This is a genomic window from Shinella zoogloeoides (genome assembly GCF_030733845.1).
Classification (GTDB): Bacteria; Pseudomonadota; Alphaproteobacteria; order Rhizobiales; family Rhizobiaceae; genus Shinella; species Shinella zoogloeoides_C.
The window spans coordinates 1,049,678-1,160,241 of record NZ_CP132311.1; the positions used below are offsets into that span (position 1 = coordinate 1,049,678).

Genomic DNA, 110,564 nt, shown 5'->3' on the forward strand with positions numbered 1-110,564 from the left:
GATGCGGCCGATCGACGATGGCTTCTTCGAGGCTATCCCCATCTCCGACAAGGTGAATAAGGTCGCCAATATGGGGCCGGATATTCTGGAACCGGTCGAGGAACGCGCTGAGATGCCGGCGAAGGAAACGAAAAAGGGCGCAGAAGCGCCCCCGTCATCGGATCAGCTCTCGCTCTTCTGAGCGATCAGTCGTCGTGCAACTGAAGCACGGCCGGAAGATCGCGCTTGCGGCGCACATCGGCGGACTTGATCTCCGGCTTGCAGCGCGTGGCGGCGACAACGGCGGGCAGGCCGAGCGGCTTGTAGCGCTCCTGCAGGTTCTCGTTGGCGGCGTGCTGTACCGGTTGTTTCTTTGCGGTCGACATTTCATTCTCCTGAGGTGGTTTCATCAGGCAGCCCCGTATATCCCCCGGTCGCTACCCCCGATGAGCCATGCATTTACAGGCCCCATTCGGCCAAATTCTGCTCAAATTTTGATCGCACTGCGGCGGCGGCCCGAAACCACCGGTTTTGGCGGTCAACAATTGTGACCGGCGCTAACATTCATTTTGCGGGATTCTGCCGCACTTTTACCAGCAGCGCGGCCGCCACGACGGCGCGGATGGCCACCGGATTGTAGCGGGCGACGAGGTTGGCCTCGGGGCGGGACGGGGTCTTTGCGGCGTTCATGATGCTGGTCCTTCGATCTGTTGGCCTGGTGCCTCTCTTCTTGCATGGAAGCGCCGGGCGGCCTGTCACCGTGGTAACAGGCGGAACGGACAGGATTTTCGCTCGGGAGGGCATGCGCCCGCTTGACCGCACGTCCGCGCGGCGCGATAAAGCAAGCCATGAAAACGGTACTCTGCATTCGCCGGAGCATTATTCGCTAGCGCACGCGCTGGCCCGGCCGTTTTCGTCCCCCAAAATCCCCGGATGACAACGACCCGGCCAGCCGGGTGCACGCATTTTGGGAGATTCCTATGGCCGATAAGCCGGTCCTGACGCTGTACAACACGCTCACGCGCTCGAAGGAGGCCTTCGCCCCCATCGATCCCGACAATGTGCGCATGTATGTCTGCGGCCCGACGGTCTATGATTTCGCCCATATCGGCAATGCGCGGCCGGTCATCGTCTTCGACGTGCTGTTCCGGCTGTTGCGCCATGTCTATGGCGAGAGCCATGTCACCTATGCGCGCAACATCACGGATGTCGACGACAAGATCAACGCGCGGGCGCTTCGCGATTTCGGCGGCGAGATCGCCGACGGCACGCTGTCGCTCAACGAGGCGATCCGCCGCGTGACGGAGAAGACGGCGAACCAGTTCCACGCCGACATCGTTGCGCTCGGCGCCATGCCGCCGACCTATGAGCCGCGCGCGACCGAGTTCGTCGAGCCGCGCGCGGACGGCAAGGTGGACATGATCACCTTGATTCAACGTCTCATCGAACGTGGCCATGCCTATGTTGCCAATGGCGAAGTGCTGTTCGACACGCAGTCGATGGCCGACTATGGCGACCTCTCCAAGCGCAATCTCGACGAGCAGCAGGCCGGCGCCCGCATCGCCGTCGACGCGCACAAGAAAAACCCCGGCGACTTCGTGCTGTGGAAGCTCTCCTCGCCGGAAGAGCCGGGCTGGGCCTCTCCCTGGGGCCGCGGTCGTCCGGGCTGGCATATCGAGTGCTCGGCCATGTCCGCCGCCTATCTCGGCGAGGTCTTCGACATTCACGGCGGCGGCCTCGACCTCATCTTCCCGCACCACGAGAACGAGATCGCCCAGTCGCGCTGCGCGCATGGCACCAAGGTCATGGCGAATGTGTGGATGCACAACGGCTTCCTGCAGGTCGAAGGCCGCAAGATGTCGAAGTCGGAAGGCAATTTCTTCACGATCGCCGAACTGCTGCACGAAGAAAAGTTCGGCGGCCGCAAATGGCCGGGCGAGGTGCTGCGCCTTGCTATGCTGATGACGCACTACCGCGAGCCGATCGACTTCAGCGTGAAGCGCCTCGAAGAGGCCGAGCGGCTCATCGCCAAGTGGCCGACAGGCGGCGACCCGGCACAGGGCCGCGTGGATGAGAGCGTTCGCGCGCCGCTGCTCGACGACCTCAACACGGTCGCCGCCGTGCAGGCCCTGCACGCGCTCGCCCAATGCGCCAACAACGATGCGCTGATGCTGCCGGTCTTCGCCGCCAGCGCCCGGCTTCTCGGCGTGCTGCCGAAGAAAGCGGAAGTCTCCAAGGCGCTGGAGGACAGCATCGACACGCTCATCCAACTTCGCCTCGAAATGCTGAAGGCGAAGAATTTCGCGGAAGCCGACAAGATCCGCGACGACCTTTCCTCGAAGGGCGTCCAGCTCAAGGACGGCAAGGACCCGGCAACGGGCGAGCGCGTGACGACGTGGGAGGTGAAGCGGTGAGGTTGTGTAGGGCTCGGTGAAGGCATATGCTTAGGCATATGCCGAAATCCATGGAGGTCGCTATGAATGCAAGACCGCAGGACGTGACTGAAGCAGCGCAGGAGCGGGAGGTGAAACTTTTCCGCAACGGCCGCAATCAGGCCGTTCGCATTCCTGTCGAGTTCGAACTTCCCGGCAACGAGGCGGTGATGCGCAAGGAAGGCGACCGCCTCATCCTTGAGCCGAAGCCGAGAAAAATGGGGTTGGCCGCCCTGCTTGCGACCTTTGAACCCTGGGAAGGCGAATTTCCGGAATTAGACGAAACGACGCCGCCTCCGGAGGATGTCGAGCTGTGACCACCTTTCGCTACATGCTCGACACCAACATTATTTCGGACATGGTTCGCAATCCCGAGGGTGCGGCCGCCGGCCGCGCGACCGCGGTGCCGACGGACGAACTCTGTACAAGCGCCATAGTCGCTTCGGAATTGCGCTACGGCTTGAGGAAAAAGGGAGCCGTTTCCCTGGCTCGCCGCGTCGAGGCCGTTCTGGAGGAGATCACGATTCTTCCCTACGACCCGCCGGTCTCCTTTGCCTATGCGCAAACGCGCGATGTGCTCGAACGCAAGGGACAGCCTATCGGCTATACAGACCTCTTCATCGCCGCCCACGCCCTGTCGCTCGACCTGACGCTAGTCACGGCGAACGTTCGCGAATTCTCGCGGGTGGAGGGTCTGAAGGTCGAAAACTGGTTGGAGCCGGAATCATGACCACACCCTTCTATACCGGCGGGTGCCAGTGCGGCGCCGTGCGCTTTCATGTCGAGGGAGCACTCGGCGATGCGTCGGTCTGTCATTGCCGCATGTGCCAGAAGGCGAGCGGCAATTTCTACCTGCCGCTCGTCTCCGTGCGGCAGGCAAGGCTCACCTGGACGCGGGGAGAGCCCAGGCGCTTCCAGTCGTCGAACCACGGCTATCGCGGCTTCTGCGCGGATTGCGGCACGCCGCTGACCTACGAGGCGCCGGATGGCGTGGCGCTCACCATCGCCGCCTTCGATGATCCGGCCGAGATTGCGCCGCGCATCCAGTGGGGCATCGAGGCGAAGCTGCCCTATGTTGATGCGATCCGTGACCTGCCGGGCGAGGAGACGATGGCCGATCAGGATGCGGCCTCCTTCCTTGCCGATCTCGTCTCCTACCAGCATCCCGACCACGACACGGACGAATGGCCGCCGGAGCGCAAGCCATGAGCATATCGCGCATCTTTACCGGCGGCTGCCAGTGCGGCGCGGTGCGCTACCGCGTCGAAGGCACGCTGGCCGATCCGCACCTTTGCCATTGCCGCATGTGCCAGAAGGCGGCCGGCAACTATTTCCTGCCGCTCGCCAATGCACCGCGCGAGAGGATTTCCGTCACCCGCGGCAAGCCCGGCTGGTTCAAGTCCTCGGATATCGTGCGGCGCGGCTTCTGCCGGGACTGCGGCACGCCGCTTTTCTATGAGGAACAGGGCTCGGGGCATATCAATGTGACGCTCGGCTCGCTCGACGATCCCGACGATCTGCGCCCCGCCGCCCAGTCCGGCGTCGAATCGCGCGTTGTCTGGTTTTCGCAATTGCCGAAGCTTCCCGAGCACGAGAGCAATGAAGGGGAATGCGGCGAGACGCGCCATGTGACGATCCGCGACTCGAACCGCCAGCATCCCGACTACGACACCGATCACTGGCCGCCGGAGGAGTAAGACATGACCGAAACCGTTCGTACCGGAGGCTGCCAGTGCGGCGCCGTCCGCTTCCGCATCAAGGGAGAGCTCGGCCGTCCGTCGATCTGCCATTGCCGCATGTGCCAGAAGCAGTTCGGCGGCTTCTTCGGCCCGCTCGTCACCGCCAAGGGCGAGACGGAATGGACGCGCGAGGAGCCGACCTACTTCCAGTCGTCGATCAACATCGCCCGCGGCTTCTGCAAGCAGTGCGGCACGCCGCTCACCTACAAGCATCCCGGCGGGCTGGAGATCGCCATCGGCGCCTTCGACGACCGCAGCGATCTGGCGCCGCAGATCCAGGTCAATTACGGCGCGCGCCTTCCGTGGGTCGAGGCGATCTTCTCCGCCCCGGTCCATGACGACCCGGACTATTACAGCCAGCAGGAGAAGATCATCTCCTTCCAGCACCCCGACCACGAAACCGAAAACTGGCCTGCCCACGGACTGAAATTATGAGCGAAGCCTTGCGTACCCTCTATCCCGAGATCGAACCCTATGCCTCGGGCCATCTCGACGTCGGCGACGGGCATCTCGTCTACTGGGAGCGCGTCGGCACGCCGGGCGCCAAGCCGGCGGTCTTCCTGCATGGAGGGCCTGGCGGCACGATCTCGCCGAGCCATCGCCGCCTGTTCGATCCCGACCTTTACGACGTGACGCTTTTCGACCAGCGCGGCTGCGGCAAGTCCACGCCGCATGCCTGGCTCGACGCCAACACGACCTGGCACCTCGTCGCCGACATTGAGCGGTTGCGCGAGATGGCGGGTGCGCGGGAATGGCTGGTCTTCGGCGGGTCCTGGGGCTCGACGCTGGCGCTCGCCTATGCGGAAAAACACCCCGAACGGGTGTCCGAACTCGTCCTTCGCGGCATCTACATGCTCACCAAAGCCGAACTCGACTGGTATTACCAGTTCGGCGTCTCGGAAATGTTCCCCGACAAGTGGGAGCGCTTCGTGGCACCGATCGCGCCGGAAGAGCGCCACGAGATGATGCAGGCCTACTATCGTCGCCTGACCGGTGACGACAAGGCGGTGCGCATCGCCGCCGCCAAGGCCTGGAGCCTCTGGGAGGGCGAGACGATCACGCTCTTGCCGGAGCCCGCGACGAGCGGCCGCTTCGGCGAGGACGAGTTCGCCGACGCCTTCGCGCGGCTGGAAACCCACTTCTTCGTCAATGCCGGCTGGCTGGAGGAAGGTCAGCTTTTGCGCGATGCGCACAAGCTGAAGGACATTCCCGGCGTCATCGTGCACGGCCGCTACGACATGCCGTGCCCGGCGAAGAATGCCTGGGCGCTGCACAAGGCCTGGCCGCGGTCGGAATTCTATCTGATCGAAGGGGCGGGGCATGCCTATTCGGAGCCCGGCATCCTCGACCGGCTGATTTATGCGACCGACACATTCGCCGGCAAGAAGTAAGACAAGACTGCCTCCCGGGAGGGAACTCATGAAAGACCGTATCTACCTTTTCGACACCACGCTGCGCGACGGCCAGCAGACCCCCGGCATCGACTTTTCCGTCGAGGACAAGATCGCGATCGCCGGCATGCTGGATGCGTTCGGCCTGGACTATGTCGAGGGCGGCTATCCGGGCGCCAATCCGACGGATACGGCTTTCTTCTCGAAGAAGCGCACCGGCAGCGCGAAATTCGTCGCCTTCGGCATGACGAAACGCGCCGGCGTTTCCGCCTCCAACGATCCCGGCCTTGCCGCTCTGCTCGGCTCGAGGAGCGATGCCATCTGTCTCGTGGCGAAGAGCTGGGACTATCATGTGCGTGTCGCGCTCGGCTGTTCCAACGAGGAGAACCTCGAAAGCATCGCCGAATCCGTGAAGGCCGTCGCCGCCTCCGGGCGTGAGGCCATGGTCGACTGCGAGCATTTCTTCGACGGCTACAAGGCCAATCCGGACTATGCGCTGGCATGCGCCACGACGGCTTTTCATTCCGGCGCGCGCTGGGTCGTGCTCTGCGACACCAATGGCGGCACGCAGCCTTCCGAGGTGCAGGCGATCGTGAAGGCGGTGGTGGCCGCTGGCGTGCCGGGCGAAAACCTCGGCATCCACGCGCACAATGATACGGGGCAGGCGGTCGCCAATTCGCTCGCCGCCGTCGAGGCCGGCGTGCGCCAGATCCAGGGCACACTGAACGGCATCGGCGAGCGCTGCGGCAATGCCAATCTCGTGACGCTCATCCCGACGCTGGCGCTGAAGGAAGCCTACAGTGCCCGTTTCGAGATCGGCATCGACTCGGAAAAGCTCACCGGCCTCACCAAGCTGGCACACACATTCGACGAGCTGCTGAACCGTTCGCCGGACCATCAGGCGCCCTATGTCGGCGCCTCTGCCTTCGCCACCAAGGCCGGCATCCACGCCTCGGCGCTCCTGAAGGACCCGCGCACTTACGAGCATGTCACGCCGGAAAGCGTCGGCAACCTGCGCAAGGTCATGGTGTCGGACCAGGGTGGCAAGGCGAATTTCATCAATGCTCTGAAGCTGCGCGGCATTACGGTCGGCAAGGACGATCCGAAGCTCGACCGCCTCATCCAGATCGTCAAGGAGCGCGAGGCGACCGGCTATGCCTATGAGGGCGCGGATGCGAGCTTTGCGCTGCTCGCCTATCGCACGCTCGGCTCGGTGCCGGATTTCTTCCATGTCGAAAGCTTCCGTGTCATGGTCGAGCGCCGCTACGACGTCAACGGCCAGCTCAAGACGGTGTCGGAAGCGGTGGTGCGCGTCGTCGTCGACGGCGAGACCATGATGTCGGTCGCCGAAGGCCACGGCCCGGTCAATGCGCTCGACCTTGCGCTGCGCAAGGACCTCGGCAAGTACCAGGCCGAGATCGCCGACCTGGAACTGGCGGACTACAAGGTGCGTATCCTCAATGGCGGCACGGAAGCCATCACGCGGGTCCTCATCGAATCGACCGATGCCTCCGGCGCGCGCTGGTGGACCGTCGGCGTCTCCGACAACATCATCGACGCCTCCTTCCAGGCGCTGATGGACTCCATCGTCTACAAGCTCCTGAAGAACCGCGGGGAGGCCGGAAGGGTTGCGGCGGAATAGCGCCAAGGTTCAGCGAAGCTCAATCATCCCTTCACCGGAATGAATTGGTGCATTCACGATCGTTGGAGTATCCGGTCGAGGAATCCGATAAATCGACGGGAATTGACACCATGGCCGACGCAAATTCCTCCAGCGGCCCCCAGGCAGGCGATTCGCCGCGCGGTTTCGTCTTCGCCCTGATCGCCTACGTGCTCTGGGGCTTCCTGCCCTTCTTCATGAAGGCGGTGGCGCATATTCCGGCATCCGAAGTGGTGGCGCATCGCATCATCTGGTCGGTGCCGCTGGCCGGCCTCGTGCTGATCTGGCTCGGCCGCACCAGCGAGATCAAGGTGGCGCTGCGCTCGCCGCGCATGCTGGCGATGGCGACGCTGACGGCGTCGCTGATCACCATCAACTGGGGCATCTATGTCTGGGCGATCGGCGCCGGCCGCGCCATCGAGACGGCGCTCGGCTACTATATCAACCCGCTCTTCTCGATCTTCCTCGGCGCCGTTCTCCTGAAGGAGAAGCTGGACCCGGCGCAGATGGTGGCCATCGCGCTTGCCGCCTGCGCGGTGGCGATCCTCGCCTTCGATGCGGGCGGCCTGCCGTGGGTATCGCTCAGCCTCTGCTTTTCCTGGGGCTTCTACGCCTTCTTCCGCAAGACGCTGCCGATCGGGCCGAACCAGGGCTTCTTCCTCGAAGTGCTGCTGCTCAGCGTGCCGGCGCTCGGCTACGTGATCTGGCTCGAAGCGTCGGGCAAGGGCCATTTCGGCGATACGGGCTTGGCCGACGTGCTGTGGCTGCTGGCCTGCGGCATCGTCACGGCGGTCCCGCTGATGATCTACGCCAATGGCGCGAAGCTACTGCGCCTCTCCACCATCGGCATCATGCAGTATATCGCGCCGACCATGATCTTCTTCATCGCCGTCTTCGCCTTCGGCGAACCCTTCGGCACGACGAAGCTCATCGCCTTCGCCTTCATCTGGGCAGCGCTTATCCTCTATTCCGGCTCGATGCTGCGCACGGCCCGCGCAAAGCGCGTAGCGGCGGCGGAACTCCGGGCCGCAGAATAGGCAAATGAAAAAAGCCGGAGGGGAAAATCCTCCGGCTTTCGCAATCTCTTGAAAGTGCGCTTCAGAGCCGCGCGATGATCTCGGCTTCGCCTTCGCGGTCGATCTGCCCCGCCCAATGGTCGAGCAGCGCCGCGACGATCTCCTCCGGCTCGTCGATGACGAGCGGCTGGACGAGATGGGCGGTGTGGATGAAGCCTTCGTCGGCCATGTGGCGGATGAGCTTCAGCATCGGATCCCAGAAGCCGCCGATATTGGCGAAGACCATCGGCTTGCGGTGCCGGCCGAGCTGCGCCCAGGTCATCACCTCGACGATCTCCTCCAGCGTGCCGATGCCGCCCGGCAGCGCGACGAAGGCGTCGGCGCGCTCGAACATCTTGTGTTTGCGCTCGTGCATGTCGGGCGTGATGATCAACTCGCTGAGCTGGCCGAGCGAATGACGCGTGGCCTCCATATCCACGAGGAATTGCGGTATGATACCGGTGACGCGGCCGCCATGCGAGAGCACGCCGCTGGCGACCGCGCCCATGATGCCCTTCGTGCCGCCGCCATAGACGAGGCGCAGGTGGTTCTCGGCCATCGCCTTGCCGAGCTGCCGCCCGGCGTTGATATAGGCGGACTCGCGGCCCGGCTGGGAGCCGCAGTAAACGCAGACGGATCGAATCGGCAGGGTTTGTTCGCTCATGGGGGGATTCAGACACCCGGCCGGGAGCCCGTCAAGGATAATGACGGAAAAACCTGGGCCACACGGCCCGGAACGTCCCCGCAACCTTGTGCTGGACACGGGGAATCGATAGCAGTTTGCTTAGGGGACTCCCCGGGAAACCGGGACAGAGAGAGAGTTGATGATGAAGAACAAGACCGGCCTGGTGGCTCTGATCGTGCTGGCGGCGGCAACGTTGCTCATGGTTTTCTTTGTGCTGCCCAACATGAACAAGGACAAGCCGGCGGAAACACCCGTAGCGACGCTCGTCGAAAAGCCGGCCGAGGGCGGCAAGACCGCCAAGGCGGATGGCCAGGAGGCAAGCGCCACCAGCGAAGAGGCGGCTGGCGAGAAGCCAGCGGGCGGTGAAGAAGCCGCCGGAACCGCAACCCAGGAAATTGCCAAGGCGGATCCGGCTCCGGCCGATGCCGCCGCCGGCTGGGTCACGCCCGCCTTCGATCTCCTGCGTGTCGAGCCGGACGGCTCCACCGTGATCGCCGGGCGCGGCCAGCCGAACACCAAGCTCGAAATCATGAACGGCGACACCGTCGTCGCCACGGCCGATATCGGTCCGGCGGGCGATTTCGCGGCTGTCTTCGAGCAGCCGCTGGCGGCCGGCGACTATCAGCTGACGCTCAGCACCAAGGATGACAAGGGCGTCTCCAAGACATCGGAAGAGGTCGCGACCGTGTCCGTGCCGAAGAACGGCGATGGCGAACTGCTCGCCATGGTGTCCAAGCCGGGCGAGGCGAGCCGCCTGATCACGGTGCCGGATGCGGCCGAGAAGGCGCAGAAGACCGTCGATCAGGCTGCCGGCGACACGGCTGCTACGACGGCGACCAGCACGGAGACCGCGTCGGCCGATAGCACGCCGACCGCTGGCGACACCGCAGGCGCGACCGCGACCGGTACGGCCGCCAAGGCCGAGGTTCGCGTTTCCGCGATCGAGCTGGAAGGCGAGCGCATGTTCATCGCCGGTACGGCCAAGCCCGGCGCTCTGGTGCGCATCTATGCCGACGACAAGCTCGTCGGCGAGGCGAAGGCGGACGAACAGGGCCGCTACGTGGCTGATGGCACGATCGATCTTTCGGTCGGCCGCCATACGGTCCGCGCCGACGTGATGAGCCCCGACGGCGGCAAGGTCGATTTCCGCGCCTCCGTTCCGTTCGACCGGCCGGAGGGCGAGCAGGTCGCCGTGGTGGCGCAGGACAGCGCGACCGGCGATGCCGGCCCGGCGCTCGGCCTCATCGGCGGCGGCACCTTCGACAAGCTGCGCACGGAAGCCGACAAGGCGGTGGCGCTCCTCAAGGGGCTCTATGCGAACGGCCGCCTGCCGAGTGCAGAAGAGCTTGCCGCCGCGCGCTCGGCGACGGAGATCGCGCTGAAGTCGCTGGCCGAGTTCCGGCCCGGTGCGGAAGAGGGGCAAGCTGCCCGCGACATGGCCGCCAAGGCCTCCGCCGCGGCGGCTGCCGCGCTCGCGCGTATCCAGTCGCTGCCGGCCGATGCCGCCGCCGTCGGCGATGCGCTCGGTTCGATCGAGACGGCCGTTGCCGACGCGCTGTCGCCGGCCATCGAAAAGGCACAGGCTGCCGCAAGCGACGTCACCGCTGCGGCGGATACCTCCATCGAATCGCTCGCCGCGCAGGCGACGGCGCTCCAGCAGCAGTTCGCGACGCTGTTCTCCGACGGCCGCAATGCGACCGCCGCGGAAATCCAGACCGCCCGCACGGCGCTGGAAGGCGCGCTCAAGGCCATCACCGGCTTTGCCCCGCCGTCCGGTGCGGCGGCCGACGTCACCGCGGCCATCGAGAAGCTGAAGGGCTGGGCTTCGACCGCGCTCGACCGCCTCGCAGCCGTTCCGGCAGGCGCCGGCAAGGAGGCCTACCAGCAGGCGCTCGTGGCGCTCGAGGGCATGCCGTCTCTGGTCGCCGCCGCTAATGCCGTGGCGAGCGCTACCGAAGGCGCGGCTTCCGCAACGGCAGGGTCGGCGACGTCCGAAACTGCCACGGCGGAAAGCGGCACGGCCACCGGCGGCCAGAATCCCGCCTCGGGCAGTGAGCAGGCGGTGGCCGAGGAGCCGGAAACGGTGGAACAGGCGCCGCTCAAGGAAAGCAAGACCTCGGTCATCATCCGCCGTGGCGATACGCTCTGGCAGATTTCTCGCCGCATCTACGGCAAGGGCGTGCGCTACACGACCATCTATCTCGCCAACGAGGACCAGATATCGAACCCCGACCGCATCATTCCCGGCCAGGTCTTCGGCGTGCCGGACAAGGCTGCCGAGAGCGATGTCGATGCGGAAAAGATGCACCGCAAGCATATGCGGGAAAATTGATCGCTGTTATTTCCCGCCGGCCGTTGCGAAACGGCCGGCAAGGTCCTATCTCCGCGATGCGGCGCCCCCCACCGGGCGCCGCATTTTCATTCAGGCGTCCTGAAGCAGTTCCAGCAAAAGTATGCGGCGGTTCCGGCCGCATCGCGTGAAATCCAGACATGAGGCCGGCGGCGGTCCGGCGGAGGCCAGCGTGGCAACGACGACGAAGAAGACGGTTTCGGCCGATGACAGCAATCTCCTCCACACGCTGGTGAACCTGTGGCCCTATATGTGGCCGAGCGACCGGCCGGACCTGAAGATGCGGGTCGTCTGGGCGACGGTCTTCCTGCTCGCCTCCAAGATCGTGCTGCTGCTCGTGCCCTATTTCTTCAAATGGGCGACCGATGCGCTGAACGACAAGCCGGACGCCGTCAGCCTGCTGCCGACGTTCCTCCTCGGCGCCGTCATGCTGGTGCTTGCCTATAACGGCGCGCGCATCCTGCAGGCCGGGCTCAACCAGCTTCGCGACGCGCTTTTCGCCAGCGTCGGGCAATATGCCGTGCGCCAGCTTGCCTACCGTACCTTCGTGCACCTGCACCGCCTGTCGCTGCGTTTCCATCTGGAGCGGCGCACCGGCGGCCTCTCGCGCGTCATCGAGCGCGGCACCAAGGGCATCGAGACGATCGTGCGCTTCACGATCCTCAACAGCGTGCCGACCTTCATCGAGTTCCTGCTGACCGCCGCCGTCTTCTGGCAGGGCTACGGACTGCAATATCTCGCCGTCACCGCCGTCACCGTCTGGCTCTACATCTGGTTCACGGTGCGGGCGAGCGACTGGCGCATCTCCATCCGCCGGTCGATGAACGACAGCGACACCGAGGCCAACACCAAGGCGATCGATTCGCTTCTGAATTTCGAGACGGTCAAATATTTCGGCAACGAGGAGATGGAGGCCCGCCGCTTCGACCAGTCCATGGAGCGCTACGAGAAGTCGGCGACCCAGGTCTGGACCTCGCTCGGCTGGCTGAACTTCGGCCAGGCGCTGATCTTCGGCGTCGGCATGGCGATCATGATGGCCATGTCCGCGCTTGCCGTGCAGCGCGGCGAGCAGACGGTCGGCGATTTCGTTTTCATCAACGCGATGCTGATCCAACTCGCCATCCCGCTCAACTTCATCGGCTTCGTCTACCGCGAAATCCGCCAGGGCCTGACGGACATCGAACAGATGTTCGATCTGCTTGAGGTGGAGCAGGAGGTGCAGGACAAGCCGGGCGCGGCGGCGCTTGCCGTTTCAGACGGCGCGATCTCCTTCAAGGATGTGCATTTCGCCTACGATCCAGCGCGGCCGATCCTCAAGGGCATTTCCTTCGATGTGCCGGCCGGCAAGACCGTCGCCGTCGTCGGGCCCTCGGGCGCGGGCAAATCGACGCTCTCGCGGCTGCTCTATCGCTTCTATGACGTGCAGCAGGGCACGATCACCATCGACGGGCAGGATGTGCGGGACGTCACGCAGAAGAGCCTGCGGTCGGTGATCGGCATGGTGCCGCAGGATACGGTGCTGTTCAACGACACGATCGCCTACAACATCCGCTACGGCCGCCCCGGCGCGAGCGACGAGGAGGTGACCGCCGCCGCCGAGGCCGCCCAGATCGGTCCGTTCATCCGCCATCTGCCCGAAGGGTTCAAGGCGATGGTGGGCGAGCGCGGCCTCAAACTCTCCGGCGGCGAGAAGCAGCGCGTCGCCATCGCCCGCACCATCCTCAAGAGCCCGCCGATCCTTATCCTCGACGAGGCGACGTCGGCGCTCGACACCCGCACGGAGCAGGAAATCCAGGCGGCGCTCGACGTGGTCTCGAAGAACCGCACGACCCTCGTCATCGCCCACCGCCTCTCCACCGTCATTTCGGCCGACGAGATCATCGTGCTGAAAGATGGCGTGATCGCCGAGCGCGGCACGCATGGCGAGCTGATGCAGCGCGAGGACGGCCTCTACGCCTCCATGTGGAGCCGCCAGCGCGAAGCCGTGCAGGCCGAGGAGCGGCTGAAGCAGGTGCGCGAGAGCGACGATCTCGGCATCGTCATGCGCGGCGCGCCGGCGGGAGAGTGATCAGTCGCTGGGGCCAGCAAAGAGGATCAGGTTGCCGTCCGGATCGACCACGATGAAGTTTAGCGCGCCCCAGGGCTGCGTCTTCAGCGTCAGGTGGAAGGACACGCCCACTGCCCGGTAGTCTCGAAAGAGCCGCTCGATGGCGGCTGCGCTGCCGAGCGTGATCGAGGCCGACAGCAGTTCTTCGCGCGCCCGGATATCCCCGACGAAGAGAGGCTCGCCGACGCGCCGCAGGCAGAGCCGCGCGCTGTCCCGTTCGACGACGCCGTAGAAGGGCGGGTCTCCATAGGTGAAATCGGCCGTGAAGCCGAGTTTTTCGGTGAAGAAGGCGAGGGACACGGCAAAGTCGGCCACATAGAGGACCGGCTCCGCGCCGGTGAGGATGGGCTGCTTTTCCGTTTCTTCGCTCATCGCCGTTTCCCTCCGGCAGTGCGATGAATGTCCGCTCCTGATTGCCCGATTGTCAATGGCACACCCCCCTTTGCCCTGCCGGGCATCTCCCCCTCAAGGGGGGAGATCGGCAGGAGGCAGGCACCTTGCTCAAAGCGCGACGCCAGCGATGGGCGGGACAGTGCTCCATCCAATCTCCCCCCTTGAGGGGGAGATGGCCGGCAGGCCAGAGGGGGGTATCCATCCGCTCACCTATCAAAAACCCATGCCAGCCGCGCGTCCGTTCTGGGGGCTATTCGCCGTGCTGCATTGCTCCCACCGCCATTTCACGCTAGGTCGATGGCGTGAAATCATCAGGAGATGTCGGAAGATGAGTTTGGTCGATACGATACGCAGCACCCTGGTGCCGATCCATCGGGAGGGCTGGAAGTTCGTGGCCGTCTTCTTCGTCGTGTCGCTGCTCCTCGGTCTCCTCTGGGAACCCTTGATGTGGATCGGCTTCGTGCTCACGGCCTGGTGCGCCTATTTCTTCCGCGATCCCGAGCGCCTGACGCCGCAGGACGACGACCTCGTCATCAGCCCGGCAGACGGCCGCGTCTCGGCCATCGCCATGGTGACACCGCCGGCCGAGCTGGAGCTTGGCGACCAGCCGATGCTGCGCATCTCGGTCTTCATGAACGTCTTCAATTGCCATGTGAACCGCGCGCCCATGCGCGGCCGCGTTTCGCGCGTCGCCTACCGCGCGGGGAAATTCCTCAATGCGGACCTCGACAAGGCGAGCCAGGAGAACGAGCGCAACGGCCTCGTCATCGAGAGCGCGCACGGCCCGATCGGCGTCGTGCAGATCGCCGGCCTCGTCGCCCGCCGCATCCTGTGCTGGACCTCGATGAACGACAATCTGGAGGCGGGCGAGCGCTTCGGCCTCATCCGCTTCGGCTCGCGCCTCGACGTTTTCCTGCCGGAAGGCGTGCAACCCCGCGTCAGCCTCGGCCAGACGGCGATCGCCGGCGAAACGGTGCTGGCGGAATTCGGTTCGGCCAAGGGCCCGGTCATCAGCCGTCGCGGCTAGGACGAGGGATTAGGAACTAGGCAGTAGGAACTAGGCAGTAGCCAATAGGGTTGTTGAACATTCAACTGCCTAACGCCTTCTGCCTACTGCCTCAATAACAACGAAGCGAAAAGAGATGGACACTCCGTTTCCACCCTATGAGCCGAATGGCCCGAACGACGAGGCGCGCGGTCCGCGCCTGCGGGAAATTCCGCTGCGTATCATCATCCCGAATGTCATCACGGTTCTGGCCATCTGCGCCGGCCTCACCGGCATACGGCTCGCCTTCGAGAACCGCTACGAGCTTGCCGTCGGCATGGTGCTGCTCGCCGCCTTCCTCGACGGTATCGACGGGCGCGTCGCGCGCCTCCTGAAGGCGACGTCGAAATTCGGCGGGCAGATGGATTCGCTTGCCGATATCGTCAATTTCGGCGTTGCGCCGGGACTCGTCCTCTATGTCTTCATCCTCGATCAGGCCCGCTCCTTCGGCTGGATCGCGGCGCTGATCTACGCGATTGCCGCGGGCCTGCGCCTCGCGCGCTTCAACGTGATGGCCGAGCGCGAGACCAAGGCGAAGTGGCAGACGGAATATTTCGTCGGCGTGCCGGCCCCGGCAGGCGCCATGCTGGTGCTGCTGCCGGTCTATCTCGGCTTTCTCGGCATCCCGCCGAGCCCGCTTTTCGCCTATCTTGCCTCCGGCTACACGATGCTGATCGGCTTCCTTTTGGTCAGCCGCCTGCCGGTCTGGTCGGGCAAGTCGGAAGGCAGCCGCATCCGCCGCGATCTCGTGCTGCCGGCAATCCTGCTCGTCGTGATCTATGTCGCGACATTGATGAGCTTCACCTGGGAGACCATGGTGGTGACGGTCGTCGGCTATCTCGCGACCCTGCCGTTCGGCGCGCGCTCCTGGCAGCGCAAATACGGCGGCTGGAGCGCACCGACGACACACGGCGCCAGCGAATTCCCCGAGGAACACGACGGCCCCTGATCCCGGGCCATCACATCCGCGTGAGCTTTGTCGAAGCCCTGTCCACCATCCGTGGGCAGGGCTTGATTTTTTGTTGCAGGTCGACTAACTAGCGAGCGAATAGATAGCAAGCTAATTATTTTTGGACTAGCGACATGAATATTACAGATCCGCGCGAGCGCCTTCTCGACGATCTCTCCCGCGTACAGCGCAAGATGCGCGCCCTTTTCGATGCCCGCGTGAAGGAGAGGGGCCTGACGCTGCCGCGTGCCCGCGCGCTGCTGATCCTCGGCCGCGGCGCACAGCTCAACCAGCGTGAACTGGCCGACGAACTCGACATCGAGACGCCGACGCTCGTGCGCCTGCTGGACGGCATGGAGAAGCAGGGCTTCATCGAGCGCCAGTCGGTGGAGGGCGATCGCCGCGCCAAGCAGATCGTCATGACGGCCTATGGCGCGACGGTGGCCGAAGAGGTGCTGGATCTTGCAAAATCCCTGCGCGCCGACGTGCTGAAAAGCATTTCAGCCGGCGACATGACGACGACTGTCAAGGTGTTCGCCGCCATGTCGGAGAACATCGCCAAGAGCTGTCGGGAGAGCGTGGAGGCATGAGCGCCGTTCCCGCCACCGATCCACGCGGGACGGAGGACGAGCTCACGGAGCCGGTGGATGTAAAGCCGGCTGCCCCGCCGCCGGCTCCCCCTCCAATGGCGCCGCATCGCGCCGCCGCCTACATGGCCGCTTCGACCCTGCTCGCCATGACGCAGGGCTTCGGCATGAACCTCGTCGCCGCAAACATTCCGCAGCTTCAGGGCCCGTTCGGCGCGACCAGCGCCGAAGCCGTCTGGCTGATGGCCGCCTACATGGCGCCGAACGCTTCCCTGTCGCTGGCGCTCATCAAGATCCGCAACCAGTATGGCCTGCGCCACTTCGCCGAGCTCGGCATTGCCGTCTTCCTCGTCGTGTCGGTGGCGCACATCTTCATCACGGACCTGCATTCCGCCATCGTGCTGCGCTTCTTCGCGGGCATTGCCGCCGCGCCGCTCTCCTCCCTCGGTTTCCTCTACATGCTGGAGGCCTTCACGCCGGCGCGCAAGCTGACGGTCGGCATCTCGCTGGCGCTGACCAATATCGGCCTTGCCGCGCCGCTGACGCGCCTCGTCTCGCCCGCGCTCATCGAGCTTGGCGGCGTGCGCGCGCTGCTCCACCTCGAAGTGGCGCTTGCCATGCTCGCCTTCGCGGCGATCTACCTCCTGCCGCTGACCCCGATCCCGCGCGCGAAGGTCATCGAGAAGCTCGATATCGTCAGCTATCTCTTCATCGCCATCGGCTTCGGCTCGGGCGCCGTCATCCTCGTCACCGGCCGGACCTACTGGTGGATGGAGGCGCAATGGATCGGCGAATTGCTGGTGGTCATGATCGGCGCGCTGACCGTCGCGGCCGTGCTCGAGCTCAACCGCGAAAAGCCGTTGATCGACCTGCGCTGGCTCGTCAGCCGCGAGGTCCTGCATTTCGCCGCCGTGCTCATTCTTTTCCGCCTTCTGCTCGCCGAGCAGACGGCCGTGGCCGGCAATTTCTTCCAGATCATGGGGTTGCAGAATGACCAGTTGACGGGCCTCTACGGCGCCGTGGCGCTCGCCACGCTGGCGGGCGGCCTGCTCTGCGCGGCGATCCTGAAGCCTTCCCGCGAACCCGGCATTCACATGGTAGCGCTGCTTCTGATCGCCGCCGGCGCCTTTCTCGACAGCCGGGCGACAAACCTCACGCGGCCCGAGCAGATGTATCTCAGCCAGGCGATGATCGCCGCGGGCGGCAGCCTGTTCCTGCCGCCGGCCATCGCCTCCGGTTTCACCATGGCCCTGCGCAAGGGGCCGCAATACATCCTCAGCTTCATCGTGGTGTTCCTGGTGACGCAAAGCCTCGGCGGCCTTGCCGGCTCGGCGCTCTTCGGTTCGTTCATCACGCTGCGCGAGAAGTTCCACTCGAATATCCTCGCCCAGTCCATGACATTGGCCGATCCGCTGGTCGCCGCCCGCGTCTCGCAGCTTTCCGCCGCCTATGGCCGCACGATCACCGATCAGGCCGTGCTGAAGGCCGAGGGCGTCGCGCTGCTCGGCCAGCAGGTGACGCGCGAAGCGAACGTGCTGGCCCATAACGACGCGTTCTTCGTCATCGCGCTGCTGGCGGTTGCTGCTGCCGCAGCCCTTGCCATCCACATGCTTTACATTCGTATCAGAGAGGCCAGCGCCCGCTCCGGCGGGCAGGCGGCCGTTGAAGGTTGACTGCCATGAAGAAATACATCCGCAACACCGCCACGAGCCTTGCCGTCGTGCTCGGCATCGCCGGCATCGGCGCCGTGCTCTACGCGTGGCAGCTCCCGCCCTTTGCCAGCGACGTCCAGACCACCGACAATGCCTATGTGCGCGGTTATGTGACGCTGATCAGCCCGCAGCTTGCCGGCTACGTGACGGACGTCCCGGTCAAGGACTACGAGACCGTGAAGGCCGGCCAGGTGCTCGCCCGCCTCGATGACCGCATCTACCGCCAGAAGGTCGAGCAGGCCAATGCCACGCTCGCCAGCCAGAAGGCGGCGCTCGCCAATTCCGAGCAGCAGGAAAACGCCGCCAAGGCGCGCATCGGCGCCAGCGATGCGGCCCTTTCCAGCGCCAGGGCGGCCCAGCGCCGGGCACAGGAGAACTGGAACCGCGTCCAGGAACTGTCCGACAAGGGCATCGCCACCCAGAGCGACCGCGAGCAGAGCCGCACCACGCTCGATCAGGCGGAAGCCGCCGTCTCGCAGTCGCAGGCCAACCTCGAAGTGTCCAGGCAGGACTTGCAGACGATCATCGTCAGCCGCGATTCGCTGCGCGCGGCGGTGGCGGGCGCGGAGGCGTCGGTGGAGCTCGCCAAGATCGACCTTTCCAACACCGCCATATCGGCGCCGCGTGACGGTATAGTCGGGGAAGTCGGCGTCAAGCTCGGCCAGTATGTCGCCGCCGGCACGCAGCTCATGGCTGTCGTGCCGCACGATACCTGGGTGATCGCCAATTTCAAGGAAACGCAGCTCGCCTATATCAAGCCTGGCCAGAAGGTCGAGGTGACGGTCGATGCCTTCAAGCACGCGACGCTGAAGGGCCATGTCGAGCGCTTCTCCCCCGCCGCCGGCTCCGAATTCAGCGTGATCAGGCCGGACAACGCCACCGGCAACTTCACCAAGGTCGCCCAGCGCATCCCCGTGCGCATCGCCATCGAGGATGGGCAGGATCTCGCCAAGTACCTGGCGCCGGGGCTCTCGGTGGTGGTGACGACGGTGGTGGAGTAGGCGAAGGGGGCGGCTGCCCCTCATCCCGCTGCCGCGACCTTCTCCCCGCAAGCGGGGAGAAGGGGATGCCGATCCGTTTTCCTGCAATCCGCAAGTATGAAAGATGGCAGGCGCGTGCAACATCTTCCTTCGCCCCGCTTGCGGGGAGAGGGTGCCGGCAGGCGGATGAGGGGCTTGGATAACGCTACCTATTCCGGCAGCCTATACTCTATGAGACGCCCCTGGCGCATGTCGAACAACTTGCCCGTCTCGGCGAAATCCGGTGCGACGAGCGGCAGGATGGCCTTGGCCACCTCCGAGGGGTGCTGCACCGTCGACGGGTCCTCGCCCGGCACGGCCTGGGCGCGCATCGCGGTGCGGGTGGCGCCGGGATCGAAGGAGGTGATGCGCAGCGTCGTGCGCTGCGTTTCGCCGGCCCAGGTGCGGGCAAGGGCTTCCACGGCGGCCTTGGAGGCGGAGTAGGGGCCCCAGAAGGGCTTGCACTTGTGTGCGGCGCTCGACGACAGGATGACGGCGCGGCCGGCATCGGACTTCAGCAGCAGCGGTTCGACCGAGCGGATGAGGCGCCACGTCGCCGTGACGTTGATCGTCATGACCTTTTCGAAGACCTTCGCCTCGACATGGCCGATCGGCGAGATGGTGCCGAGCACGCCGGCATTGGCCACGAGGATGTCGAGCTTGCCCCAGCGCTCGAAGATCGAGCCGCCGAGCTTGTCGATCGCCGCCATGTCCGAGAGGTCGAAGGGCACCAGCGTCGCGCTGCCGCCTACCTCCTTGATCGCATCGTCCAGTTCTTCCAGGCCCCCGACCGTGCGGGCGCAGGCGACGACATGCGCGCCGGCCCTTGCGAGTTCCAGGGCGGTGAAATAGCCGATACCGCGCGACGCGCCGGTGACCAGCGCGATGCGGTCTTTCAGGTCGATGCTCATGCTGCTGTCAATTATCCGTTGCTTGCCATTACCGAGATCTTCCGTCCCATCGTCTCGCCTTCCTTGTCAAGGAGGCGCGTCGGATAGTCGCCGGTGAAGTAATGGTCGGTGAACTGCGGACGGGCCGGGTTGCGGTCCTCGCCGCCAACGGCGCGGTAGAGGCCGTCGATGGAGATGAACTCCAGCGAATCCGCCCCGATGTGCTTGGCCATCGCCTTGACGTCGTTGTACTGGTTGGCAAGCAGCTTGTCGCGGTCCGGCGTGTCGATGCCGTAGAAGTCCGGGTAGAAGATCATCGGGCTGGCGACGCGGATATGCACTTCCTTTGCGCCCGCATCGCGGATCATCTGCACGATCTTCAGCGACGTCGTGCCGCGCACGATGGAATCGTCGACGAGGATCACGCGCTTGCCGTCGATCATCGCGCGGTTGGCGGAGTGCTTCAGCTTCACGCCGAAGGCGCGGATCTGCTGAGTCGGCTCGATGAAGGTGCGGCCGACATAGTGGTTGCGGATGATGCCGTACTCGAACGGGATGCCGCTTTCCTGCGCGTAGCCGAGCGCCGCGGGCGTGCCGCCGTCTGGCACCGGCACGACGACGTCGCCCTCGACCGGGTGCTCCTTGGCAAGGTTGATGCCCATATTCTTGCGCGCGACATAGACGCTGCGGCCGCCGACGACGGAATCGGGGCGGGCGAAGTAGACATATTCGAACAGGCACAGGCGCTCCGGCTGCGGATTGCCCGACTTCTTCGCCTCGATGGTGATCGAACCGTCCGGCTGGATCTCGCAGACGATGATCTCGCCGTTCTCCACGTCACGGATGTACTTGGCGCCGATGATGTCGAGCGCGCAGGTCTCGGAAGCGAAGATCGGCTTGCCGTCGAGCTCGCCCATGACCAGCGGGCGGATGCCCGTGGGATCGCGGGCGGCGATCAGCTTGGTGCGGGTGATGCCGAGCATCGAATAGCCGCCTTCCATCTGGCGGATGGCGTCGATGAAGCGGTCGGTCGTGGAGGTGTAGCGCGAGCGGGCGATGAGGTGCAGCACGACTTCCGTGTCGGAGGTCGACTGACAGATCGCGCCGCCGGCGATGAGCTGCCGGCGCAGCGTCAGGCCGTTGGTGAAGTTGCCGTTGTGCGCGACGGCGATGCCGCCGACTTCCAGTTCCGCAAAGAGCGGCTGCACGTTGCGCAGCGCCACTTCCCCGGTGGTGGAATAGCGCGTGTGGCCGATCGCCATATTGCCGGGCAGCTTCGCCAGCGTCGCCGGGTTGGTGTAGTGGTCTCCGACGAGGCCCATGTGCTTTTCGGTATGGAACTGCTTGCCGTCGAAGCAGACGATGCCGGCCGCCTCCTGGCCGCGGTGCTGGAGCGCATGCAGGCCGAGCGCCGTCAGCGTGGCGGCTTCCGGATGGCCGAGGATGCCGAAGACGCCGCACTCTTCGTGAAGCGTGTCGCCGTCGAGATCGTTATCGTGGCGAACGGGGAACTGAAAGTCGCTCATTGCTGCAAGCCTTTGCTCGGGACCGTAAGAGGTTGCATGGGGTACTGCGTTCGGTGTCCTCGGCCACGCCCATATGGGTATCGCCGAAAGCATTTGCCACCGAGGCCCGGGAGCGTCAGTGGCTTGATATCTGATCCTACCAAAAAATCGGGGAGCCTGCCTTGCCAAATCCGGCTGCGGCGGCTCCCCTGATCACTTATCCGTTCGTGGCGGGCGTCTCTTCGGCGGGCGTCTGGTTCGTACCGCCCGTCGCGGCGTCCGGATCTTCCGTCGTGCCGCTTTCGCCTTCGGTCGATTTGCCGCGCAGGCGATCGAGGATCGTCGCATCGGCGTCTTCCGGCAGCAGCGCCACGAGGCGCGAGCCGAGATTGTCGAGCAGAGGCTTGGACTTTGCGGTGGTCACCCAGCCCGGCTGCTGCTGCGGCGCGACGAGCCAGTTGAAGAACAGCATGGCGACGACGACGAGCAGGATGCCGCGCGCCGCGCCGAACAGGAAGCCGAGCGTCCGGTCGAGGGCGCCGACGCGGCTGTCGATGATGAAGTCGGCCATGCGCATGGTGATGAAGGAGATCACGATGAGCGCGACGAGGAACACGGCGGCGGCGGAGCCGACCATCGCGACCGTGTCGCTCGTCGTGTAGTCCTTCGCGTAAGGCAGCAGCACCGGATAGAGGAAATAGGCGGCTGCGGCAGCACCCACCCAGCTTGCGACGGACAGCACTTCACGCGAGAAGCCGCGCACCATCGCCAGCACGGCGGAAAACAGCGCGACGCCGATGACGATACCGTCGAGAATTGTGATGGGCATGTTCGTCCTACTCCAAACCCGAAATGTCCGGCTCCAAGTCCCGGTGCGGAGCGCACATTAACGAAAGGCGTCCTCGCCGTCCCGGTTTGGTACGCCAAGCCCGATGTTTCCCACAGGGCTTTGCATATGCCAAGAAGGCGTCAGACGTCCTCGTCTTCCCGTTTCAGGGCGCTTTTCGATCCGGCAATGCGCGCCACCAGATCCGGCAGGCTTTCGATCTCGCTCCAGCGGCTGCCACTGCCCTTGGGCAGATCGGCGGAACCGGCGGGCAACACGGCCTGCGAAAAACCCAGCTTTTCCGCCTCCTTGAGGCGCTGGGCGGTGTGCGCCACCGGGCGAATGGCGCCCGACAGGCTGACTTCGCCGAAATAGACGCAATCGGCCGGAAGGGCAAGACCGGCAAGCGAGGAAACGAGCGCGGAGGCGACGGCAAGGTCGGCGGCCGGCTCCGAGATGCGATAGCCGCCCGCCACGTTGAGGTAGACGTCGTGCTGGCCGAGCCGCACGCCGCAATGGGCTTCGAGCACGGCGAGGATCATCGACAGCCGCGCCGAATCCCAGCCGACCACCGCGCGGCGCGGCGTGCCGAGCGAGGTGGGCGCGACGAGCGCCTGCACCTCGACCAGCACCGGCCGCGTGCCCTCCATGCCGGCGAAGACGGCGGCGCCGGGCGATTTGGCATTGCGCTCGCCGAGAAAGAGTTCGGATGGGTTGGAGACTTCCCGCAAGCCCTTGTCGGACATTTCGAAGACGCCGATCTCGTCGGTCGGCCCGAAGCGGTTCTTGACGGTGCGCAGGATGCGGTAGTGGTGGCCGCGGTCGCCCTCGAAATAGAGCACGGCATCGACCATGTGCTCGACGACGCGCGGGCCGGCGATCTGGCCTTCCTTGGTGACGTGACCCACCAGCACCATGGCGGCGCCCGTCTGCTTGGCGAAGCGGATCATCGCCTGAACGCCGGTGCGCACCTGCGTCACCGTGCCGGGCGCGGCCTCCGCCGTGTCGCTCCACAGGGTCTGGATCGAATCGATGATGACGAGGTCCGGCCGCTTGCCTTCGCCGACGGTCGCGAGAATGTCCTCGACATTGGTCTCGGCGGCGAGCAGCACGTCGGTCTCGGCGGCCTGCAGGCGCTGCGCGCGCAGGCGCACCTGCGCCACCGCCTCTTCGCCCGAAACGTAGATGATGCGATGGCCCCGGCGGGAGAGGGCGGCGGCGGCCTGCATCAGGAGCGTCGACTTGCCGATGCCGGGATCGCCGCCGATCAGCACGGCCGAGCCGCGCACGAAGCCGCCGCCGGTCGCCCTGTCGAGTTCGCCGATGCCGGTGTGGATGCGCGGCGCTTCCTCGATTTCGCCCGACAGCGCCGTCAGCGCGACCGGACGGCCCTTCTTCGGCACCTTGCCGGGGCCGGAGCCGATGCCGCCCATCGGGTCTTCCTCGACGACGGTGTTCCACTCGCCACAGCCTTCGCATTTCCCGACCCAGCGGGAGTGAGCGGTGCCGCAGTTCTGGCAGACGAATTGGGTGCGGGCTTTCGCCATGAATTCTCGCTTTCGGCGCGCTTCGTGAATCGCTGCCGAAGCCATTAGCACAAAACAGGAACGTGTCCTATTTTTTCACCAGCTCGTAACGCCGTTCGTAGCGATGGCCGAGGCTGGTCAGGATTTCGTAGTCGATCGTGCCGGCGGCGCGGGCGACGTCGCCGATCGGCATGTTGCGGCCGAAGAGCTCGATGAAGTTGCCGGGGCGCACGCTGCCGGGCGGCAGGTCGGTGACGTCGAAATGGCAAAGGTCCATGGTGACGCGGCCGATCAGCGGCACGGTGCGGCCATGCAGCACGCCGCTTGCGCCCGCAATGCCGGCGGCGCGCAGCGGCACGCCGGAGCCGGACAGGCTGCGCATGTAGCCGTCGGCATAGCCGATGGCGGCGACGGCGATGCGCGTGTCGCGGGCAAGGGGTGTTGCGCCGTAGCTGACGCTCTCGCCGGCCTTCGCCTCGCGCACCTGCAGGATACGCGCCTCGGCGGTGACGACCGGCTTCATCGGGTTCGGCACGTTGTTGACGGCGCCGCCGCCATAGAGCGCGATGCCCGGGCGGGTGAGGGTGAAGTGGTAGTCCTCGCCGAGGAAGATGCCGGCGGAATTGGCGAGCGTCGCATCGATGTCGTCGAACGCCGCGACGACGCTGCGGAAGCGCTGGAGCTGCTGGCGGTTGAGGGCGTGGCCCGGCTCGTCGGCACAGGCGAGGTGGCTGAGCAGCATGATCGGCGAGAAGCTCGCCGGCCGGGCGGCGTCGTCGGCAAGCGCCAGCGCATCCTCGACCCTCAGCCCCAGCCGGCTCATGCCGGTATCGACATGCAGCACGCAGGGCAGGTCCCCGCCTTCGGAAACGGCCGTCATGAAGACGACGAGCTGTTCCTCCGAAACGATGACCGGAACGAGGTCGAATTCGAAGAACAGCCGCTCCGAGCCCGCCCACATGCCTGATAGCACATAGATGCGCACATCAGGCAGAACGACGCGCAGGGCCGCGCCTTCCGCCGGGGTGGCGACGAAGAAATCGCGCGCGCCGGCATGATGGAACGTCTTGGCCGCCGGCTCGAGCCCGATGCCGTAGGCGTCTGCCTTGAGCACCGCGGCCGTGCGGGCGGCGCCGGAGCGCCGCGCCATCGCGCGCCAGTTGTCCGCCAGCGCCGAAAGATCGATCGTCAGGCGGGCATGATCCGCCCCGGCGACGGGAAGGGCAGGGCGATTGTGCTGATGATGCGGGCTCATGACTTTGAATACAGCCTGTGGACCATGGCGGCAATATGCTCCCCGGGCGCATTGCCGCCGGGAAGGGGCCTCTCTATGGTGCGGCCCAAAAAAGGGGAAGACCATGTGGCGTGCTGTAGGAACGACCGTCGGGGCGATGGCGATCGCCGTGGCCTGCGAGGTGTCGGCCGTGGCCCACGAGACGCCGACGGATGCCGAGATGCGCCAGGCCCACGCCGTGCTGCTGGGGCTTGCGCAGGACGGCACGGAGCCGGAGCGCGAAAAGACCGCCGACATCTACTATTCCATCGTGGACAATCCAAATGCGCCGCGGCTGGTGACGCGCCTTGAGGTTTCCGGCGCGCCGTGCCGCGCGCGCACCATCTCCGCGCTGCAGTTCCCGGAAAAATGGGCGACGCTGACCCTTGGCCTCGTCGATCTCAGCCGCGTGGCCGCCGTCACCGCCTACACGTCCGTCGACGACCTGATCGCGGAGATCAATCCGGTTTCCATCGACGCGCCCGAGGCCGAGCAGGTCGTCCTCACCGGCAAGGGGCTCTATTGTTCGAGCCGTCTGTCGCTTTCCGGCGAAAGCACGGCCTCGGACGAGGCCTGCTCCGACAGGCTCGACCTGCCGATGATGGATGCGGAGCAAAAAGCGCGTGCCCGGCACGCGCTCGCGATCGTCGCGAATTTCTGCAAGGCCCCGGCATTCCAGAAGAAGTAAGGGCCTGTCCTTCTACTCAGTGTTCGTACTGGGTGAAGGAGGGGTCGGCGAGGTCGGTGAAGCGGGTGTATTCCGACTGGAAGGCGAGCTTGACGGTGCCGGTCGGCCCGTGACGCTGCTTGGCGATGATGACGTCGGCGGTGCCCTTCACCTGCTCGAACTTCATCTTCCATTCCTCGTATTTCGGATCGAACTCGTCGCGTGGCTCCAGGTTCTTCACGTAATATTCCTCGCGGAACACGAAGAGCACCACATCGGCGTCCTGCTCGATGGAGCCTGATTCGCGAAGGTCGGAGAGCTGCGGGCGCTTGTCCTCGCGGCTTTCCACCTGACGGGAGAGCTGGGAGAGCGCGATGATCGGTACGTTCAGCTCCTTGCCGAGCGCCTTCAGACCCGTCGTGATCTGGGTGATTTCCTGCACGCGGTTGTCGCTCGACTTGCCCGAGCCGGTCATGAGCTGGATATAGTCCACCACCAGGCAATCGAGGCCGCGCTGGCGCTTGAGGCGGCGCGCGCGGGCGGAAAGCTGGGCGATCGAGATACCGCCGGTCTGGTCGATATAGAGCGGCACCTTCTGCATCATCTGAGAGCAGGCGACGAGCTTTTCGAAGTCGGCCTCGGAAATGTCGCCGCGGCGGATCTTCGAGGAGGAGACTTCCGTCTGCTCGGAAATAATACGGGTGGCGAGCTGTTCGGAGGACATTTCGAGCGAGTAGAAGCCGACGACGCCGCCGTTTCTTGCCTTGAACGAGCCGTCCGCCTGCACTTCCGGCTCGTAGGAGGCGGCGATGTTATAGGCGATGTTGGTGGCAAGCGAGGTCTTGCCCATGCCGGGGCGTCCGGCGAGCACGATCAAGTCCGAGCGCTGGAGGCCGCCCATGCGGCCGTCCAGCGAATGGATGCCGGTGGAGATGCCCGAAAGGCTGCCGTCGCGCTCGAAGGCCTGGCCGGCCATGTCGATCGCCAGCGCGACCGCATCGTTGAACGACTGGAAGCCGCCGTCGTAGCGGCCGGTCTCGGCCAGCTCGAAGAGGCGTCGCTCGGCATCCTCGATCTGGGTCTGCGGCGGCATGTCGAGCGGGGCGTCATAGGCGATGTTGACCATGTCCTCGCCGATGTTGATCAGCGAGCGGCGGAGCGCGAGGTCATAGATCGCGCGGCCGTAGTCTTCCGCGTTGATGATCGTCACGGCGCCACCCACAAGGGCGGCAAGGTACTGCGAGACCGTCTGCTCGCCGACCCGCACGTCCGTCGGCAGGTGCGTCTTGAGCGTGATCGTGGTGGCGATCTTGCCCATGCGAATCATGTCGCCAGCGATCTCGTAGATCTTGCGGTGCAGCGGCTCGTGGAAATGGATCGGCTTCAGGAAGTCCGAAACGCGGTAATAGGCGTCGTTGTTGAGGATGATGGCGCCGAGCAACGCCTGTTCGGCCTCGATGTTGTTCGGTGCCTCGCGGTGGTGCAGCTCCGCATTGTCGCGACCAGGCAGCTTGCGCACGGCATCGTTCATCGTCCCGAATCTCCCGTCCCTGTTTCCTGAAGCCCGGTGGTTTGGTTTCTTTGGGCCCGAGGGTCAAGCGCTTCCGCCCTGGTCCATCCTTTAGACCCAGTCTTAGACTTTTCCACAGGCACCAAGGACACAGCAAGCCCGGATTGTGCCGGGCCTGCTGGCTTTCGGTTGACTCTCTCCCCGAATCTCAGAGCGAGGCCTCCTTCGGATACTGGCGCGCGCCGCGCCGGCTGCCCTTGGCGTCGCCCTCGTGCGTGCGCAGGCAATCCTCGCCGCGCCCGATATAGTCGCGGGTGAGCGGCATTGCCTGCTGGTCGTGCGAAAGCTGGAGCTGGAAGACGACGAGATTCTGCCAGCGGAAGGCGCTTTCCGATGCGGCGAGATAGAACTCCCAGATTCGGCAGAATTTTTCGTCATAGAGCGCCTTGGCCTCCTCGCGCCGCGCCATGAAGCGTTCGCGCCAGTGACGCAGTGTCTCGGCATAGTGCAGGCGCAGGATCTCCACGTCCGTCACCGCAAGCCCACTCTTCTCCACCGCCTGCATCACCTCGGAAAGGGCGGGGATGTAGCCGCCGGGGAAGATGTACTTTTCGATGAACGGATTGTTGGCGGAGGGCTGGTCGGTGCGCCCGATCGTGTGCAGCAGCATGACGCCGTCGCGCTTCAAGAGCGACGCGCTCTTCTTGAAGAAGGTGAGGTAGTTCGGCCGGCCGACATGTTCGAACATGCCGACGGAGACGATGCGGTCGAACGGTCCCTCGGTGTTGCGGTAGTCCTGCAGGAGGAATTTCACCTCGTCCGTCAACCCGGCCTCGCCCGCCCGCTTGACGGAAAGCGCGTGCTGCTCGTCGGAAAGCGTGACGCCCGTCACCTTCGCGCCGAGCTGGCGGGCAAGGTAGAGCGCCATGCCGCCCCAGCCGCTGCCGATGTCGAGCACGCTCTGGCCCGGCCGGTTGATGTTGAGCTTGGCCGCGATATGGCGCTTCTTGGCAAGCTGCGCATCGTCGAGCGATTGGTCCGGCCGCTCGAAATAGGCACAGGAATATTGCCGGTCCTTGTCGAGGAAGAGGTCGTAGAGCGCGCCTGTCAGGTCGTAATGGTGCTGCACATTGCGGCGCGAGCGCACGACGCTGTTCTTTTCGCGCGCCCAGCGGAAGAGATAGCGCAGTCGCTCCAGCAGGTGGTTCCAGCCGGTGTCGTAATACTTGAAATCGGGATTGCCGGTGAAGACGGCCTTGAGGAGACCATAGATGTCGCCCTCGACGATGTCGATATCCCCCGTGCCGTAGTGATGGCCGAGATAGTAGGCGGGGTCGATCGCGAGGCCCCACAGCGCCTTCTTCGTCTTGATGCGCATATGGACGGGATTGCCGGTGCCGTCGCCGAAGGACTGGCTGCTGCCGTCAGGGTAGGTGACCTTCAGGTTTCCGGTTTCGACGAGGCGGGAAACGAGCGCCTGTACAATGAATTTCATTCGCTAAACTCCGTCGCGCTGAAAATCTGGCGGAACGGGGCTGGGTGTGGTCGGAAACCGGCCTGGGAAGCGGCCCGACCGCCAATCCAGTCTAACGAAGTATAAATATTGATGCGAAATTCGGGATTTCAAGCCGTGCTTTTTGGCCCCCCGAACGAAAACGGGCCGGCAGAGCCGGCCCGTCGTCTGATATCAGGCTTCGTCTTCGTCGACGCCGTCAGCTTCCGGGTCGAAGAAGTCGGCAGCCGTCAGGGCGTCTTCGTCGACGCCGTAGATGGCGTCGGCCGAGGTCAGGCTTTCGCCCTTCGACTGGCGCTCGGCTTCTTCGGCGGAGCGGGCAACGTTGACTTCGATCGAGATCTCGACTTCGGCATGCAGGTGCAGCGCGACCTTGTGCAGGCCGATCGCCTTGATCGGCGTGTTGAGCTCTACCTGGTTGCGGCCGACGTTGAAGCCTTCGGCAGCCAGCACTTCGATGATGTCGCGGGCAGCGACCGAGCCGTAGAGCTGGCCGGTTTCGCCGGCGGAGCGGACGATGACGAAGGTCTTGCCGTCGAGCTTTTCGGCAACGGTCTGGGCTTCCGACTTGCGCTCGAGGTTACGGGCTTCGAGCGTCGAGCGCTCGGCTTCGAAACGCTTCTTGTTGGCCTCGTTGGCGCGCAGCGCCTTGCCGAGCGGCAGCAGGTAGTTACGGGCAAAGCCGTCGCGAACCTTTACGGTTTCGCCCATCTGGCCGAGCTTGGCGATGCGTTCGAGGAGAATGACGTCCATTTCAGAGTTCCTTTCGTTGAGTTCAGGTATTCGTGGTTTTCTTCTCTGCCGGGCCGGAGGGCGTCAGCGCGATGGTGCGCCGCGTGTCCATCAGGCCCAGGATGAGGATGACGAAGATCGGTATGGTGAAGAGCAGTACCGAGATGTAGGCGAGCCACAGGGCGAAGGGCCGCCAGGGCTTGCCCCGCGTCCTGAAATGCAGGCTCGCGAAGCCGGCAAGCACGAAGCCGGCCCCGAAGGTGCCGCAGACGAGCGCGCCGATGATCGCCGGCATGCCGCCCAGGAAGGTGAGCACCAGGCCGCCGAGGAAGAAGAAGATCGCGTTGCGGTGCATGCGCAGCGTGGACGGCATATCCTCGCGCGGGCGAAGCCCCTTGCCGGAAAGGCGAACGATGAAGGTGGCGATGTAATAGGCCGCAAACAGCAGGAAGACCCAGAGGGCGCCCTGAACCAGCGGCAGGGCCAGCGAGAAGATGGACTTCATCTGCGCCACGGCGCTCGCATCGGGATTGTAGAGCGGTTCCTGCGCCTTCAGCGTCTCGATGACGATGTCGACCAGCTTGCTGGCCATTTCGCTGTCATAGCCGACGATCGCGCCGACGGCGATCATGCCCAGCGTCACCATGACGGCGAGATGGGCGAGAATGTTGGAGAGCGGATACCAGGCAAGAGCGTCGTCCGGGCCGCCGAGCTCGGAGGCAGGGCGGGCGAGGTTGGCGAGATTGCTCAGCCAGCCGGCGGGGATCAGCGTGATGAGGACGATCAGCGCGGCGAAATGCGAGGACACCAGCGCCGAGGCGGTCACGCCGCCGGCGACGACCGCGATGAAGGCGCTTGCGTTGCCCCAGCCGAGGCCGGCGATCAGGATGGGAAGGGCGGACGCGGCGTAAAGCACGATCGCCAGCGACGACTGCGCGTTCGCGCTCAGCGACAGCAGAGCGGCGGTCACACCGGCAACAAGGCCGGTCGCAATCGAGGTTGGCGTCAAGGTCTTCACGTTCGCTGTCCTGTCCGGTCAGACAGTTAGAGGAGTTTCCTGACAGTTCGCTTCAGGACGGCTCCCCAACATGGGTTTTTGGCCCGAAAGGGCCGGCGGTTCCGATCCGCGCCCATCGCGGAAGGGAGAAAGGGAAGGCGGCAGAACCGTCTTCCCTCGAGTCAGATGCTGCAGCCCGACGTCGAGTCAGGCCGCAGGGAAAGCGTCCTTACGCTACGACGTAGGGCAGCAGGCCGAGGAAGCGAGCGCGCTTGATCGCCTTGGCGAGTTCGCGCTGCTTCTTCTGGGAAACGGCGGTGATGCGGGACGGAACGATCTTGCCGCGCTCGGAGATGTAACGCGACAGAAGACGGACGTCCTTGTAGTCGATCTTCGGAGCGTTGGCGCCCGAGAAGGGGCAGGTCTTGCGGCGGCGGTGGAACGGACGGCGTGCCGGAGCGGAGGAAGTATCAGCCATTGTCTTAGTCTCCTTCTGCTTCGATTACGCGCGGTCTTCGCGGGCCGGACGGTCGCCACGCGGCGGGCGGTCGCCGAAGTCGCGGCGCGGGCCACGATCGCCGAAGTCGCGGCGCGGGCCGCGGTCGTCGCCGTCACGACGCGGACGGTCGTCGCGGTCGCGCTTCTGCATCATAGCGGACGGGCCCTCTTCGTGGGCCTCGACGGCGATGGTCATGTAACGAAGGACGTCTTCGTTGATGCGCATCTGGCGTTCCATCTCGTGGATGGCGGCGGCCGGAGCGTCGATGTCCATCAGCGCGTAATGCGCCTTGCGGTTCTTCTTGATGCGGTAGGTCAGGGACTTGAGGCCCCAGTTTTCGACCCGGCCGACCTTGCCGCCGTGTGCTTCGATCACGCCCTTGTACTGTTCGACGAGAGCGTCGACCTGCTGGGCGGACACGTCCTGGCGGGCCAGGAATACATGTTCGTAGAGAGCCATGTGGCTTTGCCTTTCTTGCGTTAAACTACACCCGAAACCGGCGCCAAGCCTCAACGACAGTTCTCAGGGGCCGAGGCCCGAAGCAAGAAAAGCGTTAATCCAGACGGTCGAGAGCGGAGACACGGGAGGCCGGAGCCCTTGGCCCCAAACGGCAGATCTTGCGATTTGCCGGCCCTCCGTTCAGCCACCAGCCGGTGACCCGGGTGTTTTGAACAGCGCGCTTATACGGATTTTCAGGCCGAATGCAAGCCTTGAAGGCAAATGCGCGCTGCACCGTTCTGAAACGGGCGGGAACCAAATTGTGAACGATGCGTTGTTCAGTCCGATCCAACCAGATGGAGTGACCGACATGCAAGACCCGAACCTTGTCAATCGTCCGCCGGAAGATCGCGCGACGCGCCCGGTGGATGACCGCGGCCCGACCGTCGTCAATGCAAGCAATGGCAGCGGCACCGGCGGATGGGCCGTCGCCGTGATCCTCGCCGTCCTCGTGGCGGTAGGCATCTTCTATTTCGTCGGCAGCGGAACGCCGGGTGACGGAGTCGATCCCAACGCCAACACGTCGGCGATCGGCACGCAGGACAGCGCGCCGGCCGGCGGCACGGCCACCGATGGCCAGACGGGCGGCACGACCGGCGGCACCCAGCCGCTGGAAAGCCAGCCGAGCGGCGGCCAGCCGGCCGAAGGCGGCGGCGCGACCACGACCACGCCGTAACGTCACCCGCATGGGGCACTGGAGAAACCCGCCGGAAACGGCGGGTTTCTTCGTATTACCCCTTGGAACGCATGAAACTCTTTCAGGATTCGCAGGAGATTTCTTTCCGGCGATTTCGGCTAGCTTCCCGTGCCCGAAGTGGAGGCTTCGGAAAACCCATCACGCCGGGAGGAGAAGCCATTGGCGAACCATAGCGACCGCGCACAGGCGCCGCACTGCACAGACGTGTGCACCAGAATTCAAATCCGGGTGGAGGGCCGCGCATGAACGCCTATACCCATCCGGAAGTACCGTCACAGCCGGCAGACGAACTGGTCTTCGCGCTGGAGGACAAGCCGGCACCGCCGATCGCGCTTCTGGCCGCCATCCAGCACCTTCTCGCGATCATCGTTCCGATCGTCACGCCCGGTCTCCTGATCTGTCAGGCTCTCGGTGTCTCGGCGCGCGACACCAACATGATCGTCTCCATGTCGCTGGTTATTTCGGGCATCGCCACCTTCGTTCAGTGCCGCCGGTTCGGCCCACTCGGCGCGGGCCTGCTGATCGTCCAGGGCACCAGCTTCAACTTCGTCGGCCCGCTGATTGCCGGCGGCGTGCTCATGGTGAAGCAGGGCACGCCCGTGGAGGCCGTCATGGCCGCCATCTTCGGCGTGGTGATCGCCGGCTCCTTCATCGAGATGGGGCTCTCGCGCATCCTGCCCTTCGTCAAGAAGTTCATCACGCCGCTGGTCACCGGCATCGTCGTGCTGATGATCGGCCTCACCCTCATCAAAGTCGGCCTCATCAGCATGGGCGGCGGCTTCGGCGCGATGCAGTCGGGCACCTTCGCCAATGGCGAGAACCTGCTGCTGTCAGGCACCGTGCTGGCGCTGATCATCGGCCTCAACCGCGTCCCGGTCGTATGGGTGCGCAGCGCCGCGATCATCATCGCGCTTGCCGTCGGCTATGCGCTTGCGGCCGTGCTCGGCCGCCTCGATTTTACCGGCGTGCACCAGGCCGCCTGGTTCCAGGTGCCGACGCCGCTGCATTTCGGGCTGGATTTCTCCTGGACGCTGTTCGCCCCGATGGTCGTGATCTACCTCGTGACCTCGCTGGAGGCCATCGGCGACATCACCGCGACCAGCAAGATCTCCCGCCAGCCTGTCGAAGGCCCGGTCTGGATGGAGCGGGTGAAGGGCGGCGTGCTGGTCAACGGCGCGAACTCGTTCCTCGCCGGCATCTTCAACACGTTCCCGAGCTCCGTCTTCGCGCAGAACAACGGCATCATCCAGCTCACCGGCGTCGCCAGCCGCCATGTCGGCGTCTATATCGCCGGCGTGCTCGTGCTGCTCGGCCTCTTCCCGACGACCGCCGGCGTCATCCAGGCGGTGCCGGAGCCGGTGCTGGGCGGGGCCGTGATCGTGATGTTCGGCGCCGTCGCCGCATCAGGCATCAATATCCTCGCCGGCCTTCAGCTCGACCGGCGGGCGCTGCTGATCATCTCGATCTCGCTGGCGCTCGGCCTCGGCGTGTCGCAGGTGCCGGAATTCGTCTCGCACATGCCCAGTTTCGTGAAAAACGTGCTGGAATCGGGCGTGGCGACCGGTGGTCTCTGCGCGGTCTTCCTGAACTGGCTGCTGCCGGAAACGCAGGAGCCAAAGCCCGTCCACTGACGAATGCTCCGGGCGGCCCTTGAGGCCGCCCGGCACATTTTACATCGGCGCCGGATAGAGCCGGTGGATGCGGCGGATGCCGTTCATCACCTCCGCCGAAAGCGTCAGGTCCGCGGCGGCGATATCCGTCTTCAACTGTTCCATCGACGTCGCGCCGATGATGACGGACGCCATGAAGGGCCGAGTCAGGCAGAAGGCGAGCGCCATCTGGGCCGGGTCGATCCCGTTCTCCTTCGCCAGCTCCACATAAGCCCGCACGGCGGGTTCCTGATGCGGCTGGTAGCGGCCGCCGAGATCGCCGTTCTTCGTCAGGCGCGAGCCCTCCGGCCGCGCGCCGTCGAGATATTTTCCGGTCAGGAGGCCGGCGGCGAGCGGCGAATAGGCGAGAAGCCCCACCTCTTCGTGATGCGACAGTTCCGCAAGGTCGAGATCGTAGGCCCTGTAAAGCAGGTTGTACTCGTTCTGGATCGAGGCGACGCGCGGCAGGCCTTTTTCCTCGGCATGCTTCAGCATCTGCATCGTGCCCCAGGCCGTCTCATTGGAGAGGCCGAGCGCGCGCACCTTGCCGGCCTTCACGAGGTCTCCGACGGTTTCGACTGCTTCCAGCAGCTCGGCGGCGACCTTTTCGCGGTCCTGCTTCGACGGGTCGTAGCTCCAGGCATTGCGGAAATGGTAGTGTCCGCGGTTCGGCCAGTGCAACTGGTAGAGGTCGATGTAATCGGTCTTGAGGCGTGCGAGACTGTCGTCGATGGCCTGCAGTATGCCGGCGCGGCTCATCGGGGCGCCGCCGCGTATATAAGGACGGCCGGGGCCGGCGACCTTGGAGGCGAGCACGACCTTGTCGCGGTTGCCGCGCGCCTTCATCCAGGTGCCGATGAAGCGCTCGGTGTCGCCATAGGTTTCGGGAGAGAGCGGCGTGGTCGGGTAGAGTTCGGCCGTATCGACGAAGTTCACGCCCTGGGAGAAGGCGTAGTCGAGCTGTTCGTGCGCTTCCTGCTCGCTGTTCTGCGAGCCCCAGGTCATGGTGCCGAGGCAGATTTCCGACACGCTGATGCCGGTCCTGCCGAGCGGATTGTATTTCATGGGAGAGAAAATCCTGTCTTTGGAAAACGGCGCGAATGTAGGCAGGTCCCTGCGAAGTGCAAGACGGCAAACCGCAAATCCCTGTGCGAAGGCCTTGGAAAGCATGGGTCCGGCAAGGGCGAGGGCGGCCGCGAGCCTTGACTTGCGGGACGGGAATGTGAATGGAAAAGGAAACATGAGACGGGAGAAACCCCTATGAGCGTAGCATTCACCTTTCCCGGCCAGGGCAGCCAGGCCGTCGGCATGGGCAAGGATCTCGCCGAAGCGTTCCCGGAAGCGCGCGCCGTTTTCGCGGAAGTCGACGAGGCCCTCGGCCAGAAGCTTTCCACCATCATGTTCGAGGGGCCCGAGGAGACGCTGACGCTGACGGCCAATGCCCAGCCGGCGCTGATGGCCGTCTCCATCGCCGTCATGCGGGTGCTCGAAGCGCGCGGCCTGTCGCTGAAGGATCAGGTCTCCTATGTCGCCGGCCATTCGCTCGGCGAATATTCGGCGCTCTGTGCCGCCGGTACCTTCACGCTGGCCGATACCGCCCGGCTCCTGCGCATCCGCGGCAATGCCATGCAGTCGGCCGTTCCGGTCGGCGAGGGCGCCATGGCCGCGATCATCGGCCTGGAACAGGCGGATGTGGAGGCTATCTGCGCGGAAGCCTCCGCCGGCGGCTCCTGCCAGATCGCCAATGACAATGGCGGCGGCCAGCTCGTTATCTCCGGCTCCAAGCCGGCCGTCGAGGTCGCGGCAAGGCTCGCGACGGAGAAGGGCGCCAAGCGTGCGCTGATGCTCACCGTCTCCGCGCCCTTCCATTCGGCCCTGATGGCGCCGGCCGCCGACGCCATGCGCGAGGCGCTGGCCGCCGTCGAGGCGAAGGCCCCGGTCGTACCTGTTATCGCCAATGTGCGCGCCGCCCCGGTCAGCGATCCGCAGGAGATCGTCCGTCTGCTCGTCGAGCAGGTCACCGGCCAGGTGCGCTGGCGCGAGACGGTGGAATGGTTCGGCAGGAACGACGTCACGACGCTCTATGAGGTCGGCTCCGGCAAGGTGCTGACCGGCCTTGCGCGCCGCATCGACAAGTCCGTCACCGGCATCGCCATCAACACCCCCGCCGATATCGACAGCGCGCTCGCAGCGCTCATCGGCTGATCTCTTTTTCAAAGGAACGGAACCATGCTTGATCTTTCCGGCCGCAAGGCTCTCGTTACCGGCGCATCCGGCGGCATCGGCGAGGAGATCGCCCGCATCCTGCACGCTCAGGGCGCCATCGTCGGCCTGCACGGCACGCGCGTCGAGAAGCTCGAGACGCTTGCCAACGAACTCGGCGAACGCGTCCATATCTTCCCGGCCAACCTTTCCGACCGAGCCGAAGTCAAGGCGCTGGGCGAGAAGGCGGAAGCCGATCTCGGCGGCGTCGATATCCTCGTCAACAATGCCGGCATCACCAAGGACGGCCTGTTCGTTCGCATGAGCGATGACGACTGGGACGCCGTTCTCGAAGTGAACCTCACCGCCGTCTTCCGCCTGACGCGCGAACTGACCCATCCAATGATGCGCCGCCGCTACGGCCGCATCATCAACATCACCTCGGTCGTCGGCGTCACCGGCAATCCGGGCCAGGCGAACTACTGCGCCGCCAAGGCCGGCATGATCGGCTTCACCAAGTCGTTGGCGCAGGAGATCGCCACCCGCAACGTGACTGTCAACTGCGTGGCGCCCGGCTTCATCGAAAGCGCCATGACCGGCAAGCTGAACGACAAGCAGAAGGAAGCGATCATGGGCGCCATTCCCATGAAGCGCATGGGCACCGGCGCGGAAGTTGCATCGGCCGTCGCCTACCTCGCTTCGTCGGAAGCATCCTACATGACGGGCCAGACGCTGCATGTGAACGGCGGCATGGCGATGATCTGACGAGGGGCGGAGCATTCGGCAAAGCAGCATGAATAGCATGTTGACCGCTGGCGCACCGGCCATTTTCGGACTTTGCGGCAGGCATAAACCGTGTTAATCGGGCCATGACTGTCAGCAGTCGAGCGGTAAATGCCTGAGCGATCAGGCGATACGGAACCGTATCGTCTATGCCGCATTGCCGGTTGAAGGGATTGCCGGATGTGTTCTTGAGGCACATCGGGCGTGTTGAGTGTCCGGTGCCGTGACAGGCGCCGATCAAAAACAAAGGTCGAGGAATCCGACATGAGCGATATCGCAGAACGCGTAAAGAAAATTGTCATTGATCATCTGGGCGTCGATGCCGAAAAGGTCAGCGAAGGCGCAAGCTTCATCGATGATCTTGGCGCGGACTCGCTCGACACCGTCGAACTGGTCATGGCGTTCGAAGAAGAATTCGGCGTCGAGATCCCGGACGATGCAGCTGACTCGATCCTGACGGTCGGCGACGCCGTCAAGTTCATCGAGAAGGCCCAGGCCTGATTTGATTTGACTGCCGGCGGGCCGCCATCAGGCGGCCCGTCCCGGTCTCCTCCGGGAGGCCGCACCTCTTCATGAGGCAACGGATACAAGAATACGAAGGGTGGATCGCGGACGATGAGGCGTGTCGTTATCACGGGTACCGGCATGGTATCACCGCTTGGCTGTGGCACCGAAGTGACCTGGAGCCGGCTTCTGGAAGGCCGTAGCGGCGCTGCCAGGGTAACCACCTTCGAGGTCGATGACCTTCCCGCGAAGATCGCCTGTTCCATTCCGCTCGGCGACGGTTCCGATGGCACCTACAATCCCGACCAGTGGATGGAACCCAAGGAACAGCGCAAGGTCGATCCCTTCATCGCCTATGCCGTGGCCGCCGCCGACATGGCGCTTGCCGATGCCGGCTGGCATCCGAAATCCGACGACGACCAGATCGCGACCGGCGTGCTCATCGGCTCCGGCATCGGCGGTCTCGAAGGCATCGTCGAAGCCGGCTACACGCTGCGCGACAAGGGGCCGCGCCGCATTTCGCCCTTCTTCATTCCCGGCCGCCTGATCAACCTCGCCTCCGGCCAGGTTTCGATCAAGCACAAGCTGCGCGGCCCCAATCATTCCGTCGTCACGGCCTGCTCGACCGGCGCCCACGCGATCGGCGACGCGAGCCGGCTGATCGCGCTCGGCGATGCCGACGTCATGGTGGCGGGCGGCGCGGAATCGCCGATCTGCCGCATCTCGCTGGCCGGCTTTGCCGCCTGCAAGGCGCTGTCGACCGCCCGCAACGACGACCCCACCGCCGCATCCCGCCCCTATGACCGCGACCGCGACGGCTTCGTCATGGGCGAGGGCGCCGGCATCGTGGTTCTGGAAGAGCTGGAGCACGCCAAGGCGCGCGGCGCGAAGATCTACGCCGAGGTGATCGGCTACGGCCTCTCCGGCGATGCCTTCCACATCACCGCGCCTTCCGAGGACGGCGACGGCGCGTTCCGCTGCATGACCATGGCGCTGAAGCGCGCCGGCATTCCGGCGAGCGAGCTCGACTACATCAACGCGCACGGCACCTCCACCATGGCCGACACGATCGAGCTCGGCGCGGTCGAGCGCCTTGTCGGCGACGCGGCGTCCCGCATCTCCATGTCGTCCACCAAGTCGGCCATCGGCCACCTTCTGGGCGCGGCCGGCGCCGTCGAGGCGATCTTCACGGCGCTGGCGATCCGTGACAATATCGCGCCGCCGACGCTGAACCTCGACAACCCCGACGTCGAGACGGCGATCGACTTGGTGCCGCACAAGGCCCGCAAGCGCGAGATCAACGTGGCGCTGTCGAATTCGTTCGGCTTCGGCGGAACGAATGCGTCGCTGGTCCTGAAGCGCTACGACGCCTGATCCGGGCGCACGCCCCGGCGCGCCGCACACCCTGCTTTTGCCGTATTGCTCTGTTGGAAAGCGACGAGCAATGCGAGAACCCATGAGGACAGTCCGTGAGCGACACGAACGAACCCGGCGAGACACAGTTTGGCCGTGGCGAGGCATCCGGCCAGCCGCGCATCATTCCCAAGTCCGCCAAGGAGGCCCTCAGGCCTGAACAGGTGCCGGAACCGCCGAGCCGTCGCCGCTCGCGCAAGGCACGCAGCCAGATCGTCATCTTCCTGAATTTCGTCATGACCGTGGTGGTCTTCGCCACGCTCATCGGCGTCGGCATCTTCTACTACGGCGTGAAGAGCTACGAGGAGCAGGGGCCGCTGAAGGCCAACACGAACTTCATCGTTCGCGCCGGTGCCGGCACCAACGAGATCGCGGCCAATCTCGAGCGCAACAACATCATCACCGACGGCCGCGTCTTCCGCGTGCTCTCGCGCGTCTATCTCGACGGCGAGACGCTGAAGGCCGGCGAATACGAGATCAAGTCCGGCGCCTCGATGCGGGAGATCGTCGAGCTCCTGAAATCCGGCAAGTCCATCCTCTACAGCGTTTCCGTACCGGAAGGCCTGACGGTCAAGCAGGTGTTCAAGCGCCTTGCCGACGATCCCGTGCTTGAAGGCGACCTGCCGCAGGACCTGCCGGTCGAAGGCTCGTTGATGCCCGATACCTACAAGTTCTCGCGCGGCACCAAGCGCGCCGATATCCTGCACCAGATGCTCGACGCGCAGAAATCGCTGATCGACCAGATCTGGGAGCGGCGCGACGACGACCTGCCGATCGCCACCCGCGAGGAATTCGTGACGCTCGCCTCGATCGTCGAGAAGGAGACGGGCCGGGCGGACGAGCGTTCGCGCGTCGCCTCGGTCTTCCTGAACCGGCTCGACAAGGGCATGCGCCTGCAATCCGACCCGACCATCATCTACGGCATCTTCGGCGGCGACGGCAAACCGGCCGACCGGCCGATCTTCCAGTCGGACCTCGAAAAGCAGACGCCGTTCAACACCTATATCATCAAGGGTCTGCCGCCGACGCCGATCGCCAATCCGGGCCGTGCGGCGCTGGAAGCCGTCGCCAATCCGTCGCGCACGTCCGACCTCTACTTCGTTGCCGACGGCACGGGCGGCCACGTCTTTGCCGAGACGCTGGACGAGCACAACCAGAACGTCCGCCGCTGGCGCAAGCTGGAAGCCGAGAAGGCCGCCGAGGCCGCCAAGGAAACGGAAGCCACTAGTTCCCAGTAAGATGGGCGCGGCTCTCTTGAACGGCCCCGGCGCTTGCGTCCGGGGCCGTTTTGTCTGCGCATGTCACCTTTGATGTGGATCGCTACGCCTTCCGCGTGCTTGGCCGTTTCCAACCCCGTGAAACTGCTTCACTTTAATACGGGATGATGTCGCGCGTGCCGCGCGCACCCGGCTGCCCGTTCCGGCTTCTCGCCACGGGCGCCACTGGAGGCTGACATGACATTGCAATCGATGACCGGCTTCGCGCGGGTCGAGGGAACCAGCGGGCGTACGCGCTGGGCATGGGAACTGCGTTCGGTGAACGGCAAGGGGCTCGACCTTCGCCTGCGCCTGCCGCCCGGCTTCGAGGCGCTGGAGGCGGATGTGCGCCGTGTCGCGGGCGAGGCCTTCGCGCGCGGCAATCTCCAGGTCGGGCTTGCCACCAGCGTCAGCGAGGCGCAGGTGGAAGCCGTGGTGAACCAGGGCGCGCTCGCCGCCGTGCTGGCGCTGCGCGACCAGCTTGCCGGTATCGTCGATCCCGCACCGGTGAAGCTCGACACGCTGCTTTCCGTGCGCGGTATCGTCGATTTCCGGGAGGCCGAGGAGAGCGAGACGGAACGCACGGCGCGCAACGAGGACATCGCCGCGGGCTTCGCCGAAGCCGTCCGCTGTCTTGCCGACATGCGGCGCAGCGAGGGCGCGGCGCTCGCCGCGGTCCTGCTCGGTCAGGTCGCACGGATAGAGGCGCTGACGCAGACTGTCGAGGCCGATCCCTCGCGTAGCGTCGCGGCGATTGCCGAGCGCCTTTCCGCGCAGGTGACCATGCTCATGCAGGGCGCCACCGCGCTCGACCGTGACCGGCTGCACCAGGAGGCCGCGCTCATCGCCACCAAGGCGGACCTGCGCGAGGAGATCGACCGGCTGAAGGCGCATGTGGCGGCGGCGCGTGCGCTGATCGCCGAAGGCGGCCCGATCGGCCGCAAGCTCGATTTTCTCGCACAGGAATTTAACCGGGAATCGAATACGATCTGTTCCAAGTCGAACGCCGCTGCTGTAACGGCTGCAGGCATCGAGCTGAAGGTCGTCATCGACCAGTTCAGGGAACAGGTCCAGAATTTGGAGTAGGCCATGGCCGAGCATTCGAAGCAGATCAACATCGAGCGCCGCGGGCTCATGCTCGTGATCTCCTCTCCGTCCGGCGCCGGCAAGTCGACCATCGCCCGCAATCTGCTGGAGGCCGATCCGGGCCTCAGCCTTTCGGTCAGCGTGACGACGCGCCAGCGCCGCGCCAGCGAGATCGCCGGGCGGCACTACCACTTCATCAATCAGCGCGAATTCGAGCTCCGGCGTGATTCCGATTCCCTGCTCGAATGGGCCGAGGTGCACGGCAATTTCTACGGCACGCCGCGCGAGCCGGTGGAGGAGGCCATGTCCGCCGGCCGCGATATGCTGTTCGACATCGACTGGCAGGGCGCCCAGCAGCTCCAGGAGAAGATGCCGGCCGATGTCGTCTCGATCTTCATCCTGCCGCCGTCGATGACCGAGCTGCAATCGCGCCTGCATCGCCGCGCCGAGGATACCGAGGAGGTCATCCAGACGCGCCTTGCCAATTCCCGGGCCGAGATCGAGCATTGGCGGGAATACGACTACGTCATCCTCAACGATGACCTCTCCGTCGCCTTCGATGCCGTGCAGAGCATCGTCAAGGCCGAGCGCCTGCGCCGCGACCGCCGGCATGGGCTGTTCGAATTCGTGACCGGGCTGGTGACGGAAAAGCCGGTTTTGTGAGAGTGGCGGGTGTAACACCCCCCTCTGCCCCGCCGGGCATCTCCCCCTCAAGGGGGGAGATCGGCAAGAGGCACAAACCTTGCTCAAACAGCGACGTTAGAGACGGGCGAAACGGTGCCCCACCCAATCTCCCCCCTTGAGGGGGAGATGCCCGGCAGGGCAGAGGGGGGTAGCCACGGCTCCCACGCCGACGGCAGCGCTCAGAGCGCGTTCGCCAGCCGCACGAACTCTTCCACGCTCAGCGTCTCCGCCCGCCGCTGCGGATCGATCTCCGCCTTTGCCAGCAGCGCCTCGCCGCCGAGCGATTTCACGCTTTGGCGCAGCATCTTGCGGCGCTGGCCGAAGGCAGCGTGGGTGACGCGTTCCAGCGCGCTTGCCTCGCAGGGCAACGGGTTGGCGATGGGCTCCAGATGCACGACGGAGGACGTCACCTTCGGCGGCGGCGTGAAGGCCTGCGGCGGCACGTCGAAGGCCATGCGGGCGTCGGTGCGCCAGCCGCAGAGCACGCCGAGCCGGCCATAGTGGTCGTCATCCTCCTGCGCGACAATGCGCAGGCCAACCTCGCGCTGGAACATCAGCGTGAGCGATTCCCAGAAGGGTGGCCAGGCCTTCGGCAACAGCCAGTTGACGAGAAGCTGCGTGCCGACATTATAGGGCAGGTTGGCGATGATGCGCACCGGCTCGCCGGGCGCCAGCGCCTCGAAATCGGTCTTCAGCGCATCGCCCTCGATCACCGTGAGGCGGCCCGGATAGTGATCGGAGATTTCCGCCAGCGCCGGCAGGCACCGGGCGTCGCGCTCGATGGCGATGACCCGCTTAGCGCCGAGCGCGAGAATGGCGCGCGTCAGGCCGCCCGGCCCCGGGCCGACCTCGATCACCGTATGGTTCTCGATGGGGCCGGCGGTGCGGGCTATCTTCTGGGTGAGGTTCAGGTCGAGCAGGAAGTTCTGGCCGAGCGCCTTCTTCGCGTCGAGCCCGTGCCGCTGGATGACGTCGCGCAGCGGCGGAAGTCCGTCGAGCGCCGCCATCACGCCGTCTCCCGGGATGCGCGTTCGTGCGCCGCAAGCTCGGCGGCGAGCCGCAGCGCGGCGAGAAGGCTGTCCGGCTTGGCGATGCCCTTGCCGGCAAGGGCGAAGGCGGTGCCGTGGTCCGGCGACGTGCGGATAAAGGGCAGGCCCAGCGTCGCATTGACGGAATCGTCGAAGCCCAGCGCCTTGGCCGGGATCAGCGCCTGGTCGTGATACATGCAGAGCGCAACGTCATAGGTCGCGCGGGCGGCCTCATGGAACATCGTGTCGGCCGGAAGCGGGCCGATCGCCGCGATGCCGGCCACCTTCAGCCGCTCGACGGCGGGACGCACGATGGCGTCGTCCTCCAGCCCCAGCGCGCCGCTTTCGCCGGCATGCGGGTTGAGCCCGGCAATGGCGAGGCGTGGACGGGCGATGCCGAAGCGCTGGCACAGGTCCCGCGCGGTGATGACGGCCGTCTCGACGATGAGGTCTTCGCTCAGCGTCGCCGGGACGTCCTTCAGCGGGATATGGATCGTCACCGGCACGGCGCGCAGCTTCGGCCCGGCAAGCAGCATGACGGGGAGGAGGGTGTCCCCGCCCGTCGCCTTTGTCGCGAGATCGGCGAGGAACTCCGTATGGCCGGGAAAGCCGAAGCCGGCATCGTAGAGCACCGCCTTGGCGATCGGGTTGGTCACGACGGCGGCGGTGCGGCCCGCCATGGTCAGGGCGACGGCCGTCTCTATGGCGCCGGTGATGGCGGCGGTGTTGCGGCTGTCGGGCGCGCCAGCCACGACGGGCACGGCGCAATCGGACGCGAGCACCGGAATGGCCTCAGCGAAGATGGCCTCAGCCGTTTCCGGCTGTGCGGCGACGAGCGCGATATCGAGGCCGAGCACATGGGCGCGCGCGCGCAGAACCGCGGCATCGCCGATGAAGAGGAAAGGGGGAAGCGAAAGCCGGTGGCGGGCGGACCACAGGGCAAGCGTGATATCCGGCCCGATCCCCGCCGGATCGCCCATGGTGAGCGCCAGCGGAGGAATGTTCGTCGTCGTCATGGGGACCTGCCGGAAGAGCGATGCCGGCGTGTCCAGGGACAGGCGCCGGCAGGTTTGAGAGTGCGCCGCGTCTCCACGGCGCCCAGAATCAGCGTTCGGTGATCGTCGCCTTCTTGCGCAGTTCGGCGATGTACTTCTTGCTGTTCTCGTCGCCTTCGTTGCCCTTCGCCTTGGCGAGGTCCTCGGCGCGGAAGACCATTTCGGCGGCAACGTCGTCGTTCACCTGGCGCTGCTTGCAGATCGCCAGATATTCGACGCCGCGCTCGGTGACGCGCGTGCCCGTCGTCTGGCCCTTGGCCTTCTCGATCAGCGGCTTCCAGTCCTCGGGCATTTCCGGCGCCAGCACGCGGCCGAGATCGCGGATCGAGACGTCGTGCATCGTCGCGGCAAAGGCCTTGGCCTGGTCGCAGCCGGGGAATTTCGAGCGGGAGGCTTCCGCCTCCGCCTTGCGCTTGCCGAGGATGGCGTTGCGGCGCTTTTCCGGCACGACGAAGATGACCTGCTTGAGGAAGTATTCCGTCGTTTCCGGCTTCTTGCCGCCGTTCTCCTGCATGCGCTCGACAAGCGTCTTGCCGTTGTTCGTGCGGCCGAAGCGGGCGTTGACGACGCGCGGCCAGCTCATCTGCAGCGCGATGAACTGCTTGAAGTGTTCGGAGCCGACGCCGGCCTGGTTGAGGATCTTGGCGAGCTGGTCGGGCGACATCTTGTTGGAGGCCGCAAAGCGCGCATAGGCGGCATCGACCTCCGTGGTGCTGACGGATGCGCGGGCGCGCAGAATTTCCTCGCGCTTCAGCGTGTCGTCGATGAGCTGTTCGCGGGCGATGCTGCGCAGATTGCCCTTGGTGCGCTGCAGCTTCAGGAAGTTGACGCGGCGTTCGACGTCGCCGGAAGTGATCGCGGTGTTGTTGACGATCGCAACGACCGAACTTGCGGCCTGCGCACTGCCTGCCGGCGCAACGATCGTTACCGCTGCGGCCAGAGCGACGCCCATCATCATGGAGCGCACCACAGATTGTCTGCCCATCATGCCAGTCCCTCTTCCAAAACCCATTTCGTGCCCCCGCACCGTTCAAGCGGAGGGCGCCGGGAGAATTCATCTCCCGGATGTGCATAATACATGCGGCCAAACGATGACAAGAGCGGCCCGCAGGCCTGTCAGAAGCCGGCGAGCGTCGTATCGCCGACCTGGATATCCCCGATCGTGCGGAACATCAGGCGCGCGCCGATCGACCAGTCGTTCGCCGCGGTGCTCGATTTGTCGCGCGTCTGCTCGTAGACGATCGAGAACACAGTATCGCGGTCGTCATAGGATACGCCGATGCCGTTGCGCGAAACGATGTGGTTGCCGATGTCGTAGGTGACCGAGCCGAAGACCGACCAGTAATCGTGGAACTTGAACGCCGCGGCGCCCTGAATTTCGCTGGCGGTGTCCGTCAGGCCGTAGAGCGGCTGCGCGGCGATGCGCGTATAGGTGATCTCGGTCTCGAAGCGGGCGCCGTCGAAGCGCAGCGACGTATCCGAGCGGCGCAGCGAGAAGTCGTCCTTGTCGAGACGGGCGCTGGTCGAGAACGAAATGCCGCTCGGCAGATCGATGCCCGCCATGCCGACATAGTCGGAGGCATCCGTCTCAAGGCCGGAATTGGCGCCGGCATTGACGAGGTCGGGGCTGGCGAAGGAATTCACGCCGCCGAGATGGAAGGACTGGCCGACGATGCTGCGCAGGAGCACGCCATTGTCGAACGTACCGGTATAGCGCAGGCCGAGATTGGCGCGCGTGCCGCCCTCGATGCGGTCGAAGCCCGAGAATTTGTCGCGTTCGAACAGGTTGGTGGCGTCGAAGACGAAGCTCTGAGCATCCTCGTTCGGCAGGCCGCCGGCATTGTCCTCGTCCGGGCGCACATAGATCTGCGCGATCGGCTCGAACAGGTGCGTGCTGTAGTCCGTCGTCACGAGGACGGGATAGCGCGCCTCGAGGCCTGCGGTCAGCATGGTGCGGGTCGCGCTGTCGTCGGATTCGAACGTGCCGCCGTAACCGGCGCCCGGCGGGCGCATGTCGAGGCGGTGGATGTCGCCGCGGGCCGCCAGGAGCGGCGTCAGCACGAGGCCGCCCGGCACGACGAGCTGGCGTTTCCACTCCAGCTCGCTGGTCAGCCGCGTCGCGCTGCCTTCGAGGCCGCGGAAACGGTCGCGGCCGTTCACCGTGTAGCTGTCGGTAAGGTCGCGGTCGACATTGGTGAGGTTCGTCGTGACGCTCAGCTCGCCGCCGAAGACCGGCTGCGGCACGATATATTCGTGGTCGAGCGTCTGGGCGATCGCCTGCTTGCGCTCTGCCTGATCCAGCGGGTCGGCGTCCTGCACGTCGAAATAGAACGCGCGCAGGTCGAAGCTGTTGCGGCGGCCGAGGCCCGACAGGTATCCCTCGTTGACGAACGTGTCGCCCTTGAAGCCGTTGATTTCATAGGTGCGCGAGAAGTTGTTGTCGGTCTGCGCCATCACGTTCCAGCCGAACGTCCAGCGCGGATTGATCTGGAAGTGGCCGGTGGAGGCGACCATGCCGCGCAGACCGTCTTCTTCCCAGTCGCTCGTGTTCGGCGTGAACTGGTCGGCGTTCATCTGGCTGATGCCGGCGGCGCGCAGCGTGATCTGGCCGTTGTGGAACTGCTTGCGGAATTCGGCTTCCATGAGGAAGCCCTGGTTGGTCAGGACCGTGGGCGACAGCGTCGCATCCATGTCCGGCGCGATCGCGATGTAGTAGGGCGTCGTCACGCCGAAGCCGAGCTTCTGGGCATAGCGGAACTGCGGGAAGAGGAAGCCGGTCTTGCGCTTGACGGTATGGTCGGGAACTTCGAGCACCGGAATATAGGCGATCGGCCTGCCGAACATCTCGAAGCGCGCGCGCTCGAGGCGGATGGTCTTGGTGCGGCCGTTCTGCACGACGCGCTCGGCCTTCACCTCCCACAGCCCGCGATGGGTCGGGTCCGTGGCGCAGGGCGTGCAGGCGGTATAGACGGCGTGGTTGAGGATCATCTCCTCGCCGTTGACGCGCTCGCCGCTGGTCGCCGCCAGCTTGGTGAGGTCTGTGGTCTCGATGCGCAGGGCGTTGATGAAACCGTTGGCGAAATCGTCCGACAGGTCCATCTCGTCGCCGTAGACGCGGTTGCCGGTCGGCTCGATCAGCTCGATATTGCCGCGCGCCTTCACCCGGCCCGTCGTCTGGTCGTACTCGACCTCACGGGCAACCAGCTTGTAGCCGGCATAATTGATCTGCACGGCACCACGCGCGATGACCGTGTCATTGTCCTGGTTATAGACGAGTTCGTTCGCGGCGAGCAGCAGCTTGCTGTCGTCCGGGATGTTCGGCTCCATCGTCTGGATGTCCGACATCTGTGCATAAACGGGAACAGCGGAAGCGGGCATGAGGGCGCACATGGCCGCACCTGCAAGCAGGGCGGCTTTTAACCACCGATTCGTTTTGCGGTCGCCTGCCGCCACTAGCCGTCCTCCTGATGCAGAAGAATCGTCGCACCCAAGGACATTGCGACGACCACTGGGAGCCAGGCCGCAACGAACGGAGGAACAACACCGCTGCTTCCGAATGCCTTCACAAGCACGGTGACGACATAAAGCATGAAGCCTGAAAGGATTCCACCCAGAATCACCGCACGCGATTGATTAAACCGGCTAAATTTTAACGATACACAGGCGGCGATCAGCGTCATCGCAACCAGGAGCAGCGGCAGCGAAAGCATGGAGTGAAACTGCGTTTCCATGGCATTCGTCGGGAAACCGAAGGATTTGGCCGCCTCGATCTTCCGTCCGAGCTCGAAAAAGGCAATGCTTTCAGGCTTTTCCAGGCTTTCCTGAACGAATTCCCGTTTCAGGTTGGTACGAAGCTGTACCTCATCGAGACGGACGGGCAGTTCGCCGCTGCGAGTCTCGTGCACGTTCTTAAGAAGCCAGTAACCATCTTCCAAAGTGGCCGAGTCGGCGTCCTGCCGAAGCACGATGCGGCTGTCGTCGTCGAAGTGGATGACGGAGACGTTGAGCAGCCGCGTTCCATTGTCCAGAACGGCCTTCGCGCCGATGATCGCCTCGTCCTTTCCATAGATCTGGCGAAGCCACGGAACGGCGTTTTCGCCGCGCGCCGCGTTGGTCGCCCCCCAGGAGGCCTCGACCTCCTGCGCCTTCTTGCTGCCCCAGGCCGCGAGCGGATTGAGCGTCAGCACGGCGATGACGCCGAACAGGAATGCGCCGATGACGAAGGGGCGCAGGAACTGCCAGACGGAAATGCCGGCGGCGCGCGTCACGACCAGCTCGTAGCGCCGGTTGAGCGAGATGAGGGCGGCCATGCCGGCAAAGAGCGCGACGAAGGGCACTGTCTGCATCAGGATCGTGGGAATGCGCAGCGCCGTCACCATGAGGCCGGTCGACAGCGTATAGCCCGGCAGCGCACCCACGCGATTCGACATCTCGGAGAAGTCGATGATGAAGATCAGCGAGAAGATGCCGAGCAGGAACCAGATCGTCGTGACGATGTAGCGGCGGAAGAAATAGAGGCCGAGCGTGCGGATCATGGTTTGCCGCTCCCGCCGGCCGGGGTCGAGCCCGTCTTTATGAAGCGCGACAGCAGCCGGTCGCGCAGTTCCGTGACGCGGTCGCCGAGCGTTGCCGGAATCTCAAGGCTCTTGTTGCGCGCGAGATAGCGGATGGCGAGCGCTGCCGTGACGATCGGGATGAGATACATGATCGGTATGAAATAGAGGGATTCTTCCGCATTGTTCGAGGCATAGAAGCTCGCCCAGCGCACGAAGAGCGCCGTCAGCAGCGCCGTGATCATCGGATGCATGCGCGCCTCGCGGTGCGAGCGCGCATCGGCGCTGACGACGAGGGCGATCAGGCCGAAGACCATCGGGAACAGCCATTCGCTGAAGCGGCGGTGCAGCTCGGCGGTGAAGGATCCCGAATTGTTCTTGTATTGCGGGTCTTCCGGATCCGGACTGAAGAGATAGGGCAGGTCGCGGTCCTTGGCGCGGATGTTCGACGTGCCGGTGCTCTGGGTGAGGTCGGCGAGGTCGAAGGCGTAGGATGCGAACTTGATGATGGAGACGTTGCCGTCAGGCAGCTTGCGATGCACCTCGCCGTCCTTCATCACCAGCGCCGAGGAGTTTTCGTCCACCGCGCCCTCGCGGGCATAGTACACCATCTCGAAGCGCGGATCGCGCGTGTCGGCGACGAAGAGGCCATGCAGTACGCCGTTGTTGCGCCGTTCCGCCACCTGAACGTAGAGCCCGTCTGTGATCTTGCGGAAGGTGTTTTCCTGCACGACGGAGGAGAGCATGTCGGCATGGGCCGTCGCAATCATCTTGCGCACGGCCATGCGGGAATAGGGTTCTACGAAATTGTCGACGGCGAAGGAGACGAGGCTCATCGCCACGGCGAGAATCATGATCGGCCGGATGATCGTCGTGCGCGAGCTGCCCGCCGAATTCAGCACCGTCAGCTCCGAATCGGCATTCATGACGGTCAGCGTCTGCGACACGCCTATGACGAGCGCGAAGGGCAGGATGATCGGGATGACGGAGGGCAGGATCAGCGTGGCGAGCTTCAGGAAGGCGAAGATCGACTGGCCGCTGTCGGTGACGAGGTTGATGCTGCTGAGCGCCTGCGTCACCCAGACGATGCCCAGCAGGGGCAAAAGCGTGGCGATGAACATGAGCGACGCCCGCCGCAGGATATAGCGCTCGATCAGTTTCATTTTTCAGTCCGCACGTCCGACCAGCGGTTCTCGCCCCGCGTCCACGACGCCCATCAACGGAACTGCAATGGGCATATAAGCTTTCTTGAGGCTGACGCCATAGCGGAGAGTCTCCGCCCGGATGGAAAATTTATCGCGAACAAGCATGGCTAACGTTCTGTAAACAAGCCGGCGCATCTTGCCAAGCGCCGCAAAAGCGACAAGGAATTGGGGCGAACGGCGGCCTTTCCGGCCGAACGACCGGCCGCAAGGCCCACATGCGGAGTAAATCATGGCTTCCAAATTCGACATCGGTTTCGCAAAGACGGCGCGCGCATCCGGCGGTCTTGCGATCCTCCTCCAGAGTGCCGGCGGGCAGGCGGCAGGGCTTGGCGAGGTCGATCCGGAAGGTGTCGTGGGCCGTGCCGCGGGCGTTGCGAAATTCACCGGCAAGGCGCTGAAAAAGCTCGAGGTTCTGGCGCCGCACGGCGCGCCGGTCGACCACATCCTGGTGCTCGGCCTCGGCGAAGCGGAGAAGCTGACTGCCCACGACTGGCTGAAGGCCGGCGGCGCCGCCGCGGCCAAGGCCGGCCGCGCCGAGAAGGTGACGGTCTATCTCGATGCGCCTGACGTCACCGTCACGGCGAGGAACGCCGCCGACTTCGCGCTCGGCATGCAGCTCGGCGCCTACAGCTTCGATACCTACAAGACGAAAAAGGGCGAGGACGACGAGGCGAAGAGCGGCAAAAGCGTGAAGGTGACGATCGTCACCGCCGTCGCCAGCGCCGCCAAGAAGGCGAACGAGGTGTCCGACGCGGTGGCCGAAGGCGTGATTCTCGCCCGCAATCTCGTCAACGAGCCGGCCAACGTGCTCGGCCCCGTCGAATTCGCCGACAAGGCCAAGGCGCTCGAAAAGCTCGGCGTCGAGGTGGATATCCTCACCGAGCGCGAGATGAAGAAGCTCGGCATGGCGGCGCTGCTCGGCGTCGCGCAGGGCTCCGTGCGCCCGCCGCGCCTTGCTGTCATGCACTGGAAGGGCGGCAAGGAGAAGGACCGGCCGATCGCCTTCATCGGCAAGGGCGTCGTCTTCGATACCGGCGGCATTTCCATCAAGCCGGCCGCCGGCATGGAGGACATGAAGGGCGACATGGGCGGCGCCGCCGCCGTCATCGGCCTGATGCACACGCTCGCTTCGCGCAAGGCGAAGGCCAATGTCGTCGGCATCCTCGGCCTTGTGGAAAACATGCCCGACGGCAACGCCCAGCGCCCCGGCGACATCGTCAAGTCCATGTCCGGCCAGACGATCGAGGTCATCAACACGGATGCCGAGGGCCGCCTCGTGCTCTGCGATGCGCTCTGGTATTGCAACGAGACCTTCAAGCCGCAGTTCATGGTCAACCTCGCTACGTTGACCGGTGCGGTCATGGTGGCGCTCGGCAGCCATCATGCCGGTCTCTTCTCCAACGACGATACGCTTTCCGCGCGTCTCACCGCCGCCGGCCTTGCCACCCATGAGCGCCTGTGGCGCCTTCCGCTCGGCCGCGAATACGACAAGATGATCGACAGCAAGTTCGCCGACATGAAGAACACCGGCGGGCGCTATGCCGGCTCGATCACCGCCGCGCAGTTCCTCCAGCGCTTCGTCAAGGATACGCCTTGGGCGCATCTCGACATCGCCGGCACCGCCATGGGCTCGCCGACCGACGAGATCAACCAGTCCTGGGGCTCCGGCTTCGGCGTGCGCCTGCTCGACGAGCTTGTGCGTGCGAACTACGAGGGGTGAGGGCGGGGTGAGCGAGGTCCTCTTCTATCACCTGACGGAATCCAAGCTGGAGGACGCGCTGCCGCCGCTCATCGACAAGAGCCTTGAGCGCGGCTGGCGCGTCGTCGTACAGGCCGGCGATGCCGAGCGCCGCGATGCGCTCGACACCCATCTGTGGACCTTCCGCGAGGACAGCTTCCTGCCGCACGGCACGGACGAGCAAGCTTTCCCCGCCGACCAGCCCGTCCTGCTGACGGCGACGCCGGACAACCAGAACGCCGCCACCGTGCGCTTTCTCGTCGCCGGCGCCGAACCGCCGCCGCTCGACGCCTATGACCGCGTCATCTTCATGTTCGACGGCTACGACCAGGCGGAAGTGGAAACCGCCCGCGAGCACTGGAAGCGCCTGAAGGGCGAGGGGCACCAGCTGACCTACTGGCAGCAGAACGGCGACGGGCGCTGGACGAAGAAGGCTTGACATCGAGCGAGCCATAGCGGGGCGACGAGAATGCGGCCTCCAACCGCGTTCTTAGGGCGCACGAACCTCGACCAATATCCGTCCGGGGGCAAAGCAGTAAAACAGCCACATTCCGCGCATTTCACGCGGCGGCATCCAGATTTCCGTCCCCGCAGTCGTGAGGGCGGTATGGAGGCGATCGACATCCGCACGTGCGTTTAGAGTAAATCCCACGTGGTAGGTGTTTCGACCGGCGGTTGGTGTATCGGCGCCGCCGAATTTCGCAACCGGTCTGCTGATAACCAACTCCAGGCCGGCGTCGTCGCGGAGAATGGCTAGACCGCTGCCGCGGGTTTCCGTCGGCACCAAGTTGAAATGTGTAGCGAAGAAATCCCGCGTTTCCAAAACATTCGGTACGTGAAGGTCAAGGTGATCAAGGCGCATCATTTTCCTCCAAGGAGGCTAGCGCCGGTGTGGTAAGGCTACACAGACGCGAGCACCCTAGCATCATTGCCAGGGTTTCACGTCGTGGGTTCTCACGCGTTAGCGTGGAGCAGAGCTTCCATATGGAAGGGGACGGGCTTACCGGAACCGCCCCGGCCTTTTTCGACAGCACTTCGATAGCGCTTTCAGCACTCCATGGCTAGGACCAATCGACATTCAGTCGTTGCTGGCGTGCAAATGGCGCTTTCTCGTGCTTCCGGTACTGCGTACCGGAAGTGCACTGTGCTCCGGATCGCTGAAGGTTCTTTTTATGCTCGGGCGGGTTGAATGTTGAGAGCCGCCATGAGGCTTCCAACATTCAACCCTTGTCCTCAATCGTGAAACGCTTCGACGAACTTGCGTCGTCCCAGCATGAAGGCGTCGGCGACGTGGCGCAGCGGCGCGAGGTCGACGTCGGACTTTCCGGCTTTCACGATCTCGGCGAAGCGCTTGTAGAGCATCGGATATTCCTGCTCCGGCTCCTCGTGCACCAGCTTGCCGTCGATGGAGAGCTTCGCGCCGCCCTCAGACAGCACCATTTCGCCGGCCTCTGTTTGCGCCACGATGTCCCAGCTCTGCTTGCCGGTCTGGCGCCAGTCGAATTCGGCGGAAAGGTCGAGGCCCTTCGCGTCGGAGAAGGTCATCGACGCGGCAATGGGCGCGTCGCGGTTTTCCGGGAATTCCAGCGTGGCGGCGGTGATGAAGGCCGGGCGCGGCAGGATGTGGGTGACGATGGACAGCGCGTTGATGCCCGGATCGAACACGCCGAGGCCGCCGGCCTGCCATATCCATTCCTGGTTCGGATGCCAGTGGCGCACGTCCTCCTTCCAGATCACCCGCATGGAGCGGATCGTCGTTCCCGCGAGGAAGGTCTTTGCGGCCTCGACGGCCGGCGCATAGCGCGAGTGCCAGCTTGCAAAGAGCGAAAGGCCCTTCGATGCGGCGAGCGCTTCGAGGTCGGCGACTTCGGAGAGCGTTGCGCCCGGCGGCTTTTCGAGGAAGACGTGCTTTCCTGCCGAAAGCGCCTTTTCGGCCGCCTCGTAGCGGTATTGCGGCGGCATGCAGAGCGAGACGGCGTCGATGGCAGGGACGGCCGCGAGCATGTCGTCGATCGTCTTGAAATTGTCGATGCCGTCGACCGTGCCGTGGCGGCTGGCCGCGGCGATCAGCCTGTAGTCGCTGTTGTCAGCGACGGCCGGAAGATGCTGGTCGCGCACGATCTTGCCGACGCCGACGATTGCGAGATTGATCGGGGACATGGCTCCGCCCTCATTTGTATGATGATTTGGCGTTGTTGTAGCAGAACCCTCGGCCGGAGCAAGGCCGCCCCGCGCCCGCATTTGCCTATCGTTTGTGCAACGGGGCGAAAGCCGTATCCGCCTTTCGTCTAATACGGCCGCTGAAGCCGGGAAAACCCGGCTGCGGACTTGAAACGAGACTTGAAATCGGCACTTTGGCTGTGCTTGGCACCAAAGCAATAACACGCCATGCGGGGAGGAGTTCTCATGAAGACGCTGCTGGTTTTCAGCCGGCTCATCGACGCTGTCACGGAAAATATCGGGAAGGCCGTTGGCTGGCTTATCCTCGTTGCCGTGCTCGTCAGTGCCGGAAACGCCGTCGTTCGAAAGGTTTTCAACACATCGTCCAATGCCTGGCTTGAGGCGCAATGGTATCTGTTCGGCGGTGCCTTCATGCTCGCCGCCGCCTATACGCTGGCGCAGAACGAGCACATCCGGATCGACGTCGTCTACGGCAAGTTTTCACGCCGGGCGCAGCACTGGATCGACCTTCTCGGCCATTGCCTGTTCCTGATGCCCTTCGTGCTGCTGATGGTGTATTTCCTCGTGCCCTATGTCGCGATGTCCTACCGCTCGGGTGAAGGCTCCTCCAGCGCCGGCGGCCTGATCGTCTGGCCGGCCAAGGCCATCCTGCTCGCCGGCTTCATTCTTCTCGCCTTCCAGGGCGTCTCGGAGATCATCAAGAAGATCGCCATCATGCGCGGGGACATGGACGACCCGGCGCCTTATGTTCCGACCCACGCCCCGCTCGACACGGCCATTGCCGAGGAGAAGGGCGCATGATCGAGTTCATCGCGGAAAACCTCGCGCCGATCATGTTCATGTCGCTGATCGTGTTCCTGCTGCTCGGCTATCCGGTGGCGTTCTCGCTCGCGGCGAACGGTCTGCTCTTCTTCATCATCGGCGTGGAACTTGCGCCGCTGTCCGATTCGATCAATCTTTCCTGGCCGCTGCTCAATGCCATGCCGGAACGGTTGTGGGGGGTAATGTCGAACGACACGCTGCTCGCCATTCCCTTCTTCACCTTCATGGGGATCGTGCTGGAGAAATCCGGCATGGCCGAGGACCTGCTCGATACGATCGGCCAGCTCTTCGGGCCGATCCGCGGCGGCCTTGCCTATGCGGTCATCTTCGTCGGCGCGCTGCTGGCGGCAACGACCGGCGTCGTCGCCGCGTCGGTCATCGCCATGGGCCTGATCTCGCTGCCGATCATGCTGCGCTACGGCTATGACCGGTCGATCGCCTCCGGCGTCATCGCGGCCTCGGGCACGCTTGCCCAGATCATCCCGCCGTCGCTCGTGCTGATCGTCCTTGCCGACCAGCTCGGCCGCTCGGTCGGCGACATGTATGCCGGCGCCCTCATTCCCGGCCTCGTGCTGACCGGGCTCTATATGGGTTACATCCTGCTCATGACCTTCCTGAAGCGGGATTCCATGCCGGCTCTGCCGCTGGAGGCGCGTTCGCTCGGCTCCGGCGTCACGTCGCTTGCCATCGCGCTGGTCGTCGCCGCCGGCTTTGCCTATGCGGCCCATGTCTATCTCTATCCGACGCATGGCGAGAATGCCGATATCCTCGGCGCGACCGTCGGCGTCATCTTCATCTATGTCGTGGCGCTCGCCGACAAGGCGTTCAACATCAACATGATGTCGCGGCTGGCCCAGCAGGTCATCATCGTGCTGATCCCGCCGCTGGCGCTGATCTTCCTCGTGCTCGGCACGATCTTCCTCGGCATCGCGACGCCGACGGAAGGCGGCGCCATGGGCGCGGTCGGCGCGCTCGCCATGGCGGCGGCTAAGGGCCGGCTCAGCATGGAAGTGGTGCGCTCGGCGCTCACCGCCACCACGCGACTTTCGGCTTTCGTGCTGTTCATCCTCATCGGCGCCCGCGTCTTCTCGCTCACCTTCTATGGCGTGAACGGGCATCTGTGGGTCGAGCACCTGCTCGTCTCCCTGCCGGGTGGCGAGACGGGCTTCCTGATCGCGGTGAACCTGCTGGTCTTCTTCCTGGCGTTCTTCCTCGATTTCTTCGAGCTTGCCTTCATCATCGTGCCATTGCTGGCGCCCGCCGCCGACAAGCTCGGCATCGACCTCATCTGGTTCGGCGTGCTGCTCGGCATCAACATGCAGACGAGCTTCATGCACCCGCCCTTCGGCTTCGCGCTGTTCTACCTGCGCTCGGTCGCCGCCAAGGTGCCCTATCTCGACAAGGTGACCGGCAAGGTGACGCAGCCGGTGACGACGGGGCAGATCTATTGGGGGGCCGTGCCCTTCGTCGGCATCCAGATCGTCATGGTGGCGCTGACCATCCTCTTCCCGGGCATGGTCATGCACTACAAGGGCGAGGGCAGCGGCGTCGATCCGGCGACAATCAAGATCGAGGTTCCCGGCTTCGGTGGCGGCCAGGGCGGCTTGCCCGGCCTGACCCTGCCGGACAATGGCGGCGGCCTCGGTCTGCCGGGCGGCCTGCAGCTTCCCGCCGGCAATCCGCTGGAAGGCGGCGGCGAGGAGAAGCCGGCCGAAGGCGGCCAGCAAGGCACCGAGCAGAAGCCCGCCACGGACCTGTCGAGCCCGCCGTCCTTCAACTGAGGGACCGAGGAACCGCTGTGAAAGGGCCGGCGCAAGCCGGCCCTTGCTTGTTGAGATGAGGGGCATTCCAGAACGATAACGGCACAAGCAAACAAAAACCCCGGAGCATCGCTGCTCCGGGGTTCCTTGTTCGCGCTTGCGTCAGTGATTACAGCTTGTTGCCGCGCTGCTGGATCATCATGAACGTATCGTAGTTGTATTCGGCGATCTGGGCGTTGAGGTAATACTCGCCGCGGAACGCCTTGATCGAGTCCCAGATCTTCTTGAAGGTCGGGTTCGAGGCTTCCATCTCGGCATAGACCTCGTTGGAAGCGTCGAAGCAGGCCGACAGGATTTCCTGGCTGAACGGGCTCAGCTTCGCGCCGGCGGCGACGAGGCGCTTGATGGCGGAGGGGTTCAGGTAGTCGTACTTCTGCAGCATGTTCGCGTCGGTCGCCTGGCAGGCGGTGCGCAGCAGCGACTGGTAGGCCTTCGGCAGGCCGTCGAAGGCCGCCTTGTTGAACATGGCATGCACCGTCGGGCCGCCTTCCCACCAGCCGGGATAGTAGTAGTAGGGCGCGACCTTGTAGAAGCCGAGCTTCTCGTCGTCATAGGGGCCGACCCATTCGGCGGCGTCGATCGTGCCCTTTTCGAGCGAGGGATAGATGTCGCCGCCGGCGATCTGCTGCGGCACGACGCCGAGCTTTTCGACGACCTTGCCGGCAAAGCCGCCGATGCGCATCTTCAGGCCCTTCATGTCGGCGACGGTCTTGATTTCCTTGCGGAACCAGCCGCCCATCTGCACGCCGGTATTGCCGCCGGGGAAGCCGACGAGGCCCTGGGTGGCGAGGAATTCGTTGAAGAGGTCGATGCCGCCGCCATGGTACTGCCAGGCGTTCATGCCGCGCGCGTTGAGCGCGAAGGGCACGGCCGCGCCGAGCGCCCAGACCGGGTCCTTGCCCCAGTAGTAGTAGGAAACCGTATGGGCGGCCTCCACCGTGCCGGCGGATGCCGCATCGGCGGCCTGAAGGCCCGGAACGATTTCACCGGCCGCGAAGACCTGGATCTGGAAATTACCGTCCGTTGCTTCGGACACGTATTTCGAAAGCACTTCCGCGCCGCCATAGATCGTATCGAGCGATTTGGGGAACGACGAGGCAAGACGCCAGTTGATCTTCGGATTGCTCTGCGCGAGCGCCGGGGCGGCAAGCACCGTGGCGGCCGCACCGCCGACGCCGGCCACACCGGCTTTCTTGATGAATGATCGACGATCCATAGTTTCCTCCCAATGGCGAACGGCGGATTTCCCCCGCTCTCGTGTCATCAGGCGCGAGATAACCATGATGGGGAAGGGGTTTCAAGCCGGGAAGGAAAGAAGGGGCAACGGGCCCTCTACGACTTTCGTCTTAGAAGGCGATTCCCGCTATCTGCCTGTTTTTTTTGCTTTTCTGGAGCGTGCGGATGGCCGGTCAGCCGGCCATCGCGTCTTCGTACTCGGCCGAAAGCTCCAGCCACTGTTCCTCGGCCTCGTTGAGCTTGTCGACGGCCGTCGCGCGCAGTTTTGCCTTCTCGGCGGCCTTTGCCGGGTTCTTCTCGTAGAGGACAGGGTCCGCAAGTTCCGCGTCAAGAAGCTGAATCTGCTTGTGCAGTTTCGCCGTCAGCGATTCGATTTCGTTGATCTTTTTGCGCAGCGGTGCGTATTGGGCACGGCGGTCGGCATTGGCCTTGCGCAGTTCCGCCTTGTTGGCCTCGCCGCCGGCGGAGGCCGGCTTGTCCTTGTCGTCCTTCTTGCCGGACTGGACGATGAGGCCGCGATATTCCTCCATGTCGCCGTCGAAGGTCTTGACCGTGCCGTTGTTGACAAGCCAGAGCCGGTCGACGGTGGCCTCGATGAGATGGCGGTCGTGCGAGATCAGGATGACGGCACCGTCATAATCGTTCAGCGCCTCGATCAGCGCGCGGCGGCTGTCGATATCGAGATGGTTGGTCGGCTCGTCGAGGATGAGCAGGTTCGGCGCGTCGAAGGCGGCAAGGCCCATCAAAAGGCGTGCCTTCTCGCCGCCGGAAAGATCCTTGGCGGCCGTCGCCATCTTCTCCGTCGCAAGTCCCATCTGCGCCACGCGGGCGCGCACCTTGGCCTCCGGCGCTTCCGGCATCAGCCGGCGCACATGCTCGACGGGCGACTGGTCGGGAATGAGGTCATCGAGCTGGTGCTGGGCGAAGAAGCCGATCTTCAGCCCCGGCGCGCGCTTGACCGTGCCGGATTCGGCCTCCAGCCGGCCGGAGATGAATTTGGCGAAGGTCGACTTGCCGTTGCCGTTCGAGCCGAGCAGGGCGATGCGGTCGTCATTGTCGATCCTGAGGTTGATCTGCTTGAGGATCGGCTGTCCCGGCGTGTAGCCGACCGCGCCGCCCTCGATCGCGACGATGGGCGAGGCGGGCTGCTTTTCCGGCTCCGGGAAGGTGATCGGCTGCACATGCGTCTCGACGACGGCGGCGACCGTGCCCATGCGCTCCAGCGCCTTGACGCGGCTCTGCGCCTGCTTGGCCTTGGTGGCCTTGGCCTTGAAACGGTCGATGAAGCTCTGCAGGTGCTTTCGCGCGGCCTCGTTCTTGGCCTTCGCCTTCATCTGCAATTCGTCGGCTTCGGCCTTCTGGCGCTCGAACTGGTCGTAGGAGCCGCGATAGAAGGTGAGCTTCTGCTGATCGAGATGCACGATGGCGTTGACGGCGGTGTTCAGGAGGTCGCGGTCGTGGCTGATGATGATGACCGTATGCGGGTAACGCCGGACATAGTCCTCCAGCCACAGCGTGCCTTCGAGGTCGAGATAGTTGGTCGGCTCGTCGAGCAGCAGCAGGTCCGGCTCGGAGAAGAGCACGGAGGCGAGCGCCACGCGCATGCGCCAGCCGCCCGAGAAGCTCTTCGCCGGGCGTTGCTGGGCCTCATGGTCGAAGCCGAGGCCGGCAAGGATGCTGGCCGCGCGCGCTTCTGCCGAATGGGCGCCGATATCGGTGAGGCGCGTCTGGATTTCCGCGATCCGGTGCGGGTCGCTTGCCGTTTCCGCTTCCTTGAGCAGGGCGGCGCGCTCCTTGTCGGCGGCAAGCACGATCTCGATCAGCGATTCGTCCGTGCCCGGCGCTTCCTGCGCCACCTGGCCGATGCGCGCGTTCTTCGGCAGTGAAATGCTGCCGGCTTCAGAGGCAAGCTGGCCTGTGATGACGCGAAACAGCGTGGACTTGCCGGTGCCGTTGCGGCCGACGAGACCCACCTTCACGCCGCTCGGCAGCGAGAGCGAAGCGTTGTCGATGAGGAGACGCCCGGCAACGCGGGCGGTGAGGCCGGAAATCGTGATCATGCCGGGTCTATAGGGCGGGGTGACAGCTTAAAGCAAGAGGCGGCAGGCCGGTTCAGCCCGCCCCGCCTGCGCGATAGGTGCGTCCCGCCCGCTCGGAGACCTCCGCCGAATAGATGCGCAGCGCAATGCTGGTCTCCGCCGCATAGGCGAGCGCCTGGTCGGCATGTTCGTAGAACATCGTGGGCGACTGGGCCGAATCGCTCATGGAGATGCCGGCGGTCAGCGTCAGGAATCCGGCGGGAAGCTCGCGGTCCAGGAAGGGGAATGGCTTTTCCGCGACGCGGGCCGCGATGCGCCGGGCAATGGTGACGGCGATCTCGCGGTCGACGTCGCAAAGCAGCAGGCAGAAGAGATCCGGGCCGGTGCGGGCGACGAAATCCGCTTTCTTCACCGAGCGGCGGAAGATGGCGGCGAGCCGCTTCAGCGTCTTTTGTGCGGCGCCTGCCGGATGGGTTTCGGCAAATGCCTTGAGTTGCTCGACGCGGAAGAGGAGAAGGGCGGTCGTGCCCCCGCTCGCCTCCTGCTTGAAGAAGGTCTTGAGGCGGCCGAGCAGCGCGGCATGGTTGGCAAGGCCCGTCACCGGGTCGTGGGTCAGCGCCTCGCGGGTCACCGACAGGCCGGAACGCAGACCGTCGAGATGCGCCTGGAGGTCGTCGATCCTTGCGGATGTCGCCCGGTCGCTCCCGAGGATATCGCGCACGAGGGAAAGGAGACGGACCGTATCGCTGGCGAAATCGGAAAGGCCGAGCACCGGGTTCCTGTCCATACGGGCGGCGATCTCCTCCAGCTCCTGCACGGCGGCGGCGCGCTGGCGATGGTTCTCCTCCGCCGCCCTGGAGATTTCCGTCAGCAGAAGTACGGCTTCTCCCGCGGCCTGCCCGGCGGCGAGCACATTGTGGCTCGGCAGCGAATGGCGCAGCGCGATCGCATCGAGGGAAGCCTGGTCCGGCGTCTTGCCGAGGGCCGCGATCTCGCGCGCAACGCCCGCATTGCCGTTCAGCGCCTCGAACAGCAGTTCGTAATTGCGCGGCAGCGGGGCGATGCCGAGATTGGCCATGACATGCGCGATGCGCGCCATGATGGGCGAAACGGCCGGTTGGGCGTCTTTGAGGGCTGGAGTGGCTTTGCTCGTCATGAAACGCCGTCAGGTGGGGCGCGGCGGAAGGCGTCCGCGCGCTGGGAGGTCAGTCGGCGTAACTATCGGATTGTGCGGTTAATTTTGCGTGTGCTGAGCTAAGGATTCAACCAAAGTTGACGATAGGCAAGGGCGCCCGTTTCATGGGGCGGCGCTGTCCCTGCGCCGCTCCGTGAAACCGGTGCCGTGTCAGGCGATGCGCCGGGCGAGCGGGATCGCCCGCATGACCTGGCTGATCATCGTCGAGCGCTGCGGTTTTGCGGCGCGCACCGCGCGGTTCTGCTGCAGGTCTCGCATCGCCGCTGCATACCCCTCCGCGCGCGCTTCCTGCAGCGCCACGTCGAGCGTCTTCTCGATGACCGGATAGCACTCTTCCGGCAAGTAGGCGTTCGGGGCGTCGGTGCCGTAAACGCGTGACATCTTGCAAAGCGTGCTTCCGAGCAGGGCGGCCCACTCTTCGGTCGTTCTTGCCATTGCTTTTCCTCTCTCCGGGCGAGGCACGCGCCATCCGGCGTCAGCCCCAATGGCAGCGACTATCCCATCACCGATCGCCCGAGCCTGTCACCTGGGTGACAGGGCGGAGCAGCCCCCAAAATCGATGCCGAGCGCTTCCATACCCCATCACTGTATCACTACTGTTGCAGGAACAGGAAGATGCTACTCACCCTAAAATTTACAGGAATTCCTTGCCCTCGGTACGAACGAAATAGATCAGGTCCAGCGTGATGCTCGGCCCGCCGAGCGCTGTCAGCATGGCGTGGCACTGGCCGCGATGGTGGGTCTGGTGGTTGAAGAGGTGGGTCAGCGCCGCGCCGAGCGGGTGGGTGACGACTGCGGGATTGGTGAGCGGGCTGTAGGTGAAGTCAGCTACGATTCTCTCTTTCGTCAGCGAAGCGGCGAAGGCTGCAAGGCGTGCATCCTCGGCCTGTCGGGCGGTTCTGAGGCCCGCAAAATCCTCGTGGAGGATCGTGTCGAGGCTCTTTGGGGCTTCCCCCTCGCCGGTAAAGCGCTTCATCCAGATGCGGTCGGCGGTGAGGAGGTGGTTCAGCGTGCCGTGCAGCGAGCCGAAGAAGGCGCCGAGATCCTTGCGATAGGCGGCATCGTCGAGCTTGCCGACCTCTTCGTAGAGCGCGCGGTTGGCCCAGGCATTGTAGGCGGCGAACATGCGGTAGTGGTTGAGCATACGGGGTCTCCCTGCAACGCCGCGACTATATCGCAGGCCGCCATTGCTCGCATGAATGCGATCCATGAAATTATCTGATTTGCACTCCTCGCCGCCCTGCGCTCCAATGCGCCGATCCGAACGAAGAGGTTTTCATGACCCGACTGCTCTACGCCCTTGCCGGGACCGACAAGGCCCGCCAGTTTTCGCCCCATGTCTGGAAGACGGTGATGTCGCTCGCCCACAAGGGGCTCGATTACGAGACGGTGCCGGTCGGCTTCACTGAGATCAAGGCGGTCGAGGGCGGTGCGACTGCGACCGTGCCGCTGCTGCGCGATGGCGACAGGCTGGTGCGCGACAGTTTCGAGATCGCGCTCTATCTCGACGAGGCCTATCCCGACCGGCCGTCGCTGTTCGGCGGGGAGGGCGGCAAGGCGATGGCGCGCTTCATCGAGAGCTGGTCGCAGTCGGCGCTGCACATGGCTGTCACCCGCATCGCCATTCTCGACATCCACAACCTGCTGGACCCGACGGATCAGGCCTATTTCCGCCGCAGCCGCGAGGAGCGGCTCGGCGCGTCGCTGGAGGATATCGCGGCCGCGGGCAGGGCGGAGATCGAGGGCTTCGCGAAGAGGCTCCAGCCCCTGCGCAACACGCTGAAAATCCAGCCCTTCATCGGCGGTGAGGGACCGCTTTTCCCCGACTACATCGTCTTCGGCGCGCTGCAATGGCTGCGCACGACGGCGGGCACGAGGGTACTGGCCGAGGACGACCCGGTCGCATTGTGGTTCGGCCGATGCCTCGATCTGCACGGCGGCGTCGGCCATCGTGTGACGGCAGCATGAAAGTTTGCCGCTGAATTCGCCAAACGCCGCGCCCCTCTTGTTTTGCGGGGCGTTGGCGGCTATTGAACCGCCACTTTCACCGGAAAACCAAGGGAAACGGGAAAATGGCGATTGAACGCACCTTTTCGATGATCAAGCCGGACGCGACGAAGCGCAACCTGACCGGCGCGATCACCAAGATGCTCGAAGATGCGGGCCTCCGCGTCGTGGCTTCCAAGCGCGTCTGGATGAGCAAGCGCGAAGCCGAAGGCTTCTACGCCGTTCACAAGGAACGCCCCTTCTTCGGCGAACTCGTCGAAGGCATGACCTCGGGCCCGACGATCGTTCAGGTTCTGGAAGGCGAGAACGCCATCCTCAAGAACCGCGAAGTCATGGGCGCCACCAACCCGGCCAACGCCGACGAGGGCACGATCCGCAAGACCCACGCTCTTTCCATCGGCGAGAACTCGGTTCACGGCTCCGACGCCCCGGAAACCGCTGCCCAGGAAATCAAGTACTGGTTCTCCGACACCGAAATCGTCGGCTGAATCGGTTTTTCCGGTTGCAGCCGGAAGCCTTTGAAATAATTTTTGGAACCGGGGCCGCAAGGCTCCGGTTTCTTCGTTTGGGCGTCAGGTCGGGCAGGTCGCCGTTTCGAAATGCTCCGGCGCCTTGCCGTCCTTGAAGACCTCCGGGTTCCGGTCGTAGCCGGGGCCGACCACGAGTGCCTTTGCCGGAAGGATGCTTTGGTCGACGTTGGAGGTCACCTGCGTTTCCAGGGATTGCAGTTGCGCGCCATCCGGGCCGATCACCGAGACCGTGACCTTGTAGGGCTGGTCCTTCTTCACGCAGGTGATGTCAGGGCTCTCCAGCACCACGCGCGGCAGGTTGGGGAAAATCCTGCGCTCCAGCGTCAGCACCGCGCCGCCCGCCGGATTCTCGAATTCGGCCTTCACGATGGAGCCCGCCGGCAACGGCTGGGTCTGTTCCAGCGTGACGAGATAGGTCGCATAGGCGAGGCGGTAGTTGAAGACGAACATCTTTCCGGTGAGTTTCAGCGGATCGGGGCCTGTTTCGCGCTGGCAGGCGGTGAGGAGGAGCGCGAGCGGCAGCAGGATCGTCAGCATGCGTCTCATGGGTCTGGCTCCTCGCGATTGCGGCGATAGTGGCGGCTCGCCTTCGCCCGGTTGCCGCAGACGGCCATGTCGCACCAGGCGCGTGAGCGGTTGCGGCTGCGGTCGAGGAACAGCCAGTGGCAGTTCGGGCAGATTTTCAGCCGTTCGGGCTCCGGCTGTGCGAGCAGCAGGAGGGCGGAGCGGGCGGTGGCCGTATCGAGCGCCCGCGGCCGCGCGCCGGACCGGCGCATGACCGCGGCGGTGGCTTCGAGCAGGTCGGCCAGCAGCGCCGGTTTCCCGGCACCCAGAACCTCCGCGCGAAAATGCCGGTCGATCGCCTCGCGCAGGTCGACCAGCCCGTCGCGCGCGTCGCCGCTCACCGCTTCGAGCGGGCCGAAGAGATGGCGTTCCGCCCCGTACCGGTTTGCGCCGCCGGGAAAGGCATCCATCACGTCCGGATCGGCGAAACGATCGATCCGCCGTTCGGGATCGGCGCGCAGCACCACGGAATTAGCGACATCGAGGGCGAGCGCGCCGCCGGAAAACCGATGCGGGGTCCAGGAAAAGGTCATGGCGATATTCTAACTGGTAAAAGCGATTTTGCCAGTTATAATTTCGCAAACGCGTGGAACACCCATGGCCTATTTTCTCCAGCAGATCGCCAATGCAGTGCCGGTCGCAGCGCTCTATGCGGTGCTCGCCTTCGGCTATTCAATTGCCTTTGCCGTCACGCGCCGCGCGGATATCGCCTATGGCGCGCTCTTCGCCTTCGCCGCGCAGATGTTCGTGCTGTTTGCCGGCTACGGCTGGAACCAGCTCTGGCTCGTCCTGCCGGCGGCGCTCGCCTTCGGCGCGGCGATCGCGCTCCTTTACGGTGTCGGTGCCGGCCTCGTCATCGGCCGCCATGTCATGCGCCCGCTCGCCTTTTCCTCCGACAACACGGTCGTGGTCGCCGCGCTCGGCGTGGTGCTGGTGCTGATGGAGACGGCGCGGCTCGCGTCGGAAACGCGCAGCCTGTGGCTGCCGCCGCTGCTCTCGACGCCGGTGGTCTTCTGGAACGATCCCGCCTTCCCGGTGGCGCTGACGGTTCTGCAACTGGCGAATACGCTGGCCATGGCTGTTATCGTCGCCATCGGCCATGTCTTCCTCGCCCGCTCCGCCTGGGGCCGGCGCTGGCGGGCTGTGTCGGAAGACCGGCAGGCGGCGGAACTGTGCGGCGTCGATGCCGCGGGCGTCTATCTCGCCGCCTATGCCGGCGCGGCGCTGATCGCCAGCCTCACCGGCATCCTCGCCGTCTCCTACTACGGCAACATGGATTTTGGCGCCGGGCTCGTTTTCGGCGTGAAGGTGCTGTTCATCGCCGCCATCGGCGGGGCAGGGGCGCCGCTGCTCTCGGCGCTCGGCGGCGCGGCCATGGGGCTCGCCGAAACCATCTGGAGTGCCTACGGCGATTTCCTGTGGCGGGACCTGGTGATCTTTTCTGCGCTGGTGCTGCTGCTGGTCATCTTCCGGCGTGAACGGCCGGTGCCCTGACGGGCTAAGACCACTTCTCCCGCGCCCGGTCGTCGCTTTCCTTGGCGTCGACCCAGCCGCCGGTGTTGCCGTCGGCAAAGTGCTCCTTCTTCCAGAAGGGCGCCGAGGTCTTGAGATAGTCCATCACGAAGGACGCGCCGTCGAAGGCGGCGTGGCGGTGCGGCGCGGCGGCGATGACGAGCACGATGTTTTCGCCCGGCGCGATCTTGCCGACCCGGTGGATGGCGGCAAGGCCGAGAAGCGAGAAGCGCTGCACGGCCTCCCGGCAGATGCGGCCGATCTCGGCCTCCGCCATGCCGGGATAGTGTTCCAGCTCCAGCGCGGAGAGTTTTCCGCCTTCATCGCGGCAAAGCCCGGTAAAGGTGACGATGGCGCCGGCTGCGGCCCGGTTTTCCGTGAGGCGCGCCGTCTCGGCCGCCGCGTCGAAATCCTCGTGCTGGACGCGAACGATGACCGGAACCGAGGCGTCGCCGGCCACGGGCTCAGCCCCCCGTCATCGGCGGGAAGAGCGCGATCTCGCGGGCGCCGGCGATCGGCTCGTCGTGCTCGACATGTTCCTGGTTGATCGCGATGCGGATGACCTTCTCGTGCTCCAGCGCATGGGCATAGTCCTCGCCCAGCGTCTTGAGATGCGCGAGAAGATCGCTGCCCGTCTTCACCGAGGCGGGCAGGTCGATTTCTTCCTCGCCCTTGCCGATCCGTTCGCGTACCCAGGCGAAATAGACGAGCCTGGTCATACTATTCGTCCACGATGTGCTTTAGGCCGGCGCGGAAATAGTCGTAGCCGGTATACATGGTGATGATCGCGGCGACCCAGAGCAGGGTGATGCCGATCTCCGTCGTATAAGGCAGGATCTTGTCGCCGGCGGGGCCGGCCAGCAGGAAGCCGATGGCCAGCATCTGGATCGTCGTCTTCCACTTGGCGATGCGCGTCACCGGCACGCTGACCTTGAGGTCGGCGAGATATTCGCGCAGGCCCGAAACGAGCATTTCGCGGCACAGGATGATGATCGCCGCCCAGATGGTCCAGCCGGCGATCGTGCCGTCGGCCGCCATCAGCAGCAGCACCGAGGCGACCAGCAGCTTGTCGGCGATCGGGTCCAGCATGCGGCCGATATTCGACGTCTGGTTCCAGATGCGCGCGAGATAGCCGTCGAAATAGTCGGTGATCGACGCCACGACGAACAGCCAGAAGGCCGTCCAGCGCGCGAAATCCGACGATTCCAGCCGCCCTTCGACGAAGAAGCAGAGCACGATCAGCGGAACGGCCACGATGCGGGCGTAGGTGAGGAGGTTCGGGATGCTATATGCGCGGGAAGCCATGGAATCTTCAGTCTCGACTATCTTAGCGGCTAGATGAGGTCTTTGTGACTGTGCCGTCAACCTTTGTTTCCGGCAATTCTTGGCGAATTTACGGAGTGCTGCGCAATAACCCGGCCCATCCCCGATTTGCCGCGGAAAAAAGCAGATTTTTCCGCGTGATGGACCTAAGTCGGTGGCTTGCCGTCCGTCGTGAAGGCGGCGGAGAAGACGCCGCCTTGCGAAAGCGTGCCGTCGCAGGCGACCGTCATCGGTCCCTTCGTGGGATTGCCGAAGCCGCATGTGCCCGTCGCGACGAAGACATCGGGCCGGTCCGGCGTGTCGGTGCGGCTCATGATGACCTTGTCGAGATGGATCACGTCCGTATCCGGCGTCGGGTTGTCGCCGTCCATGCCGCTGAAGGTGACGATGCGGCCGTCGTTCAGCACGAAGTAGAAGCCGACGCGCCCGTCCGGATACGCGACGTTGAGGAGTTTTGCCGAGCACGCGCCGGTGAGCTCCCGGTCGCCGACGACGAGCTTGCCGCAGGTGCCCGTCACGCTCACCATCTGGGCGTTGCCCACCTGGGTCTGCGCGGCGGCGGCGATCGGCATCGCGAAAAGGCCGGTCGCGCAAAAAAGGGTTCTCGTGAATGCGGTCATCGGTCCTCGCTCGTCGGTGAAGGAATGCCGTGCGGCCATCCTAGCACCGGCCGGCGCAAGGGCGCCAGCTATCCCGCCGCATTGTCGTGGAAGTGGTTGTAGACGATGCGGGCGACGCTTTCCGAAATGCCGTCGACGGCCATGAGGTCGGCCATCGCCGCGCGGGAGACGGCCTTGGCGGTGCCGAAATGCTGGAGCAGGGCGCGTTTCCTCGTCGGGCCGATGCCGCCGATCTCGTCGAGCGGGTTGCGGACCATCTCCTTCTTGCGCCGCGCCCGGTGCGAGCCGATGGCGAAGCGGTGCGCCTCGTCGCGCAGGCGCTGCACGAAGTAGAGTACGGGATCGCGCGGCGGCAGCGAGAAGTCCGGTATGCCGCGCATGAAGAAGCGCTCGCGTCCGGCCTCGCGGTCGGCGCCCTTGGCGACGCCGATCGCGATCACCTGGTCGGTGATGCCGAGCTCCTCGAGGATCGCGCGCACCGCCGTCATCTGGCCCTGGCCGCCGTCGATGAGGATGACGTCGGGCCAGGCGGGGAAGGGCAGGTCCGCCGCCTCCGCGCTCTGGTCCGCATTGCGGTCGGGCAGGCCTTCTTCCTTGATGAGGCGCTGGAAGCGCCGGGTCATCACTTCCTTCATCATGCCGAAGTCGTCGCCGGGCGTGATCTCGTTCGATTTGATGTTGAACTTGCGGTACTGGCCCTTCACGAAGCCTTCCGGCCCCGCCACCACCATGCCGCCGACAGCGTTGGTGCCCATGATGTGCGAGTTGTCGTAGATCTCGATGCGGCGCGGCACGTAAGGCAGCTTGAAGGTCGCCGCGAACCCTTCCAGCAGGCGGGATTGCGAGGCCGTCTCGGCCAGCTTGCGGCCATGCGCCTCGCGGGCATTGGCCACGACATGGTCGACGAGGTCCTTCTTCTCGCCGCGCTGCGGCACGGAGATCGTGACCCTGTAGTTGGACCGTTCGGACAGCGCTTGCGAAAGCAGGTCGATCTCCTCGACAGACTCGGACAACAGGATTTGCCGCGGACAGGGCTTGTCATCGTAGAATTGGGCGAGGAAGGCGTTCAGCACCTCGCTGCCGGAAAGCTGCGGGTCGGCCTTCGGGAAATAGGCGCGGTTGCCCCAGTTCTGCCCGGTGCGGAAGAAGAACACCTGGATGCAGGAAATGCCGCCCTCGTGATGGATGGCGAAGACGTCGGCCTCTTCCACCCCGGCGGGGTTGATGCCCTGATGGCTCTGGACGTGGGAAAGCGCGGCCAGCCGGTCACGGTAGACCGCGGCGCGCTCGAAATCGAGGTCCTCTGCGGCGGCGTTCATGGCCTCGGCCATGTGCGCCTTCACCTTCTGGCTCTTGCCGGAGAGGAAATCCTTCGCCTCCTGCACCAGCTCGGCATAGTCCGCATCGCGGATCTCGTTCGTGCAGGGGCCGGAACAGCGCTTGATCTGGTAGAGCAGGCAGGGCCGCGTGCGCGTCTCGAACACGCTGTCGGTGCAGGTGCGCAAAAGGAAGGCGCGCTGCAGCGAGTTGATCGTACGCCCCACGGCGCCCGCCGAGGCGAAGGGGCCGAAATAGTCGCCCTTGCGGCTGCGCGCGCCGCGATGCTTGAAGATCGCCGGCGCGCGGCTGTCGCCGGTCACGAGGATATAGGGAAACGACTTGTCGTCGCGCAGCAGCACGTTGAAGCGCGGGCGCAGGCGTTTGATGAGGTTCGCTTCGAGCAGCAGCGCCTCGGTCTCGGTGCGCGTGGTGACGAACTCCATGTTGGCCGTCTGGCGAATCATCTGCGCGATGCGGTTGGAATGGCCGCGGCCCTGCGCATAGTTCGTCACGCGCTTCTTCAGGCTGCGCGCCTTGCCGACATAGAGCACGTCGCCGTCCGCATTGAACATGCGGTAGACGCCGGGGCTGTTCGGCAGGCGCTTGACGAAGACCTGGATCAGCTCGGCGCCGATAACGCCTTCCGGTACGTCGCCGCCCTCGTTCCAGTCGATGCCGGGCGTGGCGACGGCGGGCGCGACGACGCTTGCGGCCGGGCTTTCCTGAAGCTCGTCCTCGTCGTCCGTTTCGTTCTCGTCGTAGAGGATGCCGCCATCCTCCACCTTCCGGCCATTCATTCCGCTATTCCCCCGACATCGGGTGTTTCCCAGGCGAGATGCTGCCCGCCATCGAGCGCTATCATTTGCCCCGTTATGGACGGCGTGTCGAACAAAAAGCGAACTGTTCGGCCAAATTCCGCAAGGGCCGGCCCCCGGCGCAGGATCAGCCCCTCCACCTGCGCCTGGAAATCGGCATCGTCCTGCCGCTCGTTCGGCAGCGAGGGGCCGGGGCCGATGGCGTTGACGCGCACGCGCGGCGCAAAGCTCTGCGCCATGGTGCGCGTCGCCATCCACAGGGCCGACTTGGAGAGCGTGTAGGAATAGTAGCGCGGCGTCGGGTTCCAGACCCGCTGGTCGATGAGGTTGACGATCGACCCCGAGACACCCTCCGGAAGCTGGCGCAGGAAATCGCGGGCGAGAATGGACGGCGCCTTCACATGCACGGCGAAGTGCCGGTCCCACAGCGCATCGTCGAAGGCATCGACGGTATCCGGCTTGAAGAGGGAGGCGTTGTTGACGAGGAGATCGAGCGGGCCGACGACCTCGGCGGCGGCCGCGATCAGCCGTGCCGTTGCTGCCCCATCCGCAAGGTCGCATTGCACCGCGGCCGCCGTCAGGCCGCGTCCATTGAGCGCGCGGGCAATAGCCTGCGCTTCCTCCAGGGACTCGTTTGCGTGGATGGCGACGGCGAAGCCGTTTGCCGCAAGGTCTTCCACGATGGCCTTGCCGATGCGCTTTGCGCCGCCCGTCACGAGGGCCGTCTTCAGGGGGTGCGTCAAGAAAAGTCCGTCCTGCCGATTCATTTGATTAACCGGCCAAAGATATAGACATCTCTGCGCAGGCTTAAACTCCCCCTGAAAATTGGTTGCGGAAAAATTAATCGCAAAAGCAGATTCAAAGTAATTTGAAGTATATTTTACCGTTTCTCCTGAATGTTGAAATTATGGTTAACAAATTACCTGTTGTTCAAAAGTCACATCAAATTTGTGCCGCGTGTGCGCCACAATCATTTCACATTTTAGCTCTTTCAATTCCTCAATCTTTATTCAATTTCCCCTCAACCGGGCGGGACTGAAATGGAATGACGACCCCCGATAGCCTCCCACAAAGAGGGCGTCGTTTAGTAAAGGAGAATAACATGCGTACACTCATCGCCACCCTCGTCGCTTCGACCGTTTCCATGGTCGCTTTCCAGGCTGCTCACGCTGCCGATGCCATCGACGAAGTTCCGCAGGCTCCGGCCGCTGAATATTCCGAGCCGGTCTCGACCGGCAACTGGGCCGGCGGTTATGCCGGTGGTACGGCCAGCTGGCAGCGCGGCAAGTTCAACGCGCAGGGCAACAACAACGCCAACGGCTTCGGCGGCGGCGTTTATGGCGGCTACAACATGCAGAGCGGCCAGATGGTCTACGGTGGTGAAGCCGACCTGAACTATTCGGGCATCGACTCCTCCAACGCCGGCCTGACCGCCAAGCAGGGTGTCAACGGCTCGATCCGTGGCCGCGTCGGTATCGACCTGAACCCGGTTCTGGTCTACGGCACCGCCGGTGTTGCCGGCACGAGCGCCGAAATGAAGAACGCCGTCGGCAAGGACGACCGCAACCTCGTCGGCTGGACGGCCGGCGCCGGTGTGGAAGCCTTCGTGACCAACAACATCACGGCGCGCGTCGAGTATCGCTACACCGACTACTCGAAGAAGGACTTCAACGTCGGCGGCACGAACGTTCGTTCGGGTCTCGAAGACCACAGCGTCCGCGTCGGTATGGGCGTGAAGTTCTAAGCCTGACGGTTTATCGACAATGCAGAAAGGCCGGGCGAAACCCCGGCCTTTTTGTTGGTCTCAACCTTTGAACTTGGCGTAGTCGGGGAACACGGCCTCGAAGCGCGCGAGGTAGCGCTTCAGCTTCGGCCGGCCGCGCTGCCATTTTCCGGCAAAGCGCAGCTCGATGTAGCGCAGCATGGCGGCGAGCGCGAAATGGCCGGCATGCGGCTTCTTGCCGAGGCGCGGCATGTTGGCTTCGAGATGATCGAGCGCGCGCTCCACCTTCTGCCACTGCCGGTCGATCCAGGGCTGGTGGATCTTCTCCTCCGGCCGCAGGCGGCGCTCGTAGACGATGGCGAGCAGGCTGTCGCAGACGCCGTCGGCTGTCGCCTCCACGATGTCGACCTCCGTGCGCTTCGCGGCATTGCGCGGATAGAGCGAGCCGCGGGTCTGGCGGTCGATATAGTTCATGATCGCCCGGCTGTCATAGACGGCAAGGCCGTCGTCGGTGACGAGCGTCGGAATCTTGCCCAGCGGGTTGGCGGCCAGAAGCTCAGCCGGATCGGCATTGGTGTCCACGACGACCGATTCGGCCGGCAGGCCGGCATAGTGCGCCGCCATGCGCACCTTGGTGGAGTAGGGAGAGGCATCGGAATAGAAGATCTTCATCGGCTGGGTCCTATCTAGCGGGCAATTGTTCGATGGATCGCGCACGGCAGGCCGCGCGGTCGACGGCAGGGCAGGCGCGGAAGGAAAGGTCGGCATTCATGCAGATGCGGACTTCCTCGAGCCGCCCGTCCTCGCAGGTCACGGCAATCCCCTTGCGATCGAGACCGGGATTGGCGGCAATGAAGGTTTCTTCCACCGAATCGGGCGAAAGGCGGGCGCTGCCGCGCTGCGCTTCCATTTCGGCCGGTATGCGGATGCGCTCGAAGGCGGCGCGCGTGACGGCGAAATAATCCTTCTGGCCGAGGCCCGAACAGCTACCGTGCTTGCGCCACTGGTGGCCGATCAGGCCCATGGAAGGAATGATGTCGAGAACGGTGCGGCCGAGGCTTTCCGGCACCCGGTCCGGCTCGCGTGTCGGGCAATATTCCGGATAGCCACGCTCGTTCTGCGGCCAGAGGCCGTGCACGATGAAGCCGTTGTTCTCGCCGCGCCGGCACTGCTGCGTCTTGCCGGCCGAATCGTTGCCGGCGCACCAGGTCGGCGACCAGGACAGCGAGAGCACGTAGAAATCGAAGCCCTTGCCGCGCGGCAGCTTCGCCTCCTGCTGGGGCGCCTTGCGGCCGGCCTCCGTCTTCGGCTTTTCGGCGGGCTTTTCCTCGCCGCAGCCTGAAAGCACGGCCATGCTCGCGAGGAGCAGCCAGGCGCATCTGACGAGGGTGGAGGAGGGCGGCAGGCTCATCGCGAGGCTGCGAGGAAAGGCGTCATGAAGGTCTCCCGGTTCGGCGCGCGATTGTTGCCGCCGAACGGGAAAGGTCAAGAGGCCTTCGTTTCTCCCGCGAGCCAGAAGGCGCGCGCCGAGGCGAATCGGTCCTGCGCCAGCCGTTCCTTCAGGAAGGGCAGGAGAACGTCCAGCTCCTGCTTCAGCGTATAAGGCGGATTGACGACGATGAGGCCGGAACCCGTCAGCCCCGTGGTTTCCCGGTCGCTCCGCACGGTGAGTTCCGCGCAGAGCATCTTGGGTATGCCCGTTTCCTTCAGCGCCTTGTGGAAGGCGGCAATGGGCGCGTTCTTCTTCAGCGGATACCACAGGCAATAGACCCCGCCGGCAAAGCGGCGCACGGCCTTTTCCAGTCCCTCAACCAGCCGCTCGTATTCCCCCTCGATCTCGAAGGGCGGATCGACCAGCACGATGCCGCGCTTCTCCTTCGGCGGCAGGTGCGCGCCGAGCGAGAGCCAGCCGTCGAGCCGGGTGATGCGGCTCTGGAAGTCGCCGTCGAAGAGGCGGTGCAGCGTCTCGTAGTCGTCGGGATGCAGCTCCATGGCGGAAAGACGGTCCTGCGGGCGGAAGAGCATGCGGACGAGTTTTGGCGAGCCGGGATAATAGGTTAACCCGCCGTTCGGATTCAGTTCGTGAACGGCTTTCAGGTACGGGGCGAGGATGTCCGCGACGGCGGCGGGCATCTCGCCGTCGAGCAGCCGGCCGATACCGTCGCGCCATTCGCCGGTCTTCTGCGCTTCCTCGCTGGAAAGATCGTAGAGCCCGATGCCGGCATGGGTGTCGAGCACGCGGAAGGCCTTGTCCTTGGCCTGCATGTAGGCGACGAGGCGCGCGAGCACGGCGTGTTTCAGCACGTCCGCGAAATTGCCGGCATGGTAGATGTGACGATAGTTCATGCGGCTCCCCGCGGCGATCAAGCGCCCTGATGCGACGATGAATTGTTGCGATGGTAGAATGATTTGCCTTTTGGCCATCCACGCTCTGCAATATAGAAAAGCCATGAACGTTGCGACCCCCCATCTTGGAAAACCGCGGATCGGCCATTCGGCCTGCCCGCACGATTGTCCCTCCACCTGCGCGCTCGATATCGAGATAGGCGCGGACGGCCGCGTCGGCCGCGTCAAGGGCAGCGCCGACAACAGCTATACGGCCGGCGTCATCTGCGCCAAGGTCGCGCGCTATGCCGAGCGCCTCTACCACCCCGACCGGCTGATGAAGCCGCTGGTACGCAAGGGCGCCAAGGGCAGCGGCGAATGGGCCGACATATCCTGGGAGGCCGCGCTCGACGCCATCGCGGAAAGCTTTGTCAAGGCCGAGCAGGCGCACGGCACCGAGGCCGTCTGGCCCTATTACTACGCCGGCACGATGGGCCTCGTGCAGCGCGATTCCATCGAGCGCCTGCGCCACGCCAAACGCTATTCCGGCTTTTTCGATTCCATCTGTACGAACCCGGCCTGGACCGGCTTCGTCATGGGCGCGGGCACGCTACGCGGTCCCGATCCGCGCGAGATGGCGAAGTCCGATTGCGTGGTGATCTGGGGCACCAATGCCGTCTCCACGCAGGTCAACGTGATGACCCATGCCGTCAAGGCGCGCAAGGAGCGGGGCGCGAAGATCGTCGTCATCGACGTCTACGACAATCCGACCATGAAGCAGGCCGACATCGCGCTGAAGCTGAGGCCCGGCACGGATGCGGCGCTCGCCTGCGCCGTCATGCATGTCGCCTTCCGCGACGGTTATGCCGACCGCGCCTACATGGAAAAATATGCCGACGATCCCGCCGGCCTCGAAGCCCATCTTGCGTCGCGCAGCCCGCAATGGGCCGCCGCGATCACCGGCCTCACCGTCGAGGAGATCGAGGCCTTCGCGGCGCTCGTCGGCCGGACGAAGAAGAGCTTCTTCCGCCTCGGCTACGGCTTTACCCGCAGCCGCAACGGCGCGGTCTCCATGCATGCGGCGCTCTCCGTCGCCACCGTGCTCGGCTCCTGGCAGCATGAGGGCGGCGGGGCGTTCCACAGCAATTCCGGCATCTTCCATCTGCGCAAGAGCGAGCTGATGGGCACGAAGTTCGTCGATCCGGATATCCGCATGCTCGACCAGTCGCAGATCGGCCGCATCCTGACCGGCGACGCCGTCGCGCTGCGTGATCGCGGCCCGGTGACGGCGATGCTCATCCAGAACACCAATCCGGTCAACGTTGCGCCCGAACAGCGCCTCGTGAAGCAGGGTTTTCTGCGCGACGATCTCTTTGTCGCGGTGCACGAGCAGTTCATGACCGATACGGCCAAGCTCGCCGATATCGTGCTGCCGGCCACCATGTTCGTCGAGCATGACGACATCTATCGCGGCGGCGGCCACCAGCACATCCTGCTCGGCCCGAAACTCGTCGAGCCGCCGGCGACCGTGCGCACCAATCTCTTCGTCATCGAGGAACTGGCCAGGCGCCTCGGCATCGACACGCTGCCGGGCTTCGGCCTTTCGGAGCGCGAGCACATCACGCGCATGCTGCCCTATTACGAAACCGACTTCGACGGGCTGAAAGAAGAGAAGTGGATCGATTGCCAGCCGGATTTCGAGACGGCGCATTTCGTGAAGGGGTTCGGCTTCCCGGACGGCAAGTTCCGTTTTCGCCCGAACTGGACGAACACGCCGGCGCCCAACAGGCCGCCCAAGGTGCTCGGCGCCTTCGGCCCGCATGAGGCGCTGCCGGCCTTCCCCGATCAGGTCGACGTCATCGAGACGGCGGACGCGGCGCATCCGTTCCGCCTCGCGACCTCGCCGGCCCGCACCTTCCTCAATTCCACCTTTTCCGAGACGAAGGGGTCGAAAGAGCGCGAGGGCCGGCCGGAGGTGATGATCCATCCGCAGGACGCGGCGGCAAACGGGATAGCGGAAGGCGACGTCGTGCGCCTCGGCAATGGGCGCGGCGACATCCGTCTGCATGCCAAGGTGACGGATAGCGCCAAGCCCGGCGTGCTGATCGCCGAGGGCATCTGGCCGAACTCCGCCCATCTCGACGGCGAGGGCATCAACGTGCTGACGGGCGCCGATCCCATCGCGCCCTATGGCGGGGCGGCTTTCCACGATAATCGCGTCTGGCTGCGCAAGACCTGAACCGAAGGATCCTTCATGCCGGTAGACAAGCAGTCGCCCGCCCGCATCGTCGAGCAGAACACGGTGTGGAAGCGGTTCATTCACCTGCGCACCGTCGTTGTCGAGCAGACCCGGGCGGACGGGCGCGTGGAGTTCCTCGATCGCGAGGTGCACGACCATGGGGCCGGCGCAGCGATCCTTCTCGTCGATCCCGCGCGGCAATCGGTCATCCTGGTGCGGCAGTTCCGGCCCGGCGCCTTCTTCGGCGGCCATGCGGACGGCTTCCTGCTGGAGGTTCCCGCCGGCCTGCTCGATGACGACAGCCCCGAGACGGCGATCGCGCGTGAGGCGATGGAGGAGACCGGCTATGCGGTGCGCGACCTGCGCCATCTCTTCGACACCTTTTCCAGCCCCGGCACGCTGACCGAGCGCATCTCCTGCTTCGCCGCCCATATCGATACGACGAAGCGTGACGGCAAAGGCGGCGGCGTGGACGGCGAAGGGGAGGATATCGAGATCGTCGAGATGCCGATCGACGAGGCCTGTGGCCTGATTGCCACCGGCGGCATCGTGGATGCCAAGACGATCATGATGCTGCAATGGCTGATGCTGAACCGCGCCGAATTCGGTTGACAGGGTTGGCGGGGAAATCAGGGCTTGTGCCGGATCACCCCCCTCTGCCCTGCCGGGCATCTCCCCCTCAAGGGGGGAGATCGGATGGAGGACCGTTTCGCCCATCTCCACCGCCATTGATTGGGTTAGGTTCCCGCCTCTTGCCAATCTCCCCCCTTGAGGGGGAGATGCCCGGCAGGGCAGAGGGGGGCATCTGCGCCGGTGCTTCCGTCCCATTCGCACCCTGCGGCCCGCCAAGCCTTGACAAACGGCCGCCGCCATGCGCTTTTCCGCGCGATTTTTCTTGGGTAACTGCGCCGGGCTTTTCCCGCGCGGCCCTTCAGCATTTCAGGATACCACGATGCACCCTTACCGCAGCCACACCTGCGCCGCTCTCCGCAAGTCGGATGTCGGCGGCACCGTCCGTCTTTCCGGCTGGGTCCACCGCGTTCGAGATCATGGCGGCGTGCTGTTCATCGACCTTCGCGACCATTACGGCATCACCCAGGTCGTCGCCGACCCCGACAGCCCGGCCTTCAAGAAGGCCGAGACCGTGCGCGGCGAATGGGTGATCCGCATCGACGGCACCGTCAAGGCGCGCACCGAGGACACGGTCAACAAGGGCATGCCGACCGGCGAGATCGAGCTCTATGCGCAGGAGATCGAAGTGCTCTCCGCCGCCAAGGAGCTGCCGCTGCCGGTGTTCGGCGAGCCGGACTATCCGGAGGACGTGCGCCTCAAGTACCGCTTCCTCGACCTTCGCCGCGACACGCTGCACAAGAACATCGTCAAGCGCACGCAGATCATCTCCTCCATGCGCCGCGGCATGGGCGAGGCGGGCTTTGCCGAATATACGACGCCGATCCTGACGGCCTCCTCGCCGGAGGGCGCGCGCGACTTCCTCGTGCCGAGCCGTATCCACGAGGGCAAGTTCTTCGCCCTGCCGCAGGCGCCGCAGCAGTACAAGCAGCTTCTGATGGTCGCGGGCTTCGACCGCTACTTCCAGATCGCGCCGTGCTTCCGCGACGAGGACCCGCGCGCCGACCGCCTGCCGGGCGAATTCTACCAGCTCGACGTCGAGATGAGCTTCGTCACCCAGGAAGACGTCTGGGAAACGATGGAGCCGATGATGACGGCCGTCTTCGAGGAATTCGCCGAAGGCAAGCCCGTCACGAAGCAGTGGCCGCGCATTCCCTATGACGAGGCGATCCGCAAGTACGGCTCCGACAAGCCGGACCTCAGAAACCCCATCGTCATGCAGGCCGTGACCGACCATTTCGCCGGCTCCGGCTTCAAGGTCTTCGCCAACATGATCGCGTCGAACCCGAAGGTCCAGGTCTGGGCGATCCCGGCCAAGACCGGCGGCAGCCGCGCCTTCTGCGACCGCATGAACGCCTGGGCGCAGAGCCAAGGCCAGCCCGGCCTCGGCTACATCTTCTGGCGACAAGAAGGATTACCCTCAGGTGAAGCGGTGATCGTAGATGTTTCCAGCTCAGGCGGCAAAATGCCGTCTGATGCTGAGTTTGAAGCAGCAGCGAAAAACAAGCCGAACTATTCGACTAAGATTGTTGGCGCCGGCCCGCTGGCGAAAAACATCGGCGAGGAGCGTACGGAAGCCATCCGCACGCAGCTCGGCCTCGATGACGGCGACGCCTGCTTCTTCGTCGCCGGCGATCCGGCCAAGTTCTACAAGTTCGCCGGCGAAGCCCGCACCCGCGCCGGGGAGGAACTGAACCTCGTCGATCGCGACCGCTACGAAATGTGCTGGATCGTCGACTTCCCGTTCTACGAATACAACGAGGACGAGAAGAAGATCGACTTCGCGCACAACCCCTTCTCCATGCCGCAGGGCGGCCTTGAAGCCTTCGACAGCAAGGATCCGCTGGAGCTGAAGGCCTATCAGTACGACGCGGTGTGCAACGGCTTCGAAATCGCCTCGGGCTCGATCCGTAACCAGTCGCCGGAACTGATGGTCAAGGCCTTCGAGAAGGTCGGCCTCTCGCAGAGCGACGTGGAAGAGCGCTTCGGCGGCCTCTACCGCGCCTTCCAGTACGGGGCCCCGCCGCATGGCGGCTGCGCCTTCGGCATCGACCGCGTCGTCATGCTGCTCGTCGGCGCGAAGAACCTGCGCGAGATCTCGCTGTTCCCGATGAACCAGCAGGCGCAGGACCTGCTGATGAACGCGCCGTCGCCGGCAACGCCGACGCAGCTTCGCGAACTGGCGCTGCGCGTCGTCCCGTCCAAGAAGGACTGACGACAAGAAGGCGGGAAGGGCATTGCCGTTCCCGCCGTTCGGAACAGTTGGGCGCCATACCCGTTCTCTTCGCGTCAAACACAGGAGAACGAACATGCGCAACAAGCTCACTCTTGCCACGGCGGCAGCGCTTCTGACGCTGTCCGCCTCGGCCTATGCCCAGAGCACCGTCATCGTCGAGGAGACCGATCCGGTGATGACCGAATCCACGGTCGTGGTGCCCGGCGAGGTCCGCACCTATGTGCTGGAACAGCAGGTTCCGTCCGTCGCCTACGAGGGTGACGTGCTGATCGGCAAGGTCATTCCCGACAGCGTGGAAATCCATACGATCGACGGCCATGCCGACTATGCCTATACAGTCGTCAACGAACGCCGGGTCATCGTGAATCCGCAGACGCGCACCGTCGTGCAGATCCTCGAATAGCATCACGGCGATGATCAGGAATCCGGCGCGCCGCGCCGGGTTCCTCCTGCAAGGTTGCAAAGGCGCGAAAGCCGCCACAAAGCCGCGAATTCGCCGTCAGTCGATCCCAATTTCGCGCGCAATCAGTCGAAATGCACCCCTAGCGTGAAGTCCCGCCCGAAAGAGGCGATTCACGACTGGAGGGACTTTTCATGACGACGACCGAAGCGGACGATCCCGTCCCCACACAATTCCAACCGACACGCTATCCCGAGCCGCGCGGCAATCTCTCGGCGTTCCTGCGCTCGCCGGGCGTCAAGTTCATCATGATCGGGATCATTTCCGTGGCGCTGCTGGTGCCGCTGCTGCTCGTCTGGGGGCTGACGGAAGAGCGGGCCCAGCGGGCCAAGGATGTCTCCAACCGCATCGCCAATGGCTGGGGCGGTCCGCAGGCGATCAACGGGCCCTATATAGCCGTGCCTTTCGACGTGCAGCGCAGCCGCCAGGTAGATGGGCGCACGGTCGTCGAGGAGGTGACCGAATGGGTTCTCGTCATGCCGGAGACGCTCGACGTGACGGCGGACCTGAAGACGGAAGAGCGCCGGCTCTCGATCTATGCGCTGCCCGTCTATAACGGCGCGCTGACGCTGAAGGGCCGCTTCGGCGGCAACATCCTGCAGGACCTCGCGCAATTCTCCGGCACGCCGCAGCTCGACCGTGCCATCCTGGTGCTCAACATCAACGACATCACCGGCATCCGCTCCGATGCCGGCGTGAAGATCGACAACGGCGCGGTGCGGCCCTTCGATCCCGGCATGCGGCAGATCTCCGCAATGGCCGAGACGGGCGTGGACGGCTATGCCACGCCGCAGAGCAATGTCGGCGTGCACCGGGCCATCGAGCGCCCGCTCGTCGAAAAAGGCTTCGCCTTCGAAATCGCCCTGTCGCTCAACGGCTCGCGCAGCTTCGCCGTCGCGCCGGCCGGCCAGACGACGAGCTTCGCCGCCAGGGCCAACTGGCCGCATCCCGGCTTCGAGGGCCTGTTCCTGCCGGAGGAGAAGACCGTGACGCAGTCGGACTTTTCCGCCAAGTGGACGATCCCCTATCTCGCCCGCGGCGTCGACCGCGTCACCGCCGGCCCGACGCTGCCGCTTGCCGGTAGCATGATGAGCATCAACCTCGTCGAGCCCGTGCAGTTCTACCAGGTGGTCTCGCGCACGCTTAAATACTCGATCGGCTTCATCTCGCTGGTCTTCCTCGCCGTCTTCGTCGTGGAGCTGAAGGGCGGGCGCATGGTGCACTGGATCCAGTACGTGCTGACGGGCCTTGCGCTCATCGTCTTCTACGTGCTGCTGCTGGCGCTGGCCGAACACACCGGCTTCACCATCGCCTATGCGGCGGCGGCGCTGGCGACGACGCTGCTCGTCGCCGCCTATCTCGGCAGCGCGACGGGCAGCCGAAGGAACGGCCTCGCGCTTGGCACCGTGCTGCTCTCGGCCTATGGCGTCATGTATCTCGTGCTGCGGGAAGACGAATATGCGCTGCTCGCCGGCGCGCTGATCTCCTTCGTCACCATCGCCGCGACCATGTACGCGACGCGCCGCGTCGAATGGGCGGGGGCGACCACTCCCTCCGGCACGACCGCCTGATCTCAAGAATATCCCGCCCGGTGCCGGTCATCGGGCGGGTCTTCAATGCATGAAATGTTGCCTCCCGGCTGGCGGCGTTCTATACGGGGCCATTCACCCCGGACCCGGTGAAACTCCGGGTGGCTCTTCTGGCCGCCGATCCGCCAGACAACGCAAAAGCATCAAACCAGTTCACATGCCGGATACCGTCCGGTCTGGATGCACTACTCTTGCGGATATTTTCATGTTCAATCTGATAGCCTACAAGCGCGAGTGGTTCTCGAACATTCGCGCCGACATTCTCTCCGGCATCGTCGTCGCGCTCGCCCTCATTCCCGAGGCCATCGGCTTTTCGGTCATTGCCGGTGTCGATCCGAAAGTCGGGCTCTTCGCTTCCTTCGCCATCGCCTGCGTCTCCGCCTTCACCGGCGGCCGCCCGGGCATGATCTCCGCGGCGACGGCCGCCACCGCCGTCCTCATGGTCACGCTGGTGAAGGAGCACGGCCTCGAATATCTCTTCGCCGCCACGCTGCTGATGGGCCTGATCCAGATAGGCGCCGGCTTCCTCAAGCTCGGCCGTGTGATGCGGTTCGTGTCGCGCTCGGTCATCACCGGCTTCGTCAATGCGCTGGCGATCCTGATCTTCATGGCGCAAATGCCGGAACTCATCGGAGTACCGGGCCTGACCTATGTCATGATCGCTGGGGGGCTTGCGATCATCTACCTCTTTCCATACGTCACCAGGGCCATCCCGTCGCCGCTCGTCGCCATTCTGGTGCTGACCGGCATCGCTTATTGGGGCGGGCTGGACCTGCGCACCGTCGGCGACCTCGGCGAGCTGCCCTCCGCCTTGCCGATCTTCGCCCTGCCGCAGGTGCCGCTGACCTTCGAGACGCTGCAGATCATCTTCCCCTATTCGGTGGCGCTGGCCGCGGTCGGCCTGCTCGAATCGCTGCTGACGGCCCAGATCGTCGACGATATGACGGACACACCGAGCTCGAAGAGCCAGGAATGCATCGGGCAGGGGGCGAGCAACATCGCCTCCAGCCTCATTGGCGGCATGGGCGGCTGCGCCATGATCGGCCAGTCGGTGATCAACGTCACCTCCGGCGGCCGCGGGCGGCTTTCCACCTTCGTCGCCGGCAGCTTCCTGCTGTTCCTCATCCTCGTGCTGGACGATCTCGTGCGCATCATCCCGATGGCCGCGCTGGTCGCTGTCATGATCATGGTCTCGGTCGGCACCTTCTCGTGGCGCTCGATCCTCGACCTGCGCCGCAATCCGCTGTCGTCCTCCATCGTCATGCTCGCGACGGTCTGCACCGTCGTCGGCACGCACGACCTTGCCAAGGGCGTGCTGGTCGGCGTTCTCCTGTCGGGCGTGTTCTTCGCCAGCAAGGTGGCAAAGCTCTTCCACGTTCGTTCCGTGCTGAACGATGCGGGCGATGAACGCATCTACCATGTCGACGGCCAGATATTCTTCGCCTCGGCGGAGAGCTTCATCGCCGCCTTCGATTTCGCCGAGCCGCTGCGCAAGGTCACGATCGATGTCACGCGGGCGCATCTGTGGGACATCACCGCCGTCGGCGCGCTGGACAAGATCGTCCTCAAATATCGCCGGCAGGGCATCGATGTCTCGGTGGCCGGCGTCAACGAGGCGAGCGCCCACATGCTCGACCGCTTCGCCCTGCACGACAAGGAGCACGCGGCCTTCTCGGCTGAAGGCGGGCACTGAAACGAAAAAGCCCGGAGCATTGCTCCGGGCCTTTCATTTTGGAGGCTATGAACGGCTCGTTACTGGTTGGCCGTGACCGTGACGCCGAGGACCTGCGGAATGGTCTGCGGTGCGCCCATCGCGGCGCCCATGATCATCGGGAACGGCACCGGCTCCTTCGGCTCGGCGCTGATCTTCAGGCTCTTCGGGTCGTCGAGATAGGTGTTTACGGCTGCCGATATCTGGTTCTGCAGGTCGGGCATGTTGAGCTGCGCGATCATGATCGGAACCAGGCCCTTCAGCGACTGCGCCATCTGGTCGCCCGTCACGCCCTGTTCGCCGCCGGCATAGTCGAGCAGCTTCTTGGTGATCGAGGCATCCTCGAAGGAGATCGACGCATTGTTGAAGGTAAGCTGCTGGACGAGGCCCATCATGGACATGCCCATGGCAGCGTTCGCCTCTTCCTTGTTCGGGTTCGCCTCGGCTGTCTTGAGGGCTTCCTGCAGGCTCTTCAGGAAGTCGAGCGTGTAGCCGGAGAAGGCGAGCGTCACGTTGAGGCGGCCGATATCCTTGAAGTCGAAGGCGTATTCGTCGACGGTCATCTTGCCGCTTGCCAGTTCCCAGCTACCGGACATGCTGACCTTGCCTTCCAGCGAGTGGAGGGCGAGCTTGTCGAGCGTTTCCTTGGCCTTGGGGTCCTCGACCGAGGTGAGGTCCGCCTTGAGATCGGACATCGTCGCGTCGAATTCGAGGCCGGCATCGTCGTCCATGCGGGTGATGTTCGCTTCCATGCCGGACATGGAGAAGACTTCCTTGCCCTTGGCGGAGACGCTGACCGGGCCGGCGGTGGCCGATTCGTACATCAGCAGCGATTCGAGCGTGCCGGGAACGACCTTGCCGGGAATGACGACGCCGGTGATCGCGAGGTCCTGCGCCGTCACCGTCGTTTCCTTCTCGGTGACGTTGATGTCCTCGAACGAGACGGTCTCGACCGTGTAGCCGCCTTCGCCGTCTTCCTCGACGCCTTCCATGGTGACGGTGCCGAGCGGCACCGGCGCCTCGGCGCCCGTCGCCTTCAGCTCCGTGCCTTCCAGCGTCACGGTCGAGCCGTCGACGCCGACATTCGAGGAGCTGATCGATACGCCGCTGGTGGCATAGGTGGCATTCAGCTTGGCCAGCAGATCCGCGCCATCGAGCGCGAAGGCGGGGCTTGCCAGGGTGACGAGCGCTGCGCCGGCGAGGAGGGTGCGGAAATGGGAGGTGCGCATCATGAATAGGCTCTCTTTCTGGATTTCTTGGACGGCTGCCTTGCCGTTACCGCTCCTATACGGGCGGCGCGGCAAATATATTCATGCTGCGTAGAGTTTCCATGGAATTCTCCATTGCGGCCGGCAGATTTCAAAGAAGCTTTACAAACCGCTATCCACAGGCCGATTGCCCGGATTCCTTGCCGCGAATCGGTCAAGCGTCTAGTCAAGACCCATGGGACAAAACACTTTGCCGCCGGACGGCGGAGACGACAACATCCAACCGGTCGATCTGAAGGCGGCGCTGGAAGAGCGCTACCTCGCCTATGCGCTGTCGACCATCACGCAGCGCGCGCTTCCGGATGTTCGCGATGGCCTGAAACCGGTCCATCGCCGCATCATCCACGCGATGAGCGAACTGGGTCTCAGGTCCAATTCCGCCTTCAAGAAATGCGCGCGTATTGTCGGCGACGTCATCGGTAAGTTCCACCCGCACGGCGACCAATCGGTCTACGACGCGCTGGTGCGCCTCGCGCAGGATTTCTCGCAGCGCTACCCGATCGTCGACGGGCAGGGCAATTTCGGCAATATCGACGGCGACAACGCGGCTGCCTACCGATACACCGAAGCGCGCATGACCGAGGTCGCCTCGCTGCTGCTCGAAGGCATCGAGCAGGACGCGGTCGATTTCCGCCCGACCTACAACGAGGAGGACGAGGAGCCGGTCGTCCTGCCGGGCGCCTTCCCGAACCTGCTTGCGAACGGATCCTCCGGCATCGCGGTCGGCATGGCGACGTCCATTCCCTCGCACAACGTCCACGAACTGTGCGACGCCGCGCTCCATCTCATCCGCAATCCCGACGCGGAGGTGGAGAAGCTGGTCGAATTCGTGCAGGGCCCGGACCTGCCGACCGGCGGCATCATCATCGACAACCGCGAGAGCATCGTCGAGGCGTACAGGACCGGCCGCGGTGGTTTCCGTGTGCGCTCGAAATGGCAGACGGAGGACCTCGGCCGCGGCGGCTACCAGATCGTCATCACCGAGATTCCCTATCAGGTGCAGAAATCGCGGCTGATCGAGAAGATCGCCGAACTGCTCATCGCCCGCAAGCTGCCGCTGCTCGAGGATGTCAGGGACGAATCGGCCGAGGACGTGCGCATCGTGCTGGTGCCGAAGAGCCGCACCGTCGATCCGACGATCCTGATGGAATCGATGTTCAAGCTCTCCGAGCTGGAGAGCCGTATTCCACTCAACATGAACGTCCTGTCCATGGGCCGCGTGCCGCGCGTCATGGGCCTCAAGGACGTGCTGGTCGAATGGCTCGCCCACCGGCGCGAGGTTCTGCAGCGCCGCTCGCGGCATCGCCTGGCCGCCATCGACCGACGCCTCGAAATCCTCGGCGGCTACCTCGTCGCCTATCTCAACCTCGACGAAGTGATCCGCATCATCCGCGAGGAGGACGAGCCGAAGGCCTCGCTGATGGAGACCTTCTCGCTGACGGACGTGCAGGCCGAAGCGATCCTCAACATGCGCCTGCGCTCCTTGCGCAAGCTGGAGGAGTTCGAGATCCGCACGGAATTCGACACGCTGTCGAACGAGAAGGCGGAAATCGAGGCGCTGCTCGCCTCCGACGAGAAGCAATGGCAGACCGTCGCCTGGGAGATCGGCGAGGTCCGCAAGAAATTCGCCAAGGCGACGGAGCTCGGCCGCCGCCGTACCCAGTTCGCCAGCGCCCCGGAGGCCGATATCGAGGCGATCCAGCAGGCGATGATCGAGAAGGAGCCGGTCACGGTCGTCATCTCGGAAAAGGGCTGGATTCGCGCGCTGAAGGGCCATATCGCCGATACGTCCGGCCTCCAGTTCAAGGAGGGCGACGCGCTGAAGGTGGCTTTCCCGGCGCAGACGACGGACAAGGTGCTGATCGTGACGACGGGCGGCAAGGTCTTCACGCTCGGCGCCGACAAGCTGCCGGGCGGCCGCGGCCATGGTGAACCGCTGCGCATCATGGTCGACATGGAGAACGACCAGGACGTGCTGACCGCCTTCGTGCACGATCCGTCGCGCAAGGTCATCGTCGCCTCGCAGGCCGGCAACGGCTTCGTCGTTTCGGAAACCGAGATGGTCGCCAACACCCGCAAGGGCAAGCAGGTGATGAATGTCGGCATGCCGGATGAAGCCAAGCTCGTTGTGCCGGTGCGCGGCGATCATGTCGCCGTCGTCGGGGAAAACCGCAAGATGCTGGTCTTCCCGCTGGCACAGCTTCCGGAAATGTCGCGCGGCAAGGGCGTGCGCCTGCAGCGCTACAAGGACGGCGGCGTTTCGGACCTGCGCTGCTTCGCCATCGCCGACGGCCTGACGTGGGACGACAGCGCTGGCCGCAACTTCGTGCGTTCGAAGGACGAACTCGTCGAATGGATGGGCGACCGCGCCACCGCCGGCCGCACCGTGCCGAAGGGTTTCCCGAGAAGCGGCAAGTTCAGCGGCTGATCAACCGGAATAGGCGACGCTGACGTCGCGCAGAAAGCGCGCCGTCAATGCTTGGCGAGTGCCTGAAGCGCTTCCTTGTATTTTTTCATGGCTTTGCGTGCGGCTTCCAATTGCTTCGCCGTCTTTTCGTCGTCGGACAATGAGTGATCGTCTCGTTGTTCCTTGTTGTCCGCCATGGTCGGCGCCCCTTCATACCTTTGCATCGGGTACAGGATGAAAGTTTACCACTTCATCCCGTGAACGGAAACTCCGCCGCCGTGTCGCCGTCTCGGGCAGCGCGGGCTCTGGAGCGCATCTGCCAGAGCGAGTGGGCGAGGAGGGCGAGGATGAGAATGGAGCCGCCGATGAGGGTTTGCGTGGTGGGCGTTTCGGCAAAGACGATCCAGACCCAGATCGGCGCGAGCACCGTTTCCAGCAGATAGAACATGCCGACTTCCGGGGCCGAGAGGTAGCGAGGACCTGTCGCAAGGCACCAGAAGGCGAGCGGGATCATGATGAGCCCGTTGAACAGGATGAAGCCGGGATTGGCGATCTGGGAGCCCGTATCGGGTAGGAGGACGAGGGCCGCGATGCCGGGGAAGATCGCGGTGACGAGCGGCACGAAGCCCATGTCCATGCCGCTGCGCCGGCTGAGGGTGATGGCGGATGCCAGCAGGAAGGCCGAGCAGGCCGCCATGGCGTCACCGAAGAAATTGCCGCTTTCCAGGCCATCGTGCACGATCAGCGCCACGCCCGCGACCATCGCCGCCATGGTGAGAAGCGTGGCGTTCGACGGGCGCTCGCCGAGGAAGATCCAGGAGAGGATCGCCGCGAACATCGAGGTGAAGGCGAGGATGAACACGACGTTCGCCGTCGAGGTGTTGAACACCGCCAGCATGAAGGTCAGCGAATTGATGCCGTAGAGCAGGCCGATCAAAAGGCCCAGCGGGCCGGGAACCAGCGCCACACGCTTGCCGAGCGCGAAGCGGACCACGGACCAGGCGAGAAGCGCCATCACGAAGGTCGCGATGCTGCGCGTCGCCAGAACCGACCAGACCTCGCCGTTGGCCGAGCGGATCAGCGGAATGTCGAAGGAGAGGGCAAGGCCGCCGATGGCGGTGATGAGAAGGCCCTTGCGGTGAAGGGCGGGATCGCTTGTTGGGGACACGTCGGGACCGATTCCAGGTTATGTGGCGGTGTTTTCGCCATCATAGCGCTCCCAGCCGCGCGGCATCAGGTGCTCCTGCGGCAAAAACTTTGTTTTATAGTCCATTTTCCGCGATCCCTTGACCCAGTAGCCGAGATAGACGTGCGGCAGGCCGAGCGCCTTCGCCCGGCGCACATGGTCGAGGATCATGAAGGTGCCGAGCGAACGGTCGGCGGCTTCCGGATTATAGAACGAATAGACCATGGAAAGGCCGTCGCCCATGCGGTCGGTGAGCGCCACGGCGAGCAGTTCCCCCTGCGGGCGCTCCCGGAGGCCCGAACCTTCCTCGCGCAGGCGATATTCGATGATCTTCGTGTTGACGTGGGTATCCTCCACCATCATGGCATAGTCGAGCACCGACATGTCCGACATGCCGCCCTTCTGGTGCCGGGAATCGAGATAGTAGCGGAAGAGGGAATATTGCTCGCTGGACGGCTCGGCCGGATATTCGCGCGAGACGAGATCGCCGTTCAGCGCCAGCACGCGGCGCATGGTGCGCCGGGGCTCGAACTCGTTGACGAGGATGCGCACGGAAATGCAGGCGCGGCAGGTTTCGCAGGCCGGGCGGTAGGCAATGTTCTGCGAGCGGCGGAAGCCGCCCTGGGTCAGGAGATCGTTCAGCTCGGGCGCGCGCTCACCCACCAGATGGGTAAAAACCTTCCTCTCCATCTCCTGCGGCAGATAGGGGCAAGCCGCCGGCGCGGTGAGATAGAACTGCGGAGAGGATGTTGCCTGCGTATTCATCGGCCGTGAGGCGACTCCGTCGCTATGTGACGCTTCTATGCCAATACCATGGCTCAGTTCAGAAAAAGGTCAACTGCCGCATGCCAAAAGGGTTTTGGCCCGCCCGGCTTTGCCGATCCTCAATAGCGGTCGCGGCGGACCATGACGGTGCCGAGCAGGAGATCGTGCAGCAGGCGGCCGCGATCGGTGAAGAGGCCGACAAGCACGATGAACGGCGTCAGCAGCGCGTTGCCGATCCAGAACAGCACAAGATGCACGATCGCCGTCAGGAAATCGACCGGTCGTCCGTCGACGCGTGCGAGCGCGAGGCCCATTACGTTCATGCCGGCGCTCGCCTGGCTGGGACCGCCCATCGTGAGGCCGAAATAGAGCATGGCGACGATGGCAAAAAGCGCCGGATAGAGGAAGAAACCGAGGCCGAGCGTCAGGATGCCGAGAAAGAACACCACGACGGCCGCCGGAATCCACAGGAGGGCGACGATCGCATAGTCGATCAGAAAGGCGAAGATCCGGCGCGACAGCACGCCGCGATAGGCCTGCCAGTCCGTCGTCGGAACCCGCGTCTCGTTGAAATCAGCGCTCATCTGCCTGTCTCCCGAATGGAACATGGCTTTCATATGGGGATGCTGCGATGGAAAACAACGGTGGGCAGGTGATGACAAGTGCAGCGTTACCTCTCCTCCGTCATGCCGGCCTTGAGCCGGCCTCCAGCGCACTCACGTCCGTGAGTGCAAAAGATCTGTCATCGCGGAGGGCAGCGGGTTCTCTCACCGCGCGGACGCGCGGCGGCTGAAGGCCGGCATGACGGAGGAGAGGATGGTGTACGAGGTCCGGCATCCAGGGTGCAGAGACATCGCGAGGCGACGCATCCCTGCTCAGCCCTTCTTCGCCAGGTGCCGCGCCACGTCCATCGCGAAATAGCTGAGGATGCCGTCGCAGCCGGCGCGCTTGAAGGCGAGCAGCGTCTCCAGCATGACGCGCTCGCCGTCGATCCAGCCGTTCATGGCGGCGGCTTTGATCTGGCTATATTCGCCGGAGACCTGATAGGCGAAGACCGGCAGGCCGAAGGCCTCCTTCATGCGCCAGCAGATGTCGAGATAGGGAAGGCCGGGCTTGACCATCAGCATGTCCGCGCCTTCCTCGACGTCGAGCGCCGCGTCGCGGATCGCCTCGGTGCCGTTGGCGGGGTCGATGTAATAGGTCTTCTTGTCGCCCTTCAGCAGGCCGCCGGTGCCGATGGCATCACGATAGGGGCCGTAGAAGGCGGAGGCAAATTTCGTCGCATAGGACATGATGCCGACATTCTGGTGGCCGGCCTCGTCGAGCGCCCGGCGGATCGCGCCGATGCGCCCGTCCATCATTTCCGATGGCGCGATGATGTCGGAGCCGGCATCGGCCTGCACGACGGCGGCCTTCGCCACCAGTTCGACCGTCTCGTCGTTGACGATGACGTCGCCGCGCAGCACGCCGTCATGGCCGTGGCTGGTGAAGGGGTCGAGCGCCACGTCGGTGATGACGCCGATGTTTGGCACGGCCTTCTTGATGGCGCGCGTCGCCTCGTTGATCAGGTTGTCGGCGACGAGGCTGTTCGACCCGGTCTCGTCGCGCAGATGCATTTCGATATTGGGGAAGGTGGTGATCGCCGGAATGCCGAGATCGGCCGCCTCTTTCGCCGCCTCGACGAGCCTGTCCACGCTCATGCGGTTGACACCAGGCATGGCGGCGACCGGATCGACCACGTTGGTGCCGGGCACGACGAAGACCGGCCAGATCAGGTCGTCGACGGTCAGGCGGTTTTCCTGCACGAGCCGGCGCGTCCAGTCGGCCTTCCGGTTGCGGCGCATGCGGCGGTGGCCGGTGATCTCGTCGACGATGTTCCTTGTGCCGGTCATGATGCCGTTCCTCGCTGGGCCGTTTGGGCTGGGGTCGTTTGGCGCGTATTACCACGCCGGCCCCGTCAATCAAATCGCGCGCAGGGGAGGGGAACTGCGGCATATGGCCGTGCAAGATATGTTTTGCGGGCTTTATGCCCGATGGTCTTGCCCTTACTGTCCGCGGCATGGTTGCTGATTCTGCCAAAGGCCCAAGACCGAGCCTGACCGACACGCTCTTCATGCTGTTCCTGCGGCTGGTGGCGGTGGCTTCGCTGTGGTTCGCGCTGCAGTACTGGGCGATGCTGACGGGCTTCTCCTTCAGCGGGCGGGGGCGGTTCGATCTCCTGCCGCCGGCCTGGAAGGCGGCGTCCACGGCGCTCGCCGTGCTCTTTCCCGTTGCCGCCGTCGGCCTCTGGCTTCTCGTGTCCTGGGGGCCGGTGATCTGGCTCATCGCCGCGGCCACGGAAATCGCCATGCATGAGGTCTATCCGTCCATTTTCGGAATCAACCGGCTCCTGGTTTTCATGCACCTCGCCGTTGCCGGCGTCTTCGTGCTTTTCCACCTGGCGCTCTTCATCCAGCGCCGCCGCCAGAGCCGCACGGTAAGAAGTGATTCACCCTGAGACAGGGTCGCGTTCTGGTAAGGCGCTGTTAAGGCTGCGGTTTAAGTAGAATTTTAGATGCATTCGTTAGGTTCTCACTCAAGGCGGGAAAACAAACCACACCGCCAAACAAAACAGTGAGGCAGTAACCATGAACACCAAGATCAAGACGCAGCAGGTCCCCGCCGTCGATCCGCAGGAAGACGCGATCCGCAACCTCTACCTCGAATCCCTCCACCTCGTCGAACGCCTGCACCGTCGCCTGCTCGACGTCATCAAGGACGAATTCGACCGCGCCGGCCGCTCCGACGTCAACGCCGTCCAGGCGCTGCTGCTCTTCAACATCGGCAACTCGGAACTGACCGCAGGTGAGCTGCGCTCGCGCGGCTACTATCTCGGCTCGAACGTCTCCTACAACGTCAAGAAGCTGGTCGACCTCGGCTTCATCAACCACCAGCGCTCGCGCATCGACCGTCGTTCCGTCCGCATCAGCCTGACGGAAAGCGGCCAGGAAGTCGCCGAGACCGTTGCCAAGCTCTACGAGCGTCATATCGGCTCGATCCAGAAGGTCGGCGGCATCGGCGAAGGCGAATTCAACCAGATGAACAAGCTGCTCCAGCGCCTCGACCGCTTCTGGAACGACTCGATCCTCTACCGCCTGTAATTCCGGGCACCATTTCCGACCTCCTCCATGAAAACCGGCCGCGTCCCCTGCGCGTCCGGTTTTTCACGTTTGCATTTCCTGTCGTCTTTTCGTCTTTCCTCCTCCCGATGAACTTCACAACGTCGCGCGATCCGCGTCTACGCCTCCAAAGCCTCCCAGACACGAATTGGCCATATTGCTATGACACCCGGACACTGGGCTTAAGGTATGCGCGGACGGCAGGGCCGGTTTGCGTTTGTTAACCCTGTTCGTGATAGCTGCATCGGGTATGGACCCTTCAGGTCGATGTGCCGCGTGCACCTCGCCGCAGATGGCGGCGTCTCAGGAGATGGTAGGATAGATGTCTCGCAAAACCGGAATTGATGTGTTCTCGCGCCGCGCTTTCCTGCGCTCTGCCGCAACCTTTGGCGCTGCCGCCGTGGCCGGGCCGACGCTGGCCCAGACGGCGCTCGACGACATTCTCAATGCTCCGCGCCGCGGCAACTGGGATGACCAGTTCGATGCCGAGGCTTCGCGTACTGCCGTCACCGTAGTCTCCAACAATCCGATCTTCGGTTCCGGCAGTTCCGGCTACCTCCAGCAGGCGATCGTCAACTACCAGAGCATCGTCTCGAGCGGCGGCTGGCCGACGGTCAACACGCAGCAGAAGCTCGAAATGGGCGTTGCCGATCCGGCCGTGCAGCAGCTTCGCCAGCGCCTGATCATCTCGGGTGACCTGCCGCCCTCGGCCGGTACGAACGGTGCCTTCGATTCCTACGTGGACGGCGCCGTCAAGCGCTTCCAGGCCCGTCACGGCCTGCCGTCCGACGGCGCCGTCGGCGAGTATACGCTGAAAGCGCTGAACGTTCCTGCCGATGTCCGCCTCGGCCAGCTCCAGACGAACCTCGTGCGCCTGCAGGCGATGTCCGGCGATCTTGGCCGCCGCTACGTCATGGTTAACATCCCGGCCGCCTATATCGAAGCCGTCGAGGACGGCCGCGTCGCCTCGCGCCACACCGCCATCGTCGGCAAGATCGATCGCCAGTCGCCGGTGCTGAACTCCAAGATCTATGAGGTGATCCTCAATCCCTACTGGACCGCGCCGCGTTCGATCATCCAGAAGGACATCATGCCGCTGATGCGCAAGGATTCGACCTACCTGTCGCGCAACTCGATCCGCCTCTTCGACGGTTCGGGCGCCGAGGTTTCGCCGGAGACGGTCGACTGGAATGCCGAAAAGGCACCGAACCTGATGTTCCGTCAGGACCCGGGCAAGATCAACGCGATGTCCTCGACGAAGATCAACTTCCACAACGAGCATCAGGTCTACATGCACGATACGCCCCAGCAGGGCCTGTTCAACAAGCTGATGCGCTTCGAATCGTCGGGCTGCGTGCGCGTGCAGAACGTGCGCGACCTTTCGCTCTGGCTGCTCAAGGACACGCCCGGCTGGTCGCGCCAGCAGATGGAGGCGACCATCAAGAGCGGCGTCAACACGCCGATCAAGCTTGCCGAGGAAGTTCCTGTTTTCTTCACCTACATCACCGCCTGGTCGGCCAAGGACCGCGTCGTGCAGTTCCGCGACGACATCTACCAGAAGGACGGCGCCACCGAACTCGCCCTCCAGACCGGCTACAACCAGGAAGGCGGACAGGCCGTCGACAGCGACCTCCTGCCGCAATAATCGGGATAATGTGAAAACGACGAGCCGCATCCTCCCGAAGGAGGGTGCGGCTTTTTGATTCCGAGATGGGTGGAATGGCCGGTCGCTTGAAAATGTGTCCTCTATGGGGTACATTTCCTTGATGTTCACCCTGGTCGCGAGCAGCGTATTCGAGAAATGGTTCGGCGGCCTCAAGGATTACCGTGCGAGCGCTCGCATTCGCCAGCGACTTGCCCGGCTGGAGCAGGGGCATGTCGGAGATGCAAAGCCCGTTGGCGAGGGCGTCAGCGAGATGCGTATCGATCACGGCCCGGGCTATCGCGTCTATTTCATGCGCAGCGGTTCGGTCGTCATCGTTCTCCTCTGCGGTGGGGACAAGGGAAGCCAGAGCAGGGACATCAAGGAAGCCAAACGGATCGCGCGGGAGTGGAAGGAGTGAAAATGGAAGAGAAGACAACGTTCAAACCGTTCGACCTCGCGCATAATCTCGACAGTGAGGAAGAGATCGTCGAATTCCTCTCGGCAGCCTTCGAGGAGGGAGACGCGGCACATATTGCCCATTGTCTCGGCATCGTCGCGCGCGCGCGCAACATGGCGCAACTCGCTCGCGACGTTGGCATGAGCCGGCCGGCGCTCTATAAAGCGCTGAGCGGCGAGGGGAATCCGGAATTCGCGACCGTCATGAAGATCATGCATGCGCTCGGCATCGGCATCGCGCCGGTATCGCGCAAGGGCGATGAGGCGGCCTGACAGCGCGGGAGCCGCGAAGGCGCTTGTCGCTTTTATCGCATAAGGCGTGCGGAAATGGCGCAAACCGTGGAGCGGATATTGCCCTTGCCATGCGAGGACGGTAAACACCGTGCCACCCACCCTTAAGGAGCCTCGAGGATGAGCCAGTCTTCCGCCACCGACGTTTTCTTCACGCGTTCCCTTGCCGATACCGATCCGGAAATCTTCGGCTCGATCCAGAAGGAACTCGGTCGCCAGCGCCATGAGATCGAACTGATCGCCTCGGAGAACATCGTTTCGCGCGCCGTGCTCGAAGCCCAGGGCTCGATCATGACGAACAAGTATGCCGAAGGCTATCCTGGCAAGCGCTACTATGGCGGCTGCCAGTTCGTCGATATCGCGGAAGAACTTGCCATCGAGCGCGCCAAGAAGCTGTTCGGCGTCAACTTCGCCAACGTGCAGCCCAATTCCGGCTCGCAGATGAACCAGGCCGTCTTCCTCGCGCTCTTGCAGCCGGGCGACACCTTCATGGGTCTTGACCTCAATTCGGGCGGTCACCTGACGCACGGCTCGCCGGTCAACATGTCCGGCAAGTGGTTCAACGTCGTCTCCTACGGTGTGCGCGAAGGCGACCATCTGCTCGACATGGACGACGTCGCCGAGAAGGCGCGCAAGAACAAGCCGAAGCTCATCATCGCCGGCGGCACCGCCTATTCGCGCATCTGGGACTGGAAGCGCTTCCGCGAGATCGCCGATGAAGTCGGCGCCTACCTGATGGTCGACATGGCCCACATTGCCGGCCTCGTCGCCGGTGGCCAGCATCCGTCGCCGTTCCCGCATTGCCACGTTGCCACGACCACGACGCACAAGTCGCTGCGCGGCCCGCGTGGCGGCGTCGTGCTGACGAACGACGAGGATATCGCCAAGAAGATCAACTCGGCCGTCTTCCCGGGCCTCCAGGGCGGTCCGCTGATGCACATCATCGCGGCCAAGGCCGTCGCCTTCGGCGAAGCGCTGCAGCCGGAGTTCCAGGAATACGCCGCACAGGTCGTCAAGAACGCCAAGGCGCTTGCCGAGACGCTGAAGGCCGGCGGCCTCGACATCGTCTCCGGTGGCACCGACAATCACCTGATGCTGGTCGACCTGCGCAAGAAGAACGCGACCGGCAAGCGTGCGGAAGCCGCGCTCGGCCGCGCCTACGTCACCTGCAACAAGAACGGCATCCCGTTCGACCCTGAAAAGCCGTTCGTCACCTCGGGCGTCCGCCTCGGCACGCCGGCCGGCACGACCCGCGGCTTCAAGGAAGCCGAGTTCAAGGAAATCGGCAACCTGATCGTCGAGGTTCTCGACGGCCTGAAGGTCGCCAATTCCGACGAGGGCAATGCGGGCGTCGAGGCGGCCGTGCGGGAAAAGGTCGTCAAGCTGACGGACCGCTTCCCGATGTATCCCTATATGTAACCCGTAAGGATAGAGAATGCGCTGCCCCTATTGCGGTTCGGAAGATTCGCAGGTGAAGGATTCCCGTCCCGCAGAGGACGGGGCCGCCATTCGCCGCCGTCGCATCTGCCCGGATTGCGGCGGTCGTTTCACGACCTTCGAACGGGTGCAGCTACGCGAGTTGATGGTCGCCAAGAAGACGGGCCGCAAGGCCCCCTTCGACCGCGACAAGCTCCTGAAATCCTTCGAGATCGCGCTTCGCAAGCGGCCCGTCGACCGGGACCGCATCGAACGCGCGGTCTCAGGGATCGTCCGCCGGCTGGAAAGCTCCGGCGAGACGGAAATCTCGTCCGAGGAAATCGGCCTCCAGGTGCTGGAAGCGCTGAAGGCGCTCGATGACGTGGGCTTCGTGCGCTACGCCTCGGTCTACCGCGACTTCTCCCATGTCGACGATTTCGAGAAGATTCTCGCTGAAGTCGCCGCCAAGATCGCCCGGGATCCGGGCGCAGACGGCTAGATGTCCGGCCGCACGGAAGACGAGCGCTTCATGGCGGCGGCGATCCGCCTCTGCCGCCGCAATCTCGGCCTGACGGCCACCAATCCCTCCGTCGCCTGCCTGATCGTCAAGGACGGCGTGATCGTCGCGTCCGCCGTGACGGCGCCCGGCGGACGCCCGCACGCGGAAACGCAGGCGCTGGCCGAGGCCGGCGAGGCGGCGCGCGGCGCGACGGCCTATGTCACCCTCGAACCCTGTTCGCACCACGGCAAGACGCCACCCTGCGCCGATGCGCTGATCGCCGCCGGTGTCGCGCGCGTCGTCGTCTCGGTGACCGATCCGGACGAGCGCGTGGCGGGCAGGGGGCTTTCGATGCTGCGCGACGCCGGCATCGCCGTCGAGACCGGCGTGCTGGAGTCGGACGGCCGCAATGCGCTTGCCGCTTACCTCACTCGCCAGACGAAAAAGCGGCCGCATGTGACTCTGAAACTTGCCGTTTCCACGGATGGCATGCTCGGCCGGCTGGGGGCGGGACAGGTAGCGATCACCGGCCCGGCCTCGCGCGGACAGGTCCATGTCCTGAGGGCGGAGACGGATGCGATCCTCATCGGCATCGGCACGGCGCTCGCCGACGACCCTGAACTCACCTGCCGCCTGCCGGGCCTCGAAACCCGCTCTCCGGTGCGCATCGTGCTCGACCCGCGGCTGGAGCTTTCCCCCGCGTCGAAGCTGGCGCGGACGGCGCGGCAGGTGCCGGTCATCGTCGTGACGGCGAAGGACAGGAAGAGCGAGCCGGCATTTGCCGCGCGGCAGGAGGCGTTGGAGGCACTCGGCGTCGAGGTGCTGATCTGCGATCCGCGCGAGCTTGACGCTCTGCTCGCCGCGCTCGCTACGCGCGGCATCTCCTCGCTTCTTGTCGAGGGCGGCGCGCGCGCGGCGCGATCCTTCCTCGATGCCGGTCTCGTCGACCGGATCATGCTTTTCACCGGCGCGGCGGCTATTGGCAAGGAGGGGGTCGCATCCCCATTTGTTTCCGGGCGGATGCCGGACGGGTTTTCGCTTCGCCATGCGGCCCGCTATGGTGCGGACAGTTTGCAAGAATACGAAAGAGACGATTGATGTTTACCGGCATTGTCACGGATATCGGAACGGTGGAGAAGGTCGAGCCCATGAACGAGGGGGTCCGCCTGCGCGTGCGCACCAACTACGACCCCGCCACGATCGACATGGGCGCCTCCATCGCCCATTCCGGCACCTGCCTCACGGTGACGGCACTGCCGGAAGAGGGGGCCAATGCCCGCTGGTTCGAGGTCGAGGCTTGGGAAGAGGCGCTGCGCCTGACGACGATCGCCACATGGAAGCCCGGCACGCACATCAATCTCGAGCGCTCGCTGAAGATCGGCGACGAGCTCGGCGGCCACATCGTCTCCGGCCATGTCGACGGCAAGGCGGAAATCCTCTCCATCGAGGCGGAAGGGGACGCGACGCGCTTTCGCATCCGCGCGCCGGAGGGGCTGGAGCGCTTCGTCGCCCCGAAGGGCTCGATCGCGCTCGACGGCACCTCGCTCACCGTCAACGCGGTGGATGGCGCCGTCTTCGACGTGCTCCTCATCCGCCATACGCTGGAAGTGACCACCTGGGGCGAGCGCAAGGCGGGCGACTTCGTCAACTTCGAGGTCGATACGATGGCGCGCTACGCGGCACGGCTTGCGGAGTTCCCCACGCCCAAGGCGTGACGGTGGCGTGACAGCCGGGAGGCTTCGTTCGATATCGAGACAGGAAAGGCCGAGGATTCCGCGCTCCGGGTAACGATATCGATACTTCTCGGCTTCTAGGGTGCGTGCATCGGACCCTTGGAGACCGTTCACGCATGACGCCTGACTACAACACGCTCCTCCTGGCGATCGGGCTGTCCGGCTTCTGCCTTTCGGCGACGCTGTTCGCCACATGGATGTCCGCCCGCGTCGAACGCTTCCTGCTTTCCTGGTCCCTCGGCATCGGCTGCATCGTGCCTGCTGTCGCCACCTACAGCTTCTATTTTGAAAACCCGGATTTCCGCATCGGCTGCATGGCCTTCATGCTTCATTTCCTGGGTTTCGCTTTCATCTACGGTGCCGCTTACCGCTTTCGCACCGGGCGCAGCGGCCGCCGACGCATGGTCGCGGTCTTCGTGGCGGGGTCCGTCGTTGCGCTGCCATGGCTCGTGGTCGGCTATGACGGGGTCGGCTTCATCGCCCTCAACCTGTTTGTGGCCGGCTGCCTTGCCGCAACGGCATCGGAATACTGGTATGGCCGGAAAGAGGCCCCCCTGCCGCTGACGGGGATCGTCGTTCTCTACCTGCTGACGGCCGTGTCCTTCGTTCTGTGCGCCGCCGTGCTCATCCATGACGGCCAATGGGTGATGGGCCACGCGCCGAGCAATTGGGCGGAAAACCTCAATCTCGTCATGGCGATCATCGGCATCACCGGCATCGGCGCCATGTCGCTGGCGCTGAACCAGTGGCGTGTCGCCGGCAGCCACCAGCGCGCCGCCAATACGGACGCCCTGACGGGTCTCCTGAACCGTCGCGCGCTTTTCGAGCGCTACGGCGAGGAGGCCGTCAACGAGCACAGGGCCGCCATCGCCTTCGACCTCGACAGCTTCAAGTCGGTCAACGACCGTTACGGCCATGCGGCCGGCGATGCGGTGCTGAAAGTCTTCGCGGACGTGCTGCGCGATGCCTGCGGCACGGCGGCCTGCGTGGCGCGCCTTGGCGGGGAGGAGTTCATCGTCGTGCTGGACCGGACCTTGGCGGAGCGGGCGCAGCGCGTCGCCGAGCACGTCCGTTCGGATTTCGCGGCAAAGCTCATCCCGATCGGCGGACGCTCCATCACCTGCACCGTGAGCGCTGGCATCGCCCTGGGCAATGCGCAGTGCACGAGCTTCGATTCCCTGCTCAGCAATGCCGACAAGGCGCTCTACATATCCAAGCGCAACGGCCGCAACCTCGTTTCGCTGGCCGCCTGACCGGTCTCACGCGCCCGGTTCGCCCTCCCAGTAATCGACCTCTTCGCCTGCGCGGCCGATGGTGCGGAACTCCGTCGTGCCGCCCGTCGATACCCGTGTCTTGGCGAGGAATTTGCCGGAGTCGGGATATTCGCAGATCTCCGTCGCCGCGATGGAGGAGATGGAGAGATATTTCAGCGGCACCGTGCCCGTATTGACGATCTGATGCGCCGTTTCCGGTCCACCGGCCGGTGCGCCGAGCACGTCGCCGGGGCCGATCAGATGCCGCTCTTCGCCAAAGCGGTAGGTGCCGTGGCCCTCGAGGATGACGAAAAGCTCGTCCTCGACGTGATGATTATGGAAGGGACATCCGGACTTTCCGGGCGGCACTTCGCCATATCCGATGCCGAGGTCCTTGAGGCCGAGCAGGGCGCCGAAGGAGGTGTCGCGGGATTCGTAGAAGGTGCCCTGCGTCCAGTGCTCCAGTTGCAATTTCGCAGGATTGACGATCGGCGGATTTTGCGTGCTCATGGAAGGTCTCCTCGCATGGATAGACATCGTTCGCATTTTGTTCCAGAATGTCAATCGGCCGTCCGGCGGTGAAAGTCCACCAAAGGGTGAAAAATCCACAAATGGCTTGCCAAGCTCCGCCTGTCGTGGTTTGACCGCCGCCTCTGCCCGCATTTGCGTGGCCCGCCTCCAATTTTCAGGTGCTTCATGGCCAACACCGATAATCCCCATCTTCTCATCGTCGAGGCCCGCTTCTACGACGACATGGCCGATGCGATGCTCGACGGCGCCAAGCATGCGCTCGCCGCTTCCGGCGCCACCTACGACATCGTGACCGTCATGGGCGCGCTGGAAATCCCGGCCGCGATCTCCATGGCGCTCGACGGCATGGAAAACGGCGGCACCTGGTATGACGGCTTCGTCGCTCTCGGCATGGTCATCCGCGGCGAGACCTACCATTTCGACATCGTCGCCAACGAATCTAGCCGCGCGCTGATGGACCTGTCCGTCAGCGAGGCTCTGGCCATCGGCAACGGCATCCTGACCGTCGAGAACGACGAGCAGGGCTGGGCGCGTGCGCGCCGTTCGGAAGGCGACAAGGGCGGCTTTGCGGCCCGCGCGGCGCTGACCATGATCGAACTGAAGAAGAAACTGGGCGGCGAACAGTGACGACGGACAAGGACCAGCAGCCGGTAAAGCCGGCCAACCAGCGCGGCGCGGCGCGTCTTGCCGCCGTGCAGGCGCTCTACCAGATGGACATCGGCGGCACCGGCGTGCTGGAGATCGTCGCCGAATACGAAGCGCACCGCCTCGGCCAGGAGCTGGACGGCGACACTTACCTGAAAGCGGATGCCTCCTGGTTCCGCTCGATCGTCTCGGGCGTCGTGCGCGACCAGCGCCAGCTCGACCCGATGATCGGCGCGGCGCTGCAGGATGACTGGGCGCTCTCCCGTCTCGATTCCACCGTGCGCGCCATCCTGCGCGCCGGCACCTTCGAGCTCAGGGAACGCAAGGACGTGCCCGTCGCCGTGATCGTCACGGAATATGTCGAGATCGCCAAGGCGTTCTTCGAAGACGAGGAACCAAAGCTGGTGAACGCGGTGCTGGACCGGATCGCCAAGCAGGTCCGGCCCGATACACGTAAATAAACGGTAGATGAGATGAGCACTGGTACGGTCGAAGGTCTTGAACGGGAGCTTTCGGCCGCACGCCGCAACGTCTTCCTGCTGATGTTTGCGCAGGCGCTGCTCGCCTCGGCTGGCCCCATCGCCTTCTCCGTCGGCGGCCTTGCCGGCTACAACCTGCTCGGCGAGGACAAGTCGCTCGCCACCGCCCCGCTGACCGCCTTCAATGTCGGCGTGGCGCTCGGCGCCATCCTCGTCGCGGTCGCGGCGCGCATGCTCGGCCGGGCCTATGGCTTCATCGTCGGCGCGCTCATCGGCGCGGCGGGCGGCCTGATCGCCGCCATCGCGCTCTTCCGCGGCGATTTCTGGCTGTTTGCCCTCGGCTTCGTGCTCATCGGCATTTCCGGCGGATTTGCGCAGAAGATCCGCTTTGCCGCGGCCGATGCCTCGCCGTCCTTCTACAAGCCGCGCGCCATCTCGTGGATTCTCGCCGGCGGCGTCATTTCCGCCGTGCTGGGGCCGCAGGTGGTCATCCTCACCAAGGACCTCTTCGAGCCGGTGCTCTTCGCCGGTGCCTTCGTGGCGCTGGTGCCGCTCTGCGGCGCGGCGATCCTGATCTTCCTGTTCCTGCGCCTGCCCGACCACAAGGCGGCCGGCGCCGCGAGCGGCGAGGCCGTGCGCCCGCTCCGCGAGATCGTGCTGACCCAGCGCTTCCTGACCGGCATGGTCTGCGGCATCTCCTCCTATGCGCTGATGACCTTCATGATGACGGGCGCGCCGCTCGCCATGGTCATCGGCTGCGGCTTCTCGCCGGAAATGGCGACGCTCGGCATCCAGTGGCATGTGCTCGCCATGTTCGGCCCGAGCTTCTTCACCGGCATGCTGATCCAGCGGTTCGGCACGGAGAAGGTGGTGGCCGCCGGCCTCCTCATCCTCATGGCCTGCGCGGCCGTCGCCCATGCGGGCATCGCGCTGTGGAATTTCTGGGGCGCGCTCATCCTGCTCGGCATCGGCTGGAACTTCGGCTTCATCGGCGCCACCGCCATCGTCGCCTCCAGCTACCGCCCGCACGAGGCCGACAAGGTGCAGGGCTTCCACGACATCATCCTGTTCGGTGCCGTGGCGCTCGCTTCCTTCTCCTCGGGCAAGGTGTTCAACGCCTATGGCTGGCAGACGATCAACCTGATGTTCTGGCCGATCACCGGCATCAGCCTGGTTCTCGTGCTGCTTCTGGTTTTGCGCTCCCGCCGAGCGGCAGCCTGAGCCGTCCCACCGACCGACGCCGAAAAATCCAGCGCACGGCAGCGCTTGCCGCAGTGCGGCGGCTTGACGCAACCGATTCGCAATCGCAATCTGGCCGCGCGCCGGCTCCTGGCTTGTGAGGAGGCAAGAGGGAGCGGACGCGTTCCGGTTGCGGGGAGAGGACCCCGTGGCCTCCAAGGAGGACAGAGCGAAATGACCATATTGCTTGGCGTTATCGCATGCGGGTTGCTTTCGGTGGTCTATGCCATCTGGGCGACACAGTCGGTGCTTGCCGCCGACCAGGGGAATGCCCGCATGCAGGAAATTGCAGGTTATATCCGGGAAGGGGCGCAGGCCTATCTCACCCGGCAGTACAAGACCATTGCCGTCGTCGGGGCCGTCGTCTTCATCGGCACCTGGCTTCTGCTTTCCGCAACGGCCGCCATCGGCTTCCTGATCGGCGCCGTGCTGTCGGGCGTTGCCGGTTTCATCGGCATGCATGTCTCCGTCCGCGCCAATGTGCGCACGGCGCAGGCCGCATCCGTCAGCCTGTCCTCCGGCCTCGACATCGCCTTCAAGTCGGGCGCGATCACCGGCATGCTGGTGGCCGGCCTCGCGCTTCTCGGCGTCTCGATCTACTACTGGATCCTCACCGGCATGCTGGGCCAGGAGCCGGCCTCTCGCGAGGTCATCGATGCGCTCGTCGCGCTCGGCTTCGGCGCCTCGCTGATCTCCATCTTCGCCCGTCTCGGCGGCGGCATCTTCACCAAGGGCGCGGACGTCGGCGGCGACCTCGTCGGCAAGGTGGAAGCCGGCATTCCCGAGGACGACCCGCGCAACCCGGCGACCATCGCCGACAACGTGGGCGACAATGTCGGCGACTGCGCCGGCATGGCCGCCGACCTCTTCGAGACCTATGCGGTGACGGTCGTCGCTACCATGGTGCTCGCCGCGATCTTCTTCGCCGGAGCCCCGGTTCTCGCCAGTGCGATGATCTATCCGCTGGCCATCTGCGGCGCCTGCATCATCACCTCGATCATCGGTTCCTTCTTCGTCAAGCTCGGCGCGAACGGCTCGATCATGGGCGCCCTCTACAAGGGCCTCATCGTCACCGGCCTGCTGTCCGTCCTCGGCCTCGGCGCGGCAACGTCGCTGACCGTCGGCTGGGGTGCCATCGGCACCGTCGCCGGCAAGGAGATCACCGGCACCAACCTCTTCATCTGCGGCCTTCTCGGCCTCGTGGTGACGGCGCTCATCGTGGTGATCACCGAGTACTACACGGGCACCAACAAGCGCCCGGTGAACTCCATCGCCCAGGCGTCGGTGACCGGCCACGGCACCAACGTCATCCAGGGCCTTGCCGTCTCGCTGGAATCGACGGCGCTGCCGGCGATCGTCATCGTCGGCGGCATCATCGCCACCTACCAGCTTGCAGGGCTCTTCGGCACCGGCATCGCCGTCACCGGCATGCTCGGCATTGCCGGCATGATCGTGGCGCTCGACGCCTTCGGCCCCGTCACCGACAATGCCGGCGGCATCGCCGAAATGTCGGGGCTCGATCCGGAAGTGCGCAAGTCCACCGACGCGCTGGACGCCGTCGGCAACACGACGAAAGCCGTCACCAAGGGCTATGCGATCGGTTCGGCGGGCCTCGGCGCGCTCGTGCTTTTCGCCGCCTATTCGAACGACCTCGCCTATTTCGCGGCGAACGGCGACAAGTATCCGTATTTCGCGGATATCGGCACGATCTCCTTCGATCTCTCCAACCCCTACGTGGTGGCGGGTCTTATCTTCGGCGGCCTCATCCCGTACCTCTTCGGCGGCATCGCGATGACCTCCGTCGGCCGTGCGGCGGGCTCCATCGTGGAGGAGGTGCGCAGGCAGTTCCGTGAGAAGCCCGGCATCATGGCCGGCACGGAACGGCCGGACTACGGCCGCGCCGTGGACCTCCTCACCAAGGCGGCGATCCGCGAGATGATCGTGCCCTCGCTGCTGCCGGTGCTGGCGCCGCTCGTCGTCTATTTCGGCGTGCTGCTCATCTCCGGCTCCAAGGCCTCGGCCTTCGCGGCGCTCGGCGCCTCGCTGCTCGGTGTCATCGTCAACGGCCTGTTCGTCGCCATCTCCATGACGTCGGGCGGCGGCGCATGGGACAATGCCAAGAAGAGCTTCGAGGACGGCTTCGTCGACAAGGACGGCAACCGCCACCTGAAGGGTTCGGATGCCCACAAGGCCTCCGTCACCGGCGATACCGTCGGCGATCCCTACAAGGATACGGCAGGCCCGGCCGTCAACCCGGCCATCAAGATCACGAACATCGTGGCCCTGCTGCTCCTGGCAGTGCTCGCCTGATCCATTCGAGGCGCAAACAAAAACCGCGGGGAGCGATCCCCGCGGTTTCCTTTTGGGTTCTTCCGGCAGACGCGATCAGTCAGTGCCGAGGACGTTCTTGATCATGCCGCCGGGGTTCGCGCCGCCGCGCAGGAGCTGGCCGAGGAAGGTCACTTCGGCGCCGCCCGTCGGCGTGACGCGCGAGATCATGTCGAAGACCTTGCCGTCCTGCAGCGTGTAGTGCCCGAGGCGTTCGACATTGCCGTCCTTGTCGAAGTAGACGGCAAGCACGCTCTGCTCGACGATCTTCGGCTTGAGGAAGGCAGCGGCGCGCTTACGCTTCTGCGAGATATAATAGAAGACTTCGTTGTCGAAGGTCGCGGTCGAGGACGGCGTGCCGAGCGAGAGCAGAACCTGCTCGCGCGAAGAGCCAACCGGTGCCAGCGCCAGCGTTTCCTGATCGACGACATAACCCTGATACAGGACCTCGCTGGGGCCCTGGCAACCTGCGAGCGCGGTAGTGGAGAGGGTGACGGCAATGGCGGCGTTACGCAACAGCTTCATATTGACAGAATCTCTCTTCACAACATCCCCGGGACGATGATGGCCGCGCAGCCATTGCAATTCATGCCTGCTTCGGTAAACCAGCTTCGACCGTCATGCAACAAGACATGCGACGGCTCCATGGTTTGAATCGGGCAAAACTAGGCTTTATGATGATTTTCGGCCTGTTCGGCAAAAAAAACGGCAACCGGCGTATCGTCGAAAAGCAGTACGCGACCCTGACAAAGGCCGCGCGCCATCCCTATCTCTATGAAACGCTTGACGTTCCGGATACCGTCATGGGCCGTTTCGAGATGCTCTCGGCCGTGCTGATCCTTTACTTCCGGCGCACGCGCGCAAGCGGGACGTCGGGGCAGGAGATCGCCCAGGAGATCGTCGATGCCTTCTTCGAGGACGTCGATCATTCGATTCGCGAGCTTGGCGTCGGCGATGTCGGCGTGCCCAAGCGCATGAAGAAGTTCGCCGGCATGTTCTACGGCCGCCTGGAATCCTATGCGGCCGCGCTCGATGGCGGCGACCGCGAGGGCCTTGCCGCAGCGCTCCGGCGCAACATCTATCCGGCGGCGGGCGAGGGCGCGCCCTCGATGGCGGGACTGGCCGCCTATCTCTTTGCCGCCGAGAAGGCGATGGCGAAGGTGGGCGAGAACGAGATTGCGGTCGGTGCGCTCGACGTGGCGGAGCCCGGCCCCGAAGAAGAGGCCGCGTGAGCGGCCCGAAGGCTTTGAGATGAAGAAAGACGACGAAACGCCGTTCTCCTATCCGGTCAAGGTGGGGCATATCTCCGCCAACCCGGTCGAGGTGACGATCAGCGCTGATGCCGAGGAGCGGGCGGGGCTGGCCGAACTCTGGTCCGTGCTGGAGGTGAAGGCGCTCTCGGCGACCTTCCAGGTCCTGCGCTGGAAGCGCGACGGCGTGCGCCTCAAGGGCCGCGTGACCGCCGATATCGTGCAGGCCTGCGTCGTCACGCTCGATCCGGTCGAATCGCATATCGACGAGCCCGTCGAGGTAATTTTCGTGCCCGAAGGCTCCAAGCTCGCACGGCTTCCGGCTGCGACCGAGGGCGGTGAAATGCTGCTCGATCCCGATGGCCCGGACGCGCCGGAAATCTTCACCGGCGACACGATCGATGCCGGCGTCGTCGCGGCCGAACATGCCGCGCTCGCCATCGATCCCTATCCGCGCAAGCCCGATACGGCCTTTGCCGGCCATATCGAAAGCAGCGAGGAGGATAACCGCAAACCCTCGCCCTTCGCCGTTCTGAAGGACTGGAAAAAAGACTGAACGGCTCCATAAGCGCCGGATAATTCAGTTGTGCCCCCGGCGAAAAGCGGTATTTTGGCCGAATTCCGCTATGGTGGCCCTCTGCCGCCGGAACAAGAAACAGGCCAAGAATTAAGGCAAGACTCGCGTGGTCAGAATTTCCGTCGACGTCATGGGTGGCGATTTCGGTCCGAAGGTCGCCATCCCCGGCGCAGCCAAGGCCCTCGAGCGTCATCCCGAAATACGCTTTGTGCTCTATGGCAATGCTGCCGAATGCGAGCCGCTTCTGGCGCAGCATCCGAAACTGAAGGCTGCAAGCACGTTCCATCATTGCGACGTGGCCGTCGCCATGGACGAGAAGCCGAGCCAGGCGCTGCGCCGCGGGCGCGGCAAGTCCTCCATGTGGCAGGCGATCGACGCCGTGGCCAAGGGCCAGGCCGATGTCGCCGTTTCCGCCGGCAATACCGGCGCGCTGATGGCCATGTCCAAGTTCTGCCTGCGCATGATGGCCAATATCGAGCGCCCCGCCATCGCCGGCATCTGGCCGACGCTGAAGGGCGAGAGCATCGTGCTCGATATCGGCGCGACGATCGGCGCGGACGCCAACCAGCTCTTCGACTTCGCGCTGATGGGCGGCGCCATGGCGCGCGCGCTGTTCGAGATCGACAAGCCGACGCTGGGCCTGCTCAATGTCGGCGTCGAGGAGATCAAGGGACAGGAAGAGGTCAAGGCCGCCGGCCAGCTCATCCGCGAGGCCAATTTCGACACGATTGACTACTATGGCTTCGTCGAGGGCGACGATATCGGTCGCGGTACGGTGGACGTCGTGGTGACGGAAGGTTTTGCCGGCAACATCGCGCTGAAGGCGGCGGAAGGCACGGCGCGGCAGATCGCCGAGTATCTGCGCGCCGCCATGTCGCGCACGCTCCTTGCCAAGCTCGGCTACATCCTCGCCAAGGGCGCCTTCGACCGGGTGCGCGAGAAGATGGATCCGCGTAAGGTCAATGGCGGCGTGTTCCTCGGCCTCAACGGCATCGTGATCAAGAGCCATGGCGGCACGGACGCCGAGGGCTTTGCCGCGGCGGTGGATGTCGGCTACGACATGGTCCGCAACGGGCTCAAGGACAAGATCGAGAAAGATTTGCAGAAGTATCACGCGGGCAGGCCTGTCGAAGGCGCCCAGGGCGTGAACGACGAGGTATAGAATGATTCGTTCAGTGGTCCGCGGTTTCGGCTCGGCGCTTCCCAAGCGGGTGCTCACCAATGCCGAGCTGGAAAGCATGGTCGACACGTCCGACGAGTGGATCGTGCAGCGCACCGGCATCCGCCAGCGCTACATCGCCGGGGAGGGCGAGACGACGGCCTCGCTCGGCGAGGCCGCCGCACGCGCCGCGCTTGATAATGCCGGCCTCACGGCCGCCGATATCGACCTCATCGTCGTCGCGACCTCGACGCCGGACAACACCTTCCCGGCGACCGCCGTCAACATCCAGAACCGCCTCGGCATGCACCACGGCTTCGCCTTCGACGTGCAGGCGGTCTGTTCCGGCTTCGTCTATGCGGTGACGACGGCGGATGCCTATATCCGCGGCGGCCTTGCAAGGCGCGTGCTCGTCATCGGCGCCGAGACCTTCTCGCGCATCCTCGACTGGACCGACCGCACGACCTGCGTGCTCTTCGGCGACGGCGCCGGCGCCATCGTTCTGGAAGCGCAGGAAGGGGCGGGGACCAATGCGGACCGCGGCGTCCTGACCACGCAGCTGCGTTCCGACGGCGCGCACCGCGAAAAGCTCTATGTCGATGGCGGCCCGTCCACCACGGGCACGGTCGGGCACCTGCGCATGGAGGGCCGCGAGGTCTTCAAGCATGCGGTGGGCATGATCACCGACGTGATCGTCTCGGCCTTCGACGCGACCGGTTTTACCGCCGACGACATTGACTGGCTGGTGCCGCACCAGGCGAACAAGCGCATCATCGACGGCTCGGCGAAAAAGCTCGGCATTCCGCTCGAAAAGGTCGTCGTCACCGTCGATCTGCACGGCAACACCTCTGCGGCGTCGATCCCGCTGGCCCTTGCGGCAGCGGCGGAGGACGGGCGCATCAAGCAGGGCGACATCGTGCTGCTGGAAGCCATGGGCGGCGGGTTCACCTGGGGCGCGGTGCTGCTGCGCTGGTAGTTCGCTTCCTCGCCTCTGGCGAGGCTACGGCAAACCAATGCGGGACCTCTCCGCGGGGCCGCTTGACCGGAGGGGGCAAGGACAATACTCTCCGTCCCTAACCATACGCTTTCAATAGGAAATCGGTGAGGAACGATGAGCGGCAAGACGGTGACACGCGCAGATTTGGCCGAATCGGTTTTCCGGAAGGTCGGCCTTTCCAGAACCGAATCGGCAGAGCTTGTCGAAACCGTGATCGACGAGATCTGCAACGCCATCGTGCGGGGCGAGAGCGTGAAACTCTCTTCCTTCGCGACCTTCCAGGTGCGCGACAAGAACGAGCGCATCGGCCGCAATCCGAAGACCGGCGAGGAAGTGCCGATCTCGCCGCGCCGGGTGATGACCTTCAAGGCATCGAACGTGCTCAAGCAGAGGGTGCTGAAATCCCATCTCTCGCGCAAGGCGAAACAGAAGCCGGCTTCGCCCGCTGCCTGACGATTTTCGTGCTGATTGCCGGGCGACGGCAATTTGAAACTTGAATATCGCCCGACAACCCGCTGAAATGAATGCGATTCGCGGGCACGTATCTGTGCCGGCGGCGCAAGCTTTCATCGAGGGTAGAATGGACAAGAGTCCGGACGCTTTCCGCACCATCAGCGAAGTCGCCGACGATCTCGACCTGCCGCAGCATGTGCTGCGTTTCTGGGAGACGCGGTTCACGCAGATCAAGCCGATGAAGCGCGGCGGCGGCCGGCGTTACTATCGCCCGGAGGACGTGGACCTCCTGAAGGGCATCCGCCATCTGCTCTACGACCACGGCTATACGATCAAGGGCGTGCAGAAACTGCTCAAGGTCAACGGCAACAAGTTCGTCGCCGCCATCGCAAGCGGGGACCTTGCGACCGTCGAGGCGCTTGCCGCGGCGAGCCACGAGGACCCCACGCCGCCGAAGGCCGGCAGCGACGAGGACCAGATCGTCGGCCGCGCCAAGGCCCCGGCAAGCCGCCGCTTCTTCTCCTTCGTCGGCGGCAGCGACGAGACGCCGGAAATCTCGCTCGGCAAGACGAGCGTCGGCAAGGAGGACCGCGCGCTCCTTCAGGAAGCGCTCTACGACCTTCTGGAATGCAAGCGCCTGCTGGACCAGGTGCGCTGAGGCTTCGACCAGCCCGCCAGTTGCCTCCTGTTCGACTATCAAGGCAGCTGGAACCGCCCTGCAAACGGCGGCCGTGCGGCGATCCGCACCTTATGCAAGAAGATGGCCGTTCCTCCTCATTATTCTACGCGCCTGTCCGGCTCTTTCGTTAATCACGCAAGCGTCATTCCCGTTGCGGGACCGGCTTCCAGCCGCGGGTAAACCCGCGCCCCATTGCCGCCCGTGTCAATTCGAGCTGGCGCCGCAGGTGGGCGCAATCGGCAAGGAGGGTGGCGATCGTCGCCTGCGCGTCTCCTCCATGCCAGGCGAGGGCGGCGCTTACGGCATCGTTCTCGTCGGCGTTCCTGTCGATCTCGGCTTCGTACTCGGGAAGCGGTCGCACGTCTGCATTCTCCTGTGAGGGCACAGCAAGCCATTGAAAATATATGAAAGAGCAAAAATCCCAAAGGGATGTTCTTATTATGTTCCAATGAACGGCAGAGTCAAGCCACGTATCTGAACGGCGTCCATTCATGAAAAAGCCCCGCACAATGGCGGGGCAAACAAACGTCACGCTTGGCTCTCGTGACGCGGGGGGAGTGCTCGCAAATGACAAGCGAGCGAAGGCACTCTACGACTTTCGTCTAATGCCGGGGAAGGTCTGCTTTGGCGATTCCGGTACGGTTTTGAAAAGATTCATGGCGCGCCAGGGATCATTGACGGTTGGCGGAACATTCCGTATCGCTGAAACGTTAGGGCGGGCCAAAGATAGGAGAATGCATATGTCTATCATCAAAACCGGGCTTGCAGTCGCGCTGCTTGTCAGCGGCGCCACGTTCACCTCTCCCGTCGCGGCGCAGGATATTGAACTGCAGATCGGGCCGGACGGCGTTCGACCCATTGTCCGCGACCGTGACCGTGACCGCGACAGGGACCGCGATTTCCGGCGTGGCGGGTGCAGCCCGCGGGAAGCACGGGCAGCAGCGCGCGATGAAGGATTGCGGCGGCCCGAGGTCGTGCGCGTAACGGACCGCAGCGTCACCGTCGAAGGCTTCACGCCGGACGGGATCGACCGTATCCGCTTCGCCAACCGCCGGGGTTGCCCGATCATCTGACCGCTTATCCGAACCCCGCCGACGGCGGGGTTCTTGCTCCCGGCTTCGAGAACGTCTCGTCTCGAAAGAACTTTCCGGCCGTCCCTTCCTTTTTCGCGCGACGAGCGAACTTTCCCCTTGCATCCAAATACCCGAGAATATAGAGGTTTGCGCGGTCCGGAATGTAGCGCAGCCCGGTAGCGCACTTGACTGGGGGCGCGGTCTACAGAGGCCGAATTTCTCTTTTATTTTCAGAGCTTGCAACAACATCCTGTATCCCCGTGGGGGTTTTGGTGGGACTTGCAGCATCCATTGCCGCCGCCAAGTCGGCCATTACCGCGTGCGCGTATTTCGCCGTGGTCGCGACATCCTCGTGACCGAGCATCTGTTGAACCACCCGGATATTCGATTTACGTAACGTCCGTGTCGCCATCGTATGGCGCGTGTCGTGGAAACGGAAGTCCACCACGCCCGCTTTCGGAACTGCGCGCCGGAAGGCAGTCTTCAGGCCCGCTTCCGTCAGCGGATAGCGCTTGCCTCTCACGAGACCCTTCCGCTTGTCGGTGCGGGACGCCACATAGGTGAATACATGGCTTTCGTTATGTCCGATACAGTCCTCAATGATCTGGCGAAGGCGGGGGATCAACGGCAAGGTACGTGACTTGTCTCCTTTGCCGGTAACGGTGAAACGCCCGCCGTCGAGGTCCACATGTTCCCACCGCAGGCCGAGGATTTCCATGCGTCGGCACCCGCTGGCGAAAGCGAAGGCGGCAGCGGCATCGTAGCCTCTGGCAAGCTTGTCTTGAATG

The 110,564-nt window shown here is 64.5% G+C and carries 113 protein-coding genes, 1 pseudogene and 1 other annotated feature (2 of these 115 running past the window's edge); of the genes and pseudogenes, 64 read left to right on the forward strand and 50 right to left on the reverse strand.

Annotated features, from left to right (window positions below; translation table 11 throughout):
* Positions 1-181 carry the 3' portion of an SOS response-associated peptidase gene (locus Q9316_RS06145; RefSeq protein WP_306034345.1) on the forward strand. The gene continues 596 nt to the left of window position 1, outside the view, so 181 of the gene's 777 nt are visible here — the last part of the coding sequence; its start codon lies off the left edge, out of view; its stop codon occupies positions 179-181.
* Between the two features lie 4 nt (positions 182-185).
* Here the strand turns inward: Q9316_RS06145 and Q9316_RS06150 are convergent, their stop codons facing one another.
* Both Q9316_RS06150 and Q9316_RS06155 read right to left on the reverse strand, forming a co-directional pair.
* Positions 186-365, reverse strand: a complete 180-nt coding sequence (locus Q9316_RS06150) for a hypothetical protein (RefSeq protein ID WP_306034346.1) — start codon at positions 363-365, stop codon at positions 186-188.
* 178 nt (positions 366-543) lie between these two features.
* Entirely contained in the window at positions 544-669 is a 126-nt protein-coding gene (locus Q9316_RS06155) for a hypothetical protein (protein WP_306034347.1), read from the reverse strand.
* 290 nt (positions 670-959) lie between these two features.
* Here Q9316_RS06155 and cysS point away from each other — a divergent pair, with 290 nt between their 5' ends.
* The 9 genes from cysS (at position 960) to rarD (ending at position 8,238) form a co-directional block, all read left to right on the forward strand.
* Positions 960-2,393, forward strand: coding sequence for a cysteine--tRNA ligase (cysS, locus tag Q9316_RS06160; protein WP_306034348.1), 1,434 nt, complete (start codon positions 960-962; stop codon positions 2,391-2,393).
* Positions 2,394-2,455: 62 nt separating this feature from the next.
* Complete coding sequence (locus tag Q9316_RS06165; RefSeq protein WP_306034349.1) at positions 2,456-2,728, forward strand: antitoxin; 273 nt, start codon at positions 2,456-2,458, stop codon at positions 2,726-2,728.
* 14 nt (positions 2,729-2,742) lie between these two features.
* A complete protein-coding gene (locus Q9316_RS06170; protein ID WP_306035230.1) occupies positions 2,743-3,141 on the forward strand; it encodes a type II toxin-antitoxin system VapC family toxin in 399 nt (132 codons plus the stop codon).
* Positions 3,138-3,620: a GFA family protein gene (locus Q9316_RS06175; protein ID WP_306034350.1), complete on the forward strand. Its 483-nt coding sequence runs from the start codon at positions 3,138-3,140 to the stop codon at positions 3,618-3,620. The genes Q9316_RS06170 and Q9316_RS06175 overlap by 4 nt, the downstream gene beginning before the upstream one ends.
* Entirely contained in the window at positions 3,617-4,108 is a 492-nt protein-coding gene (locus tag Q9316_RS06180) for a GFA family protein (RefSeq protein WP_306034351.1), read from the forward strand. The genes Q9316_RS06175 and Q9316_RS06180 overlap by 4 nt, the downstream gene beginning before the upstream one ends.
* A gap of 3 nt (positions 4,109-4,111) precedes the next feature.
* A complete protein-coding gene (locus Q9316_RS06185) occupies positions 4,112-4,585 on the forward strand; it encodes a GFA family protein (RefSeq protein WP_306034352.1) in 474 nt (157 codons plus the stop codon).
* Entirely contained in the window at positions 4,582-5,541 is a 960-nt protein-coding gene (gene pip / locus Q9316_RS06190) for a prolyl aminopeptidase (protein WP_306034353.1), read from the forward strand. Before Q9316_RS06185 ends, pip begins: the two co-directional genes overlap by 4 nt.
* A gap of 28 nt (positions 5,542-5,569) precedes the next feature.
* Entirely contained in the window at positions 5,570-7,183 is a 1,614-nt protein-coding gene (cimA, locus tag Q9316_RS06195; protein ID WP_306034354.1) for a citramalate synthase, read from the forward strand.
* Positions 7,184-7,293: 110 nt separating this feature from the next.
* Entirely contained in the window at positions 7,294-8,238 is a 945-nt protein-coding gene (rarD, locus tag Q9316_RS06200) for an EamA family transporter RarD (protein WP_306034355.1), read from the forward strand.
* A gap of 61 nt (positions 8,239-8,299) precedes the next feature.
* Here rarD and Q9316_RS06205 read toward each other — a convergent pair whose 3' ends face one another.
* Positions 8,300-8,920, reverse strand: a complete 621-nt coding sequence (locus tag Q9316_RS06205) for a TIGR00730 family Rossman fold protein (protein ID WP_306034356.1) — start codon at positions 8,918-8,920, stop codon at positions 8,300-8,302.
* Between the two features lie 160 nt (positions 8,921-9,080).
* Here Q9316_RS06205 and Q9316_RS06210 point away from each other — a divergent pair, with 160 nt between their 5' ends.
* Positions 9,081-11,273 carry a LysM peptidoglycan-binding domain-containing protein gene (locus Q9316_RS06210; RefSeq protein ID WP_306034357.1) on the forward strand — a complete coding sequence of 731 codons (2,193 nt, stop codon included), beginning with the start codon at positions 9,081-9,083 and terminating at the stop codon, positions 11,271-11,273.
* A 190-nt stretch (positions 11,274-11,463) separates the two neighbouring features.
* Positions 11,464-13,359: an ABCB family ABC transporter ATP-binding protein/permease gene (locus Q9316_RS06215; RefSeq protein WP_306034358.1), complete on the forward strand. Its 1,896-nt coding sequence runs from the start codon at positions 11,464-11,466 to the stop codon at positions 13,357-13,359.
* On the opposite strand, the gene Q9316_RS06220 is transcribed toward Q9316_RS06215, so the two are convergent.
* Positions 13,360-13,770, reverse strand: a complete 411-nt coding sequence (locus tag Q9316_RS06220; RefSeq protein WP_371877966.1) for a VOC family protein — start codon at positions 13,768-13,770, stop codon at positions 13,360-13,362. It abuts the gene before it with no gap.
* Between the two features lie 349 nt (positions 13,771-14,119).
* On the opposite strand from Q9316_RS06220, the gene Q9316_RS06225 reads away from it, so the two are divergent.
* The 5 genes from Q9316_RS06225 to Q9316_RS06245 all read left to right on the forward strand — a co-directional run bounded on the left by Q9316_RS06225 (position 14,120) and on the right by Q9316_RS06245 (position 19,085).
* Positions 14,120-14,818 carry a phosphatidylserine decarboxylase gene (locus tag Q9316_RS06225; RefSeq protein ID WP_306034359.1) on the forward strand — a complete coding sequence of 233 codons (699 nt, stop codon included), beginning with the start codon at positions 14,120-14,122 and terminating at the stop codon, positions 14,816-14,818.
* Positions 14,819-14,933: 115 nt separating this feature from the next.
* Positions 14,934-15,785 (forward strand): CDP-alcohol phosphatidyltransferase family protein, encoded by an 852-nt coding sequence (locus tag Q9316_RS06230; RefSeq protein ID WP_306034360.1) that lies wholly within the window; start codon positions 14,934-14,936, stop codon positions 15,783-15,785.
* A gap of 134 nt (positions 15,786-15,919) precedes the next feature.
* Positions 15,920-16,375 carry a MarR family winged helix-turn-helix transcriptional regulator gene (locus tag Q9316_RS06235; RefSeq protein WP_306034361.1) on the forward strand — a complete coding sequence of 152 codons (456 nt, stop codon included), beginning with the start codon at positions 15,920-15,922 and terminating at the stop codon, positions 16,373-16,375.
* A gap of 95 nt (positions 16,376-16,470) precedes the next feature.
* The gene (locus Q9316_RS06240) at positions 16,471-18,045 is read left to right on the forward strand and encodes an MFS transporter (protein WP_306035231.1); all 1,575 of its coding nucleotides are present in this window, start codon (positions 16,471-16,473) and stop codon (positions 18,043-18,045) included.
* A 5-nt stretch (positions 18,046-18,050) separates the two neighbouring features.
* Positions 18,051-19,085 carry an HlyD family secretion protein gene (locus tag Q9316_RS06245; protein ID WP_306034362.1) on the forward strand — a complete coding sequence of 345 codons (1,035 nt, stop codon included), beginning with the start codon at positions 18,051-18,053 and terminating at the stop codon, positions 19,083-19,085.
* 188 nt (positions 19,086-19,273) lie between these two features.
* Here the strand turns inward: Q9316_RS06245 and Q9316_RS06250 are convergent, their stop codons facing one another.
* The 5 genes from Q9316_RS06250 to alr all read right to left on the reverse strand — a co-directional run bounded on the left by Q9316_RS06250 (position 19,274) and on the right by alr (position 25,105).
* A complete protein-coding gene (locus tag Q9316_RS06250; protein WP_306034363.1) occupies positions 19,274-20,014 on the reverse strand; it encodes an SDR family NAD(P)-dependent oxidoreductase in 741 nt (246 codons plus the stop codon).
* Positions 20,015-20,025: 11 nt separating this feature from the next.
* The gene (gene purF, locus Q9316_RS06255; RefSeq protein ID WP_306034364.1) at positions 20,026-21,519 is read right to left on the reverse strand and encodes an amidophosphoribosyltransferase; all 1,494 of its coding nucleotides are present in this window, start codon (positions 21,517-21,519) and stop codon (positions 20,026-20,028) included.
* Between the two features lie 196 nt (positions 21,520-21,715).
* Positions 21,716-22,327: a CvpA family protein gene (locus Q9316_RS06260; protein ID WP_306034365.1), complete on the reverse strand. Its 612-nt coding sequence runs from the start codon at positions 22,325-22,327 to the stop codon at positions 21,716-21,718.
* A gap of 140 nt (positions 22,328-22,467) precedes the next feature.
* Entirely contained in the window at positions 22,468-23,871 is a 1,404-nt protein-coding gene (gene radA, locus Q9316_RS06265) for a DNA repair protein RadA (RefSeq protein ID WP_306034366.1), read from the reverse strand.
* Positions 23,872-23,938: 67 nt separating this feature from the next.
* Positions 23,939-25,105 (reverse strand): alanine racemase, encoded by a 1,167-nt coding sequence (alr, locus tag Q9316_RS06270; RefSeq protein WP_306034367.1) that lies wholly within the window; start codon positions 25,103-25,105, stop codon positions 23,939-23,941.
* A 103-nt stretch (positions 25,106-25,208) separates the two neighbouring features.
* On the opposite strand from alr, the gene Q9316_RS06275 reads away from it, so the two are divergent.
* Positions 25,209-25,811 (forward strand): hypothetical protein, encoded by a 603-nt coding sequence (locus Q9316_RS06275; RefSeq protein ID WP_306034368.1) that lies wholly within the window; start codon positions 25,209-25,211, stop codon positions 25,809-25,811.
* 16 nt (positions 25,812-25,827) lie between these two features.
* Here Q9316_RS06275 and Q9316_RS06280 read toward each other — a convergent pair whose 3' ends face one another.
* The 6 genes from Q9316_RS06280 to rpsF all read right to left on the reverse strand — a co-directional run bounded on the left by Q9316_RS06280 (position 25,828) and on the right by rpsF (position 31,500).
* Entirely contained in the window at positions 25,828-27,321 is a 1,494-nt protein-coding gene (locus Q9316_RS06280) for a replicative DNA helicase (RefSeq protein ID WP_306034369.1), read from the reverse strand.
* A gap of 187 nt (positions 27,322-27,508) precedes the next feature.
* A complete protein-coding gene (locus Q9316_RS06285) occupies positions 27,509-28,795 on the reverse strand; it encodes an SAM-dependent methyltransferase (protein ID WP_306034370.1) in 1,287 nt (428 codons plus the stop codon).
* A 192-nt stretch (positions 28,796-28,987) separates the two neighbouring features.
* Positions 28,988-29,566, reverse strand: coding sequence for a 50S ribosomal protein L9 (rplI, locus tag Q9316_RS06290; protein ID WP_306034371.1), 579 nt, complete (start codon positions 29,564-29,566; stop codon positions 28,988-28,990).
* A 22-nt stretch (positions 29,567-29,588) separates the two neighbouring features.
* Positions 29,589-30,563, reverse strand: coding sequence for a DUF2232 domain-containing protein (locus tag Q9316_RS06295; protein WP_306034372.1), 975 nt, complete (start codon positions 30,561-30,563; stop codon positions 29,589-29,591).
* A 208-nt stretch (positions 30,564-30,771) separates the two neighbouring features.
* Positions 30,772-31,020, reverse strand: coding sequence for a 30S ribosomal protein S18 (gene rpsR, locus Q9316_RS06300; protein ID WP_069059269.1), 249 nt, complete (start codon positions 31,018-31,020; stop codon positions 30,772-30,774).
* A gap of 24 nt (positions 31,021-31,044) precedes the next feature.
* Positions 31,045-31,500, reverse strand: coding sequence for a 30S ribosomal protein S6 (gene rpsF / locus Q9316_RS06305; protein WP_184144647.1), 456 nt, complete (start codon positions 31,498-31,500; stop codon positions 31,045-31,047).
* Positions 31,501-31,849: 349 nt separating this feature from the next.
* Here rpsF and Q9316_RS06310 point away from each other — a divergent pair, with 349 nt between their 5' ends.
* Together Q9316_RS06310 and Q9316_RS06315 are read left to right on the forward strand one after the other, a co-directional pair.
* The gene (locus tag Q9316_RS06310) at positions 31,850-32,215 is read left to right on the forward strand and encodes a hypothetical protein (RefSeq protein WP_306034373.1); all 366 of its coding nucleotides are present in this window, start codon (positions 31,850-31,852) and stop codon (positions 32,213-32,215) included.
* A 263-nt stretch (positions 32,216-32,478) separates the two neighbouring features.
* Complete coding sequence (locus tag Q9316_RS06315) at positions 32,479-33,867, forward strand: nucleobase:cation symporter-2 family protein (RefSeq protein ID WP_306034374.1); 1,389 nt, start codon at positions 32,479-32,481, stop codon at positions 33,865-33,867.
* A gap of 39 nt (positions 33,868-33,906) precedes the next feature.
* On the opposite strand, the gene Q9316_RS06320 is transcribed toward Q9316_RS06315, so the two are convergent.
* Positions 33,907-34,950: an aldo/keto reductase gene (locus Q9316_RS06320; protein WP_306034375.1), complete on the reverse strand. Its 1,044-nt coding sequence runs from the start codon at positions 34,948-34,950 to the stop codon at positions 33,907-33,909.
* A 195-nt stretch (positions 34,951-35,145) separates the two neighbouring features.
* Here Q9316_RS06320 and fabD point away from each other — a divergent pair, with 195 nt between their 5' ends.
* The 8 genes and pseudogenes from fabD to Q9316_RS25655 form a co-directional block, all read left to right on the forward strand.
* A complete protein-coding gene (fabD, locus tag Q9316_RS06325; RefSeq protein WP_306034376.1) occupies positions 35,146-36,090 on the forward strand; it encodes an ACP S-malonyltransferase in 945 nt (314 codons plus the stop codon).
* Between the two features lie 24 nt (positions 36,091-36,114).
* Complete coding sequence (gene fabG / locus Q9316_RS06330) at positions 36,115-36,852, forward strand: 3-oxoacyl-[acyl-carrier-protein] reductase (RefSeq protein ID WP_306034377.1); 738 nt, start codon at positions 36,115-36,117, stop codon at positions 36,850-36,852.
* A gap of 282 nt (positions 36,853-37,134) precedes the next feature.
* On the forward strand, positions 37,135-37,371 hold the full coding sequence (locus Q9316_RS06335; RefSeq protein ID WP_003531676.1) for an acyl carrier protein: 237 nt from the start codon (positions 37,135-37,137) through the stop codon (positions 37,369-37,371).
* Positions 37,372-37,485: 114 nt separating this feature from the next.
* A complete protein-coding gene (gene fabF / locus Q9316_RS06340) occupies positions 37,486-38,748 on the forward strand; it encodes a beta-ketoacyl-ACP synthase II (protein ID WP_306034379.1) in 1,263 nt (420 codons plus the stop codon).
* Positions 38,749-38,843: 95 nt separating this feature from the next.
* Positions 38,844-40,025, forward strand: a complete 1,182-nt coding sequence (mltG, locus tag Q9316_RS06345; RefSeq protein WP_306034380.1) for an endolytic transglycosylase MltG — start codon at positions 38,844-38,846, stop codon at positions 40,023-40,025.
* A 216-nt stretch (positions 40,026-40,241) separates the two neighbouring features.
* Entirely contained in the window at positions 40,242-41,129 is an 888-nt protein-coding gene (locus Q9316_RS06350; RefSeq protein ID WP_306034381.1) for a YicC/YloC family endoribonuclease, read from the forward strand.
* Positions 41,130-41,132: 3 nt separating this feature from the next.
* On the forward strand, positions 41,133-41,792 hold the full coding sequence (gene gmk, locus Q9316_RS06355; protein ID WP_306034382.1) for a guanylate kinase: 660 nt from the start codon (positions 41,133-41,135) through the stop codon (positions 41,790-41,792).
* 17 nt (positions 41,793-41,809) lie between these two features.
* A pseudogene (locus Q9316_RS25655) lies at positions 41,810-41,966 on the forward strand (bifunctional diaminohydroxyphosphoribosylaminopyrimidine deaminase/5-amino-6-(5-phosphoribosylamino)uracil reductase RibD); the annotation flags it as partial.
* 26 nt (positions 41,967-41,992) lie between these two features.
* On the opposite strand, the gene rsmA reads toward Q9316_RS25655, so the two are convergent.
* From rsmA to lptF, 6 genes are all read right to left on the reverse strand, one after another.
* Positions 41,993-42,820 (reverse strand): 16S rRNA (adenine(1518)-N(6)/adenine(1519)-N(6))-dimethyltransferase RsmA, encoded by an 828-nt coding sequence (gene rsmA / locus Q9316_RS06360; protein ID WP_306034383.1) that lies wholly within the window; start codon positions 42,818-42,820, stop codon positions 41,993-41,995.
* Complete coding sequence (pdxA, locus tag Q9316_RS06365) at positions 42,820-43,857, reverse strand: 4-hydroxythreonine-4-phosphate dehydrogenase PdxA (protein ID WP_306034384.1); 1,038 nt, start codon at positions 43,855-43,857, stop codon at positions 42,820-42,822. The genes rsmA and pdxA overlap by 1 nt, the downstream gene beginning before the upstream one ends.
* A gap of 88 nt (positions 43,858-43,945) precedes the next feature.
* Entirely contained in the window at positions 43,946-44,884 is a 939-nt protein-coding gene (locus Q9316_RS06370; RefSeq protein ID WP_371877967.1) for a SurA N-terminal domain-containing protein, read from the reverse strand.
* Positions 44,885-45,012: 128 nt separating this feature from the next.
* Positions 45,013-47,349, reverse strand: coding sequence for an LPS-assembly protein LptD (locus Q9316_RS06375; RefSeq protein WP_306034385.1), 2,337 nt, complete (start codon positions 47,347-47,349; stop codon positions 45,013-45,015).
* Positions 47,349-48,431 carry an LPS export ABC transporter permease LptG gene (gene lptG / locus Q9316_RS06380; RefSeq protein WP_306034386.1) on the reverse strand — a complete coding sequence of 361 codons (1,083 nt, stop codon included), beginning with the start codon at positions 48,429-48,431 and terminating at the stop codon, positions 47,349-47,351. Before lptG ends, Q9316_RS06375 begins: the two co-directional genes overlap by 1 nt.
* On the reverse strand, positions 48,428-49,612 hold the full coding sequence (gene lptF / locus Q9316_RS06385; protein ID WP_306034387.1) for an LPS export ABC transporter permease LptF: 1,185 nt from the start codon (positions 49,610-49,612) through the stop codon (positions 48,428-48,430). The genes lptG and lptF overlap by 4 nt, the downstream gene beginning before the upstream one ends.
* 271 nt (positions 49,613-49,883) lie before the next feature.
* On the opposite strand from lptF, the gene Q9316_RS06390 reads away from it, so the two are divergent.
* Complete coding sequence (locus Q9316_RS06390; RefSeq protein ID WP_306034388.1) at positions 49,884-51,374, forward strand: leucyl aminopeptidase; 1,491 nt, start codon at positions 49,884-49,886, stop codon at positions 51,372-51,374.
* A gap of 7 nt (positions 51,375-51,381) precedes the next feature.
* On the forward strand, positions 51,382-51,831 hold the full coding sequence (locus Q9316_RS06395; RefSeq protein ID WP_306034389.1) for a DNA polymerase III subunit chi: 450 nt from the start codon (positions 51,382-51,384) through the stop codon (positions 51,829-51,831).
* A 51-nt stretch (positions 51,832-51,882) separates the two neighbouring features.
* Here Q9316_RS06395 and Q9316_RS06400 read toward each other — a convergent pair whose 3' ends face one another.
* Entirely contained in the window at positions 51,883-52,254 is a 372-nt protein-coding gene (locus Q9316_RS06400; protein ID WP_306035233.1) for a VOC family protein, read from the reverse strand.
* 371 nt (positions 52,255-52,625) lie between these two features.
* Entirely contained in the window at positions 52,626-53,552 is a 927-nt protein-coding gene (locus tag Q9316_RS06405; RefSeq protein WP_306034390.1) for a Gfo/Idh/MocA family protein, read from the reverse strand.
* Between the two features lie 246 nt (positions 53,553-53,798).
* Between Q9316_RS06405 and Q9316_RS06410 the strand changes: the two genes are divergently transcribed.
* Positions 53,799-54,374 carry a TRAP transporter small permease subunit gene (locus Q9316_RS06410; RefSeq protein WP_306034391.1) on the forward strand — a complete coding sequence of 192 codons (576 nt, stop codon included), beginning with the start codon at positions 53,799-53,801 and terminating at the stop codon, positions 54,372-54,374.
* Positions 54,371-56,176, forward strand: a complete 1,806-nt coding sequence (locus Q9316_RS06415; RefSeq protein WP_306034392.1) for a TRAP transporter large permease — start codon at positions 54,371-54,373, stop codon at positions 56,174-56,176. Before Q9316_RS06410 ends, Q9316_RS06415 begins: the two co-directional genes overlap by 4 nt.
* 148 nt (positions 56,177-56,324) lie before the next feature.
* Here the strand turns inward: Q9316_RS06415 and Q9316_RS06420 are convergent, their stop codons facing one another.
* The 5 genes from Q9316_RS06420 to Q9316_RS06440 all read right to left on the reverse strand — a co-directional run bounded on the left by Q9316_RS06420 (position 56,325) and on the right by Q9316_RS06440 (position 61,829).
* Positions 56,325-57,431 (reverse strand): TRAP transporter substrate-binding protein, encoded by a 1,107-nt coding sequence (locus Q9316_RS06420; RefSeq protein WP_306034393.1) that lies wholly within the window; start codon positions 57,429-57,431, stop codon positions 56,325-56,327.
* Between the two features lie 193 nt (positions 57,432-57,624).
* Entirely contained in the window at positions 57,625-59,511 is a 1,887-nt protein-coding gene (locus Q9316_RS06425; protein WP_306034394.1) for an ABC-F family ATP-binding cassette domain-containing protein, read from the reverse strand.
* Between the two features lie 52 nt (positions 59,512-59,563).
* Positions 59,564-60,646, reverse strand: a complete 1,083-nt coding sequence (locus tag Q9316_RS06430; RefSeq protein WP_306034395.1) for a GGDEF domain-containing protein — start codon at positions 60,644-60,646, stop codon at positions 59,564-59,566.
* A 189-nt stretch (positions 60,647-60,835) separates the two neighbouring features.
* Positions 60,836-61,120 (reverse strand): hypothetical protein, encoded by a 285-nt coding sequence (locus tag Q9316_RS06435; RefSeq protein ID WP_306034396.1) that lies wholly within the window; start codon positions 61,118-61,120, stop codon positions 60,836-60,838.
* A 199-nt stretch (positions 61,121-61,319) separates the two neighbouring features.
* The gene (locus Q9316_RS06440; RefSeq protein ID WP_306034397.1) at positions 61,320-61,829 is read right to left on the reverse strand and encodes a DinB family protein; all 510 of its coding nucleotides are present in this window, start codon (positions 61,827-61,829) and stop codon (positions 61,320-61,322) included.
* A gap of 134 nt (positions 61,830-61,963) precedes the next feature.
* On the opposite strand from Q9316_RS06440, the gene Q9316_RS06445 reads away from it, so the two are divergent.
* Both Q9316_RS06445 and ndk read left to right on the forward strand, forming a co-directional pair.
* Positions 61,964-62,653: a glutathione S-transferase family protein gene (locus Q9316_RS06445; RefSeq protein WP_306034398.1), complete on the forward strand. Its 690-nt coding sequence runs from the start codon at positions 61,964-61,966 to the stop codon at positions 62,651-62,653.
* A 104-nt stretch (positions 62,654-62,757) separates the two neighbouring features.
* A complete protein-coding gene (gene ndk / locus Q9316_RS06450) occupies positions 62,758-63,180 on the forward strand; it encodes a nucleoside-diphosphate kinase (protein ID WP_050742909.1) in 423 nt (140 codons plus the stop codon).
* A gap of 84 nt (positions 63,181-63,264) precedes the next feature.
* Here the strand turns inward: ndk and Q9316_RS06455 are convergent, their stop codons facing one another.
* Both Q9316_RS06455 and Q9316_RS06460 read right to left on the reverse strand, forming a co-directional pair.
* Positions 63,265-63,768 carry a hypothetical protein gene (locus tag Q9316_RS06455; protein ID WP_306034399.1) on the reverse strand — a complete coding sequence of 168 codons (504 nt, stop codon included), beginning with the start codon at positions 63,766-63,768 and terminating at the stop codon, positions 63,265-63,267.
* Complete coding sequence (locus Q9316_RS06460) at positions 63,765-64,319, reverse strand: CGNR zinc finger domain-containing protein (protein ID WP_306034400.1); 555 nt, start codon at positions 64,317-64,319, stop codon at positions 63,765-63,767. Before Q9316_RS06460 ends, Q9316_RS06455 begins: the two co-directional genes overlap by 4 nt.
* Positions 64,320-64,383: 64 nt before the next feature.
* Here Q9316_RS06460 and Q9316_RS06465 point away from each other — a divergent pair, with 64 nt between their 5' ends.
* Entirely contained in the window at positions 64,384-65,280 is an 897-nt protein-coding gene (locus Q9316_RS06465) for a branched-chain amino acid ABC transporter permease (RefSeq protein WP_306034401.1), read from the forward strand.
* A 4-nt stretch (positions 65,281-65,284) separates the two neighbouring features.
* Here the strand turns inward: Q9316_RS06465 and Q9316_RS06470 are convergent, their stop codons facing one another.
* From Q9316_RS06470 to Q9316_RS06495, 6 genes are all read right to left on the reverse strand, one after another.
* Positions 65,285-65,758: a molybdenum cofactor biosynthesis protein MoaE gene (locus Q9316_RS06470; RefSeq protein WP_306034402.1), complete on the reverse strand. Its 474-nt coding sequence runs from the start codon at positions 65,756-65,758 to the stop codon at positions 65,285-65,287.
* Between the two features lie 4 nt (positions 65,759-65,762).
* Entirely contained in the window at positions 65,763-66,017 is a 255-nt protein-coding gene (gene moaD / locus Q9316_RS06475) for a molybdopterin converting factor subunit 1 (protein ID WP_306034403.1), read from the reverse strand.
* Between the two features lies 1 nt (position 66,018).
* Positions 66,019-66,603, reverse strand: a complete 585-nt coding sequence (gene pgsA / locus Q9316_RS06480) for a CDP-diacylglycerol--glycerol-3-phosphate 3-phosphatidyltransferase (protein WP_306034404.1) — start codon at positions 66,601-66,603, stop codon at positions 66,019-66,021.
* Positions 66,604-66,767: 164 nt separating this feature from the next.
* A complete protein-coding gene (locus tag Q9316_RS06485) occupies positions 66,768-67,241 on the reverse strand; it encodes a hypothetical protein (protein ID WP_306034405.1) in 474 nt (157 codons plus the stop codon).
* Positions 67,242-67,309: 68 nt separating this feature from the next.
* A complete protein-coding gene (uvrC, locus tag Q9316_RS06490) occupies positions 67,310-69,358 on the reverse strand; it encodes an excinuclease ABC subunit UvrC (RefSeq protein ID WP_306034406.1) in 2,049 nt (682 codons plus the stop codon).
* The gene (locus tag Q9316_RS06495) at positions 69,355-70,119 is read right to left on the reverse strand and encodes an SDR family oxidoreductase (protein ID WP_306034407.1); all 765 of its coding nucleotides are present in this window, start codon (positions 70,117-70,119) and stop codon (positions 69,355-69,357) included. Before Q9316_RS06495 ends, uvrC begins: the two co-directional genes overlap by 4 nt.
* 359 nt (positions 70,120-70,478) lie before the next feature.
* Between Q9316_RS06495 and Q9316_RS06500 the strand changes: the two genes are divergently transcribed.
* Positions 70,479-71,120 carry an outer membrane protein gene (locus Q9316_RS06500; RefSeq protein WP_306034408.1) on the forward strand — a complete coding sequence of 214 codons (642 nt, stop codon included), beginning with the start codon at positions 70,479-70,481 and terminating at the stop codon, positions 71,118-71,120.
* Between the two features lie 60 nt (positions 71,121-71,180).
* Here the strand turns inward: Q9316_RS06500 and Q9316_RS06505 are convergent, their stop codons facing one another.
* The 3 genes from Q9316_RS06505 to Q9316_RS06515 all read right to left on the reverse strand — a co-directional run bounded on the left by Q9316_RS06505 (position 71,181) and on the right by Q9316_RS06515 (position 73,445).
* Positions 71,181-71,771, reverse strand: coding sequence for a glutathione S-transferase family protein (locus tag Q9316_RS06505; protein WP_306034409.1), 591 nt, complete (start codon positions 71,769-71,771; stop codon positions 71,181-71,183).
* Positions 71,772-71,781: 10 nt separating this feature from the next.
* Entirely contained in the window at positions 71,782-72,510 is a 729-nt protein-coding gene (locus tag Q9316_RS06510; RefSeq protein ID WP_306034410.1) for a ribonuclease T2 family protein, read from the reverse strand.
* A 74-nt stretch (positions 72,511-72,584) separates the two neighbouring features.
* Positions 72,585-73,445, reverse strand: a complete 861-nt coding sequence (locus tag Q9316_RS06515; RefSeq protein ID WP_306034411.1) for a 23S rRNA (adenine(2030)-N(6))-methyltransferase RlmJ — start codon at positions 73,443-73,445, stop codon at positions 72,585-72,587.
* 103 nt (positions 73,446-73,548) lie between these two features.
* Here Q9316_RS06515 and Q9316_RS06520 point away from each other — a divergent pair, with 103 nt between their 5' ends.
* The 6 genes from Q9316_RS06520 to Q9316_RS06550 all read left to right on the forward strand — a co-directional run bounded on the left by Q9316_RS06520 (position 73,549) and on the right by Q9316_RS06550 (position 82,271).
* A complete protein-coding gene (locus tag Q9316_RS06520) occupies positions 73,549-75,663 on the forward strand; it encodes a molybdopterin-containing oxidoreductase family protein (protein ID WP_371877968.1) in 2,115 nt (704 codons plus the stop codon).
* A 15-nt stretch (positions 75,664-75,678) separates the two neighbouring features.
* Positions 75,679-76,275, forward strand: coding sequence for an NUDIX domain-containing protein (locus tag Q9316_RS06525; RefSeq protein WP_306034413.1), 597 nt, complete (start codon positions 75,679-75,681; stop codon positions 76,273-76,275).
* A 340-nt stretch (positions 76,276-76,615) separates the two neighbouring features.
* Positions 76,616-78,508 (forward strand): aspartate--tRNA ligase, encoded by a 1,893-nt coding sequence (gene aspS, locus Q9316_RS06535; RefSeq protein ID WP_306034414.1) that lies wholly within the window; start codon positions 76,616-76,618, stop codon positions 78,506-78,508.
* Positions 78,509-78,602: 94 nt separating this feature from the next.
* Positions 78,603-78,932: a DUF1236 domain-containing protein gene (locus Q9316_RS06540; RefSeq protein WP_306034415.1), complete on the forward strand. Its 330-nt coding sequence runs from the start codon at positions 78,603-78,605 to the stop codon at positions 78,930-78,932.
* Between the two features lie 191 nt (positions 78,933-79,123).
* Positions 79,124-80,560, forward strand: a complete 1,437-nt coding sequence (gene creD / locus Q9316_RS06545) for a cell envelope integrity protein CreD (RefSeq protein ID WP_306034416.1) — start codon at positions 79,124-79,126, stop codon at positions 80,558-80,560.
* 97 nt (positions 80,561-80,657) lie between these two features.
* Positions 80,658-80,713, forward strand: a sequence feature (sul1 is cis-regulatory element that is thought to sense ions involved in sulfur or methionine metabolism; They are found in Alphaproteobacteria).
* A 70-nt stretch (positions 80,714-80,783) separates the two neighbouring features.
* Complete coding sequence (locus Q9316_RS06550) at positions 80,784-82,271, forward strand: SulP family inorganic anion transporter (protein WP_306034417.1); 1,488 nt, start codon at positions 80,784-80,786, stop codon at positions 82,269-82,271.
* 59 nt (positions 82,272-82,330) lie between these two features.
* Here the strand turns inward: Q9316_RS06550 and Q9316_RS06555 are convergent, their stop codons facing one another.
* Complete coding sequence (locus Q9316_RS06555) at positions 82,331-83,521, reverse strand: hypothetical protein (RefSeq protein WP_306034418.1); 1,191 nt, start codon at positions 83,519-83,521, stop codon at positions 82,331-82,333.
* 211 nt (positions 83,522-83,732) lie between these two features.
* On the opposite strand from Q9316_RS06555, the gene parC reads away from it, so the two are divergent.
* Complete coding sequence (gene parC / locus Q9316_RS06560; protein WP_306034419.1) at positions 83,733-85,985, forward strand: DNA topoisomerase IV subunit A; 2,253 nt, start codon at positions 83,733-83,735, stop codon at positions 85,983-85,985.
* Positions 85,986-86,029: 44 nt separating this feature from the next.
* Here the strand turns inward: parC and Q9316_RS06565 are convergent, their stop codons facing one another.
* From Q9316_RS06565 to hemB, 5 genes are all read right to left on the reverse strand, one after another.
* On the reverse strand, positions 86,030-86,161 hold the full coding sequence (locus tag Q9316_RS06565; protein WP_306034420.1) for a hypothetical protein: 132 nt from the start codon (positions 86,159-86,161) through the stop codon (positions 86,030-86,032).
* Positions 86,162-86,214: 53 nt separating this feature from the next.
* On the reverse strand, positions 86,215-87,132 hold the full coding sequence (locus Q9316_RS06570) for a DMT family transporter (RefSeq protein ID WP_306034421.1): 918 nt from the start codon (positions 87,130-87,132) through the stop codon (positions 86,215-86,217).
* A gap of 18 nt (positions 87,133-87,150) precedes the next feature.
* The gene (locus Q9316_RS06575; RefSeq protein ID WP_306034422.1) at positions 87,151-87,915 is read right to left on the reverse strand and encodes an arginyltransferase; all 765 of its coding nucleotides are present in this window, start codon (positions 87,913-87,915) and stop codon (positions 87,151-87,153) included.
* 119 nt (positions 87,916-88,034) lie between these two features.
* Positions 88,035-88,499 (reverse strand): RDD family protein, encoded by a 465-nt coding sequence (locus tag Q9316_RS06580; protein WP_064329698.1) that lies wholly within the window; start codon positions 88,497-88,499, stop codon positions 88,035-88,037.
* Positions 88,500-88,790: 291 nt separating this feature from the next.
* Positions 88,791-89,807 carry a porphobilinogen synthase gene (gene hemB, locus Q9316_RS06585; RefSeq protein WP_306034423.1) on the reverse strand — a complete coding sequence of 339 codons (1,017 nt, stop codon included), beginning with the start codon at positions 89,805-89,807 and terminating at the stop codon, positions 88,791-88,793.
* Between the two features lie 167 nt (positions 89,808-89,974).
* On the opposite strand from hemB, the gene Q9316_RS06590 reads away from it, so the two are divergent.
* From Q9316_RS06590 to Q9316_RS06635, 10 genes are all read left to right on the forward strand, one after another.
* Positions 89,975-90,412 (forward strand): DUF6163 family protein, encoded by a 438-nt coding sequence (locus tag Q9316_RS06590; protein WP_306034424.1) that lies wholly within the window; start codon positions 89,975-89,977, stop codon positions 90,410-90,412.
* A 130-nt stretch (positions 90,413-90,542) separates the two neighbouring features.
* Positions 90,543-91,055: a transcriptional regulator LdtR gene (ldtR, locus tag Q9316_RS06595; protein ID WP_306034425.1), complete on the forward strand. Its 513-nt coding sequence runs from the start codon at positions 90,543-90,545 to the stop codon at positions 91,053-91,055.
* Positions 91,056-91,395: 340 nt separating this feature from the next.
* Positions 91,396-92,718 (forward strand): L,D-transpeptidase family protein, encoded by a 1,323-nt coding sequence (locus Q9316_RS06600; RefSeq protein WP_306034426.1) that lies wholly within the window; start codon positions 91,396-91,398, stop codon positions 92,716-92,718.
* 121 nt (positions 92,719-92,839) lie between these two features.
* A complete protein-coding gene (locus Q9316_RS06605; protein WP_306035234.1) occupies positions 92,840-93,136 on the forward strand; it encodes a type II toxin-antitoxin system RelE/ParE family toxin in 297 nt (98 codons plus the stop codon).
* A 2-nt stretch (positions 93,137-93,138) separates the two neighbouring features.
* On the forward strand, positions 93,139-93,447 hold the full coding sequence (locus Q9316_RS06610) for an addiction module antidote protein (RefSeq protein ID WP_306034427.1): 309 nt from the start codon (positions 93,139-93,141) through the stop codon (positions 93,445-93,447).
* Between the two features lie 138 nt (positions 93,448-93,585).
* The gene (gene glyA / locus Q9316_RS06615) at positions 93,586-94,884 is read left to right on the forward strand and encodes a serine hydroxymethyltransferase (RefSeq protein ID WP_306034428.1); all 1,299 of its coding nucleotides are present in this window, start codon (positions 93,586-93,588) and stop codon (positions 94,882-94,884) included.
* A 16-nt stretch (positions 94,885-94,900) separates the two neighbouring features.
* Positions 94,901-95,380 carry a transcriptional regulator NrdR gene (gene nrdR, locus Q9316_RS06620; protein ID WP_306034429.1) on the forward strand — a complete coding sequence of 160 codons (480 nt, stop codon included), beginning with the start codon at positions 94,901-94,903 and terminating at the stop codon, positions 95,378-95,380.
* Entirely contained in the window at positions 95,381-96,478 is a 1,098-nt protein-coding gene (ribD, locus tag Q9316_RS06625; RefSeq protein ID WP_306034430.1) for a bifunctional diaminohydroxyphosphoribosylaminopyrimidine deaminase/5-amino-6-(5-phosphoribosylamino)uracil reductase RibD, read from the forward strand. It begins immediately after the preceding gene.
* Positions 96,478-97,095, forward strand: coding sequence for a riboflavin synthase (locus Q9316_RS06630; RefSeq protein WP_306034431.1), 618 nt, complete (start codon positions 96,478-96,480; stop codon positions 97,093-97,095). Before ribD ends, Q9316_RS06630 begins: the two co-directional genes overlap by 1 nt.
* Before the next feature lie 134 nt (positions 97,096-97,229).
* Positions 97,230-98,366: a GGDEF domain-containing protein gene (locus tag Q9316_RS06635; protein WP_306034432.1), complete on the forward strand. Its 1,137-nt coding sequence runs from the start codon at positions 97,230-97,232 to the stop codon at positions 98,364-98,366.
* A 6-nt stretch (positions 98,367-98,372) separates the two neighbouring features.
* Here Q9316_RS06635 and Q9316_RS06640 read toward each other — a convergent pair whose 3' ends face one another.
* On the reverse strand, positions 98,373-98,876 hold the full coding sequence (locus tag Q9316_RS06640) for a cupin domain-containing protein (RefSeq protein ID WP_306034433.1): 504 nt from the start codon (positions 98,874-98,876) through the stop codon (positions 98,373-98,375).
* Between the two features lie 186 nt (positions 98,877-99,062).
* On the opposite strand from Q9316_RS06640, the gene ribH reads away from it, so the two are divergent.
* The 4 genes from ribH to Q9316_RS06660 all read left to right on the forward strand — a co-directional run bounded on the left by ribH (position 99,063) and on the right by Q9316_RS06660 (position 103,570).
* Positions 99,063-99,524, forward strand: a complete 462-nt coding sequence (gene ribH / locus Q9316_RS06645) for a 6,7-dimethyl-8-ribityllumazine synthase (protein ID WP_306034434.1) — start codon at positions 99,063-99,065, stop codon at positions 99,522-99,524.
* Positions 99,521-100,003, forward strand: coding sequence for a transcription antitermination factor NusB (gene nusB, locus Q9316_RS06650; RefSeq protein WP_306034435.1), 483 nt, complete (start codon positions 99,521-99,523; stop codon positions 100,001-100,003). Before ribH ends, nusB begins: the two co-directional genes overlap by 4 nt.
* A 12-nt stretch (positions 100,004-100,015) precedes the next feature.
* Positions 100,016-101,242 (forward strand): MFS transporter, encoded by a 1,227-nt coding sequence (locus Q9316_RS06655; RefSeq protein WP_306034436.1) that lies wholly within the window; start codon positions 100,016-100,018, stop codon positions 101,240-101,242.
* 192 nt (positions 101,243-101,434) lie between these two features.
* Positions 101,435-103,570 (forward strand): sodium-translocating pyrophosphatase, encoded by a 2,136-nt coding sequence (locus Q9316_RS06660; protein ID WP_306034437.1) that lies wholly within the window; start codon positions 101,435-101,437, stop codon positions 103,568-103,570.
* Positions 103,571-103,645: 75 nt separating this feature from the next.
* Here the strand turns inward: Q9316_RS06660 and Q9316_RS06665 are convergent, their stop codons facing one another.
* Positions 103,646-104,113, reverse strand: coding sequence for an outer membrane protein assembly factor BamE (locus tag Q9316_RS06665; protein WP_306034438.1), 468 nt, complete (start codon positions 104,111-104,113; stop codon positions 103,646-103,648).
* 152 nt (positions 104,114-104,265) lie between these two features.
* Here Q9316_RS06665 and Q9316_RS06670 point away from each other — a divergent pair, with 152 nt between their 5' ends.
* The 6 genes from Q9316_RS06670 (at position 104,266) to Q9316_RS06695 (ending at position 108,682) form a co-directional block, all read left to right on the forward strand.
* Entirely contained in the window at positions 104,266-104,820 is a 555-nt protein-coding gene (locus tag Q9316_RS06670) for a ubiquinol-cytochrome C chaperone family protein (RefSeq protein ID WP_306035235.1), read from the forward strand.
* A 19-nt stretch (positions 104,821-104,839) separates the two neighbouring features.
* Positions 104,840-105,394 (forward strand): YceD family protein, encoded by a 555-nt coding sequence (locus tag Q9316_RS06675; RefSeq protein WP_306034439.1) that lies wholly within the window; start codon positions 104,840-104,842, stop codon positions 105,392-105,394.
* A 127-nt stretch (positions 105,395-105,521) separates the two neighbouring features.
* Positions 105,522-106,577 carry a phosphate acyltransferase PlsX gene (gene plsX / locus Q9316_RS06680; protein ID WP_306034440.1) on the forward strand — a complete coding sequence of 352 codons (1,056 nt, stop codon included), beginning with the start codon at positions 105,522-105,524 and terminating at the stop codon, positions 106,575-106,577.
* Between the two features lies 1 nt (position 106,578).
* On the forward strand, positions 106,579-107,550 hold the full coding sequence (locus Q9316_RS06685) for a beta-ketoacyl-ACP synthase III (RefSeq protein WP_306034441.1): 972 nt from the start codon (positions 106,579-106,581) through the stop codon (positions 107,548-107,550).
* A 135-nt stretch (positions 107,551-107,685) separates the two neighbouring features.
* Entirely contained in the window at positions 107,686-108,024 is a 339-nt protein-coding gene (locus tag Q9316_RS06690; protein WP_306034442.1) for an integration host factor subunit alpha, read from the forward strand.
* A gap of 127 nt (positions 108,025-108,151) precedes the next feature.
* Complete coding sequence (locus Q9316_RS06695; RefSeq protein ID WP_306034443.1) at positions 108,152-108,682, forward strand: MerR family transcriptional regulator; 531 nt, start codon at positions 108,152-108,154, stop codon at positions 108,680-108,682.
* A gap of 163 nt (positions 108,683-108,845) precedes the next feature.
* Here Q9316_RS06695 and Q9316_RS06700 read toward each other — a convergent pair whose 3' ends face one another.
* Positions 108,846-109,064: a hypothetical protein gene (locus Q9316_RS06700; protein WP_306034444.1), complete on the reverse strand. Its 219-nt coding sequence runs from the start codon at positions 109,062-109,064 to the stop codon at positions 108,846-108,848.
* A 373-nt stretch (positions 109,065-109,437) separates the two neighbouring features.
* On the opposite strand from Q9316_RS06700, the gene Q9316_RS06705 reads away from it, so the two are divergent.
* Positions 109,438-109,776 (forward strand): hypothetical protein, encoded by a 339-nt coding sequence (locus Q9316_RS06705; RefSeq protein WP_306035236.1) that lies wholly within the window; start codon positions 109,438-109,440, stop codon positions 109,774-109,776.
* A gap of 202 nt (positions 109,777-109,978) precedes the next feature.
* Here the strand turns inward: Q9316_RS06705 and Q9316_RS06710 are convergent, their stop codons facing one another.
* On the reverse strand, positions 109,979-110,564 hold the 3' portion of the coding sequence (locus Q9316_RS06710; protein WP_306034445.1) for a tyrosine-type recombinase/integrase. The gene runs 560 nt beyond the window's last position; only the last 586 of its 1,146 coding nucleotides appear in the window; the start codon falls outside the window, past its right edge — the gene reads right to left on this strand; it ends in the stop codon at positions 109,979-109,981.

Bases quoted from the DNA above. Each gene is read 5' to 3' on its own strand.
- Q9316_RS06150 (WP_306034346.1), bottom strand. From the start codon at position 365: ATGTCGACCGCAAAGAAACAACCGGTACAGCACGCCGCCAACGAGAAC.
- Q9316_RS06155 (WP_306034347.1), bottom strand. From the start codon at position 669: ATGAACGCCGCAAAGACCCCGTCCCGCCCCGAGGCCAACCTCGTCGCC.
- cysS (WP_306034348.1), top strand. From the start codon at position 960: ATGGCCGATAAGCCGGTCCTGACGCTGTACAACACGCTCACGCGCTCG.
- Q9316_RS06165 (WP_306034349.1), top strand. From the start codon at position 2,456: ATGAATGCAAGACCGCAGGACGTGACTGAAGCAGCGCAGGAGCGGGAG.
- Q9316_RS06170 (WP_306035230.1), top strand. From the start codon at position 2,743: ATGCTCGACACCAACATTATTTCGGACATGGTTCGCAATCCCGAGGGT.
- Q9316_RS06175 (WP_306034350.1), top strand. From the start codon at position 3,138: ATGACCACACCCTTCTATACCGGCGGGTGCCAGTGCGGCGCCGTGCGC.
- Q9316_RS06180 (WP_306034351.1), top strand. From the start codon at position 3,617: ATGAGCATATCGCGCATCTTTACCGGCGGCTGCCAGTGCGGCGCGGTG.
- Q9316_RS06185 (WP_306034352.1), top strand. From the start codon at position 4,112: ATGACCGAAACCGTTCGTACCGGAGGCTGCCAGTGCGGCGCCGTCCGC.
- pip (WP_306034353.1), top strand. From the start codon at position 4,582: ATGAGCGAAGCCTTGCGTACCCTCTATCCCGAGATCGAACCCTATGCC.
- cimA (WP_306034354.1), top strand. From the start codon at position 5,570: ATGAAAGACCGTATCTACCTTTTCGACACCACGCTGCGCGACGGCCAG.
- rarD (WP_306034355.1), top strand. From the start codon at position 7,294: ATGGCCGACGCAAATTCCTCCAGCGGCCCCCAGGCAGGCGATTCGCCG.
- Q9316_RS06205 (WP_306034356.1), bottom strand. From the start codon at position 8,920: ATGAGCGAACAAACCCTGCCGATTCGATCCGTCTGCGTTTACTGCGGC.
- Q9316_RS06210 (WP_306034357.1), top strand. From the start codon at position 9,081: ATGATGAAGAACAAGACCGGCCTGGTGGCTCTGATCGTGCTGGCGGCG.
- Q9316_RS06220 (WP_371877966.1), bottom strand. From the start codon at position 13,770: ATGAGCGAAGAAACGGAAAAGCAGCCCATCCTCACCGGCGCGGAGCCG.
- Q9316_RS06225 (WP_306034359.1), top strand. From the start codon at position 14,120: ATGAGTTTGGTCGATACGATACGCAGCACCCTGGTGCCGATCCATCGG.
- Q9316_RS06230 (WP_306034360.1), top strand. From the start codon at position 14,934: ATGGACACTCCGTTTCCACCCTATGAGCCGAATGGCCCGAACGACGAG.
- Q9316_RS06235 (WP_306034361.1), top strand. From the start codon at position 15,920: ATGAATATTACAGATCCGCGCGAGCGCCTTCTCGACGATCTCTCCCGC.
- Q9316_RS06240 (WP_306035231.1), top strand. From the start codon at position 16,471: ATGGCGCCGCATCGCGCCGCCGCCTACATGGCCGCTTCGACCCTGCTC.
- Q9316_RS06245 (WP_306034362.1), top strand. From the start codon at position 18,051: ATGAAGAAATACATCCGCAACACCGCCACGAGCCTTGCCGTCGTGCTC.
- Q9316_RS06250 (WP_306034363.1), bottom strand. From the start codon at position 20,014: ATGAGCATCGACCTGAAAGACCGCATCGCGCTGGTCACCGGCGCGTCG.
- purF (WP_306034364.1), bottom strand. From the start codon at position 21,519: ATGAGCGACTTTCAGTTCCCCGTTCGCCACGATAACGATCTCGACGGC.
- Q9316_RS06260 (WP_306034365.1), bottom strand. From the start codon at position 22,327: ATGCCCATCACAATTCTCGACGGTATCGTCATCGGCGTCGCGCTGTTT.
- radA (WP_306034366.1), bottom strand. From the start codon at position 23,871: ATGGCGAAAGCCCGCACCCAATTCGTCTGCCAGAACTGCGGCACCGCT.
- alr (WP_306034367.1), bottom strand. From the start codon at position 25,105: ATGAGCCCGCATCATCAGCACAATCGCCCTGCCCTTCCCGTCGCCGGG.
- Q9316_RS06275 (WP_306034368.1), top strand. From the start codon at position 25,209: ATGTGGCGTGCTGTAGGAACGACCGTCGGGGCGATGGCGATCGCCGTG.
- Q9316_RS06280 (WP_306034369.1), bottom strand. From the start codon at position 27,321: ATGAACGATGCCGTGCGCAAGCTGCCTGGTCGCGACAATGCGGAGCTG.
- Q9316_RS06285 (WP_306034370.1), bottom strand. From the start codon at position 28,795: ATGAAATTCATTGTACAGGCGCTCGTTTCCCGCCTCGTCGAAACCGGA.
- rplI (WP_306034371.1), bottom strand. From the start codon at position 29,566: ATGGACGTCATTCTCCTCGAACGCATCGCCAAGCTCGGCCAGATGGGC.
- rpsR (WP_069059269.1), bottom strand. From the start codon at position 31,020: ATGGCTGATACTTCCTCCGCTCCGGCACGCCGTCCGTTCCACCGCCGC.
- rpsF (WP_184144647.1), bottom strand. From the start codon at position 31,500: ATGGCTCTCTACGAACATGTATTCCTGGCCCGCCAGGACGTGTCCGCC.
- Q9316_RS06310 (WP_306034373.1), top strand. From the start codon at position 31,850: ATGCAAGACCCGAACCTTGTCAATCGTCCGCCGGAAGATCGCGCGACG.
- Q9316_RS06315 (WP_306034374.1), top strand. From the start codon at position 32,479: ATGAACGCCTATACCCATCCGGAAGTACCGTCACAGCCGGCAGACGAA.
- Q9316_RS06320 (WP_306034375.1), bottom strand. From the start codon at position 34,950: ATGAAATACAATCCGCTCGGCAGGACCGGCATCAGCGTGTCGGAAATC.
- fabD (WP_306034376.1), top strand. From the start codon at position 35,146: ATGAGCGTAGCATTCACCTTTCCCGGCCAGGGCAGCCAGGCCGTCGGC.
- fabG (WP_306034377.1), top strand. From the start codon at position 36,115: ATGCTTGATCTTTCCGGCCGCAAGGCTCTCGTTACCGGCGCATCCGGC.
- Q9316_RS06335 (WP_003531676.1), top strand. From the start codon at position 37,135: ATGAGCGATATCGCAGAACGCGTAAAGAAAATTGTCATTGATCATCTG.
- fabF (WP_306034379.1), top strand. From the start codon at position 37,486: ATGAGGCGTGTCGTTATCACGGGTACCGGCATGGTATCACCGCTTGGC.
- Q9316_RS06350 (WP_306034381.1), top strand. From the start codon at position 40,242: ATGACATTGCAATCGATGACCGGCTTCGCGCGGGTCGAGGGAACCAGC.
- gmk (WP_306034382.1), top strand. From the start codon at position 41,133: ATGGCCGAGCATTCGAAGCAGATCAACATCGAGCGCCGCGGGCTCATG.
- rsmA (WP_306034383.1), bottom strand. From the start codon at position 42,820: ATGGCGGCGCTCGACGGACTTCCGCCGCTGCGCGACGTCATCCAGCGG.
- pdxA (WP_306034384.1), bottom strand. From the start codon at position 43,857: ATGACGACGACGAACATTCCTCCGCTGGCGCTCACCATGGGCGATCCG.
- Q9316_RS06370 (WP_371877967.1), bottom strand. From the start codon at position 44,884: ATGATGGGCAGACAATCTGTGGTGCGCTCCATGATGATGGGCGTCGCT.
- lptG (WP_306034386.1), bottom strand. From the start codon at position 48,431: ATGATCCGCACGCTCGGCCTCTATTTCTTCCGCCGCTACATCGTCACG.
- lptF (WP_306034387.1), bottom strand. From the start codon at position 49,612: ATGAAACTGATCGAGCGCTATATCCTGCGGCGGGCGTCGCTCATGTTC.
- Q9316_RS06390 (WP_306034388.1), top strand. From the start codon at position 49,884: ATGGCTTCCAAATTCGACATCGGTTTCGCAAAGACGGCGCGCGCATCC.
- Q9316_RS06400 (WP_306035233.1), bottom strand. From the start codon at position 52,254: ATGCGCCTTGATCACCTTGACCTTCACGTACCGAATGTTTTGGAAACG.
- Q9316_RS06405 (WP_306034390.1), bottom strand. From the start codon at position 53,552: ATGTCCCCGATCAATCTCGCAATCGTCGGCGTCGGCAAGATCGTGCGC.
- Q9316_RS06410 (WP_306034391.1), top strand. From the start codon at position 53,799: ATGAAGACGCTGCTGGTTTTCAGCCGGCTCATCGACGCTGTCACGGAA.
- Q9316_RS06415 (WP_306034392.1), top strand. From the start codon at position 54,371: ATGATCGAGTTCATCGCGGAAAACCTCGCGCCGATCATGTTCATGTCG.
- Q9316_RS06420 (WP_306034393.1), bottom strand. From the start codon at position 57,431: ATGGATCGTCGATCATTCATCAAGAAAGCCGGTGTGGCCGGCGTCGGC.
- Q9316_RS06425 (WP_306034394.1), bottom strand. From the start codon at position 59,511: ATGATCACGATTTCCGGCCTCACCGCCCGCGTTGCCGGGCGTCTCCTC.
- Q9316_RS06430 (WP_306034395.1), bottom strand. From the start codon at position 60,646: ATGACGAGCAAAGCCACTCCAGCCCTCAAAGACGCCCAACCGGCCGTT.
- Q9316_RS06435 (WP_306034396.1), bottom strand. From the start codon at position 61,120: ATGGCAAGAACGACCGAAGAGTGGGCCGCCCTGCTCGGAAGCACGCTT.
- Q9316_RS06440 (WP_306034397.1), bottom strand. From the start codon at position 61,829: ATGCTCAACCACTACCGCATGTTCGCCGCCTACAATGCCTGGGCCAAC.
- Q9316_RS06445 (WP_306034398.1), top strand. From the start codon at position 61,964: ATGACCCGACTGCTCTACGCCCTTGCCGGGACCGACAAGGCCCGCCAG.
- ndk (WP_050742909.1), top strand. From the start codon at position 62,758: ATGGCGATTGAACGCACCTTTTCGATGATCAAGCCGGACGCGACGAAG.
- Q9316_RS06455 (WP_306034399.1), bottom strand. From the start codon at position 63,768: ATGAGACGCATGCTGACGATCCTGCTGCCGCTCGCGCTCCTCCTCACC.
- Q9316_RS06460 (WP_306034400.1), bottom strand. From the start codon at position 64,319: ATGACCTTTTCCTGGACCCCGCATCGGTTTTCCGGCGGCGCGCTCGCC.
- Q9316_RS06465 (WP_306034401.1), top strand. From the start codon at position 64,384: ATGGCCTATTTTCTCCAGCAGATCGCCAATGCAGTGCCGGTCGCAGCG.
- moaD (WP_306034403.1), bottom strand. From the start codon at position 66,017: ATGACCAGGCTCGTCTATTTCGCCTGGGTACGCGAACGGATCGGCAAG.
- pgsA (WP_306034404.1), bottom strand. From the start codon at position 66,603: ATGGCTTCCCGCGCATATAGCATCCCGAACCTCCTCACCTACGCCCGC.
- Q9316_RS06485 (WP_306034405.1), bottom strand. From the start codon at position 67,241: ATGACCGCATTCACGAGAACCCTTTTTTGCGCGACCGGCCTTTTCGCG.
- uvrC (WP_306034406.1), bottom strand. From the start codon at position 69,358: ATGAATGGCCGGAAGGTGGAGGATGGCGGCATCCTCTACGACGAGAAC.
- Q9316_RS06500 (WP_306034408.1), top strand. From the start codon at position 70,479: ATGCGTACACTCATCGCCACCCTCGTCGCTTCGACCGTTTCCATGGTC.
- Q9316_RS06505 (WP_306034409.1), bottom strand. From the start codon at position 71,771: ATGAAGATCTTCTATTCCGATGCCTCTCCCTACTCCACCAAGGTGCGC.
- Q9316_RS06510 (WP_306034410.1), bottom strand. From the start codon at position 72,510: ATGAGCCTGCCGCCCTCCTCCACCCTCGTCAGATGCGCCTGGCTGCTC.
- Q9316_RS06515 (WP_306034411.1), bottom strand. From the start codon at position 73,445: ATGAACTATCGTCACATCTACCATGCCGGCAATTTCGCGGACGTGCTG.
- Q9316_RS06520 (WP_371877968.1), top strand. From the start codon at position 73,549: ATGAACGTTGCGACCCCCCATCTTGGAAAACCGCGGATCGGCCATTCG.
- Q9316_RS06525 (WP_306034413.1), top strand. From the start codon at position 75,679: ATGCCGGTAGACAAGCAGTCGCCCGCCCGCATCGTCGAGCAGAACACG.
- aspS (WP_306034414.1), top strand. From the start codon at position 76,616: ATGCACCCTTACCGCAGCCACACCTGCGCCGCTCTCCGCAAGTCGGAT.
- Q9316_RS06540 (WP_306034415.1), top strand. From the start codon at position 78,603: ATGCGCAACAAGCTCACTCTTGCCACGGCGGCAGCGCTTCTGACGCTG.
- creD (WP_306034416.1), top strand. From the start codon at position 79,124: ATGACGACGACCGAAGCGGACGATCCCGTCCCCACACAATTCCAACCG.
- Q9316_RS06550 (WP_306034417.1), top strand. From the start codon at position 80,784: ATGTTCAATCTGATAGCCTACAAGCGCGAGTGGTTCTCGAACATTCGC.
- Q9316_RS06555 (WP_306034418.1), bottom strand. From the start codon at position 83,521: ATGATGCGCACCTCCCATTTCCGCACCCTCCTCGCCGGCGCAGCGCTC.
- parC (WP_306034419.1), top strand. From the start codon at position 83,733: ATGGGACAAAACACTTTGCCGCCGGACGGCGGAGACGACAACATCCAA.
- Q9316_RS06565 (WP_306034420.1), bottom strand. From the start codon at position 86,161: ATGGCGGACAACAAGGAACAACGAGACGATCACTCATTGTCCGACGAC.
- Q9316_RS06575 (WP_306034422.1), bottom strand. From the start codon at position 87,915: ATGAATACGCAGGCAACATCCTCTCCGCAGTTCTATCTCACCGCGCCG.
- Q9316_RS06580 (WP_064329698.1), bottom strand. From the start codon at position 88,499: ATGAGCGCTGATTTCAACGAGACGCGGGTTCCGACGACGGACTGGCAG.
- hemB (WP_306034423.1), bottom strand. From the start codon at position 89,807: ATGACCGGCACAAGGAACATCGTCGACGAGATCACCGGCCACCGCCGC.
- Q9316_RS06590 (WP_306034424.1), top strand. From the start codon at position 89,975: ATGGTTGCTGATTCTGCCAAAGGCCCAAGACCGAGCCTGACCGACACG.
- ldtR (WP_306034425.1), top strand. From the start codon at position 90,543: ATGAACACCAAGATCAAGACGCAGCAGGTCCCCGCCGTCGATCCGCAG.
- Q9316_RS06600 (WP_306034426.1), top strand. From the start codon at position 91,396: ATGTCTCGCAAAACCGGAATTGATGTGTTCTCGCGCCGCGCTTTCCTG.
- Q9316_RS06605 (WP_306035234.1), top strand. From the start codon at position 92,840: ATGTTCACCCTGGTCGCGAGCAGCGTATTCGAGAAATGGTTCGGCGGC.
- Q9316_RS06610 (WP_306034427.1), top strand. From the start codon at position 93,139: ATGGAAGAGAAGACAACGTTCAAACCGTTCGACCTCGCGCATAATCTC.
- glyA (WP_306034428.1), top strand. From the start codon at position 93,586: ATGAGCCAGTCTTCCGCCACCGACGTTTTCTTCACGCGTTCCCTTGCC.
- nrdR (WP_306034429.1), top strand. From the start codon at position 94,901: ATGCGCTGCCCCTATTGCGGTTCGGAAGATTCGCAGGTGAAGGATTCC.
- ribD (WP_306034430.1), top strand. From the start codon at position 95,381: ATGTCCGGCCGCACGGAAGACGAGCGCTTCATGGCGGCGGCGATCCGC.
- Q9316_RS06630 (WP_306034431.1), top strand. From the start codon at position 96,478: ATGTTTACCGGCATTGTCACGGATATCGGAACGGTGGAGAAGGTCGAG.
- Q9316_RS06635 (WP_306034432.1), top strand. From the start codon at position 97,230: ATGACGCCTGACTACAACACGCTCCTCCTGGCGATCGGGCTGTCCGGC.
- Q9316_RS06640 (WP_306034433.1), bottom strand. From the start codon at position 98,876: ATGAGCACGCAAAATCCGCCGATCGTCAATCCTGCGAAATTGCAACTG.
- ribH (WP_306034434.1), top strand. From the start codon at position 99,063: ATGGCCAACACCGATAATCCCCATCTTCTCATCGTCGAGGCCCGCTTC.
- Q9316_RS06655 (WP_306034436.1), top strand. From the start codon at position 100,016: ATGAGCACTGGTACGGTCGAAGGTCTTGAACGGGAGCTTTCGGCCGCA.
- Q9316_RS06660 (WP_306034437.1), top strand. From the start codon at position 101,435: ATGACCATATTGCTTGGCGTTATCGCATGCGGGTTGCTTTCGGTGGTC.
- Q9316_RS06665 (WP_306034438.1), bottom strand. From the start codon at position 104,113: ATGAAGCTGTTGCGTAACGCCGCCATTGCCGTCACCCTCTCCACTACC.
- Q9316_RS06670 (WP_306035235.1), top strand. From the start codon at position 104,266: ATGATTTTCGGCCTGTTCGGCAAAAAAAACGGCAACCGGCGTATCGTC.
- Q9316_RS06675 (WP_306034439.1), top strand. From the start codon at position 104,840: ATGAAGAAAGACGACGAAACGCCGTTCTCCTATCCGGTCAAGGTGGGG.
- Q9316_RS06685 (WP_306034441.1), top strand. From the start codon at position 106,579: ATGATTCGTTCAGTGGTCCGCGGTTTCGGCTCGGCGCTTCCCAAGCGG.
- Q9316_RS06690 (WP_306034442.1), top strand. From the start codon at position 107,686: ATGAGCGGCAAGACGGTGACACGCGCAGATTTGGCCGAATCGGTTTTC.
- Q9316_RS06695 (WP_306034443.1), top strand. From the start codon at position 108,152: ATGGACAAGAGTCCGGACGCTTTCCGCACCATCAGCGAAGTCGCCGAC.
- Q9316_RS06705 (WP_306035236.1), top strand. From the start codon at position 109,438: ATGCATATGTCTATCATCAAAACCGGGCTTGCAGTCGCGCTGCTTGTC.